Consider the following 110,836-nt stretch of genomic DNA (forward strand, 5'->3'; position numbering starts at 1 on the left):
GCGGCTGCTGGTGAGCGAGCCGGACCTGGTCTCCGCCATCAGCCCGCTCGGTGCGGTCCGCGGCAGCCTCGACACCCAGCAGTACGGCGCCTTCTACGCCGACTCGTCCGGTCCCGACGGAGCCATGGTCCGCACCGTCAGCGTCACGGCCGTCCCCGGCGACGCGGCCCGCCTCGCGGTGGCCAAGGTGCTCTTCGCCGACGTCCACGACGTCGAGGTCGACGGCCACGTCGGCCTGACCGGGACCCTGTCGGCCGGTGGTGACGCCGGTGGCGACCTGCGGGTGGTCGCCTGGTCCCCGACGCCGGGCACCCTCGTCCGGGTGACGGGCACGGCGCTCGACGAGGCCGAGCTGGTGCGGGTGGCCCGGTCCGTCCGGCCGGCCGGCCGGGCCGACTTCGCCGAGCTGGAGCGCAAGACCAGCCTCGGCGACCTCGAGCCCGCCGACGGCAGCAGCGGCGGGAGCGGCGAAGGCGGCGAGGTCCTGCCCGAGCTCGGTCGGGGCACCTTCGCCGACGGCAGCGAGTGGGTGCTGCGGGCCGGCGGGGTCGAGGACGGCACGCCGACCTCGACCGCCCTCTCGGTCTCGCTGGCCGATGGCTCCGGCCCTGCCTCCGGGAGCGGCAGCTCCGGCAGCGGCGGCGACGCCTCGGGCCCCTTCGACGCCGAAGCCCTCCGATCGGCCGAGGTGGTCGACCAGGGCGGGCGGCGGTTCGGCTCCGGCCTGGTGGGCGACGCCGTGGCGAAGGTCGAGCTGCGCCGGGCCGACGGCTCCGTGGCCGGCACCGCGCAGCTGGTCGAGGGGTCGGGGGTGAAGGCCTGGGTGGCCGAGCTGACTGAGGTCCCCACCGTCGTGGTCGCCCTCGACGCCTCCGGCAAGGAGCTCGGCTCCCAGCGGATCACCGCCAGCGGCGACGGCGGCTACGACTTCGAGTCCCAGGGCGCGGAGGTCCCCACCGGCAACTGAGGGTCAGGCGCCGAGGTCGGCCACGAGGAGGGCCACGACCTGGTCGAGGGGGAGGGTGGTGTCGACGACGCGGGTGGCGTGGCGGCGCATCAGCGGCTCGACCTCCTGCAGCTCGGCCAGGACCCGGGCCCGCTGGTCGGGGTCGCGGCCGTAGGGGTTGGTGGTGCGGGTGCGGAGGCGCTCGTCGATGGTGGCCGCCGGCGCGGTGAGCACCACCACGTGGTCGAAGCGGTCGAGGAAGCGGCCCTGGTTCTCGACGGCGCCCGCCACCACCAGCGGCCCGGCCCGCTCGGCGGCCAGGAGGGCGGCCATGCGGGGCTCGTCCCAGAGCCAGTCGGGCTGCACCTCGGCGAGCGCAGCCGGGCCGTGCGGTGGCGGCCCGGCGGGCGGCACCCGCCACCCGTCCTCGTCGGTGTCGATCGCCTCGATGCCGAGCTGGCGCAGGGCGACGATGGCGCTCGACTTCCCGGTGCCCGACACCCCGGTCAGCAGCATCCGGGCCACGGCGTCAGGTCGGCAGCGCCGCGAGGAGCCAGCGCTGGTACTCGTCGAACAGGGTGGCCAGGCGGTCGCGATCGACGTGGTCCTCCAGCTGCTGGGAGCCCACGAGGATGGCGACGCCGATGCGGGCGAGGGTGCGAGACCGTGCTGCGGGCAGGCCGAGCTCGCGGAACGACGCGCCGAGCAGGTCCTCGCGCTCCTCGTCGACGGCGCGCTGGGCCTTGGCCGCCACCGGGTCGGTGCGGGCCCACGCCCGGATGGCGGACTCGGCCTCGTGCTCGATGCCGACGGCCAGGTGCTTGAGCACGTCGATGCGGGCGAGGGGCCCGGGGACCGACGCCACCTGGGCCCGGAGCTGGTCGGCCCGCTCGCCGGCCCAGTGGTCGAGCAGGGCCGCTTGGTAGTCGGGCCCGCTGGAGAAGTGGTGGTAGAAGCTGCCCTTGGTCACCTGGAGGCGGTCGCACAGGTTGGCGATGGTGGTGGCGCCCACCCCGCCCTCGGCCAGCAGCTCGAGCCCGGCCTCGAAGTAGTCGGACCTCGTCCGTCGCTCCACGTCGCTCCCTCGCGCCGGCCGGTCGGCCTTGTGGCGCACCATACCCATCGGTACGGTCGCGGGTGGACGCCCTCGAGCACGAGGCGACCCGCCGATGGAGGAACCCCGTGAGCATCGACACCCCCGCCGCCCCCGAGACCGAGCTGGAGGGCGAGCCCGCCCCGGAGGGCTCGCAGGCGGCCGACGTCGCCCCCGAGGCCGACGGCCTGGCGGCCACCATCGCCGGCCTGCGCGCCACGTTCGACTCGGGTCGCACCCGCGATCTCGCGTGGCGGCGCCGCCAGCTCCAGGGCGTGATCGACCTGCTGCAGCAGAACGAGCAGCAGCTCGTGGCGGCCATGGCCGTCGACGTGGGCAAGCCGGCGTTCGACGCCTGGCTCACCGACCTCCTGACCACGCGGGACGAGGCGGCCTACGCCCTCGAGCACCTCGACGAGTGGGCCGAGCCCACCAAGTACAAGGTGCCGGTGGTGGCCCAGCCCGGCACGGCGTGGACCCAGCCCCAGCCGCTGGGCGTGGTGCTGGTGATCGCCCCGTGGAACTACCCGGTGCAGCTGCTGCTCTCCCCGCTGGTGGGCGCGCTGGCGGCCGGCAACGCCGCCCTGCTCAAGCCGTCGGAGCTGGCGCCGGCCACCTCCGCCGCCATCGCTGCCCTGGTGCCGAAGTACCTGGACCCGGACGCCGTCGCGGTGGTCGAGGGCGGGGTCGACGTCACCACCGAGCTGCTGGCCGAGCCGTGGGACCACATCCTCTTCACCGGCAGCACCCGGGTGGGCAAGGTGGTCATGGCCGCCGCGGCCAAGCACCTCACGCCGGTCACCCTGGAGCTGGGCGGCAAGAGCCCCACCATCGTGGCGGCCGACGCCGACCTCAAGGTGGCGGCCAAGCGGGTGGCGTGGGCCAAGTACCTCAACGCCGGCCAGACCTGCATCGCCCCGGACTACGTGCTCGTGGAGCGCTCGGTCGAGGACCGGTTCACCAAGCTGCTGGTCGACGAGCTGGGCGCGCTGCGCGACGGCGCCGAGCCGGCGTCGATCGTCAACGGCGACCACGTGGCTCGGCTCGAGGGCCTGCTCGACGGCCACGGCGGCGAGGAGCTGCTGCCCCGCCGCACCGACGCCGCCGCTCGCACCGTCGATCCCGTCGTCGTCCGCGAGCCCGATCCCGCGTCACCGCTCATGACCGAGGAGATCTTCGGGCCGCTGCTGCCGATCCTGGCGGTCGACTCCGTCGACGACGCCATCGCCTTCGTGCAGGCCCGGCCGCGGCCGCTGGCGCTCTACCTGTTCAGCTCGTCGCGCGACACCGAGCGCCAGGTGCTCGAGCGGACCATCGCCGGCTCCGTCTGCGTGAACCACCTCGTGTACCAGTGCGCCGTGTCGTCGCTGCCCTTCGGCGGCGTGGGCCCCAGCGGCATCGGCGGGTACCACGGCAAGGCCGGCTTCGACACGTTCAGCCACCACAAGTCGGTGCTGCGCCGCCCCACCAAGGGCGACCTGAGCCTCATGTACCCGCCGTACTCCAAGACGGTGCAGAAGGCCCTGCGCCTGCTGACCCGCTGGCCCAAGCAGGCCTGAGCGGCCGCCGCCCGGATCAGCGGGTGGTGCGGCGGGTCCCCTTGGTGAAGTCCAGGGCGAGGGTGGCGCCGCCGAGCTCGGCCCGGTAGGTCCCGTCGTCGAAGTCGGCCTGGGCGAAGGGAGCGTCCCAGCGGAGGCCGTCCGGGTGGAGGTCCTGCGCCTTGCCGTCGACGGTGAGCGGCGCCAGCCCGGCGTCGGTGCCCTTCGGCGTCCACCCGAAGGTGAGCTCGCCCTGGCTCGGTGACCGATAGGTCACGGTGGCGCCGGTGCCGTCCCCGCCCGATGGGCACGTCTCGCGGGTCGGGCAGGCGTAGCGGGACCGGACCTCCGGCTTGCTCGCGGTGATGGCCGCGACGAAGGCGTCGAAGCTGTCGTAGTCCTCGGCCTGGGCCACCTCGGTGATCCACACGTCGTCGGCGCCGCCCTTCGCCACCAGGTCGAACGGCTCGGTGAGGCCGCGGGTGAACTCGTCGGCGGCGTAGCGGCGCCACTCCGTGGGCCGGGCCGACCAGAGGGCGACGTAGCCGTCGCCCTTGCGGCCGATGGTCCACCCGTCGCGCTGCACCACCTGGTCGAAGTGCTCGGTGGGGAAGAAGGCGTGGGTCTCGTCGAGGTAGGTGAAGGCGTAGGCCCCGGTGCCGACCCCGCTCCCGCCCTCGTACTGCGGCGCGTAGATGCTGATCGAGACGTTCTCGTGCTGGGCCGAGCGGGGGATCGCGCCGTCGCCGGTCCAGTAGCCCTCGTTGGCGTTGGGATCGTCCTTGCTGGGCACGTCGTCGCGCGGGTGGGTGGTGAACACCAGGGCGTCGGGGTCGAGGGTGGCCTGCCAGACGTGGTCCTGCTCGCCGCGCTGGCCGGGCCGCCAGTCCTGCGCGGTGGAGAGCATGACGGCGGGGGAGCGCCAGGTGTAGGTGTCGACCTGGGTGAGCAGGCCGGGGTTCACCTGCGTGGCCAGCGAGGAGGCCAGGGTGCGGATGGTCGGGTCGTCGGCGGTCTCGACGACCGAGGCGAGGTCGGCGGCCTGCTTGAAGTTGGTGGTCTCGAAGAGGTCGTAGCGCTTCACGGTGGCCGCCGAGGTCGGCGCCACCTGCCAGGGGAACTGGGCACCGAGGCCCCACCAGGCCATCAGCCCCTCCTCACCCTCGAAGGTCAGGCCGTACGGCGCCTTCACGTCGGGGTCGATGGGCGCGTGCGGGTCGAGCGGCAGGCTCGACTTCGTCCGGAACACCGTGGTGGCCTTGGACGCCGCGATCTTCCGCGCCACCTCCGGCGGGCGGTACCGCTCGGCGGTGGCGAGCAGGGTGGCGCTGTCGGCCTTGTCGTAGGGCACGGGCGTCTGGTCGAAGGCCAGCTTGGCCACCGAGAACGTGTCCTCGTCCCGGCCGTTGAGCTTGTCCTTCTGGTACGACCGGCCGTGGGTGGACCCGAAGGTGCCCTTCTGGACGTGGCCGGCCAGCTCGACGAACAGCACGTCGAGCGTCATCGACGCGAGGCGGGCGATCTCGGGGTCGTCCGCGAACTCGGCCAGCAGCAGCACGCCGACCATGTCCTCGTTCCAGTAGACGTTCGACAGCCACTCGCTGAAGCCGAAGCGGGCCCGCCACGAGAACCAGGTGCGCAACCGCTCCTCGGCGTGGGCCACGTGCTCCTTGCCGGTCATGCCGCTGTTGCCGAAGACGTCGTCGGGGAACGCCTGGCCGGCCACGTACTCGTTGGCCAGGTAGATGATCTGGTGGTTCTCGGTCCAGTAGTACTGGCTGTCGATCACGCCCTTCGGCGTGGGCTCGGTCCACCAGTACTTGAAGGCCAGGATCCGCTCCTTCACCGCCTCGGCCAGCCCGGGGTCGAGGTCGTCCCGGTCGCGCAGGTAGAGGGTGATGAGGCGGTTGACGTCGAAGTCGCCGGTGTCGGCGTAGGACTTCAGCTTGGTGAAGATGTCGGCGAAGGACGAGGCCTTGGCGGCCGAGAGGTCCGGGGTGCGGCCGGCCCGGCGATCGGCCTCGGCGTGGGCGAGCAGCGACTGCGGGTCGCCGGGGTCCAGCGGGTCGGCGGTGGCGAACGCCAGGTAGTCGTCCTGGCGGGCGCGCCACTGGTCGGCCGGGACCAGCCCCGCGACCTCCGACGCCGGCAGCTTCGGTGCTGCGCCCGTGCCGGCGGCCTTCGTCGTCGTGGTGGCGGCCGAGCCGTCGCTGCTGCTGCCCCCCCGTGCAGGCGGTGGCCCCCACGGCGAGGGCCATGGCCATCGCCACCCCGATGCTGCGTCGCACGGCGATCAGGCGTGGTTGCCGGTGAGGGCGTCGAGGACCGGGGCGTAGAGCTGGGCGCGGATGCCGCCCAGGTTGGGCCCGGCCTTGCCGGCAGCAGCCTGGGCGTAGGCCACGGCATCGGCGAGCACCGAGGCCTCGTCGGCGAGCCCGTGGACGATCCCGGCCTCCAGGGCTTCGGCGCCGTCGTAGCGACGGCCGGTGACCATGGCCTCGCGGGCGGTGGCGGCCGGGACCATGGCGGGGATCAGCGCGTTCATGCCGGCGGTGAACGGCATCCCGAGGTCGACCTCCGGCAGGCACCAGTAGCCGCGGTCGGCCCGCATGAACCGCCGGTCGTGGGCGATGGCCAGCATGGCCCCGGCGGCGAAGGTGTGGCCGTTGCAGGCGGCGACGGTGACGCAGGGCAGGTGCAGGATCCGGGCGTAGAGCCGGTGCACGCGGTCGAGGTACGAGAGCATCTCGCCGGGGTTGGCGCCCAACCAGTCGAGGTCGAGCCCGTTCGAGAAGAACTTGCCGGTCCCGGTGGTCACCAGCGCCTTCGGGCCCTCGGCCTCCTCCACGGTGGCCAGGGCGTCGTTGAAGGCGTGGAGGAAGTCCGGCGACAGCCGGTTCTCCTCGGCATCCATCCGCAGCACGAAGACGTCACCGTCGCGCTCGAGCTCGATCATCGTTCGCTCCCCAGGTCGGCTGGCGACGGCTCGCGCCCCCGCTCGGCGCCAAGGTAGCGGGTGGTCCTGTGGCGCAATCCCGACGAAGCGGACTTCTTCGCTCGCGCCCTTGCCACCTGCTGCCTTCGGTGCCTCGATGGACCCGGCGGCGGCGCCAGACGACGACGGATCTGGAGGCTCTGGCGATGGAACAGCGAACGGTTCGCAGGATGGCCTGCGTCCTGGGCCTCCTGGGCTTCGGGCTCGGCGCTCTCGTGCTCCCGTTGGTGGTGATGGTCCCCGACACCTGGGGCGAGGACATCCGCGCGGCGGCGCGTGACGAGGTCCTCGCTCCTGGGGCGGGACGGTCGACGCACCACCTTGCTTCGGTGCTCGCCGACATCTGGCTGCGAGCCGGGGCCCTGGCGACGACCGTCCTCCTGGGCATCGTCCTCCTCTTGCGCCTTCGAGCGCGGGTGGGCGCGCTGCCGGTGGTGGCCGTGGCGTTGACGGGCGTCGCCTGGCCGGCACCTACGCGACCATCGCCTTCGGGCTCTCCTGGCAGTGGACCCCGCGGCCGGGAGTCGGGGTGTTGGTGTCGGGCCTCGCAGCGGGGGTGCTCGTGGCCGGTGAGCTCTGGGGCGCTCGCCGGAGGGTGCCTGTGGACGAGTAGCGGGTGGTCGGTTCAGGAGGGCTGGTGGAGCTCGACGCGGTGGGTGGCGGCGGGGTCGGTGGTGGCGAGGAGGCGCTCGGCTTCGGCGGTGGCCTGGCGGGCGGCGGCGTCGTTCCAGGCGGTGAACGGGTGGAGGGTGATCGAGGCGGCCCTGGCGGTCCGCTCGAGCCGCCAGCGGCCGGCCACCACGCCGTCGACCAGGACGGTCGGGTGGATGATCCCGTTGTCGGTGAAGATCCGGGCTCGGTGCTCGTCGGAGATCACCCGGGTCCGATCCGCGTGGGAGAGCAGCAGGTTGTCCCACTCGGGGACCAGGCGCACCGGCGCCTCGGTGGCCGCTGGCGGGCGGGGGGCCTCGGGGAGGTCGAACAGCTCGCGGCCCCGTTCGTCGGTGAAGGTGGCCAGCTGGGGTCGGAGGTGGGCGAGCACGGGGCCCAGGCGGGTGAGGCCGCACCACGTCTGGACGTCCATGGCGGTGGCCGGGCCGAACGCGGCCAGGTAGCGGAGCACGAAGGCGTCGAGGTCGGGCTCGGCGGTGGGCGCTCGGCCCAGCCACGCCTCGGTGGTGGTGAAGGCCGCCGGGCCCGCGGTGCGCCACAGGCCCCGGGGCGGGGGCTGGACCGTCGGCGTGAGGAAGCGGGCGGCGTGGGCCAGGGCGGTGGGCTCGATGCCGGGCCAGCGCTCGGCCAGCAGCGCACCCAGCGCCTGCACGGTCCGCGGCGCCTCGGCCAGGAGCGAGGCGCCTGCGGCGACGATCTCGGGCAGCTGGTCGGCCACCGCTTCGAGGCGCCGGCGGTTGGGCTGGCCGCCGATGAACCGCTCGGCCAAGGGCCGCAGGACCGGCTGCCAGGCCAGCACGTCCTCGGCGGTGTGCAGGTGGATGGTGTTGCGGAGCGTGGTGGCCCGCACCAGCGCCCGGTCGGCCAGCAGGGACGACGTCGCCTCCGGGTCGAAGCCGTCGATGCGGGCCGCCAGGCCGAGGTAGGGCGGCGCCGGGGCCTGCGACTGCAGGCCGCCCAACCGCCGGACCACGTCGACCGGGTCGTGCGCGGCGCGCTCCAGCAGCAGCTGCCGGGCCAGCAGCGCCCGGTTCAGGGCTCGGGGGGAGAGCGCCTCGACCATCGGGTGGGCCCCTCCTCAGCGGCGGGCGAAGCCCAGCTCGTAGGAGCGCACGGCGGTGACGAAGACGTTGGCCTCGAGGTCCGGCGGTGTGAGCACCCGCAGGTCGGTGATGGCGGCGGTGAGGCGGCGGAAGAGCAGGTTGAGCTCGTAGCGGGCCAGCGAGGCGCCGAGGCAGAAGTGGGTGCCGAAGCCGAACGCCACGTGGGGGTTGGGGTGTCGGGTGATGTCGAACCGGTAGGGGTCGTCGAACACGGCCTCGTCCCGGTTGGCCGAGGGGTAGGCCAGCATCAGGCGCTGGCCGGCGGCCACGGGGATGCCGGCCACGGTGGTGTCGACGGCGGCCACCCGGAAGAAGTTGTTGAGCGGGGTCACCCAGCGGATGAGCTCCTCGACGGCACCGGGCACCAGCTCGGGGTCGGCCGCCATGGCCTCCCACTGGTCGGGGTGCTCGGCGAAGGTGGCGAGGCCGCGGGCGATGACCGTGCGGGTGGTCTCGGCGCCGCCGGAGATCACGAGGCCGGTCTCGTTCACCAGGGTCTCGCGGCCGATGGGGCAGCCGCCCAGCTCGGCGTTGGCCCAGATGGACACCAGGTCCCCGGTGGGGGCGCCCACCCGCTCGTCGAACATGCGGAACAGGGGTGGGCTGAACTCGCCGATGGCGGTCATGAAGCCGAGCAGCGCGGACTCGTCGGTGAGGGCGGCGTCGTAGCGCATCAGCCGCTCGGACCAGGTCTTGATGTCGGGCCAGTCCTCTTCGGGAAAGCCCAGGAGGTGGGCGGTGAGCCGAGCGGGCAGCGGCGCCGCCAGCTCGTGGACCACCTCCAGCGAGCCCCTGCCCACGAAGTCCCCGAGCAGCTCGTCGATGAGCGGGGCGAGGTACGGCTCGAGCTCGCGGACGGCCTTGGGGGTGAACCGGCGCGACACCAGCTTGCGCTGCTCGGCGTGGCGCGGGTCGTCGAGCGAGATCATGTTGTCCTCGCCCCCGGGGTCGAAGGAGCGGTAGCCGTCGCCGCTGATGAACACGTCGCTGCGGCGCTCGACCTCGACCAGCTCGGCGTGGCCGACCACCACCCAAAGGTCGCTGGCCGCATCCCAGGCCAGCGGCCCCTGGGCCCGCAGGTCCCGGAACGTGGCGTGCATGGCGTCGAGGTCGACCCAGAACTCCGGGTCGAGGGTGTTGGGGGCGGCGGGCACCCGAGCAGGGGCGTCGGTCGACATGGCCGTCAGGGTAGGGCGCGGCCCGACCCGGCGATCAGCTGGCGTCGGCGCTGTACACGGGGAGGTCGAGCATGGTCAGGACCCCTGGCGGGGCGGCCACCACGGCGGGGATGGCGTTGACCACGTGCATGGCGGTGGCGAGGCAGCCGGCGTGGTTGTGGTCGCCGAGGTCGGAGGTGAGCTCCAGCTCCAGGTGGATGTTGGGCTCGCCGGCGACGTCGATCCGGTAGCCGTGGCCCTGCGGCCACTCGGGGGCGTCCTCGTCGCGCAGGCGGGTGACGTGCTCCACGACGATGCGCTCCTCGCCGTCGACCACGCCGACGATCTCGAAGCGCATGCCGGAGATGGTCCCGGCGCCGACCGTGCCGGAGGCGATCTCGAAGTCCTCGTCGGCTCGGATGACCTCGTGGCGCTCGGTGACCTCGTCGAGCTCGAGGCCGATGGCGGCCGCCACCAGCTCGATGACCGGTCCCCAGGCGAGGGCGGTGGAGCCGGGCGAGAGCAGCAGCGACTGGTCGGTGCGCTCCTTGCCGAACCCCATGATCTCGAACATGGTGAACGGGTTGTCCCACGTGGCGTAGTTGACGATCTCCATCATGCGGACGGTGCGCACGTCCTTGCTCAGGGCCAGGGCATGGATGGTGATGCCGGCGTTGCCGAAGCCGGGGTCGATCCCCGAGGTGTACAGGCTGCTGTTGCCGGCCAGGCAGGCGGCCTGGAGCCGGTCGTAGACGCCCTCGCCGGCGGCCTTCGGGAACAGCAGGGGCACGAACGAGGTGCTGACCACGTTGAGGCCGCTCTCGAGGAGGCGGACGAGGTCGTCGACGACGCCGTCGGGGCGGAGGTCGGAGTTGGCGGTGTAGCAGACGGCCTGGGCGTCGAGCTCGAGCAGGGCGTCGGCGTCCTGGGTGGCGGTCACCCCCACGGCCGGTCCGCCGCAGAGCTCGCCGGCGTCCTGGCCGGCCTTGGCGTCGGCGTGCACCCAGAGCCCGGCCAGCTCGAGCTTCGGGTGGCGGACGATGGCCGGCACGGCGTGGATGCCCACGGTGCCCGTGGCCCACTGGATGACGCGGATCGACATGGGGGAGGTCCTCTTCGGGTTCGGCGGCTCGATGGTCCGCGGTGAAGTAGAACAGGTTCTCGTTCAGTTCGCTCGCACAAGGGGATGGCCATGGACGTCGGGGTCTTCGTACCGCTGGGCAACGGCAACGCATCGGCGGAGATCGTCCGTGCCGTGGGGCGAGAGGTGGAGGACCGCGGCTTCGAGTCCATCTGGGTGCCGGAGCACGTGGTGCTCTTCGACGAGTACGAGTCGAGCTACCCGTACTCGCCCGACGGCAAGTTCCCGGGAGGGGGCGACACCGGCATGCTCGAGCCCATCCAGGCCCTCACCTACCTGGCGGCGGTCACCGACCGCGTGCGGCTGGGCACGGGCATCTGCCTGGTGCCCCAGCGCAACCCCGTCTACACGGCCAAGGCGATCACCGACCTCGACAACCTCTCGGGCGGCCGGGTCGACTTCGGCGTGGGCGTCGGCTGGCTGCGCGAGGAGTTCGAGGCGGTGGCCATGCCGTTCGAGAAGCGGGGCCAGCGCACCGACGAGCACCTCGAGGTCATGAAGCGGCTGTGGTGCGACGAGACCTCGGAGTTCCACGGCGAGCTCTACGACCTCGACCCCTGCCGCATGTACCCCAAGCCGTTGCAGACCCCGCACCCGCCCATCCACGTCGGCGGCGAGAGCGACGCCGCCATGCGCCGCGTGGCCCGCCACGGCCAGGGCTGGTTCTCCTTCAACCGCCTGCCCGAGGACCTGCCCGAGCCGCTCACCCGGCTCGACGCCGCCCTGGAGGCCGAGGGCCGCAGCCGGTCCGACGTCGTGCTCTCGGTCAGCCCGTACTTCAAGCAGACGACGCCGGAGATGATGGAGCAGTACGCCGCCCTCGGCGTCGACCGGCTCATCGTGCTGTGCCTGGCCTTCTCCGTCGACATGCTGCGCGAGCAGCTCGACGGCCTGGTCACCACCGTGCTCGAGCCCGCTCGGGGCTGAGCGTCGTGTCGGCCTCGGCGTTCGCGGCCGCGGCGACGCGGGTGGCCGAGGGCGCCGACCCCCACGTGGAGGCGGCCGCGCTCGTCGGCCTGATGACGGTCGAGGAGCGCCACTGGTGCCTCGACGGCGACGTGCCGTTCTGGGCCGGCATCGGCGACCTGGGCGAGGGCGGCTACCACCGGCGCACCTTCCCGGCGGCCCGGGTCGACCGGCTGGGCATCCCGGGCTTCGCCTTCTCCGACGGGCCGCGCGGGGTGGTGATCGGGCCCGCCACCGCGTTCCCGGTGAGCATGGCCCGCGGCGCCACGTGGGACCTCGACCTCGAGGAGCGGATCGGCGAGGCGATCGGCCGCGAGCTGCGCGCCGTGGGCGCCTCGCTCTACGGCGGGGTCTGCGTGAACCTGCTGCGCCACCCCGCCTGGGGCCGGGCGCAGGAGACCTATGGCGAGGACCCGCACCACGTCGGCGAGCTGGGCGCCGCCCTCACCCGCGGCGTGCAGCGCCACGCCATGGCCTGCGCGAAGCACTTCGCCGCCAACTCCATGGAGAACGCCCGCTTCACCGTCGACGTCAGGGTCGACGAGGTGGCCCTGCACGAGGTCTACCTGCCCCACTTCCGCCGCATCGTGGAGGAGGGCGTGGCCGCGGTGATGACGGCGTACAACGCGGTGGGCGGGGAGTGGTGCGGCGAGTCGCCGACGCTCATCGCCGAGGTGCTGCGCGGCGAGTGGGGCTTCGACGGCTTCGTGATCTCCGACTGGATCTTCGGCCTGCGCGACGCCGGCACCTCGGTGGCCGCCGGGCTCGACGTCGAGATGCCGTACCGCATGATCCGGGCCCACGGCCTCGACGCCGCCCTCGCCGCCGGCACGTGCACCGACGCCCAGGTCGACGCCGCCGTCGAGCGCACCCTCGCCACGCTGCTCCGCTTCGCCGAGGTCCTGGCCGGACCGGCGCCGGGCATCGAGGTGCTGGCCTGCGCCGAGCACCGTGCCCTGGCCCGGGAGGCGGCCACCAAGGCGGTGGTCCTGCTGAGCAACGAACGGGTGGACGGCGTGCCCGTGCTGCCGGTGGACCTCGAGGTCGCCGCGAGGATCGCCGTCGTCGGGCCGCTCGCCGGGGCGCGGAACCTGGGGGACGGCGGCTCCAGCGACGTCTGGGCCCCCGAGGTGGTGACGCCGCTCGACGGCTTCCGTGCGGCGCTCGACGGGACGGGTGCCGTGCTGGTCGACGACCCGGCCGACGCCGACGTGGCCGTCGTGGTGGTGGGCTACACCAAGGCCGACGAGGGCGAGTTCATCGGCGGCAGCGGCACCACCCACCTCGCGGACCTGATGCCGGGTGCCGACGACCCCGAGCTGGCCGCCGCCTTCGCCGAGGTGCTGGCCGCCGACACCGATCCGTGGGCGAACCCGAACCCCGGCGCCGGCGACCAGCTGGGCTTCGCCAAGGGCGGCGATCGGACGTCGCTGCGCCTGCGGGACGAGGACGTGGCCCGCATCCGCTCGGTCGCCGCCACGTGCCCGCGCACGGTGGTGGCCATCGTGGCGGGAAGCGCCGTGCTGGTGGACGAGTGGGTCGACGACGTGGCGGGCGTGGTGCAGTGCTGGTACTCCGGGATGGAGGGCGGCCACGCCCTCGCCGCCGTGGTGCTGGGTCGGGCCGAGCCCACCGGGCGCCTGCCGTTCACGGTGCCGTCGGCCGAGGCGCACCTGCCGCCGTTCGACGCCGAGGCCACCGAGGCCACCTACGACCGGTGGCACGGCTACTGGCGCCTGGCCCGCGACGGCCACGCCGCCGCCTTCCCCTTCGGCTTCGGCCTGTCCTACACCGACCTCTCGATCGGCACGGCGGGGGTCGCCGCCGTCGACGGCGACCTGGTGGTGAGCGGGACCGTCCGCAACGCCGGGGCCCGTCCGGGGGTCGAGGTGGTGCAGGTCTACGTCGGCCCCGCGGCGGGGGAGCCGCCCCGCCTGGCTGGCTTCGCCCGGCTCGACGTGGCCGCCGGTGAGGAGCGGCCCTTCGAGGTGGTCGTGCCCGTGGCCCGGCTGGCCCGTCGCGACCCGGCGGCCCACGCCTGGGTGCCCGCGGCCGGCACCCACGAGGTGGTGGTGGCCCGCCACGCCGAGGACCCCGCCGCCCACCGGCTCACCGTCGACCTGGGCTGAGCCCGGGCGCGGCACCGGCGCCGCCCCGAGGGGACGACGCCGGCGCGTGGTGCGAGTGCGGCCGGGCCGCTCGTCGAGGCCCTAGGGGGCGACGTAGAGCAGGTCGTTGTTGGCCGTCGGCCCGGGCGGGCAGCCCTGGCCGAGCAGCGAGCAGAGGATGCTCTTCGAGCCGCCGCCGCTGGTGCCGGTGACGATGTCCTTGGTGCTGTTCGCCTTGAGGGCGGACTCGACCTGGGCCGGGGTGGCGCCCGGGTTCGACTGCAGGTAGCGGGCGGCGGCGCCGGCCACGTGCGGGCTGGCCATGGAGGTGCCGCTGAGCGTGGCGGTGGCCGTGTCGCTCCCGTTGGAGCTCGAGAGCACGTTGACGCCCGGGGCGAAGAGGTCGACGCAGGTGCCCCAGTTGCTGAACGTGGCGGCGGCGTCGTTGGCGTCGCTGGCGCCGACCGTGATGGCCGAGGCGGTGCGGGCCGGCGACACCTTGCAGGCGTCCTGGGTCTCGTTGCCGGCGGCCACCGACACCGAGATCCCGTCGTTGACCATGGACTGGATGGCGGCGTCGAGCGGGGCGTTGGCGGCACCGCCCAGGCTCAGGTTGGCCACCGCCGGCTGGCCGGCCTGGTGGTTGGCCACCACCCAGTCGATGCCGGAGATGATGCCGGAGGTGGCGCCGCTGCCCTGGCAGTCGAGCACCCGCACGGCGATGAGGCTGGCCTGCTTGGCCACGCCGTAGGTGGTGCCGCCGATGGTGCCGGCCACGTGGGTGCCGTGCCCGTTGCAGTCGTCGGCGGCGCCGCCGTCGATGGTGTCGGTGCCGGTGGAGGCCCGGCCGCCGAAGTCGGCGTGGGTGGCGCGGATGCCGGTGTCGATCACGTAGGCCTTCACGCCGCTGCCGGTGGTGCCGTAGTCGTAGCTGCCGCTCACCGGGCGGGTGCGCTGGTCGATGCGGTCGAGGCCCCACGGTGCGCCGGGCTCGGTGGCGGCGATGTGCACGATCTGGTCCGGGTACACGCCCTGGACCCGGCTGTCGCTGCGCAGCGCCGCGGCCTGCGAGGCGGTGAGCGAGGTGGCATAGCCCTTCACCGCCTTGCTGAAGACCGTGGTGGCCCGTCCGCCCAGCGGTTCGAGCTGGCGGTCGGCCGTGGCCGCGGCATCGGCCGTGGCGCCGGGCTTGAGCAGCACGATCACCTTCGACACGGGGTCGGGGGCGGTGGGGGCCGCCGGGGTGGCCTGGGCGGCGGGCGCGGCCAGCGCGAAGGCGAAGGCGGCGGCGGCGAGCGCGGCCGCGGTGCGGGTGAGACGAGGCACGGGGGGCTCCTCTGTTGGCGTCGGGGGGATGGCCACCGCCTCGGGGCGGGGCGCCCGCACGGTGACACAGGACACACGGACCGGTCAAATGTAACTAGGCCATTCGGCCCACTTCGAGCGGTCGGTCAGGGCAGCGTCGTGATCGTCCCGGCGGCGACGAGCGCCTGGTAGGTCGACCCGCCGGGGTAGCGGGCGGCGGTGCGGGTGCCGCCCAGCTCGTCGGCCAGCCAGCCCAGGGTGAGCGACTGCACGGCGGCCACGTTGGCCGCCTTGGGCGTGCCGCAGGTGGCCGTGCCCAGGCCGTTGGCCGAGGTGCCGAAGACGTCGCCGTGCACGCCGGTGGTGACCTGGGCGCCGTGGAAGGGGCGGCTGGTGAGCTTCTGGCTCACCAGCACCGTCCCGCTCTGGTCGGCGTTGCAGGACGACTTCGGGGAGGCGAGGGCGTAGACGGGCAGCGAGGTGGCGTTCAGGCCCACCAGCGAGGCCTCCGTGCCGTCGCCCACGAACGACTTCACCGGGTCCTCGAGCACCAGCCCGCCCAGCTTGGCGAACGTGCTCGGCGACGCGGTCCGCAGGCGGTTCGCCACGTACAGCACGGCCTCGCCGCCCGCCGAGTGGCCGGCGAAGGCGAGCCGCTGCGGCAGGGCCTGGCCGGTGCGGCCGGCAGCCTTGGCGGCGGTGGCGTGGCTGCGGGCCAGGGCGCTGTTCGGGTCGCCCAGCCCGGCGAACAGGTCGGCGACGGCGTTCAGGAACGCCGTGTTGTTGCCGAGGTTCTGGACCGTGCAGCCGAACAGGTCGGCGCTGGGCAGCGTGGTGGCCAGCACCAGCATCCCCTGGGTCGAGGCCTGGCGAGCGAGCGAGTCCCAGTCGTCCTTCGACTCGGTGAAGCCGTGCTGCAACCACACCAGGCCCTTCGGGGCGCCCACCGGGAAGTACCAGTCGGCCGGCACCGCCTTGCTGGTGCCGGCGCACGTGATCGGCACCGTGCCGCCGACCTTGGTGGTCGTGGTGGGGTTGCACGCGGTGGCGGCGAAGAGCCCCACCGCCAGCACCACCAGCACCGACGTCCTGCGCACGCTCTGCATCTCGCCCTCCCCCGTCGCCCAGGCCCTCCCCGGCGACCCGGGCAGTCCAGCACACCCGGCGCCGTCAGTCCTCCAGGGCCGCCGGGAAGGCCACACCCGTCAGCCGCTCGGAGGTGGTCCAGAGCTGGGCGGCGGCGGCCGGGTCCGACGCCTTGGCGGTGCGATCCACGAGCTTGGGGTGGCCCCGCTGCTGGCCGAGGCCGTCGGGGCCCACGTAGCTGTTGCCGGGCAGGTCCTGGCTGAGCGCGTAGAGCGTGGGCAGGGCGCCCATCTCGTCGCTCTGGGCCAGGACCTTGTCGCCGATCCGCATGAGCAGGCCCATCACGGCGCTCTCGCTGTGGCTCTGGAGGTTGGTCGACGCGTAGCCGGGGTGCGCCGCCACCGCCCGCAAGGGCGAGCCGGCGGCGTCGAGGCGGCGTTGCAGCTCCAGGGTGAAGAGCAGGTTGGCCAGCTTCGACTGGCCGTAGGCCGGCCACGCCTTGTACCCGCCCTGCTCCCAGTTCAGGTCGTCCTGGCGGATGGTGCCGCCCCGGTGCGCCTGCGAGGAGACGGTCACCACGCGGTCGGTCAGGTGGGGCAGGAGCAGGTTGGTGAGGGCGAAGTGGCCGAGGTGGTTGGTGCCCACCTGCATCTCGAAGCCGTCGGCGGTCCGGCGCAGCGGGATGGCCATGACGCCGGCGTTGTTGACCAGCACGTCCAGGGGGCCGGTCCACGCGTCGGCGAAGGACCGGACCGACGCCAGGTCGGCCAGGTCCAGGGCGCGCACCTCGGTGGCACCGGTGATGGTGGCGGCGGCGGCTTCCCCCTTGGCGACGTCGCGCACCGCGAGCACCACGCGCCCCGGCGGCGGCCAGGCGTCGGGCCGTGACCAGGCCGAGGCCGCTGTTGGCGCCGGTGACCACGATCGTGCGGCCCTCCTGCGACGGGAGGTCGGCCACGGTCCACTTCGCTGCTGCTGCCATGGCGGGCAACCTAGGCCCAGCGGGGCCCGATCAGACCGCTGCGATGCCCGGGTCGGCGGCCAGCAAGCGCGCCCGCATCCGGCCCAGGCCGTTGCGCAGCGCGGCCTTCACCTCGTCCTCGGAGCGGCGGAGCGTCGCCGCCACCTCCTTGTAGGTCTGGCCCCCGTAGATCGCCAGGACGATGGCGTCGTGCTGGGTGGGTGTGAGGTGGCGGAGGGCGGAGATCGCCTGCTGCCGGTCCGGCCTTGCAGCCTGCTGTTCGTGGATCACGTCGCTGCTCTTCTCGGGCGCTCCCCGGTCGCTGCGACGCAGCGACGCCCTTCGCCCGCACCGCTTCTATCCCCTCTTTCGGGGGTTTAGACCTGCGACCGCCGTGGCGGAAGCGCGGGCCGGTCCGGGAACCGGATCCCCCGCCCGTGCGACGATGTCGACGACCGGCGGGGGAGCCGGTCGTTCCCCACACCCAGGAGTCCCGTTGATCCAGCAGCGTCGTGCCCGAGCCCATGCTCGCCTCGGAGGGGCGGTGGCCGCCGCCACGCTCCTCGCCCTGGCGGCCAGCCCGGCGTCGGCCCACGTCGAGCCTTCGCCGTCGTCGGCAGCGGCGGGCTCGTCCACCACCATCTCGCTCGACGTGGAGCACGGCTGCGGCGACAGCCCCCTGGTGAAGCTCGAGGTCAAGGTGCCCGACGGCGTCACCGCCGCCGAGGCCGGCACCGCGCCCACCGGCTGGAAGGGCGAGGTCGTCGACGGCGTCATCACGTTCACCGGTGGCCCGCAGCCGGCCCACGAGCCCATCGCCTTCCCGATCGTGGTGACGCTGCCGGACGAGCCGGGCACGTCGGTGGGCTTCCCCACCATCGAGACCTGCACCGAGGGCACGGTCGACTGGCTGGACCCGGTCGTCGAGGGCCAGGAGGAGCCGGAGAACCCAGCGCCCACCGTCACCCTCACCGAGGCCGCGGCGCCGGGCGAGACCACCACCACCGAGGCCGAGGCCGACCACCACGAGGAGGAGAGCACCGAGACCACGGCGGCGGGCGCCGCCGCCACAACCACCACGCCCGTCGCGGTGGGCACCAGCTCGTCGTCCGACGGGGGCTCCGACGACAGCTCCAGCACGGGGCCGATCGCCATCGGCGTGATCGGCGCCGTCGTCGTCATCGGCGGCGGGGCGGCCTACGCGATGTCGCGCCGCAAGGCCTCGGCGTCGGCCGATCAGCCCGGCGGTGGCGGCACCGAGAGCGGGTCGAACCCGTAGGGGAGCTCCAGCCGGTGCGCGGCCAGGAGGTCGGCGTCGGCGAGGAGGTCCCGGGTGGGACCGTCGGCCACGATCGTGCCCTCGTCCATCACCAGCGCCCGCGGGCAGAGCTGGAGGGCGTAGGGCAGGTCGTGGGTGATCATCAGCGTGGTCACGGCCAGGCCGGTGATGACGTCGGCCAGCTCCCGGCGGGCGGCGGGGTCGAGGTTGCTCGACGGCTCGTCGAGCACCAGCACGTCGGGCCGCATCGAGAGCACGGTCGCCACCGCCACCCGGCGGCGCTGGCCGAAGCTGAGGTGGTGCGGTGCCCGTCCGGCGTGCTCGGCCATGCCGACGGTGTGCAGGGCGTCGTGCACGCTGGCGGCCAGCTCGGCGCCGCGCTGGCCCAGGTTGGCGGGGCCGAAGCCCACGTCCCGGGCGACGGTGGGCATGAACAGCTGGTCGTCGGGGTCCTGGAAGACGATGCCCACCCGCCGCCGGACCTCCTTGAGGTTGGCCTTGGCCACGCGCATCCCCGCGACGTCGACCGTGCCGGCGCCGCCGCCGAGGATCCCGTTGAGGTGCAGGGCCAGGGTGGTCTTGCCGGCGCCGTTGGGCCCGAGCAGCGCCACCCGCTCGCCGGCCTCGACGCGCAGGTCGACGCCGAACAGCGCCTGGCGGCCGTCGGGGTAGGCGAAGGCCAGCCCTCGCACGTCGAGCGCCGGCGGGCTGCTCACCGCAGCACCGTCCACGCCAGGCAGGCGATGAGCGCGGCGGTGGCGGGGACGGCCAGGCAGGCCAGCCAGTCGCGGGCTGGCGCCCGCTGGTCCTCGAGCAGCGGCAGGGTGCCGTCGTAGCCCCGGGCCACCATGGCCAGGTGCACCCGCTCGCCCCGCTCGAAGGAGCGGATGAAGAGGGTGCCGGCCGAGGCGGCGACGGCTCGGGCCTGCCAGATCCAGCGCGGGTCGTGGCCGCGCGACTGCCGGGCGATCGACAGGCGCTGCAGCTCGCCGGTGGTGACGTCGAGGTAGCGCACCATGAACCCGGCGATGGCGGTGACCACCCGGGGCAGGTGGAGCCGCTCCAGCCCGTGGAGCAGCTGGGTCACGGGCGTCGTGGACGCCACCACCACGCTGGCGGCCACGCCGAGGGTGCCCTTGGCCACGATGTTCCAGGCCCCCCACAGCCCCGGCGTGGAGAGCGACAGCCCGGCGACGGTGGCGTGCGGGCCGTGGCCGACGAACGGCAGGAAGAGGGCGAAGGCCAGGAACGGCGCCTCGATCACCAGGCGCCCGGCGAGCCGTCGCAGGGAGAGGCCACCGGCCAGGGCCACGCCGGCCACCAGGACCGCCAGCACGCCGAAGGCCCAGAACGCCTCCCGTGGGGTGGCCACCACCGCCAGCACGAAGAGGACGAGGCCGACGAGCTTGGCTTGGGGGGCCAGCGGGTGGAGGCGGCCGGGCTCGTGGACGTAGAGCGCGTGGACGTGGCCTGCGCCCACCTCAGGCGCCGGCGATCTCGCGCCGCGCGGCGCGGCGCCGCACCACGAGGGTGAGCCCGCCCGCCAGCAGGAACGTGACGGCGACGCCGACGACCCCGGCCAGGCCCGTGGCCAGCCGGTCGTCGCCCACGCCCCGCAGGGCGTAGCCCGCGGTGGGCGAGCCGTCGAGGCGGTGGTCGGTCTCGGTGCGGTCGAAGCCCTGGTCGATGGCCACCTTGTCCAAGCCGTCGGGCTTCGAGCTGGCCTCCGGGCTGACGAAGAAGGCCAGGGCGAAGGCCACGGCCAACCCGGCCACCAGGAACGCGGCGAAGCCGACCTGCCGTCGGCCGACCCGAGCCGCCATCAGCTCACCGCCGCCGGGGTGCCGGCCGGGCGCAGCTCGAGCTCGGGCTGCAGGTCCCGGGCGCCGTGCACCAGGTCGGGCCGCGACGCCAGCACCGCCGAGACGGCCAGGGCGGTGATGACCGCCTCGCCGATCCCGATCAGCACGTGGACCCCGACCATGGCGCGACCGACGGTGGTGGCCGAGGCGCCACCGGTGCCGCCGAGGGCGTACTGCACCGTGAAGCTCAGCGCGGCAAGCACCACGGCCAGCAGGGCGGCCACCCCGGCGGCCGCCACCACCGACGGGCGGGTGCGGGGCAGCACCTTGCGCAGGAGCCAGAACGTCGCGTAGCCACCGAAGGCGGTGACCAGCGCCATGTTGGTGATGTTCAGGCCCAGGGCGCTGAGGCCGCCGTCGGCGAAGAGGAGGGACTGCACCAGCAGCACCACCGAGATGCAGAGCGCGCCGAGGTACGGGCCCACCAGCACGGCGGCCAGCACCCCGCCGAGCAGGTGCCCGCTGGTGCCGGCGGCGACCGGGAAGTTCAGCATCTGGACGGCGAAGATGAACGCAGCGACCAGGCCAGCGAGCGGGACCTGCTTCTCGTCGAGCTGGTCGGCGGTCTTGCGCACGCAAACCGCGAGCCCGGCCGCCGCGACCACGCCGTAGCCGGCGGAGGTCGGCAGGTCGATGAACCCGTCGGGGATGTGCACGCCCTGGAGCTTGCCACACGCTGTTGCGAGCGGTTCGCAACAAGGGCGCCCGAACGACGATCGACCACCGCCCCGTCGTCCGCCGGCCGGCCGTAGGGTCGCCGCCATGACGGACACCGTGGTCCCGGGCGTCGAGCCGACGCTGTCGATCCAGCTCCAGAACTTCTCCGCCGAGGCGCCCGAGCAGGGTTGGGGACCCGTGCTCGAGCTGGCCCGCGTGGCCGACGAGGTCGGCGTCGACCGCGTGGTCGTGTCGGACCACATCGCCTTCGGCGAGCAGCTCGACGCTTACGGCGACCCGGCCTCGGGCGGCACCGCCGGCGGCCGCCAGCCCACCGGCCCCGACGGCCACTGGCTCGAACCGCTCACCTTGCTCGCGGTCATCGCCGGGCAGACGCAGCGGGTGCGCCTCGGCACGGCGATCCTGCTGGCCGCCCTGCGCACCCCGGCGGTGCTGGCCAAGCAGGCCGCCACCCTCGACGTCCTCTCCGGCGGTCGGCTCGACCTCGGCGTCGGCATCGGCTGGCAGCGCGAGGAGTACGAGGTGGCCGGCCTCGACTTCGGCCGCCGCGGCGCCCTGCTCGACCAGGCGCTGGCCGTGTGCCGGGTGCTGTGGACCGAACGGTCGGCGGCCTTCGCCGACGGCGACCTCCGCTTCGAGCGCATCCACGCCATGCCCGAGCCGGTCCAGCCCGGGGGCGTGCCCATCTGGGTCAGCGGCCGCATCAACGCCCGCACCGTCGACCGCCTCGTGCGCTTCGGTGCCGGGTGGATCCCGTGGGGCGAGCACGTGGCCGACCCCGGCCCCGGCATCGCCACCCTGCGCCAGGCGCTGGCCGACGCCGGCCGCGACCCGGCCGCCCTCCAGGTCCAGGGCCAGCTCCCGGTGGTCCGCGACGCGCAGGGTGCGCCGGAGCTGGCTGCCACCATGGCCGGGGTCGGCCCGCTGCTGGAGCTCGGCATCACCGACCTCCGCTTCTCCCAGCGCTGGGGCACCGACCTCGGCGCCACCCGGGACCTGCTGGCGGCCACCGTCGCCGCCTTCCGGGCCGAGGTGGGCCGGGCCTGACCGAAGGCCAGGAGGACGACGGCGTACCGGGCGGGGTTCTCGGGGCCGGGGCCCCGAGGACCCCGCCTGGTTCCAGGTCGAGGGGCCGACGGGGGGCGGGGCTAGACCTCTTCGGCCGCCGGCCCGGTGAACTGGGCGTTGTAGAGGTCGGCGTAGGCGCCGCCGCTCTGCAGCAGGCCGCGGTGGGTGCCCTGCTCGACGATGGAGCCGTCCTTCATCACCAGGATGAGGTCGGCGTCGCGGATGGTCGAGAGCCGGTGGGCGATCACGAAGCTGGTGCGGTTGGAGCGCAGCGCGGCCATGGCCTGCTGGATCAGCACCTCGGTGCGGGTGTCGACCGAGCTGGTGGCCTCGTCCAGGATGAGGATGGTGGGGTCGGCCAGGAAGGCCCGGGCGATGGTGAGCAGCTGCTTCTCGCCGGCGCTGACCGTGCCGCCCTCGTCGTCGAGGACGGTGTCGTAGCCGTCGGAGAGCGAGTGCACGAAGCGGTCGACGTAGGTGGCGGTGGCCGCCTCGATGATCTGCTCCTCGGTGGCGTCGAGGTTGCCGTAGGCGATGTTCTCGCGGATGGTGCCGCCGAAGAGCCACGTGTCCTGCAGCACCATGCCGACGTTCGAGCGCAGCTCGGCCCGGCCCATCTGCGAGATGTCGCGGCCGTCGAGGGTGATCGAGCCGCCCTGGATCTCGTAGAAGCGCATGATCAGGTTGACCAGCGTGGTCTTGCCGGCGCCGGTGGGACCGACGATGGCCACCGTCTGGCCGGGCTCGGCCACCAGCGACAGGTCCTTGATGAGCGGGTTCTTCGGGTCGTAGGAGAACGACACGTGGTCGAACTCGATGCGGCCCCGGGGGCGCTCGTCGGTGAGCGGCGAGGCGGGGTCCGGCGACTGCTCGGGCACGTCGAGGAGGGCGAACACCCGCTCGGCGGACGCCACGCCCGACTGGAGCACGTTGAGCATGGAGGCCATCTGGGTGAGCGGCTGGGTGAACTGCCGCGAGTACTGGATGAAGGCCTGGATGTCGCCGATGGTCATGTTCCCCGAGGACACCCGCATGCCGCCGATGACGGCGATGGCCACGAAGTTCAGGTTGCCGAGGAACATCATCGCCGGCTGGATGGTGCCGGCGATGAACTGGGCGCCGAAGCTGGCCTGGAACAGCTCCTCGTTCTTGTCGGCGAAGCGCTGCTCGACGGCGCGCTGCTGGCCGAACACCTTCACCAGCGAGTGGCCGGTGAAGGCCTCCTCGACCTGGGCGTTGAGCACGCCGGTGTGGGTCCACTGGGCCACGAACCGCTTCTTCGAGCGCTTGGTGACCTCCCGGACCAGCAGCAGCGAGGCCGGGATGGTGATCAGCGCGATCAGCGCCAGCTCCCAGCTGATCCAGAACATCATGGCGATCACGCCGATGATGGTGAGGGTGGACGTGAGCAGCTGGCTCAGCGTCTGCTGGAGGCTCTGGCTGACGTTGTCGATGTCGTTGGTGACCCGGCTGAGCAGGTCGCCACGGGGCTGGCTGTCGACGTAGCCGAGCGACAGGCGGTGCAGCTTGTCCTCGACGTCGGACCGGAGCCGGCTCATGGTGCGCTGCACGACGCCGGCGAGGATGTAGGACTGCAGCCAGGCCAGGCTGGCCGACACCAGGTACAGCACCACCACGCCGGCGAGGGTGTTGCGCAGGGCGTCGAAGTCGACGGCGCCGTCGCCGCGGAGGCGGGCCGCGTAGCCCTTGATGATGATGTCGGTGGCGTGGCCGAGGATCCGGGGGCCGGTGACCGACAGGGCCACGCTGGCCAGCGAGGCGATGAGCACGAAGACCGCGCCCTTGCGCTCGGGCGCCATGGTGGCGAGCAGCCGCTTGGTGGAGCCCTTGAAATCCTCGGACTTCTCGGCGGGCATGCCGGCCACGCCCATGCGGCCACCCATGGGCGCGGCGTTGGCGCGGGGCGGGCCGACCTTGGGGAGGTCCTCGCCCTCGGGGGCGGTGGTGGGCTCGTCGGTGGTGGTCACGCCGCCTCCTCCGCGCTGAGCTGGGAGGCCACGATCTCGCCGTAGGTGGGGCACGACTCGAGCAGCTCGGCGTGGGTGCCGAGGCCGACCTCGCGGCCGTCCTCCAGCACCAGGATCTGGTCGGCGTTGATGATGGTGGACACCCGCTGGGCCACCAGGATCACCGCAGCGTTCGCGGTGTGGGGGGCGAGGGCGGCGCGGAGCCGGGCGTCGGTGGCCAGGTCGAGCGCCGAGAACGAGTCGTCGAAGAGGTAGATCTCCGGCTTGCGGACCAGGGCCCGGGCGATGGCCAGGCGCTGGCGCTGGCCGCCGGAGACGTTGGAGCCGCCCTGGCTGATGGGCCCGTCGAGCTGGCCGGGCATGGCCCGCACGAAGTCGGTGGCCTGGGCGATCTCGAGGGCGTCCCACAGGTCCTGGTCGGTGGCCTCGGGGTTGGCGAAGCGGAGGTTCGAGCCGACCGTGCCGGAGAACAGGTACGGCTTCTGCGGCACCAGGCCCACCCGGGCCCACAACGTCTCGGGCTCGAGGTCGCGCACGTCGACGCCGTCGACGAGGACGGTGCCGGAGGTGGCGTCGAACAGCCGGGGGGATCAGGTTGAGCAACGTGGTCTTGCCCGACCCGGTGCTCCCGATTATGGCGGTGGTGGTGCCCGGTCGGGCGCTGAGGGTGATGTTGCAGAGGACCGGCTGGTCGGCCCCCGGGTAGTGGAAGCCGACGTCGACCAGGTCGAGCGCCCCGGCGGTGCTGATGGCCGTGGTGGGCGTGGCGCTGGTGACCACCGACGACGGCAGGTCGAGCACCTCGTTGATGCGCTCGGCGCAGACCGCGGCGCGGGGGGCCAGCACCGCCATGAAGGTGGCCATCATGACGGCCAGCAGGATCTGGGTGAGGTAGGTCAGGAAGGCGATGAGGGCGCCGGGCTCCATGGCCCCGCTGTTGATGCGGTGGCCGCCGAACCACAGCACCGCCACGCTCGACACGTTCAGCACCAGCATCACGATCGGGAACATGAACGCCTGCAGCTGGCCGGCCCGCAGGGCGGTCTCGGTGAGGTCGGCGTTGGCGGCGGCGAAGCGCTGCTGCTCGCGCGGCTCGCGGACGAACGCCCGCACCACCCGGATGCCGGTGATCTGCTCGCGCAGCACCTGGTTCACGCGGTCGATGCGCTCCTGCATGCGGCGGAACTGCGGGATCATCCGCGAGATCACCAGGCCCACGCCGCCGACGAGCACGGGGATGGAGACGGTGAGGATCCACGAGAGCCCGACGTCTTCGCGCAGGGCCATGACGATGCCGCCGATGCACGTGATGGGCGCGGCGATGAGCAGCGTGCAGGTCATCAGCACGAACATCTGGACCTGCTGCACGTCGTTGGTGATGCGGGTGATCAGCGACGGGGCGCCCAGCTCGCCGACCTCGCGGGCGGAGTAGTCGGACACCTGGTGGAACAGGCCGGCCCGCACGTCGCGGCCGAAGCCCATGGCCACCTTCGAGCCGTAGTACACCGCCGCGGTGGCGGCGATCACCTGGAGCAGGGTGATGGCCAGCATCTCCAGGCCGGTGTGCCAGATGAAGGTGTTGTCGCCGGTGAAGATGCCCTTGTCGATGATGTCGGCGTTGAGGCTCGGCAGGTAGAGCGTGCTGAGGGCCTGCACGGTCTGCAGGGCGACCACCGCCAGGAGCGGCTTGCGGTAGCGCTGCAGGAAGGTGCGGAGGAGGCGGATGAGCATGGGGGTTCCAACGGGACGGAATCGGTTCGGAAGGGCTTACCACCCAGACGGTTGAAACCGGCAACCGGTTGCCCCGTCGAGGCTCGTCAGGGGAGGAGCCGGTTCCCGGCCACGCGCGCGCGTGCCGACGAGCTCTTCGGCGCGGGCCCGGTCGAGCAGGGCGGGATCGGTGCTCTTGGCGATGGCCCGGGGGCCGGCGTCGGTGGCCACGACGGCCACCACCTCGTGGGGCTCCTGGCCGAGGTAGGTGACGGTGACCGCCACCACGGTGGCCTCGCCGTCGTGGCCGCCGAGCACCTCGGTGGTGGCGGTGGCGGCGCGAGCCCGGTCCTCGAGGTCGGCCACCTGGGGCGGCTGCCCGTCGGGCTCGCTGGCCCACACGGCGAGGCCGGGCTTGGTGAGCAGCCCGCTCACGGTGGTGACCAGCGCCAGGCCGGGCTCGGCGCGCAGGCGGCGCGCCGCCTCGGCGGTGCTGTGCAGCACGTAGCTGTTGAACGGGCCGCCGGCGAAGGCCATGCCCCCGGTGAGGGTGGGTGTGGCGTCGAGCGGCAGCCCCAGCTCGCGCTGCTGCACCCGGACGGCCACCGGGAAGCACGAGTAGAGGTCGACGTGGCGGCAGGCGGTGAGCGGCTGGCCGATGCGCTCGGCGGCGGCCCGGCCCAGCACGGCCATGGCCGGCCAGCGGTGCAGGTCGGCCCGCTGGGTGAGCGGGACCATGAGGTTGCTCTCGACGCCCACCAGCGGGAACACCCAGCGGTCCCGAGGCACGCCGGCCGCCTCGGCGGCGGCCGCCGAGCAGAGGAGCAGGGCCGCTCCCTGGTCGACGGTCCACTGGCTGGCGTGCCACTTGCCGTACGGGAAGGCCAGGGGGCGGTTGCTCGGGCCCAGCTCGGCGATCTGCTCGGCCGACATCGGCGCCGGGAAGGCGGCCTCGGGGTTGCCCTGGGCCACGACGTTGAAGCGGGCGTGGAGGGCGGCGACGTCAGCCCGGTCGGCGTCGACCGTGCGGCCCTCGGCGTGGCGCAGCGCCGACTCCATCAGGGCGTACTGCTCCACCGGGGCCCACAGCCCGGCGTCGATCTCCGGGCGGGCCACGATGTCGGCGCCGGGCACGAGGTGGACGTCGGGCCGCGCGCCCTGCTGGTCGACCTCGATGGCCTCGCCCTCGTGGGCGCCGTGGTGGCGCACCGCCTGGGCGATGCCGGCGGCGTCGCCGGCCTGGCTGCGCCGGGCGGCCCGGGCGGCGCGGGCCTTGGCCTCGCCACCGGTCACCACCGCGACGTCGACCTCGCCGGCCAGGATGGCGGCGAGCACGCCGTTGATCAGCGCCTGCTGCGAGATGCCGATGTCGGCCAGGTGGGTCTCGGCGCTGGGCGCACCGATGCGCTCGGCCACGATGCGGGCCGGGTCGGTGTAGGACCACGTGCCGCGCGGGACCACGATGCGCTGCACCCGGGCCAGCAGCTCGGGCGCCCCGGCGTCATCGGCGGCCGCCACCACGGCCTCGGCCATGAGGTCGACGGCCTCGCGGTCGCCCGCCGTGGTGCCCACGCCCACCAGGACGGGCGTCCGCGGGTCGAGCCCGTCCGGGAGCGCCACGTCAGTCCTCCGTGAGGAAGCCGCCGAGGCGCTCCACCGCGTCGATGAACTCCTCGACCATCTCCAGCACCACCCGGCGGGTGGGCTTCACGGTGTCGAGGGAGCCGACCACCTGGCCGATGAAGTAGGTGGCGAGGTCGTTGGCGCCGGTGCCGGCCTTGTCGGCCACGCGGCCGATGCGGGCCATGGCCGGCCCGATGAGCAGGGGCTGGATGGGCATGGGCAGCGGGCCCGGGCCGTCGGCCCGCTCCCACTCGTCGGTCCAGGCGGTGCGCAGCATGCGGGCGGGCTTGCCGGTCATGGAGCGCGAGCGCACGGTGTCGCCGGGCCCGGCGGCGAGGAACTTGGCCTTGATGGCGGGCGGGGTCTCGGCCTCCTCGGTGGTGAGCCACACCGAGCCGCACCAGGCGCCGTCGGCGCCGAGGGCCATGCCGGCAGCCAGCTGGCGGCCGCTGGCGATGCCGCCCGCGGCGAGCACCGGGGTGGGGCCGACGGCGTCGACCACCGCCGGCACCAGGACCATGGTGGCGATGAGGCCGGTGTGGCCGCCGGCCTCGGTGCCCTGGGCGACGATCAGGTCGGCACCGGCCGCGGCGTGCTTGGCGGCGTGCTCGACGGTGCCGGCCAGCGCCGCCACCGGGACGTCGGCGGCGTGGGCCCGCTCCAGGAAGTGGGCGGGAGGCGGGCCGAGCGCCGAGGCGAGGAGCCGGGGCCGGTGGTCGAAGCACACGTCGAGCAGCGGGGCCATCGACTTGGGGTCCACCCGCATGCCGCCCAGGCCGCGACCCCCGCCCAGGCCCTCCGGCAGCGGGGGCACGCCGTAGCGCTCGAGCAGGTCGTCGACCCACTCCTTGTGCGCATCGGGCAGCAGCCCCTGGAGGGCCGTCCGGTCGAAGCCGCCCTCCTCGGCGCCCACGAACTTCTCCGGCACCAGGAGGTCGATGCCGTAGGGCTTGGCGCCCACCTCGGCCTCGATCCAGTCCAGGTCGATCGCCAGCTGCTCGGGGCTGTGGGCCACCGCGCCCAGGACGCCCAGCCCGCCGGCGTTGGTGACGGCGGCGACGACGTCGCGGCAGTGGCTGAAGGCGAAGATCGGGACGTCGATCCCCACGAGCTCGGTGGCCTTGGTGCGCATCGCTGCAGTCTGCCCCACTTGACCGCGCGGTCAAGTGCTGGTCGAGCGCCGGTCAGCCGCCGAGGCCGGCCTCCACCGGTGCCGGCCGGGGCGCGGTGGCGGTGGCGCCGACGCCGGCGGTGATCACGAGGGCGATGGCGGCCACCGACCAACCGCCCAGCGCCTGGTCGAGCAGCACCAGGCCAACCAGCGAGCCGATGGCCGGCTCGAGGGCCACGAGGATCGAGAACACCCGCTTGGGCAGCGTCCGCAGGGCCTGGAGCTCGAACGAGTACGGGATGACCGACGCGAGCACCGCCACCACCAGGCCCAGGCCCAGCACCCGCCACGACAGCAAGGCGGTCCCGGCCGAGGCCACCCCGACCGGCAGCGTCAGCACGCCGGCCACCACCGACGCACCGGCCAGCCCGCCCCGGTCCGGGCCGGTCACGCCGATGCGCGACGCCGCGCCGATGTAGGCCGCCCAGCCGGCCCCGGCCACCAGGGCGAAGGCCACGCCCACCCGGTCGAGCGCCTGGCCGCCGTGGACGTCGCCCAGGCTGAGCAGGCCCACGCCCACCAGCGCCAGGAGCACCCAAAGCCCGTCGGTGAGCCGGCGGGAGAGCCCGGCGGCGAGGCCGAGCGGGCCGAGGAACTCGATGGTGATGGCGATGCCCAGCGGCAGGCGCTCCACGGCCTCGTAGAACGCCGAGTTCATGGCCGCCATGGTCACGCCCAGCACCACCACCGAGGTCCACTGGGCCCGGTCCCACGACCGGGGCCGGGGCCGGGTGACCGGCAGCGCCACCAGCACCGCGGCCGAGAGGGCCAGGCGCAGGGTGGATGCGCCGGCGGCGCCCACGGTGGGGAACAGGTGCTTGGCGGTGGCGGCGCCGAACTGGAGCGAGAACATGGAGCCGAGCACCAGCAGCACCGGGGTGGAGCGGTGCGAAGCGTCCTGGGGGGTCGACACCGTGCTCCTCGTGGCCGTCCCCGTCCGGGCGGAGCGGGGGCCTCGGACCGTACCGCGGGCGACCCTGCGGGTACGGTGTCGCATCCCTTCGACCAGTCCCGCGGCAGCCGTGCCGCTCGATCGTGCGGCCCGGAGGGTCGTGGGCGTCACCGCCGTCGTCGCGGTGCTGCTGCGCGGTGCGTGGTCGGCGTGGGTGGCCCGTCGCCCCAAGCTCTTCGTCGACCCCGACCGCTACTACGGCTACGCCCAGGGCATCGCCCACGGCAAGGGCATGGTGGAGCGGCTGGCGTACGACCGGGCCACCGCCTACTACCCGCCCGGGTACCCGTGGTTCCTGGGCATCGTCACCTGGCTGGGGCGCCCGTTCACCGACGACGTGAGCATCCTCGGCGGCCTGGCCCAGTCGGTGCTGGGCGGGGTGATCGTGGTGGTGGGCGCCTGGATCGCCAACCGCCTGGCCGGCCGCCGGGCGGCCATGGCCGCCGCCGTGGCGCTGGCGCTGTACCCGAACCTGGTCTTCCACGCCGGCGCCCTGCTGGGCGAGACGCTGTTCATCACCCTGCTGCTGCTCATGCTGGCGGTCGTCCTCGGCGGCGGCTCGGGCGAGCCGCCGACGCTGAAGCGGGTGGCGCTCACCGCCCTGCTGCTCGGCCTGTCGGCGCTGGTGCGACCCATCTCGCTGGTGGCCGTGCCCGTGCTCGGCGCCTACTACCTGGCTCGCTGGGGTCGCCGAGAGGGCCTGCGCCTCGGTGCGCTGCTGGCCGTCGGCGTGGTGCTCACCATCGCCCCCTGGACCGTGCGCAACGCCCTGCGCATGCACGCCTTCGTGCCCATCTCCACCAACACCGGTGACAACCTCTGCATCGGCCACGGCCCGAGCGCCAACGGCTCCTTCGACCTGCGCAAGGAATGCGAGAGCGGCGAGGACCCCCGCGGCCCGGTCGCGTCGGAGCTGGCCACCGATCGCATCAACCGGGCCACCGCCTTCCGGCTCATCAAGGAGGCGCCCGGGCGCGAGCCGTGGCTGCTGTGGCGGCGGATCTGGTTCACCTACTACCGCGACGGCGACCACGACGGGCTCATCGCCGTGCAGTCCTACGAGCAGGACCCGTTCATCGACCGCGGCATCGAGCACCGGCTCATCAACGTGGCCGACGTGGCCTACTGGGCCGTCGTGGTCACCGGCGTGGCCGGTTCGGTGGTGCTGCTGCGCCGCAAGGGCAGCGACGGCCGCCTGCTGGTGGCGCTCACCGTGGCCACCGCGGTGGTGCCGCTGGCGTTCTTCGGTGACAGCCGGTTCAAGGTCCCCGTCATCCCGCTGCTGATCCTCGCCGCCGCCACCCTCCTGCGCGAGCGGGACGCCGCGGAGCCGGACCCTGCGGTGGCCGGCGAGCCCGAGCCTCAGGCGTCGGTGGCCGAACCGGCCTGAGCGGCGGCCCGCGCCTTGGCCCGGTCGCATCGGCCGGCGCGCACGGTCGACCCGGCGTGGGGCCCGACGGTGGTGGCGGGCGGCGTCGCGAGCGTGAGGTCGATGGTGACCTCGGCCTGGGCGGTGGCGGCGTCGGAGACCGCCGGCGCGCCCTCGCCGGCCGCCGTGCGGGCCCGGCGTCGGAGGTGGCGCACCACCAGCACGACGGCGATGGCCGCCAGGGCCCCGAGGCTCAGCCAGCGGCTGGCGCCCTCGACGGCGGTGAGCGAGTCGGCCGCCAGGGTGCCGATGGTGACGTGCAGGGCGGCCCAGGCGACGGCCCCCACGACGTTGGCGCCGAGGAAGCGGCGGTAGCGCATGCCCGACGAGCCGGCCACCACCGGCACGATGGTGCGGACCACGGCCAGGAACCGCCCGCCGACGATGGACAGGGCGCCGTGGCGCTCGACCATGGACTCGGCCCGGTGCCACGACGGGGAGGCCACGAGCCGACGGAGGCGACCGTGGTCGCGGTGGCGGAGGGCCCGGCCGATCTCGTAGCCGATGGAATCGCCGACGATGGCCCCGCCGGCGGCGACCAGGACCAGCACGACGGGGCTGCCGCCGCCGGACTCGGCGAGGACCGCAGCGGCCACCAGGAGGGCGGTGTCGCCGGGGATGACCAGGCCGGTGAGCGCGGCGCTCTCGAGCATCGAGAGCACGGCGATGACGGCGTAGATGACGACGGGGTCCAGCCCCTGCAACCAGGTCACGGCACCCTCCGATCGTCGTGGCCCACCCTGCCCGAACCTGGTTGAAGCATCACCTATTCCGAGGAGTTGGGGCTTTTGTCAGGATGCGACCGACCGGTGCTGGTGCGGGCTCACGCCGTAGACCCGCTTGAACGCCGCGCTGAGGGCGAACGGGCTGCCGTAGCCCACCTGCCGGGCGACCGACCCGATGGTGGTGCCCGGCTCCCGCAGGAGGTCGGCGGCCAGGGCGAGGCGCCAACCCGTGAGGAAGGCGATGGGCGGCTCGCCCACCACCTCGCTGAACCGTCGGGCGAACGCCGCCCGGGACACGCCCACCGCTCGAGCCAGCTCGGCGATGGTCCAGGCGTGGGCGGGGTCCTCGTGGAGCAGCCGCAGCGCCGGTCCGACCACCGGGTCGAGGTCGGCCCGCCACCAGGCGGGGGCGGCGTCGCCGGCGCCCGCCAACCAGCGCCGCACCACCGAGATCAGCACCAGGTCGAGCAGCCGGTCGAGCACCGCCTCCTGGCCCGGCTCGTCCCGGGCCACCTCGGCGGCGAGCAGCTCCACCAGGGCGGGGTCCCCCTCGCCGGCCCGCACCACCACGACGTGCGGCAGGGCGTCGAGCAGGCGGCGCGACACCTCGCTGCGCCCCTCGTAGGTGCCGGTGAGCAGCGCCGTCGAGCCGTCGGCGGCGGTGCCCCACGTGCGCGTGCCCAGGCTCCGCGACAGCACCAGCTCCTCGCCGCTGAGGGTGGTGCAGACCTGGCCCGGGTGGATCACCACGGTGGGCTCGGTGCCGGGCTCGTCGGCCACCACGTAGTGGCCGGGGCCCACCACCAGGGCGACGTCGCCCGGCGCGAGCGCCACGGCGGGCCCGACCTCGGGCACGATCCACGCCCCGCCGCGCAGCGCGGCGGCCAGGGTGAGCGGCGCCTCGTCCTCGATCCGCATGGCCCACGGTGGATCGAGCACCGTCCGCAGCAGGAACGCGCCGCGTGCCCGCACCCCCTCCAGCAACCCGGCGATGGCGTCCACGGCGGCGAACCGTAGACGATGGCGCATGGAAACGAGCGCCTGAGCCATGGACCGTCTCGATGCCGTGAGGTCCACTGCTCCCATGACCTCCGAGACCAGCTCCACCCTCGTCACCCTGACCACCACCGCCGCCATCGGCACCGGCCTCGTGGGCGGGGCCTTCTTCGCCTTCTCGTCGTTCGTGATGCACGCCCTCGACGAGCTGCCGCCTGCCCGGGCCATCGAGGCCATGAACGCCATCAACCGCGCCGCGCCGTCGGCGGCGTTCATGACCGCCATCTTCGGCACCGCCGCGGTCTGCGTCGCCGTGGGCGGCACCGCCATCGCCCAGTGGGGCCAACCCGGCAGCACCCACCGCCTGGTGGGCAGCGCCCTCTACCTCGCCGGCGTGGCGGTGACCGTCGGCTTCCACGTCCCCCGCAACGACGCCCTCCTGCTGGTCGACCCCTCCAAGGTCGACGCCGCCCGCACCTGGGCCCGCTACGCCGGCCCCTGGACCCTGGGCAACCACGTCCGCACCCTCACGTCGCTGGGCGCCGCCGTCGCCTTCACCCTCGGCCTCCGGGCCGGTTGAGCCGAGCCGCGGCGGCGGGCCGGCGGTCAGCTGACGAGGGCGTCCGGGGGGAGCGCCACGATGCCCGAGGCGCCGAGGTCGCGCAGCTCCTGCAAGCGGCTCCAGAAGGTCGCGGCGTCGGTGACGATGTGCACGGCAACGAGGTCGTCGCGCTCGGCCAGCGGCAGCATGGTGGGCGCCGCCAGCCCCGGGAACAGCTCGGTGAGCTTGTGGACCTTGGCGGGGTCGAGGTGGAACATCACGTAGCGGTGGCGGCGGGCGTCGAGCACGGCGCGCAGGCGCAGCTCGAACTCGGCCAGCCCGTCGGCGCCGTCGTGGACGAACAGGGCCTGGCAGCTCGCCATCTCGTCGAGCACCCGCAGGCGGTTCTGGGCCAGGCTGCTGCCGGTCTCGCGCAGGTCGACGATGGCGTCGGCCAGGCCGGCGGCGCACACGCCCTCGAGGGCGCCGCCCATGGCGACCACCTTCACGTCGATGCCGCGCTCGGCGAACCACTTGCCGGTGATGACCGGGAGGTGGGTGGCCACGATGGCCCCGCCCAGGTCGGTGGCGTCGGTGCGGCCGTCGTCGTCGCGGCTGGCGACCACGAGGTCGGACCGGGCGGCGCCCAGGTCGATGGCCGGCAGGTGCCCGAGGTCCTCCTCGAGCACGAGGTCGGTGGAGATGAAGGCGGCGTCGACCCGGCCGGTGCCGAGCCAGGCGGCGGCGTCGCGGGGACGCATCTCCACCAGCTCCAGGCCGCCGATGACGGCCCGGGCGCCGGTGCCCCGGAACGACGAGGTCCGGAAGCCGGCGTCGTCGAGCAGGGCGAGGACGAAGTCGCGCAGGCGGCCGCGCGAGGGGATGGCGACGCGGGTGGGGATCACGCTCGCCGCCGGCCCAGCTCGGCGAACACGTCTTCGAGCGACACGCCGCACGCCGTGAGGCCGACCATCAGGTGGAAGACGAGGTCGGCCGACTCCGACACCAGGCGCTCGGTGTCGACGGTGGGCTTGCCCAGCTCGAGGCAGGTCTCGAAGGCCTCTTCCATGATCTTGCGCTCGACGAGGTCGCGGTCGGCGAAGAGCGTGGCGGTGTAGGAGCCCTCCGGGCGCTGCTCGTGGCGGGCACGCAGCACGCCCTCGAGCTCGTGGACCGTTGCTTCCATCGGGGGCACTCCTCAGCGCGGTTCTGCGGGCCCGTGCGCACGAGCCCGTCCGTCGTTGCTACTCGTCCCGTCCTTTCCGGTGCAACCGAACAACCGGTGCCCCGGCCGAACCCGGGGTGGCCCGCAGGTGGCCGGGTAGTGGGCCACCCGTGCTGTACGTCGCGTGGGAGGGCTCGGGATCGGTGGCTGCGCCGGTCGGCGGGCCGTGGTCGGACGTGGCCGTCCTGCAGCCCGGGCTGCTCCTGGTCGACAGCGAGGCCGGCCGCTCGGCGGTGTACCACGGCCTCAAGGACCTGCTGCCGCCCGAGACCCCGCTGCTGGTGGGGCCGCTGGCGGACGACCCCAAGTTCTCCCGCATGGCGCCGGGGACCACGGCGTGGCTCCGCGACCGGTGACCGAGCGGACGGCCGACGGCCGGTGGATCGTGGTGGACGGCCGGCGGTGGCGGGCGAGCGACCCGTCGATACCCGGCGCGCTGCGAGCGGAGCTGGTGGGGTCGCTGATGGACGCCCGCCGGGCCGTGGGGGCGGCGAAGCGGGCGGGCGACGAGGGCGCCGAGGCCGCGGCGCGCCAGCGGGTGCAGCACGCCAAGGTCGCCCTCGGCGAGCGGGGGGAGCCGTGGTGGGAGGAGCCCTCGGCCGACGGCCGGCGGGAGCGCTTCGGCGCTGCGGTCCTCGCCCTGGCCGACCACCGCGCGCCCGATGGCACCACCTGCCCGTCCGATGCCGCTCGGGCCGTGGGCGGCGAGGCGTGGCGCGAGCACATGGACCTCGTGCGCGACGTGGTCCGTGGGCTGGCCGCCGACGGCGAGGTCGAGGTGCTGCAGAAGGGCGAGGTGATCGACGCCGCGGAGCCGTGGAAGGGCCCGGTGCGCATCCGCCGCGCCCGGGCCTGAGCCTCAGCGCTCGGGGGCGAGCTCCTCGACGAGGTCGTCGCCCAGGTCGGTCTCCAGGAGCTCGACCAGGTCGGCCTTCTTGAGCGACGACGCGTGGGCGATGCCCCGCTCGTCGGCCAGGGCGCGCAGCTCAGCGGCGGTCATGGTGTGGAGGTGGTCCTCGGCGGCCTGCTCCTCTCGCTCCTCCTCGAGGTCGTCGTTGCGGGCGCCGTCGCCGCGCAGGAGCGCCGCGAGCCCGTCGGGATCGGCGACGGTGACCGTGAGGCCCGGGTGGCGCAGGAGGCCGAGCGGGTCGATGCCGGTCACCGGCTCGGTGAAGCGGAGGCAGACCCCGCGGTCGCCGTTGGTGGCGAAGGTGAGGCCACGGTCGGCGAAGGACAGGTGGGCCGGCCCGATGGTGCGGGCCAGCGCGTACGGGCCGCTGGTCTCGACGCCGGCGATGTTGCTCAACGGCGTCCGGACCCGCCAGGGCCCGAAGCGGGCCTCCAGGGTGTGCTCGCCGACCTCGACCCAGGCGGTGCCGTGGTGCACGCCGAAGGCCCGGGCGGGCAGGCGGTAGGTGCCGTCGATGGCGAAGGGGAAGCGCTGGGGGCGGTCGGTCGGGGAAGGAGCCATGGTCGGGGGGTACCCGGCACCCCTGGGGCCAGACCGGGTGTGGCGGCTGACCGTCAGCCCACGCCGAACGGGCCCGGCAGGCTCCGGGGCGCGATGAAGAGGCCGCGAGCCTCGGTGAGCAGCTCGCCCTCGTGGCGCATCTCCCCGTGGGCGGTGAACTTCCGGCCCTCGTGCTCGCCCAGCCAAGCCGTCAGCTGCACCGGGGCGAGGACCGGCGTGGTCTTGCGGTACTCGACGGTGAGGTTGGCGGTGAAGCCACCGCCGGCGCCGACCATGGCCGCCATGCCCAGCAGCTCGTCGTAGACGAGGGCGATGACGCCGCCGTGGGCCAGGTCCCAGGGCGGGCCGTTGTGGGCCTCGGCGAAGGTGACCTCGCCGCGCACCACGCGGTCGTCGCCCACGTCCAGCTGCACGCGCGGGGCCATCGGGTTCAGCGGGCCCATGGCCGGCGAGAAGGGGAAGATCTCCGCCGGGTCGGTGGACGGCGAGAACTGCTCGAGGCGGTCCAACCCGGTGTGCCAGAGCGGGCGCCGCGGCGCGCCGAGCTCCAGCACCGCAGCGGCCTCCTGCACCAGCGCAGCGGCTCGCTCGAGGTCGTCGCCGGCCACGACGGTGGTGCGGATGGCGGCCAGCAGCCGTCGGGTCTCGTCGGCCAGGGCCTGCCGCTCGGCGCGGTCGGTGGGGTGCTCGTCCATGGTGGCCGCAGCATGCCAGAGGCACCCGCTCGGTCGGCGCGGGTCCCAGGTCGCTCCGAGGGGTCGCTGCGCGGAGCTAGCTGAGCGGGCCGAAGTCCACCTCGGCGGTCTCGACCGTCTCGGTCGTGCGGCCGGGCGCCGAGGTGAACGACCAGTAGAGGTTGGTGTGGGCGATCACCTGGTCCGGCGGCGGGGCACCCCACTCGGTGAGGTCCTCGGTGGTGTGGGCGTCGGTGACCAGCGTGGCGTCGTAGCCCCGGGCCAGCGCGCCGTGCAGGGTCGAGCGGATGCACGCGCCGGTCTGGGCGCCCACCACCACGAGCCGGCCCACGGACCGGTCGGCCAGCACGCCTTCGAGGTCGGTGTCCTCGAAGGCGTCGCCGTAGCGCTTGCGCACCCGGGCCTCGGCCGCGTCGGGCGCCAGCTCGGGCACGATCTGCCAGCCGTCGCTGCCCTCCTCGGTGCCCCGGCCCTCGTGCTGCACCCAGACGACGGGCACCTGCTCCTGGCGGGCTCGGTCGACGAGGGTGCCGACGTTGGCGACCACGGCGTCTCGCTCGTGGTTGCCCTCGACGACGCCCTGCTGGACGTCGACGACGAGCAGTGCGGTGTTGGGACGGTCTTCGAGGGTGGTCATGCGGGGGGGTCCTGACCTCGGGGGTGGGTGCCCGCCCACGGTACGCGTCCCCGCCGAGGCGCTCCGGCACCGAGCCCTGCGCCGGATCCGGTCGCTGCCGCGGCAGGCTGGGGCCCATGGCTGACGCTGCGCCCGTCGAGGCGATCCAGGTCTACTGGCGGCCGGGGTGCCCGTACTGCAGCTCGCTGCTGCGGCGCCTGCGGTCGAGCGGCCTGCCGCTCGACGAGCGCAACATTTGGAAGGACGGCGAGCACGCGGCGTTCGTGCGCCGCCACGCCGACGGCAACGAGACCGTGCCGACCGTGGCCATCGGCGACACCGTCCTGGTGAACCCCTCGGCCCGCACCGTCGTCGGGCTGGCCGAGCAGGCCGGCCTGGTGGCCACCGAGCAGCCTGGCGGCCGTCGCCTGCGCCGCCGCCGCTGAGCGAGCCGGAGCGGCGTACCGTCGTCGCATGGACCTCGAGCTCACCCCCGACCAGCTGCTCTCCACCACCCGATCGGTGCGCAAGCGCCTCGACCTCGAGCGGCCGGTGGAGCGGGAGGTCATCGAGGAGTGCCTCGAGCTGGCCATCCAGGCGCCCACGGGCTCGAACTCGCAGGGCTGGCAGTTCGTGGTGGTGACCGACCCGGACCTGAAGGCCCAGATCGCCGAGCACTACGCCGCCGGCTTCGACCCCTACTTCGCCGGCAAGGGCGCCAGCTACGACGGCACCGACCCACGCGGCCAGCGCCAGGAGGCGGTCTCCGCCTCGGCCAAGTACCTCCGGGACCACTTCCACGAGGTACCGGCCATGTTGATCCCGTGCCAGGTCGGCCGGGTGCCCGAGGGCGCGCCGTCCATCGCCCACGCCGGCTACTGGGGCTCGCTGCTCCCGGCGGTGTGGAGCTTCATGCTGGCCCTGCGCGCCCGTGGCCTCGGCTCGGCCTGGACCACCCTCCACCTCGTCCGCGAGCGCGAGGTGGCCGAGCTGCTGGGCATCCCCTACGAGACCTGCACGCAGGCCGGCCTGTTCCCCATCGCCTACACCAAGGGCACCGACTTCAAGCCCGCCAGCCGCCTCCCCGCCACCGACCTCACCCACTGGAACACCTGGTAGGTCCCGGGCCACGCCCGTCGCCCAACGATCACCGGGCCGACACCCGGCGACCACCGTCCGGTCACCTGGGCGTCGCCCGGGAGCAGCAGCCTTCGGCCGTGGAACGACGACGCTTTCTCCAGCTCGGTGCGACGGTCGGGGTGGGGGCGTCGGTCGCGGCGTCTCCGCTGCTCTCGGGCCTGGTCGGCGCCCGCCCGCTGCCCACCTCCGTCGCCACCGGCCGGGCCTACGTGCCGGTCCCGGCGTACCCCGCGGGTGTGGTCTCGGGCGATCCCACCAGCTCCGGCATCGTCCTCTGGACCCGCATCGATCCCGTCGTCGCCGGAGCGGGGACGACGGTCGGGTGGCAGGTCGCGTCGGACCCGGCGTTCCCAGCCGGGTCCATCGTCGCCTCGGGCAGCGCGCCCACCGTGCCCACTGCGGACCACACCGTGCACGCCGAGGTCACCGGCCTCGCGCCCGGGACCACCTACTGGTACCGCTTCGACGTCGCCGGCACGGCCAGCCCCGTCGGCCGCACCCGGACCTTGCCGGTGGGCCAGGTCGACCACCTGCGCATCGCCTACTTCTCGTGCCAGCGCTACGTGCACGGCTACTTCGACGCCCACGCCGACCTCGCGGCTCGCGCCCTCGACCCGGCCACCGACGTCGACCTGGTGATCTGCCTCGGTGACTACGTCTACGAGGCCGGTCCCGCCGACGACGTGACGGTCGCCGGCCGCGTGGACCCCGAGGCCGAGACCGTCACGCACGAGGACTTCCGTCGGCAGTACCACCTCTACCGGACCGACCTCGACCTCCAGGCCATGCACGCCGCCTTCCCGATGGTGGCGATCTTCGACAACCACGACGGCTTCAGCCAGCCGTCGGACCCGGCCGGGCCCGGCGCCCGCTCGGCGTTCTTCGAGCAGATGCCCGTGCGCCGCAACGACGAGGAGCCGAACCGCCAGTACCGCTCCTTCGCCCTCGGCGACCTGTGCGAGCTGTTCCTGCTCGACGAGCGCCAGTACCGCGACCCGATCGCCGAGAGCGGCCCCAACGCCCTGGGCACCACCACCGTCGAGCAGCCCCTGGTGGTGGCCGAGGGCCGCACCATGCTGGGCGCCGCCCAGAAGGCGTGGCTCCAGGACAGCCTGGCGGGCTCGTCCGCGGCGTGGAAGATCCTCGGCAGCCAGCTGGTGTTCTCGCCCCTGCGCTCGCAGCTCCTGCCCGACGTGCAGGCAGCCGCCGGCGACGGGCCCCAGCGCAACGCCGGCCGCTACGTGAACCTGATCGGCTGGGACGGCTACCAGGCCGAGCGCCGCGAGCTGGTGGACCACCTCGTCGACGCCGGGGTCGACGACGTGCTGGCCATCGCCGGCGATGCCCACTTCTGGACCACCTCGGAGCTGCCCCAGGACTGGGACGACCCGGCGTCGATCCCGGTGCTGGCCGAGTTCGCCGGCAGCTCGGTGACCTCCGCCAACGCCGGCGAGGAGCCCGGCCTGCCCGGCAACGACCTCATCCGCCCGGTGGTGGCCAAGGCCAACCCGTACCACCTGCGCTACATCGAGGTCACCACGCACGGCTACGGCCTGATCGACCTCACATCTTCCGGGGCCAGCGTCAGCTACATCAGCCCCGAGAGCATCACCGTCCCGGACGCGCCCTCCGCCGTGCTGGCCCGCTTCGAGGTCGACCGGGGCAGCGCCGTCGTCCGCCAGGTCGAGGGCACCGGCTTCCTGCCCCGCCCCGCCGTCGACCCCGCCCCGCCCACCACCACCGTGCCCGGCGAGCCCGGGCCCGGCACCGCCGTCCCAGCCGCCCCCGTGGCCGGCGCCCCCAGCTACACCGGCTGACCGAACACCGCCGGCGGCGGCCCGCGGGACGCGTGCTCGTCATGATCGAGGTCCCGGCGCGTTCTGTGCGGTGTGAGGGAGCGCAGCGGGTCGTGGAGGGCCAAGGTGGCGGTGGCGGGCGTGCTCGCCGTCGTGAGCGTGGCCCTGGGGGCGTGCGGCAGCAGTGGGTCGCCGAGCGGGGGAGCGGCCGACCAGACGGCGGCCGCGTCTTCGCTCGACCCGTGCGTGGGCGTGCCCGATCGTGCAGCCATCACCCAGGCCACGGGCTTGGACGGGTTGGGCGAGCCGGCGTCGGTGGCCGACCGTTGCACGTTCGCTTCCATCGATGACCCCGGTCGGGTGGCCATCGCCTTCGCCCACCAGGGCCCGGCCGGGTGGGAGGTCCTCCGCGCGGCCGGCCTCGAGCCGCTCGCCGACCTGCCGGGCGCCATCGCCGATGACGACGAGGTGGCCGTGCTGGTGGACGACGACGTGTTCTCGGTCCAGCTCGTGGTGGCAGGACAAGGGGGCCAGGCCACCCGGGCCGACGCCATCGCCCTGCTCCGCGTGGGGCAAGGCCTGAACCAGACTGCGGCCGCGCCCGGGGGCGCCGGGGTCATTCGATCTCGGTGCCGTCGGGGCGGTGGGTGTGGAGCTGGCCGTGTTCGTCGCGGCGGACGGTGTAGCCGTGCTCCTTGCGTCGGTTGTGCCTCCCGCAGGCGGGTGCCCCGTTGTCGGGGCTGGTTCTGCCGCCGGCGGCCCAGGGTTGGAGGTGATCGGTCTGGCAGTGGTGGACCGGGGTCTGGCAGCCGGGCCAGTAGCAGTGGCGGTGGGCGATGGTGGCGGCGAGCTGGGCGGGACCGGTGAAGAGCCGGACCCGGCGCCCGACGTCGACCACCACCCCGTCGGCGCCAAGCACGACGCGCCGGATCCGGCCGAGCAGGGCGACGGCGACCGCAGCGGTGGCCTCGACGGGGTAGCCCTGTTCGGTGTGGCACCGGTAGCGGCCCGATGCCGTGGCGAGGTCGAGGTCGAGCGGGTCTCGGCGGGGTTCGGGGTCGGTGCCGGCGAGGCGGGTGGCTTCGCGGGTGAAGGTCTCGTGGTCGATGACGAGGTCGGTCGTGACCGTGGTGCCGGTCTCGGCGGTGAGCCCGGCGGCGGCGAGGTCGTGGAGGTGGGCCTCGGCGTCGGCGCGGCGGTGGGCGTCGGTGCGGGCCAGGTCCTCGACGGTGGCGGCGTCGCCGTGCTCGGCGCGGGCCTTCTCCCAGTCGAGCGCGCTCTCGGCGTCGATGGCGGCGTCGAGCACGGCGCGCAGGCGGGCGCCCTGCAGCGAACCGAAGCGAGCGGTGAGCCGCCAGGACAGGTCCGGGAGCTGGATCAGCTTGGCGTCGCGCTGCTGGTGGTTGCGCTCATCGGCGCTGCGGGTGCCGTCTTCGTCGGTGAGGCGGACCCAGTCGAGGAGCTTGCGGTCGAGCTCGTCGTAGGCGAGCCGCTCGCCGAGCACGGCGAGGTGCTCGTCGAGCTCGCACAGCTCGGCGCGGACCCGTTCGTTGGCGTGGGCCCGGGCGATGGCGCCGAGGTGGCAGAACCCGATGCGGCCCGACGCGAACCCTTCACGCACCGCGGGCAGGTCCCGCAGCGCCCGGGCCGCCTGGGCGCGCCGTCGGGCCTCGGCATCGGACAGGCGGGCGTTGTGGCGCAACCACACCCGCACGGTGCCGTGGCCATCGACGCGGTGCAGGCCCCGCCGCTCCACCCGATCCACGAGGTCGATCTGGGCGGCCTGCGCCAAGCGCACCAGCACCTCCAGCTCCCGGGTGCACCGCACCGCATCGACGGCATCGACCGGCTCGACCCCCGCCACCGACAGCGCGGCGAAGCCAGCGGCGATCTGATCGATCGCTCCTGCTGTCGCACGGTCCTGCACCTTCGAGGCCATGGTTCGACCCTACGCAGGGGGTCTGACAACGTTCCGTGCTTCTTGCAGGCCTGTGAAGATCTTTTGACCCTTCTGCCAGGGCTTGCGGCGGGCGTGGGTCGTGGCACGGCCTACGGATCGGTTAGCAACCAGCCGTCGAGGGCGTCGGGGCCCGAAGCGCGGTCGCACCGGGCGTCGTCCGGGCAGTCGTACTCCTCGCCGCCGAAGAGGAGCAGGCCGCCGTCGGCCCAGCAGCTCTGCAGCTCGCGCTGGCGCCCCTGGCCCCGCGGCGGGGCCGGCACGGCCCTCCACCGGTCGGCCTCCGGGTCGTAGGCGGCGCCGGGCACGAACAGCTCCGCCCCGCTCCAGACCGGCGGGTAGCCCCAGCGAGCCCGGGCGACCGGGTTCGGGGCCACCGAGCGCCACGGCGACGGCCCGCCGTCGGCGACGTCCAAGGCGTGCCACGCCTCTCGGTCGCTCTCCTGGAAGTAGACCACCGACCCGCCGGCGACCCCCGGCAGGAGGTGCAGCGCCCGCGAGCCGGGCGGCGCCTCCACCTGACGCCACGATCCTGCGCCTGGGTCGAGGACCCACGGTCGCCCGTCCCAGTTGGTGGTGGCCACCAGCCGGTCAGCCGCCACCGTGAGGTCGATCGACCCGGAACCGTCGTCGTAGGGAGAGGCGGCGTAGGGACCAGGGGCGATCGCGGTGGCGGCGCCGGTGCGGGTGTCGACCCGGAACGCGTCCAGCCCCGGGTCGTGACGTCCGGTCGGCGACGCCGTGCTCCGGCCGGCCACCACCAGGCCCCCGTCGGCCACCACGGCCTGCTGGGCAGCTCCCCGCAACCCCTCCTGGACCTGTCCGACGCTCGCCACGTAGCGCCACGTGTCGGTGGCCGGGGCGTAGGCGGCGATCCCGTAGAGGGGGTTGGTCTCGCTGGCCTTCCACGGCGCCGCGGAGTCGGGCTCGAGCAGGCCGAGGAACACCTCCTGGCCGTCCCACACGCCGAAGCCGCCCGCCACCGCACCGGCCGGCGCGTCGGCCATCGCCTGCCAGCGACCCGTCGAGGGGAGCCACGCCGCTCCGCTCGGCGGGTGGCCACCGCTCTCGCCGAGCGCATCGCTGGACCCGCTCCACGCGAGGAGGCGGTCACCCGCCCAGACCGAGGTGGTGCCGAACCGCTCCGACAGCGGCGCGGCGCCGATGCGGTGCCACGCAGCGCGGGGCGCACCGTCGGGCCGGAAAGCCGGGGTGGCGTCGATGCGGCGCTGGCTGGAGCTGCCGTCGGCCCGAGCCAGGGCCCACGCCGTGCCGGCGCCCACCGCGACCGTGGGCGCGGCGGCGCCCAGCAGGAAGTGGCGGCGCTGCGCCAGCTCGCCGCGGCGATGCTCCACGAGCGCATCCACCCGGGCCCGCCGGGCGGCCGCATCCGGCATGGCGGCCAGGTCGGCGAGCTCGCCGCGCAGGCGGTCCTCGAACGGGGTGCTGGGCTCTCGGTCAGGCATCGAACGGCTCCTTCTCGACGGCATCGGGGCTGAGGTCGACGGCGAGCGCGGCCAGGGCGCGACTGCCTCGGGACTTGACCGTGCCGGGGCTGATGCCCAGCGCTTCGGCGGTGGCGGCCTCGGACAGGTCGGCCCAGTAGCGGAGCACGACCACGGCCCGCTGAGCCACCGGCAGGCGACCGAGGGCCTCGGCGAGCGCCACCCGATCCGCCGCCTCGTCCTCCACGGTGCCCTGGCCCCGGCCCTCGCCGGTGCGCCGGCCGGTCCAGCGCCGATCGCGGCCGCGGCTGCGGAAGCGGTCCTTGGCCTCGTTGACCACGGCACGACGGAGGTAGGCGGCGGGATCGCGGACGGGACGCCGGTCCCATCCTCGCCACGCGCGCCACGGCGGCGGCCACGACATCGTCTGCCAGGTCGGCGTCACCGCACACCAGCCAGGCCACGCGCCACAGGTGGTCGCGCTGGTCCCGCCAGACCGCCTCGAAGCCACCAGGAAGTTCGCGCACCACCCCTCCGGACGACGCGACCCTACGTACGGTTCCACCCGGCAGCCGGCCAGCGTCGGGAGGCCATGACCGCCAGCGATGAGACACCCGAGCGCAGGAACGACACCGGGCCGGCCCTGGGGGCCGGCCCGGTGCAAACACCCTGGTGGTCGGAACCGGCGTCGATCCGGTGACCTATCGCTTTTCAGGCGATCGCTCTGCCAACTGAGCTACCCGACCGTGGGGTTGCCCGGCGGTCGGACGAATCCGACCGCCAGAGCGGTCCCGACGGGATTTGAACCCGCGACCTCCGGCTTGACAGGCCGGCGTGCACTCCAAACTGCACCACGGGACCACGGAGCCCATCGACCGAGGTCGGTGGGGCCCTTCCCCGTTTCCGGGGCGAGGGGCAACCTACCGGTCCCCGTCCGCGAGCCGCAAACGGGAACCCGGCCCCGGAACTCCCGGGCCGGCCGAACCGGTGCCCCCGTAGCGTCCCCCCTGAATGACCGGCAGCGATCGCACCCCCGTCCGCCCCCTGCCCCCGGGGGTGGTGCTGCGCACCGAGCGGCCGACCGACGTCGACGGGATCTCAGCGGTGGTGGAGGCGGCCTTCGCCAGTGCCCCCCACGCCGCGCTGGTGGCGGCCATCCGTGCCTCGCCGGCCTTCGAGCCCGAGCTCTCGGTGGTGGCGGTCGACGGCGCCGAGGTCGTGGGCCACGTGATGATCAGCGGGGTCGGCCTGGTGGGCGACGACGGCGTGACCCGCACCGTCCCGTCGCTCTCGCCGCTGTCGGTGCGTCCGGACCACCAGGCCGTGGGCATCGGCTCGGCGTTGGTGCGCGAGGTGCTGGCCCGTGCCGGCGCGGCCGGCCACGCCCTGGTGGTCCTGGAGGGCGACCCCGGCTACTACTCCCGGCTGGGGTTCGAGGCGTCGGGACCGCACGGCATCGCCATCGACCTCCCGTCGTGGGCCCCGCCCGAGGCCGCCCAGGTCGCCGTCCTCGCCACCCCCGACCCGCGGCTGCGGGGCCGCATCGCCTACCCGCCCGCCTTCGCCCTGGTGGAGGAGTAGCTAGCCGGGCATCTGGGGCTGCTTGGGGGCGTCGAGCCAGGCGGTGAAGAAGGCCTTCAGGTCCTTGCCGCTGACCTGCTCGGCGAGGGCCTCGAACTCGGCGGTGGTGGCGTTGCCGCCGTCGTGCTCGGCGAACCAGGTCCGCAGGACCTCGAAGAAGGCATCGTCGCCGATGGTGCGGCGCAGGGCGTGCAAGGCGCGGGCGCCGCCCTCGTAGACCGAGCCGTCAAAGGTGGCGGCGGCCTGGGGATCGGTGACCGCGAGGCCGCTCGGCTCGCGGCCGGCATCGGCGCTGGCGAGCACGTCGATGTCCTCGCCGAGGTGGGCGCGGTAGAGCCAGTCGGCGTAGGTGGCGAAGCCCTCGTTGAGCCAGAGGTCGCTCCAGCGCTCGGGGCTGACCGCGTCGCCGAACCACTGGTGGGCCACCTCGTGGGCCAGGGCCCACGTCTTGCCATCGCCCACGGCGTCGAGGCCGAACAGCGGCCGGGTCTGGGTCTCCAGCGCCAGGCCCAGGGAGGTGGCCACGACGATGGCCCCGGCGTCGTCGTCGGGGTAGGCGCCGAAGGTGTCGCTGTAGAAGGCGAGGATGGCGTCGAGCTCGTCGAAGCCCTTGCGGGACGCCTCCGGCACGCCCTTGGGGAAGGCGAACACCACCTGCACGTCGCCCGGGCCCTCGCGCTGCACCAGGTCGTAGTCGCCCATGGCGGCCAGCACGAGGTACGACGCCATGGGGTGGTCGGTGGTCCACACCCACTGGCGGCGGTCGCCCACGACCTTGCTCGACGTCAGCCGGCCGTTGGCGATGCCGGTGACCGCCTTGGGCGTGTCGAGGGTGATGGTCCAGGTGGCCTTGTCCGACGGGTGGTCGTTGACCGGGACCCAGGTGGACGTGCCGCTGGGCTCGGACATGGTGAACCAGCCGCCGAGGCTGTCGGCCTGCCAGCCCACCGGGACCCCGAGGGCGGGGAACTCGCCGGGCTCGGGGGTGCCGGCGTAGCGCAGCTCCAGGGTCACCTCCTTGCCCGGGCGCAGGGCCTTGGCCGGGGTCACGGTGATCTGGTCGCCGTCGACGGAGACCTTCGCCGCCTGCTTCCCGATGGTGGCCTCGGAGACCTCGGGCCCCTTGAGGTCGAGCGTGAACGACTTCAGGGCCTTGGCCGTGCGGGGCTGGAGGGTGATGGCCACCGTGCCGGAGATGCCGGGCTTCGACGGGTCGGCGGTGACCTCCACCGCGTAGTGCGACACGTCGATGCGCGGGTCGCCCAAGCCGTCGAACACCGGGTCGGCGACGTCGGCCACCTTGGGGTCGGCCGGAGCGACGTCGGCCGGCGCCTGGCCGGGGAACGTGGTGGTGGTCGGTGCCTCGGTGGTGGTGGTGCTCGGCCGGGCGGAGGAGGTGGTGGTCGACCGGTCGCCGGTGGTGGGCGGCGAGGCGTCGCTGCCGCTGGTGGTGCACGCGGCGGCGCCCCCGCCCAGCAGGGCGACGGCCAGCACCGCCAGCCCCATCGCCCGCGCCCGCCCGAGCCTGGTCACGCCGTGGTGTCGCGGTCTCGGTCGCCGCTGAGGGCCAGCGACAGCTCGATCGGGGGCACCACCTCGAGCTGCTCGAAGGTGCAGGCCTCGGGCTCCTTGTCGGTGCGCCAGCGCTGGAAGCGGGCCGTGTGGCGGAAGCGGCCGTTGTCGACGCGCTCGTAGGCCACCTCGGTCACCAGCTCGGGGCGCAGCAGCGTGAACGACAGGTCCTTCTTGGCGTTCCAGCGCGACACCGCGCCGGGCAGCCGCCCGGTCTCGTTCGACGCGTGGGCGGCCTCGTCCATCCATTGCCCCCACGGGTGCGACGAGAAGTCGGTGGTCACGTACGGCGCCAGCTCGTCGCGCAGCTCGGCCCGGCGGGCGGCGGAGAAGCTCGACGCCACGCCCAGGTTGTGGAGGCGGCCCTCGTCGTCGTAGAGGCCGAGCATCAGCGAGCCCGGGCCGTCGCCGCTCTTGTGCTCGCGGAAGCCGGCCACCACGCAGTCGGCGGTGCGCAGGTGCTTGACCTTGAGCTGGGCCCGCTTGTTCGGGAGGTAGGTGCCGTCGGCCTTCTTGGCCATGACGCCGTCGAGGCCGGCGCCCTCGAAGCGCGAGAACCAGTCGGTGGCCCGGGCCCGGTCGAACGTGCCCGGCGTGAGGTGGACGGGGGCGTCGGCCCCGTCGAGCGCCTGCTCCAGGAGGGCGCGGCGCTCGGCGAGAGGTACCTCCAGGAGCGAACGGTCGTCGAGGGCGAGGAGGTCGAACGCCACGAACGACGCCGGGGTCTCGCCGGCCAGGAGGTCGACGCGGGACTTGGCGGGGTGGATGCGCTGCTGGAGGGCGTCGAAGTCGAGGCCGTTCGGCCCGGCCACCACCACCTCGCCGTCGACCACGCAGCGGTCGGGCAGCGCGGCGCGCAGCGGCTCGAGCAGCTCGGGGAAGTAGCGGGTGAGCGGCTTCTCGTTGCGCGACCCGAGCTCGATGTCGTCGCCGTCGCGGAAGACGATGCAGCGGAACCCGTCCCACTTGGGCTCGAACCAGTACTCGCCCTCCGGCGCCTCGGGCAGCTCCGGGGTGGACTTGGCCAACATGGGCAGCAGCGGGGGCATCACCGGCAGGTCCATCGGGCGAGCGTAGGCCCCGGCTGCGGACGAATTTCCGACGGCGAGGATTGGCGCCGAGACGCCGGGGGTATGTCGGGCGTCACGCCACCCGGATTGGTCGGCCGACAGGGGAGACGGCCAACCGGAACAGGAGCAGGGGATGCCAACAGGACCCGCAGCGCGCCGCCCACGGTGGCGCGGCGCCGCCGTCGCCGTGACCGGGCTGTTCCTCGCCGCCGGCCTCGCCGCGTGCGGTGGGGGCGGTGACGAGGGCGGCGTCCCCACCCTCAACTGGTACGTGTACAACGAGCCGTCGGGGGCCTTCACCGACGCCGCTTCGGCGTGCAACGAGGCGGCCGACGGCAAGTACCGGATCAAGGCGGTGAACCTGCCGAACAACGCCGACGAGCAGCGCGAGCAGCTCGTGCGGCGCCTGGCGGCCAAGGACAGCAGCATCGACATCATCGGCATGGACGTGATCTGGACCGCCGAGTTCGCCGAGGCGGGGTGGATCAAGCCCATCCCGAAGGCGGAAGCCGACCAGGTCACCAAGGGCCGGCTCGCCCCGGCCGTGAAGACGGCCACCTACAAGGACCGGCTCTACGCCGCCCCCTTCAACTCCAACGCCGAGATGCTCTGGTACCGGGCCGACGTCACCAAGGAGCCGCCGGCCACCTGGGGCGAGATGATCTCCGAAGCCGCCAAGCTCCGCGCAGCCGGCAAGCCGGACATGATGCTCGGCCAGGGCCAGCGCTACGAGGGCCTGGTGGTGTGGTTCACCTCGCTGCTGGAGTCAGCCGGGGGCCACGTGCTCAACGCCGACGGCACCAAGGTCTCCCTCGCCGAAGGCCCCACCAAGAAGGCCCTGCAGATCATGCGGGACTTCTCCCGGTCGCCGTCGACGCCCGACAACTTCGCCACGGCCCGCGAGGACGACGGCCGGCTCGAGTGGGAGAAGGGCACCGCCGCCTTCATGACCAACTACTCCTTCGTCTGGCCGTCGGCCAACGGCAACGCCCCGGCCATCGCCGCCCAGATGCGCTGGGCCCGGTTCCCCGGGGTCGATGCCGACACGCCGTCGAAGGTCGCCATCGGCGGGTTCAACCTGGGCGTGGGCGGCTTCTCGAAGCACGCCGACCTCGCCGCCGAGGCGGTGTCGTGCCTGGTCGGCGACGACAACCAGATCGTCAACGCCACCAAGGGCGGCCTGCTGCCCGTGACCGAGTCGCTCTACGACGACAAGGAGCTCACCGAGGCCACCGTCGAGGTGACCGTCGACGGCAAGAAGAAGAAGGTCAAGGCCTTCCCCTACGCCGACGTCATCAAGGCCGAGCTCAAGGACGCCGTGGTCCGGCCCCAAACCCCGTACTACAACGACGTCGCCCTGGCGATCTCCCGGACGCTGCACCCCACCCGGGGCATCGACCCCGACAAGGACGTCGAACGGCTGCGCAAGGCCATCACCGATGCGCTCAACGGGGAGGGCCTGCTGTGACCGCCACGACCGCTGCACCTGCGAAGCAGCCGCCCGAGCCCGATCCCGAGGCGAAGGCCATGGGCAAGAAGGGCCTGAGCGCCCGGGCCCGGTCCGAGCGCAAGCTCGGCTGGATGCTCTGCGCCCCGGCCGTCTTCGTGATGCTGCTCGTCACGGCGTACCCCATCGGGTACGCGTTCTGGCTCTCGCTCCAGCGCTACGACCTGCGCTTCCCCGACGACCACAAGTTCGTGGGGTTCAAGAACTACGGCGCGGTGCTCGGCAACAGCCTCTGGTGGCAGGACCTCACCAACACCCTGGTGATCACCTTCTTCTCGGTGATCGTCGAGCTGGTGCTCGGCTTCGCCCTGGCCTTCGTCATGCACCGGGTGATCTTCGGCCGGTCCATCGTGCGGTCCTCGATCCTGGTGCCCTACGGGATCATCACCGTCGTCGCCGCCTTCACCTGGCGCTTCGCCTTCGACCCCACCACGGGGTTCGTCAACGGCCTGCTGGGCACCGATCGCAGCTGGTTCACCGAGCAGTGGTCGAGCTACTTCGTGATCATCTTCACCGAGGTGTGGAAGACCACGCCGTTCATGTCGCTGCTGCTGCTGGCCGGGTTCACCCTGGTGCCCCAGGACGTCGTCGACGCCGCCCGGGTCGACGGCGCCACCACGCCGCAGCGGCTGCGCACGATCATCATCCCGCTGATGAAGCCGGCCATCCTCGTGGCCGTCCTCTTCCGCACGCTCGACGCCTTCCGCATCTTCGACACGGTCTACGTGCAGACCCGGGGCGCCCAGAACACCGAGACCGTGTCGATCATCGGCTACCAGACGCTGATCAGCCGGTTGAACCTGGGCCTCGGCTCGGCGGTGTCGGTGCTGATCTTCGGCTGCGTGCTGATCATCGCGTTCTTGTTCGTCAAGGGCTTCGGCACCAGCCTCGCCCAGCAGCGAGGAGAGACCCCGTGAGCGAGCCCACCACCCGCGACCGCGTCTTCTGGGGGGCGGGCATCGTCGTCGTCATCGCCTACGCCCTCATCCCGGTGGCGTGGATCGTGTCGCTGTCGCTGAAGCCGGCATCGGAGATCACCAACGGCAAGTTCTTCCCGAAGAACCCCACGTTCGACAACTTCAGCGCCATCAAGGACGACCCGCAGTTCCCCTCGGCGCTGCGCAACTCGCTGATCATCGCCCTGATCTCGACGGTGCTGGCGGTGGCGCTCGCCACGCTGGCGGCCTACGCCATCGTGCGGCTCGACTTCCCGGGCAAGACGCTGATCATGTCCGGCGCGCTGGCCATCGCCATGTTCCCGCCCGTGGCGATCATCGGCCCGCTGTTCAACATGTGGCGGTCGCTGCACCTGTTCGACACCTGGTTCGGGCTGATCATCCCGTACATGACCTTCACGCTGCCCATGGCGATCTGGACGTTGAGCGCCTTCTTCCGGGAGATCCCCTGGGACCTCGACAAGGCGGCCCGGGTCGACGGGGCCACGCCCTTCCAGGCGTTCCGCAAGGTCATCGCCCCGCTGGCGGCGCCGGGCATGTTCACCTCGGCGATCCTCGTCTTCATCTTCGCCTGGAACGACTTCCTGTTCGCCACCGCCCTCACGTCCACGAACAAGGCCCGCACGGTGCCGGCGGCCATCACGTTCTTCACCGGCGCCTCGCAGTTCGACTTCCCCTACGGCCAGATCGCGGCCGCCTCGGTGGTCGTCACCATCCCGATCATCGTGATGGTCCTCATCTTCCAGCGCCGCATCGTCGCCGGGCTCACGTCCGGCGCGGTCAAGGGCTAAGGCAAGGAGCTCCCCATGGCAGAGATCCAGCTCGACAAGGTCACCAAGAAGTACCCCGACGGCACCACGGCGGTGCACGAGGCCGACTTCACCATCGGCGACGGCGAGTTCTTCATCCTCGTCGGGCCCTCCGGCTGCGGGAAGTCCACGCTGCTCAACATGATCGTGGGCCTCCAGGACATCTCCGAGGGCGAGCTCAAGGTCGACGGCAAGGTGGTGAACGACCTGGACCCCAAGGACCGCAACATGGCCATGGTGTTCCAGAGCTACGCCATCTATCCGCACATGACCGTGCGGGAGAACATGGAGTTCCCGCTCAAGATCAAGAAGATGGACAAGGCCGAGATCAAGCGCCGGGTCGAAGAGGCCAGCGCCGTGCTCGAGCTCGACGATCTGCTCGACCGCAAGCCGGCCAACCTGTCCGGCGGCCAGCGCCAGCGGGTGGCCATGGGCCGGGCCATCGTGCGCGACAACACCGCGGCGTTCCTCATGGACGAGCCGCTGTCGAACCTCGACGCCAAGCTGCGGGTGCAGATGCGCACCGCCATCTCCAAGCTCCAGCAGCGGCTGGGCACCACCACCATCTACGTCACCCACGACCAGACCGAGGCGCTCACCCTGGGCGACCGGGTGGCGGTCATGCGCAAGGGCTTCGTGCAGCAGGTGGGCACGCCCCGAGAGCTCTACAACGAGCCCGACAACCTGTTCGTCGCCGGCTTCATCGGCTCGCCGGCCATGAACCTGCTGCCGGCCCACATGGAGGGCGACCACCTCCACCTGCCCATGACCGACTTCGCCGTCACCGACGACATGAAGCAGAGGCTCCGCGGCCGCCACTCCGACCGCCTGGTGGCCGGCATCCGCCCCGAGCACTTCGAGGACGCGTCGCTGGTGTCGGACGACGCCAACCTCCACGGCGTCACCTTCACCGCCAAGATCGACGTGATCGAGTGGATGGGCTCGGAGCTCTACGCCTACTTCACCGTCGACCCCGGCGAGGGCCGTGAGGAGCTGCAGGAGTACGCCGAGGACCTCGGCACCGTCGAGTTCGCCAACGACGGCGGCTCGCAGGTCGTGGCCCGGCTCGACGCCAACTCCAAGGCCGCCGAGGGCGAGGAGCTCAAGCTCTGGCTCGACATCGACCGCGTGCACCTGTTCGACGCCAAGGACGGCCAGAACCTGCAGAACCCCACCGGTGAGACCGGCGAGGTCCCCGTGGTCGAGGCCCCGGTCCGCGACACCCCGGCCGAGGCGTAGCCCGCCCTCACCCCCCGGCCTGCAGCTCGGTGAGCGTCGTCACCACCGGGACGGTGACGTCGATCGAGCGGAACGCGATCGAACCGCCCAGGCGGGGCGTGGCGTAGGCCACGGTGGAGGCCACGAGCTGGAGGGTGAGCGCCGAGCCGGGTGCGAGCTGCTGGGCGATCACCTCGAGGTCGACGGTGGTGGTGTGCGGCTTCCCGTCGAGGGTGACGGCGATGGGCGTGATCTGGTTGCCGACCACCACGCCCGTGGTGGTGTCGACGATCTGGGCGAAGACCCGGGTGGGGGCCTTGCCGGCGGGTGCGGTGCCCGTGTAGGTCAGCTCGAGCTTCGGGGCGCCGAGCGCCATGCCCACCACCTCGGCGGTGCGGATGGGCACCTCGACCGCGGTCTTCGCCGGCGCCGGCGTGATCGGCTCCACCAAGGTGCCCAGCAAGTCTGAGTTGCCCGCCGGCAGCGTGATCGGGCCGGCCTTGCTGGCGGCCACCAGGGCCAGCGCCCCGCCGCCCGAGCCGGACACCTCCCGGTCGGCCTTCGTCGGGTACGCATCGGCGGTCCAGGTGCGGCCCTGCTGGTCGACGGTCGAGAAGCCGGGGACCTCGGGGGCCGAGTCGTCGTCCTTCAGGTAGCGGGCCAGCCAGGCGAACGAGGCGGCGCTGACGCGGTCGGTGGTGCCGGGATCGGTGAGGCAGACGCCGTGGCCGCCGCAGAACCAGAGCATGGCGGTCGGCACGTCGCGCTCCAGCAGCGATCGCTGGTTGGTGATGGCCTCGTCGAGGGTGAAGAGCGTGTCGACGGTGCCCTGCACGAAGAGGGTGGGCACGGCGACCTGGTCGATGGCGTCGCCCGGGCCGCGCGCCTCGAACCAGGCCTCGTCCTCGGCGCTCAGCGTGCCGTCCTCGGCGCCCGACCTCGACGCGCTGGTGATGTGCGGATCGAGGTTGCCCTGGGTGCCGGTGCCGGTGAGCACCGAGGCCCAGCCCTCCTTCACGGTGCGGTGCTTGAACAGCGAGGTCTCCAGCGAGTGCCAGGCGATGCCGGGGACCAGCGCGTCGATGCGGCAGTCGATGCCGGCAGTGGTGAGCTGGATGCCGCCGCCGTAGGAGAAGCCGACCATGCCCACCCGGGGGTCACCGGTGTCGTCGACCCTGGCCTCGGGCTGGGCGGCCACCCAATCGAGCAGCACCTGCACGTCGCGCCCCTCGAAGTCGGGCGAGTTCACCTCCACGGTGCCCTGGCTCTTGCCGAACCCGCGCGGGTCCCACGTGAGGACGTTGTAGCCCTTGTCGAGCATGGCCCGGATGCTGAGGGCGCCGAACAGGACGTCGCCCTGCGCCGCCACCGAGGTGTCGCCGGGCAGCGACCACCCGGGCCCCATCAGCACGGTGGGCGCCCGCTCGTCGTCGGTGGCATCGGTGGGGAACCAGTGCGCCCGCAGCTCGGTGCCGTCGAACGACGTGATCGTCCAGTCGGTGTCGGAGCCGGGCACCCGCGCGGCCGGACCGAGGTCGCCGGTGGCGCCCTGGTCGCACGGGTGGGTGGTGGCCGACCCGCCCTCGGTCGGCTCGCCGTCGCCCGCCTCGGTGGTGGCGGTCTTCGCCCCCTTCGCCGTGGTGGTGCTGCGGGCTGCGGTGGTCGAAGGCGCGGCGCCGTCGGAGGCGTCCGACGAGCAACCGGCGGCGAGCAACGACAGCGCCACCCCGGCGGCGAGCCCAGCGACGACGGGACGGCGGAACGAGCGGAACGAGCGGTGCGGTGCGGTCAACGTGATCCCCTGGAGAGCAGCGCCCCAGCACCGTCGCCGAGACCCGCCCGGAACCTACCGAACCGTCGTTGCCGGAGCCTCGACCAGCCGATCGGCGTCTCGACTCGCGAGGCGACCGAGGCGACGACCGATGGAGGCGACGACCAGGCGGTGGTTCGCCGAAGGCGAGAGGGCCCGAGCGGCCCGGGACGATGCGAAGCGAGTCCCGAGAGCGGGAAGGAGAGCGAACGATCGCCGACCGACCAGCGACGAAGGAGCAGCACGACGAGGCAACCGAGCCCCAGCGAGGTCCGCCGGAGGCCGGTGCGCGGCGGGAGGTGAGGCGCGACTCGACAAGGAGCCCGGTCAGAAGGTCGCGATCTCCAGCAGGCGCTCGGCCACGGCCACGTCGCCGATGGCGTCGATCGTCGACAGGGGGCGGCGGCGCCACAGGGCGAGGAGCAGGTCCTCGGCGGGGCCGCGGAGGGCGACGTCGCCCTTGGCGTGGGTGGTGGCCACGTCGACGGTGCCTTCGGGGGTGAAGGTGAGCAGCCACTCGGCGCCGTCGGTGGGGGCCGGGTCGTCGGTGCCGTGGACGTGGACGCGGCGGCCGCGGAGGTCGTCGGGGAAGGGGCCGAAGCGCTGGGCGTAGCGCACGGCGAGGAAGAGGGTGGCCCACTCGTCGATGGCATCGGCCGCACCGTCGACCTCGAGCGCCTCGGGTGCCGGCCCGCCGGCGGCGTGGACCGCGTCGGCGGCGTCGACGCGGTGGACCGCGACCTCGTGGGCCTGGCGCCGGTACCAGAAGGCGGCCGAGCCGGGCCCGGTGAAGGTGGCGGCCGCCTCGTCGGGGTCGTGGCGGGCCAGCTCGGCGAGCACGCCGTCCAGCGCCTCGCGGTAGGCGGGCAGGCAGTCGGGCCCCGTGGGCAGCCCGGCCACGTCGCCGCCTAGATCGCCGTCGGGCCCGGCGGCCAGGGCGCCCGTGACCCAGCGGTGGACCTTGCCGGTGTGGCGCAGCACCCGCTCGACGGTCCAATCGGGCAGCGAGGGCACCGGCGCGCCGAGGGCGTCGACCGGCACCGACGCCAGCCGGTCGCCCTCGATCCGCAGCAGCTCCAGGTGTCGGGTGGCGTCCATGCCGCCGAGTCTGCCCGCCCGGGCTAGAGGGTGCTCAGGCCGCCGTCGACGGCAAGGACCTGGCCGGTGACGTAGCTGGCCTCGTGGCTGAGCAGGAAGGTGACCGGGGCGGCGACCTCCCAAGCGGTGCCCTGGCGGCCGAGGGCCACCGGGGCCTTGGCCCGGCTGGGCCGGCCCTCGGTGGCGAGGCGGCCGAGCGGGGTGTCGATCAGGCCGGGGGCCACCACGTTGGCGCGGATGTTCCGGCGGGCGCCCTCCATGGCCACGTGCCGGTTGAGCCCGGCGAGGGCCGCCTTCGAGGTGTCGTAGGAGGGGCTGCGGCTGCCGGGGCGCAGGCCGGCCACCGACGAGATGAAGACGATCGACGAGTCGTCGGCCAGCACCGGGAGGGCGGCCTGGCAGGTCAGGAAGTGGGCCCGGACGTTCACCGAGAAGACGGCGTCCCACGTCTCGACGGGCGTCCCCTTGAGCCAGGCCCCGGCGCCGATGCCCACGTTGAGCACCACGCCGTCGAGGCCGTCGAGCAGCTCCACGGCCTCGTGGACCATGGCGGCGCACTGCTCGGCGTCGGACACGTCGGCCACGATCACCTGGGCGTGGCCGCCCTCGTCGCGCACCAGCGTGGCCGTCTCCTTGGCCGAGGCCCGGTCCCGGTCGGCGCAGGCGACGGTGGCGCCCTCTCGCGCTGCGGCCACGGCGATGGCCCGGCCGTTGCCGGGAGGTGCGTCGGGGTCGCCGTTGGCCTGGGTGCCGGCGCCGACCACCAGGACCTTGCGCCCTTCCAGCCGCCCGCTCACCGGGGCAGCCCTTCCACGCCGGCCTCGCGCTGGATGCCCAGGGAGTTCAGGGTGAAGCCGACCAGGTGGTACTGCCCCACCACCATGCACAGCTCGATCAGCTGCTGCTCGTCGTAGGTCTCGGCCAGGGCGGCCCAGGTGCCGTCGCTCAGGACGCTGTGCTCGTGGAGCTCGTCCGCAGCTCGCACCAGCAGGGCGTCGAGCGGGTGGTCGGTGGCCACCAGGGTGGTGGCGAGGTCGGCCATCTCGTCCTGGGTCAGGCCGGCGGCGGCCCCGATGGGCAGGTGGTGGCCCCACTCGTAGTCGGCGCCGCAGTTGGCGGCCGTGCGCAGGATCAGCACCTCGCGGTCGCGGGCCGGCAGGGTGCCGCCGGCCAGGAGCAGGCCACCGAAGGCCGACCATCGCTTGAGCAGCCGCGGGTGGCGGGCCAGGGTGGCGAACAGGTTCATGTCCGGGGCGTCCGGATCGAAGCGCAACGTGGCCAGCAGGGCCTCGGTCCGCTCCTCTCGCTCGTCCGGTGGCAGGGGGGAGATGCGCGGGGTGTCGATCGTCACGACCCCACCCTGCCAAACGGCGGGCGGCCGTGCTCGGCGACCGTTCGGGGCCCCGCCGGCAGGGCGCGCCCGGGGTCGGTCACACAGGGCGTCTCGGCGGTTTCACCACCCGTTGGGGGGTGGCCTAGGTTGACCGCCATGCCCGAGCACCCCATCCGCGAGCGCCTCGCCGACCTGCACGCTCGCAAGGAACAGGCCCGCAACCCCGGCTCCGAACGCTCCGTGAAGCGCCAGCACGACCGAGGCAAGATGCTCGCCCGGGAGCGCATCGAGTACCTGCTCGACGAGGGCTCGTTCCGCGAGCTCGACATGCTCGCCCGGCACCGCAACCCCGACATCGAGGACCGTCCCTACACCGACGGTGTCATCACCGGTTGGGGCACCGTCGAGGGCCGCAAGGTCTTCATCTTCTCCCAGGACTTCACCCTCTTCGGCGGGGCCCTGGGCGAGGTCTTCGCCGAGAAGACCCACAAGCTCATGGACATGGCGCTCAAGGTCGGCGCCCCGCTGGTGGGCCTCAACGACGGCGCCGGCGCCCGCATCCAGGAGGGCCCGGTCAGCCTGGCCTCCTACGGCGGCATCTTCTACCGGAACGTGAAGTCCAGCGGCGTGATCCCGCAGATCAGCGTGATCATGGGCCCGTGCGCCGGCGGCGCGGTCTACAGCCCGGCCATGACCGACTTCGTGTTCATGGTCGAGGACACCTCGTACATGTTCATCACCGGCCCCGACGTCGTGAAGACGGTGACCGGCGAGGACGTCACCCAGCAGGAGCTCGGCGGCGCCCAGACCCACTCGTCGAAGTCCGGCATCGCCGCCTTCACCGCCCCGGACGACCGGGCCTGCCTGGACGACGTGCGCTTCCTGCTGTCGTACCTCCCGGCCAACAACCTCGAGACCACGCCGGACATCCCCACGGCCGATCCCTGGGACCGGCCGACGCCCGAGTTGATCGACCTCATGCCCGACAGCGCCAACGTGCCCTACGACATGCGCACCGTGATCGAGGCCGTCGCCGACGACAACGAGTTCTTCGAGTACTTCTCGAAGTGGGCCACCAACATCGTCTGCGGCTTCGTGCGCCTCGGCGGCCGCTCGGTCGGCGTGGTGGGCAACCAGCCCTCGGCCTACGCCGGCGTGCTCGACATCGAGGCCTCGGAGAAGGCGGCCCGCTTCGTGCGGACCTGCGACTCCTTCAACATCCCGATCGTGACCTTCGTCGACGTGCCCGGGTTCCTCCCCGGCGTCGACCAGGAGTACAACGGCATCATCCGCCACGGCGCCAAGCTGCTCTACGCCTACTGCGAGGCCACCGTGCCCCGCATCCAGGTCATCACCCGCAAGGCCTACGGCGGCGCCTACGTGGTCATGGACTCCAAGTCCATCGGCTCGGACCTGTCCTACGCCTGGCCGTCGGCCGAGCTGGCGGTCATGGGCGCCTCCGGCGCCGTCGAGATCCTGAACCGATCCGAGATCGCGGCCGCCGAGGACAAGGAGGCCCGCAAGGCCGAGCTGGTCGACGTCTACGCCGAGAAGTGGCTGAACCCCTACGTGGCGGCCGAGCGGGGCTACGTCGACGACGTCATCGACCCCACCGACACCCGCAAGATGCTCATCGACGGCCTGAACATGCTCGAGTCCAAGAAGGAGGAGCTCCCGCCCCGCAAGCACGGCAACATGCCGCTGTGAGCCCCGCCGGAGCCGAACCCCACGTGGCCGACGTCCGCATCACCCCCGACCCGTCCGACGAAGAGGTCGCCGCCATCGTGGCGGCCGTCGAGGTGGCCTGGCCGCGCGCCGGCGCCCCCGTCGTCGGTGACACCACCCCGCGCTGGCGCTGGTCCGGCCGCTGGTGGTCGAAGCCCATCCCGCAGCGCCGCAACCGCCCCTGGTAGCTCCTAGGGTCGGCCTCGTGCGTGACGATCCCGTGGGCGACTGGGCGGCGGCCATCGGGGCGGAGGAGCCGGCCGCCGAGCTGACCACCGTCGGCACCCGGGAGGCGGTGGTCCACCAGGGCCACCACGTGCGGCGCCACGCGGACCTCGAGCCCGACACCGCCTACGAGCTCGACGGCTTCGCCTTCCGCACGCTGGCCGAGCCCGGCGAGCTGCTGGCCACGTTCGCCACCGTCAACGACGTGCACTTCGGCGAGGAGGCGTGCGGGATCATCGAGGGCTCCGACCTCGGCCCGGTGTTCCGGAGCGGTCCCGGCGAGGACCCGTACCCCGAGGTCATGAACCGCGGCGCCGTCACGGAGATCGCCGCTCTCGGCCCCGATGCCGTCATCGTCAAGGGCGACCTCACCTCGAACGGCACCGTCGCCGAGTACGAGGCCTTCCGCGCCGCCTACGAGCCGGCCTTCGGCGACCGCCTCACCGTGGTGCGGGGCAACCACGAGTCCTACAACCGGGCGCCCTACGCCCGGGAGGCGTTCCAGGAGGTCGTGCTGCCCGGCGTGGTGCTGGCCGTGCTCGACACCTCCGTCGACGGCGAGGTGGCCGGCACCGTCACCGCCGAGCAGCTCGAGCAGGTCGACGAGCTGGGCGCCCGCGCCGATCGCCCCGTGCTGCTGTTCGGCCACCACCACCTCGGCGACCGCCACAGCCCCGAGAAGGCCGACCAGTCCTTCGGGATCGATGTCGACGCGTCCGAGGCCCTGCTGGCGGTGGTGGCCCGCCGGCCCCGCGTCCGGGGCTACTTCGCCGGCCACACCCACCGGAACCGGGTGCGGCGCTTCGCCGCCACCGGCGACGTGGCCTGGGTCGAGGTGGCGTGCGTGAAGGACTACCCCGGGGCGTGGGCCGAGTACCGCGTCCACGAGGGCGGCGTGGTGCAGGTGGAGCACCGGATCTCCACGCCCGAGGCGCTGGCGTGGACCGAGCAGACCCGCCACATGTACGCCGGGCTCTACCGCGACTACGCGTTCGGCACCCTGGCCGACCGGTGCTTCGTGCTGCCGGCCACCGCCGCCGGCTGAGCTACTCGGCGGCCTCGCGCGGCGTGGTGGGGGCCACCATGGTGAGGTGCATGCCGTCCGGCTCGGCGGCCACGGTCACGAAGCCCTGGTGCTCGTAGACCCGCAGCGCGGCCACGTTGGTGGCCACCACGCTCAGGCACAGCTGGGCCACGCCGTCGCTGCGGGCCTGGCCGAGCAGGGCCGCCACCAGCTGACGGCCGAGGCCCTTGCCGCGCGCCTCGGGCGTGCAGGCGATGGCGATCTCGGGCGTGGCCTCGTCGACGAAGCCGTAGCCCGGCTCGGCGGCGGTGAAGGACCGGTACCAGGCGGCGCCGAGCAGCTCGCCGCCGGCCGTGGGCTCGCCCTCGGCGTCGACCCCGGGGTCGGCCTCCGCCACCACGCCGACGTCGCCCGGACGGCCCCAGCCGTCGAGGTAGCGGCGCAGCACCTCGTTGCCCTCCACCTCCTCGCGGGCCAGGGGCGGGCCGTCGGGCGCCGACGCGGCGCCGAGCATCGCCCAGAGGAACGGCAGGTCGTCGGAGGTGGCGGGTCGCAGCACGCCAGCGAGCATGCCACCGCGCTCCGCTGCCATCGGCACGCGATGTGCCCCCGCCGCGCCGCACCGTGTGAACTGGCGGGGCGGGCCGCTCGGCCCGTCCCGTCGCCAGCCAGGAGCCGAGCCGTGGCCGACCACATCTTCGACCTCCACGAGACGGCGGCCGCCTTCCGCTTCTCCAGCACCTGGTACCGGTCGCTGGTGGGCGCGGTCGACGACCACCGCTGGGACCAGGCGGCGCTCGGCGAGTGGTCGGTCCGCGAGCTGGTGGTGCACACCGCCCGGGCCTACAAGACCATCGTCGAGTACCTCGACGGGCCGGTGCACGACGAGACGCAGATCTACTCCGCCGCGGGCTACCTGCGGACGGTGCTGGCCGAGCAGACCCCGCACGTGCACATCGCGGCCCGGGCCAAGCGCGAGGCGGCCGACGCCCTCGACCCCGTAGGGATGATCGACGAGTGGTCGGCCAAGGCCGAGAAGCGGGTGGCGGTGGCGGCCGCCGACGAGCAGGTCAACCTGTTCGTCGGCCAGATGACCCTCGACCAGTACCTCGCCACCCGCGTGGTGGAGCTGGTGGTCCACGGGCTCGACCTCGCCGCCGCGATCGACCTGCCCACCCCCGCCCCCGCCGGCGCCGCCCGCGTGGCCATGCAGGTCCTGCTCGACCTGGCGCCGCCCGAGGACCTGTCGTCGATCCTCTGCCTCATGACCGGCCGGGCTGCCTCGCTGCCGCTCACCCACGTGCTCGACTGACGTGGGCGCCCCCGAGCCCGGTCCGGCGCCGCGCCCCACCGCCGCCGACGGCCCGCTGCACGACCTGCGGGTGGTCGACGTGTCGACCGTGGTGGCCGGCCCCGGCTGCGCCCGCTACCTCGCCGACTTCGGGGCCGACGTCATCAAGGTCGAGCGCCCGGGCACCGGGGACACCACCCGCACCATGGGCTGGGTCGACCCGGCCGACGACGTCACCCTGTGGTGGAAGCTGGCGGGGCGCAACAAGCGCACCGCGGTGCTCGACCTCAAGGACCCGGGCGACCTGGCCCACATGCGCCGCCTGGTCGCGTCGGCCGACGTGCTGGTCGAGAACTTCCGGCCCGGCACCCTCGAACGCCTCGGCCTGGCGCCGGACGACCTGATCGCCGCCAACCCGAAGCTGGTGGTCACCCGCGTCACCGGCTTCGGCCAGGACGGGCCCTACGCCGGCCGCCCCGGCTTCGCCACCCTGGCCGAAGCCATGTCCGGCTTCGCGTCCATCAACGGCGAGCCCGACGGCGCCCCGCTGCTGCCGCCCATCGCCCTCACCGACGAGGTCACCGCCCTCGTGGCCGCCTTCGCCACCATGGTCGCCCTGCACTCGGGCACCGGCCAGGTGGTCGACGTGAACCTGCTCGAGTCCCTCTCGCAGCTGATGGGCCCGATGCTCTCGCTGTGGCGCACCCGCGGCGAGCTGCCCGAGCGCCTGGGTTCCGGCATCGCCTACTCCGTCCCCCGGGGCACCTACCGCTGCGCCGACGGGCGCTGGGTGGCCATCTCCACCAGCGCCGAGAGCGTGGCGGTGCGGGTCATGGACCTCATCGGCCTGGGTGGCCAGGAGCGCTTCGCCGGCTTCGCGGGTCGCATCGCCCACCGCGAGGAGATCGACGCCTGCCTCGCCCGCTGGTGCGCCGAGCGCCCGCTCGCCGACGTGCTGGCCACCTTCGAGGCGGCCCACGCCGCCGCCGCACCGGTGTACACCATGGACCAGCTGGCCGAGGACCCCCACGCCGTGGCCCGCGGCCTGGTGGCCGAGGTCGACGGCTTCCCCATGCAGGGCCTCGTCGCCCGCCTGTCGGCCACCCCCGGCCGCCTCCGCTGGCCCGGCCGCCCCCTCGGCGCCGACACCGCCCAGGTCCTCGCCGAGCTCGACGACCCCGCCCCCGACGCCTGACCCGCTCCGTCACCGCCACACCCCACGAACTCGTCGCAGTTGGACGACGCCCCGGTCGACAACTGCGACAAGTTCGGAACGGACCCGCGCCCCGGGGACCCCCACCCCACGAACTCGTCGCAGTTGGACGACGCCCCGGTCGACAACTGCGACACGTTCGGGAGGGTTGGCCTAGAACGAGGGCCATGGCGTTCGACGTGGAGACCGTGCTGGCCGAGCTGACCCTGCAGGAGAAGGCCACGCTGGTCTCGGGGTCGGGGTTCTGGTGGACGCGGCGGATCGAGCGGCTGGGCGTGCCGTCGATCATGGTGAGCGACGGGCCGCACGGGCTGCGCAAGCAGGCCGGCAGCACCGACCACGTGGGCATCGGCGGCAGCGTGCCCGCCACCTGCTTCCCGACGGCCTCGGCGCTGGGGTCGTCCTGGGACGTCGACCTCGCGCACCGGGTCGGGAGCGCCATCGCCGAGGAGGCTCGGGGCCAGGACCTGGCCGTGGTGCTCGGCCCCGGCATCAACATCAAGCGCTCGCCGCTGTGCGGCCGGAACTTCGAGTACCTGTCCGAGGACCCCCTGATCGCCGGCGAGCTGGGCGCCGCGCTGGTGCGGGGCCTGCAGGAGCACGGCGTGGGCACGTCGCTCAAGCACTACGCGGTGAACAACCAGGAGGCCGACCGGCTGCGGGTGAGCGCCGAGGTCGACGACCGCACCCTGCGCGAGATCTACCTCGCCGGCTTCGAACGGGTGGTGCGCACCGCCCAGCCGTGGACGGTGATGTGCAGCTACAACCGCATCAACGGCACCTACGCCTCGCAGGACCGCTGGCTGCTCACCGAGGTGCTGCGCGACGAGTGGGGCTTCGAGGGCCTGGTGGTCTCCGACTGGGGCGCGGTCGACGACCCCACCGCCGCCGTGGCCGCCGGGCTCGACCTCGAGATGCCGGGCACCGGCGGGGCGAGCGCCGCCAAGGTCGTGGCGGCGGTCGAGGCGGGGGACCTGCCCGTCGACCTGCTCGACCTGGCGGTGTCCCGCGTCCTGCACCTGGTCGACCGGGCCCAGCCCGCGGTGCAGGCCACCGACACCTACGACGAGGACGCCCACCACGCCCTCGCCCGGGCTGCGGCGGCCGACTGCGCGGTGCTGCTCAAGAACGACGGTGCCCTCCTCCCGCTGCTCGCTGCCGAGGGGCGCATCGCCGTCATCGGGGAGCTCGCCCGCACCCCGCGGTTCCAGGGCGCCGGCAGCTCCAAGGTCAACCCCACGCGCCGACGACGCGCTGACCGCCCTGCGCGAAGGCCTCGCCGACGGCGTCGCGGTCGACTTCGCCGCCGGCTTCGGCGTCGACGACCCGTCGGCCGACAGCTCGGCGCTGCTCGCCGAAGCGGTCGAGGTCGCCCGAGGTGCCCACACGGTCCTGCTGTTCCTGGGCCTGCCGCCGAGCTACGAGTCCGAGGGCTACGACCGCACCCACCTCGACCTGCCCGCCGACCAGCTGGCCGTGCTGGCCGCCGTGCGCGAGGTGAACGACCGGGTGGTCGTGGTCCTGGCCAACGGCTCGGTGGTGGCGGTGCAGCGCTGGGAGCACCTGGCCGGCGCCATCCTCGAAGGGTGGCTGGGCGGCCAGGCCGGTGGCAGCGCCATCGCCGACGTGATCCTCGGCCGGGTCAGCCCCTCGGGCCGGCTGGCCGAGACCATGCCGCTGCGGCTCCAGGACACCCCCGCCTACCTCAACTTCCCCGGCGAGGACCGCCACGTCCGCTACGGCGAGGGCATCCACGTGGGCTACCGGTACTACGACGCCGTCGAGCGCGAGGTCAGCTACCCCTTCGGCCACGGCCTCTCGTACACGACCTTCGAGTACGCCGACCTGGCCGTCACCGCGCTCGAGGCCTCGGGCGACCAGCACGACCACTGGATGGGCCCCATCCGCTTCTCGGTCTCGGCCACCGTCACCAACACCGGCCCGGTGGCCGGCAAGGAGGTCGTGCAGCTCTACGTCGGCGCCCGAGGCTCGTCGGTGCCCCGCCCGGTGCGCGAGCTCAAGGGCTTCGCCAAGGTCGCCCTCGCCCCTGGCGAGTCGCAGCGGGTGAACCTGTTCCTGACCGAGCGGGACCTGGCCTACTGGTCCACCCGGGCCGACGGCTGGGTGGTGGAGCCCGGCGAGGTCGAGGTGGCCGTCGGCGCGTCGTCACGGGACCTCCGCCTCACCGAGGTGGTCACCGTCACCGGCCCGCCGCCCACGTTCCCGCTCGACCGGAGCAGCACGCTGAAGGAGTGGCTGGAGCACCCCGTCGGCCACGAGCTGCTGCTCGACGTGCTGGCCCACAGCCCGAGCGGCGACCTCACGCCCATGGTCGACAACCCGGAGCAGCTGCGGATGCTCGGTTCGTTCCCCCTGCCCCGCCTCACCGCCATGCTGATGCCCACCCGCGAGGTCGGCTCCGACCTCGTCGACGGCCTGCTCGCCCAGGTCGACGGGCGGGCGTAGCTCAGCTGTCGGGGTTGGCGGTGGTGACCTCGATGCGGTCCTGCTGCCACTCGCGTGCGGCCTCCAGGGCGTCGGCGGCCTGGCTGGTGAGCTGCTCGGCGTCGAAGCCGTAGGCGGGGTAGCAGCTCAGGCCCACCCAGAGGGTGTGGCCGGGGAGCTCCTCGGCGATGCGGCGGCGCAGGCGCTCGAGGGTCCAGATGGCGCCGTTCTCCGGGGTGTCCTCGAGGAGGATGAGGTAGCGGCCGTCGTCGGAGCGGGCGATGGTGTCGGCCTCGCGGAAGACGCGCAGCATGACCTCACCCACCGGGCGGGCGGGCGCCGAGTGCGCCGGCGGGTTGCTCACGTCGAGCACCACGTCGGCCACGCCCACCGACAGCGGGCGCAGGCCCCGGCGGGCGGCCGAGATGCGCTTCACCAGGGAGGCCTCGAAGAAGACCTGGCTGAAGAGGCCGGTCTCGGCGTCGACGATCACGTCGCTGGGCGCCGGGGCGGCGTCGAGGTGGATCACGGCGCCGGCGGCGCGAGCGTCGGCCTCGTTGCCGCCCACCAGCTGCTCGGAGCGCATGGCCTCCGCCAGGTCGGCCCGGGCCCGGATGGCCTCGGCCTCGAAGCGGGCGGCGCGGGCCAGGGCGAGGTCGTTCTCCTGGGCCAGGTGGGTGGCCTCGGTCTGCAGCGCCGCCTGGCGCTTGCGGCCCTCGAGGTAGCGCTGGGGCCACTCGAGCACGAGGACCACGCAGATGACGGCCAGCACGGCCCCCAGGCCCACGATCCAGCCCTGGTCGGTGACGACGGCGATGGCCGCCGTCACGAGCGCGAGCAGGCCCACGACGGTGGCCGGCAGGGCGCGAGGGCGGAACATGTCTGACCTGTCGGCCGCGGACGGCCGATCCAAAGGGCTCAGCACGCGTTCGGCCACGGAGGTCATGCTATGTCCGGTTTCGAGGCCTCGTCGGACCCGGTCGGCGGAGCTCAGGCCTGGCGGGCGGCGGCGACCAGGTCGGCCACCTCGCCCATGATCTTGGTGATCTCGAAGTCCTTGGGCGTGTAGACGGCCGCCACGCCCTGCGACAGCAGGCGGGGGCGGTCGCCCTCGGGGATGATCCCGCCGGCGATCACCGGGGCGTCGACGCCCGCCTCGCGCAGGAGCCGGACCACGTCGGGGATCAGCTCGAGGTGGCTGCCCGAGAGGATCGAGAGGCCGATGACGTCGACGTCCTCGTCTCGGGCGACGGCCGCGATCTGCTCGGGCGTGAGGCGGATGCCCTGGTAGATGACCTCGAAGCCGGCGTCACGGGCCGCCACCGCGATCTGCTCGGCGCCGTTCGAGTGCCCGTCGAGGCCCGGCTTGGCCACCAGGAAGCGCGGCGGGCCGCCCGCCATGGCCTGGACCCGCTCGGCCACGGCCCGCAGGCCCTGGGAGCCGCCGCCGGCGCCGGCGGCGGCCGCCACGCCGGTGGGGGCCCGGTACTCGCCGAACTCCTCGCGGAGCACGGCGGCCCACTCGCCGGTGGTGCCGCCGGCGTGGGCCAGGTCGATGCTGGCCGGCATCACGTTTTCACCCGTCCGGGCCACCCGCCGGAGCTCGTCCAGGCTGCGCTTCACGGCGTCGTTGTCGCGCTCGGCCCGCCAGGCGGCGAGGTCGGCCACCGCCGCCTCGGCGATGTTGGGGTCGACCCGCAGGATGTTGTCGTCGCCGTCGAGCGGCGAGGGGGCCGTCTCGGTGAACGAGTTGACGCCCACGATCTTGAGGTCGCCGCTCTCGATGCGGCGCATGCGCTCGGCGTGGCTGCGCACCAGCCGGCCCTTGAGCTCGTCGATGGCCTCGAACGCGCCGCCGAGCGCGAGCACGTCGTCGAGCTCGGCCTGGGCGCCCTCGATGAGCTCGTTGGTCTTGGCCTCGATCACGTGGGAGCCGGCGAAGATGTCGTCGTACTCCAGGAGGTCGGTCTCGAAGGCCAGCACCTGCTGGATGCGCAGGGCCCACTGCTGGTCCCAGGGCCGGGGCAGGCCCAGCGCCTCGTTCCAGGCCGGCAGCTGCAGCGAGCGGGCCCGGGCGTCCTTCGACAGGGTCACGCCGAGCGCCTCGAGCACGATGCGCTGCACGTTGTTCTCGGGCTGGGCCTCGGTGAGCCCGAGGCTGTTCACCTGCACGCCGTAGCGGAACCGGCGGGCCTTGGGATCGGTGATGCCGTAGCGCTCCTCGCAGATGCGGTCCCACATGGCGGTGAAGGCCCGCATCTTGCAGGTCTCCTCCACGAACCGGATGCCGGCGTTCACGAAGAAGCTGATGGAGGCGACCACGTTGACCATGCGGTCCTCGGGCACCTGGCCGGAGTCGCGCACGGCGTCGAGCACGTCGATGGCGGTGGCCAGCGAGTACGCCAGCTCCTGCACCGGCGTGGCCCCCGCCTCCTGCAGGTGGTAGCTGCAGACGTTCATGGGGTTCCAGTGCGGGATCCACTCCTGGCAGAACGCGAACATGTCGACGATCAGCCGGCGGGAGGGGAGCGGGGGGTAGATGTAGGTCCCTCGGCTCAGGTACTCCTTGACGATGTCGTTCTGGGTGGTGCCCCGGAGCTGCTGGGACTTCACGCCCTGGCGCTCGGCGTTGGCGGTGTAGAGCCCGAGCATCCACGCCGCCACCGCGTTGATGGTCATCGACGTGTTCATCTCGCCGACGGGGATGTCGTGGAGGAGCGTCTCCATGTGCCCGATGTGGCTGACCGGCACGCCGACCTTGCCGACCTCGCCGCGAGCCATGGGGTCGTCGCTGTCGTAGCCGGTCTGGGTGGGCAGGTCGAAGGCGATCGACAGCCCGGTCTGTCCCTTGGCCAGGTTGGTCCGGTACAGCTCGTTGGACGCCTTCGCCGTGGAGTGGCCCGAGTAGGTCCGCATCATCCAGGGGCGGTCCGGCTTGCGCTGGTCGGTCATGCCCCATTCTCGGCCGTGCGCGACGCCCGTGTCACCTCCGGTGCCCGCCCGTTCCTGACGGTCCGTCAGGTCGGGTGGGCGGGCGTCTCAGTCGGGCAGGGTGATGCCCCGCTCGGCGGCGGCGGCGGCCACCTCGGCGGGGAAGACGTTCTTGAGCAGGTAGAGGTCCCGGGCCATCACGTAGTCCGGCGCCAGCACCTTCGAGTAGCGCTCGAAGTAGAGGAGCTGCTTGGAGGTGAGCATGAGCTCGCGGGGGATGGTGGCGCCGAACTGCTCCGCCAGCTCCATGTTCGACTTGAGCTGGTCGCCCAGGCTGATGTTGCCGATGCCCTGGCTGAGCATGGGCTCCATCACCATGGCGATGGCGGGGCCGGCGACCTCGGGGTCGACGTCGGCCGGCATGACGCCCACGCGCTGGTAGGCCCGCACCACCCGGGAGTAGTCCTGGTCGATCATCGACGTGTAGAGGATGTCGGCCATGGCGCCCCGCCAGAGCTCGGGCAGCTCGCCCATGATGCCGAAGTCGAGGTAGGTGGCCCGCTCGTCGTCGAGCACCCACAGGTTCCCGGCGTGCACGTCGCCATGGAACGGGCCGTGGACCAGGGCGGCCTCGATCCACACCTTGATGCCCCGCCGCAGGGTCAGCTCGCCGTCGATGCCGCGAGCGGCGAGGGCGTCGAACTGGTCCATGGGCACGCCCGACATGCGCTCCATGCAGATGAGGTGCGGGGCGCAGTAGTCCCAGTAGACCTCGGGCGCGGTGATGCCGGCGTTGTCGCCGAAGGCGGCGATGTGGTCGCGGAAGAAGGTCTGCCGGTGCGCTTCCAGGGCGGCGTTGAGCTCCTGGTTGGTCACCTGGTGGAGGTCCTCGACCATGGCGGTGACGTTGGCGCGGCGGGCGGACTCGAATCGCATGAGCACCTTGCGGGCCAGGAAGTACTGGATGCGCAGGTCGGTGTTCATGCGGTGGGCGATGTCGGGGCGCTGCAGCTTGATGACCGCCTCGCGCCCGTCGGGCAGCACCACGGCGTGGACCTGGGCGATCGATGCGGCCGACAGGGGCCGGTCGTCGAACGACTTGAAGATCTGGCCCGGCGGGCGGCCCAACTCCTCGGTGACCATGCGGCGCACGGTCTCGGGGTCGAACGGCGGCACCTCGTCCAGCGTGCGCAGGCAGGCGTCGGCCAGCGGCGCCGGGAAGAGGCTGGGCGACGAGGCGATGAGCTGGCCCAGCTTCACGAAGGTCGGCCCGAGCTGCTCGAACCCGTCGACCAGCCCCTCCGACGCCGCCCGGGCCAGCGAGCGGCCCTTGCGGCGCACCACCCAGACCGCGGTGGCCCGCACGACCGCGCTCCACAGGACGAAGGCGATCAGCACCATCCGGCGCAGCTCGGCCAGCCCGAACCGGTCGAGCGGCGGGGCGTCGATCTCCAGCGCCTCGGGCGGCGGCCCGTCGGCGTAGGGCCCGCGGAAGTGGGCCAGCACCCCGGCGGCATCGCTCCCCGGCGCCGGGGGGACCTCGTCGGGCGGCACCGCGTCGTCGGTCATGGCCCCCATCTTGGGCCGTAGCGTGGAGGGACCGTGAACCCGCCCCCCTCCTCGCCCGAGCGTCGCCACCCGCTCATCACCGTGCTCACCGGCGCCGGCGTCTCCACCGACTCCGGCATCCCGGACTTCCGCGGCCCCAACGGCCTCTGGACCAAGAACCCGGGCACCGAGAAGCTCTTCGACATCGATGCCTACCTGGGCGACCCGGAGGTCCGGCACCGCTCCTGGCTGGCCCGCCGGCAGAACCCGGCCTGGGGCGCCGAGCCCAACGCCGCGCACCGCGCCCTGGTCGACCTCGAGCGCCGGGGCCACCTGCGCGCCCTGGTCACGCAGAACATCGACCGGCTGCACCAGAAGGCGGGCTCGTCGCCCGAGCTGGTGCTCGAGCTGCACGGCAACATGGTCGAGGCGGTGTGCGTGAGCTGCGGGGCGCGCAGCCGCACCCAGGACGCGCTGGCCCGGGTCGACGAGGGCGACGCCGACCCCCGCTGCCTCGTCTGCGGCGGCATCCTCAAGACGGCCACGGTCATGTTCGGCCAGGCGCTCGACCCCGACGTGCTGAACGCCGCGGTGGAAGCGGCCATGGACGCCGACGCCTTCGTCGCGGTGGGCACCTCGCTGATGGTCCACCCCGCCGCCGGCCTGTGCGACGTCGCCGTCCGCAACGGCGCCCGCCTGGTGATCGTCAACGCCGATCCGACGCCGTACGACGACCGGGCCGCCGAGGTCGTCCGCGAGCCCATCGGCGAGGCCCTCCCCGCCCTGCTCGAGCGGTTGGCGCCCTAGGCCGGGCGCCGGACCGTCGGCTCAGCCGCCGAAGGTGGCGCCCAGCGGTCGGCGGAGCGCCGCCGCGAGGCGGGCCAGGTACTCGTCGCGGCCGATGTCGACGGCCCCGAGCGACAGCAGGTGGGGCGTCGTCCACTGCACGTCGAGCAGCTCGGCCCCGTCGGCCCGCAGGTGCTCGACCAGGCCCACCAGCGCCACCTTCGAGGCGTCGGTCGCCCGGTGGAACATCGACTCGCCGGCGAAGAGCCCGCCGATGGCGATGCCGTAGAGGCCCCCCACCAGCTCGCCGTCGGGCGTCCACGTCTCCACGCTGTGCGCCCACCCCAGGTGGTGGAGGCGGCGGTAGGCATCGGTGACCGACCGGTCGATCCAGCCGTGGGGGCGCTTCGGGTCGGCGCAGGCGGCGATGACCTCGTCGAAGGCGGTGTCGACGCGCACCTCGTAGCGGGCGCAGGCCTTGCGCAGCGAGCGCGACACCCTGAGCCCGTCGAGCGGCAGCACCCCCCGCGGGTCCGGCGACCACCACGCCAGGGCCCGCGGCCGCTTGAGCGGCATCGGGAACAGGCCGGCGCGGTAGGCCGAGAGCACCGTGCCCGGCTCCAGGTCGGCGCCGATGCCGACGATGCCGGACTCGTCGGCCGTGGCCGCAGGCGGCAGCTCCCAGCGCGACGGCGGCGGCTCGACGGGCGGCGCGGCTGGTCTGGCGTTCACGGCGTCCACGGTGCCGGCAGTCTCGCACCCGACCGCCGAGGTGCGGCACCCGCGACGGCACCGCTGCGGGATCCGGGCTTCCCCGGTTGCCGAAGCCCGATGAAACGGACATCATGCGGGCGCACCACGCTCGGCGAGCGAGCGGGGACGGAGAGGAACGACGATGCGGGCGTTGCGGATCACGGTGGCCACCTGTGCGGTGCTGGCCGGGCTGGCACTCGCCGCCCCGGCGCACGCCGCGCCCCTGGCCTTCTTCAACGAGCAGCCGGCGTCGGCCGACACCGACTACAACGACGTCAGCGGCACGCCGCTGGTGGGCGACTTCGACGGCGACGGTCGCGACGACGTCTTCTTCTACCGGCCCGGTGCCGCGGGGGAGCGGATCAAGTTCGGCACGACGACCGGCTTCGAGAACGACTTCGGCGCCGACCTGTCGGTCAGCGGCACCTTCACGCCGCTGGTGGGCGACTACGACGGCAACGGCGTCACCGACGTCTTCTGGTACGCCCCCGGCAAGGCCGCCGACTACCTCTGGCTCTTCTTCACCGGCGGCAGCCACACCAGCACCGCCAAGCCGGTCAACGGCACCTTCAAGCCGATCGTGGGCGACTTCGCCTCGAACGACGAGCAGAGCCGGGACGACATCTTCTGGTACGCCCCCGGCACCGGCGCCGACTTCCTCTGGAAGGCCGGCCCGGGCGCCAGCTTCACCAGCATCGCCCGCACCATCAACGGCACCTACACCCCGGTCGTCGGCAGCTTCACCCCCGACCCGTCCACGGGCGGCAGCACCGACAGCACCCTCGACATCTTCTGGTACGCCAGCGGTCCCACGGTCGACTCGCTCTGGAAGGGCAACGGCGCCGGCGCCTTCACCTCCAAGGCCTTCAACGCCCCCGACGGCGCGGTGCCGGTGGTGGGCTACTTCGACGGCTACGGCGTGCAGGACATCCTCTGGAACCGGGCCGCCGGCGCCGACTCGGTGTGGCTGGCCGACCCCGACACGCTCACCTTCAGCACCCACCCGGCCAACGTGCCCAGCACCGCCAAGGCCATCGTCGGCGAGTGGCTGGTGCCGGACGAGCCCATCCTCCTCTGGAGCCCGAACGCCGCCGACCACCTCTGGTTCCCCCAGGGCGAGCCCGGCACCTGGGACTACTACGAGCTGTCGAACAACACCGACATGGGCGCCGGCTACGTCCCCGTCACCGGCGACTTCAACGGCGACGGCCACCGCGACCTCTACTGGATCAAGTACGACGTCGGCGGCGACCGCCTCTGGTACGGCCCGAACTCGGGCGCCTGACCCGCTCTCGGGCGGTGGCCGCGTCCGGTCGCCTCGCCAGTCACCGGCCTCCGGCGGGCTCCGGCTGGCGCCTCCGCTGCCTCGCGTGCGGCTCCTTCGTCGCCGGAGGCTCGGCGATCGTCAACCGTCCTTCCCGCTCTCGGGCTCGCTTCGCTTCGCCCGGGCCGCTCGGGCCCGCCTCGCCTCCGGCGAACGCCGCCCCTCGCCCGTCACCTCTCCCCTGCGAACCACCTCCGACGCGGACGAGCCCCGGCCGATGGCCGGGGCTCGGTCGCGTGCGTGGTCGGCCCTCGGGCCGCCGTCCTACTTGCGGTAGTCGTAGAAGCCGAGCTTGCTCTTCCGGCCGAGCTGGCCGGCGGTGACCATGCGGCGGAGGGCGGGGACGGCGGCGTAGTTGGGGTCGCGGAACTCGTCGTAGAGGGCGTCGAGGATCGACAGGGAGGTGTCGAGGCCCACGAGGTCGAGCAGGGCGAGCGGGCCCATCGGGAAGTTGCAGCCGCCCTTCATGGCGGTGTCGATGTCGTCCCGGCTGGCGGTGCCGTTCTCGAGCATCCGCACCGCGTTGTTGAGGTACGGGAAGAGGAGGGCGTTCACGATGAAACCGGCCCGGTCCTTGACCTCGACCGGGTCCTTGCCGCAGGTGGTGGCGAAGGCGGTGACCTCGGCGATGGTCTCGTCGGAGGCGGTGAGCGGCCGGACGATCTCGACGAGCGACATCATCGGGGCCGGGTTGAAGAAGTGGACGCCGCAGACCTTCTCGGGCCGGTCGGTGACCATGGCCATCTCGATCACGGCGAGGGTGGAGGTGTTGGTGGCCAGGATGGCGCTGTCCTTGACCACCAGGTCGAGCTCCTTGAAGAGCTCCTTCTTGATGGCCAGGTCCTCGACCACGGACTCGATGATGAGGTCGCAGTCGGCGAGGTCGTGCAGGTTGGCCGTGGCCGAGACCCGGCTGCGGATGGTGGTGCTCTCCTCCTCGGAGAGCTTGCCCCGCTCGACCTGCTTGGCCAGCGACTTCTCCAGGCCGGCCACCATGGCGTCGGCCGACGCCTGCTGGCGAGACCGCAGGACCACCTCGTGGCCCGTCTTGGCCGCCACCTCGGCGATGCCGGAACCCATGATCCCCGAACCCAGGATGCCCACGCGCTTGATCGTCATGGGCGGTCAAGCTACCGGGGGGTAGGTGGCGCCGCCCAAATCGCGAGCGACGTCCGGCACACCTGCCGAAGGAATGGTGCGTGGTGCAGGGCCGTTGACCACACTGGAGCAGACGGCAACGACGCCGTCTCCGATGACCAGGAAACCGAAACGATGTCTGCAGCGCTGATGATGGCCAACCGCCTCCGTGGCAAGGCCCCGAAGTCCGAGTCCGGGAGCCGGCCCTTCACCGCCGGCCTCGCCTCCCGGCTGGCCACCTGGCCGGCCCGCCCCCGCTGACCAGGGGTCCTGACCGCTCTCGGTCGCCGGCCTCAGCCGGCCACCGGCAGGTCCAGGTAGAGGTCGGACCGCACCGGACGGTCGCCTTCGGGCACCGCCGGCAGCCCCGGCTCGCCGAACGCTGCCGGGAAGAGCCCGGTGTGCACCCACAGCCGACACGCCCCGCACGCCCGTTCCCCCCTGAGGGCTGCGCAGGGCAGCCGGCACCGCCACCTCGACCGACGCCACGCCCGTGGCGTCGGTCGGCGCGCTCGCGGTGCGGCCCTGGTCGCAGGACTCGGCGGTGAAGGGACCGGTGACGGCCGCGCACACCGCCACGTTGAACACCGTGCCCGGTTGGAGGTGTTGCACCTCGACGGTGACCGTCGACCCCGCGAGGTAGCCGCCGGGCGGGGCGGGCTCGACGATGCGAGCGGTGGGCTCGGGCCCGCTCGGTGCGGTCGACCCCGGGACCGTCGTGGTCGAGCGGTCGGCGGCCGGCGCCCCGCCACCGATCCGGGCGCCGACCCGGGTGAAGCGCTCGCGGTCCCCGTCGCCGGAGCGCGAGGCCACCGCGAGGGTGCCGGCCCCCACCAGGAGCACGGCGACGAGGCCCACCACCGCGAGCCGGGCCCGCTCGCGCCGCTGCCGGCGGGCGAGGGCGCGGCGCGCCAGGTCGTCGAGCGACGGGGGCGCCGGGGTGCCGGGATCGAGCTCGTGGTGCAGGTCGTCAGCCCAGGGCATGGCGGGCTCCGGGGGTGGTGGGGGCGGGACGGTCGGGTCGGGACGGCGTGGGGGCCGGCCCTTCGTCGAAGGCGTCGGGCCCGAGGGTGGCGGCCAGCGAGCGACGGGCGTCGTGGAGGGTGCTGGCGACGGTGCCGGTGGAGATCCCGAGGGCTTCGGCGATCTGGGGCTGGGTCAGGTCGGCGAGGTATCGCAGCGCCACCACGGTGCGCTGGCGGTCGGGCAGCTGGGCGACCGCGGCCCAGGCCGGTCCGGTGGCCTCGGGGCCGTCGACGGCGTCCTCGATGCGGTGCCGGCGCAGCAGGCGGGCTTCGAGCGCAGCCCGCTGGCCGCGGCGCTTGGCCAGGTTGACCGCCACGCGGTAGGTCCACGCTGCCGGGTCCTGCACGGTTCCGCCCTCCCATCGCTCCCACAGGCGGCTGACCGCCTCGGCACACACGTCGGCGGCCACCTCGCGGTCACGGGTGACCACGGTGAGGGCGCTGACCAGGCGGGGCCACGCGACCCGGTACCAGCTGGTGAAGGACGCTCCAGCGGGTACCGGGTCGGGCCGGGCCGCCGCCTGTTCGTCCTGCAAGAGCCACACCTCCCCCGGATCGTTGGGTCGGTCGCCGAACTTCCCCTCGACCCGCCTCCGACCGTAGACGGTCGCCCGTCCCGCCCGGCCCGCCCGACCTCCTCGCCCGACCCCCTCCGCAACTTTGGGTCCCAGACCGGCGCGCGGGGGCGTGGGACCCGAAGTTCGAGGAGGGAACGAGGCTCGGTAGGGTCGGCCCCATGTCTGGGACGTTGGCGTTGGTCGGTGGCGGCGAGTTCACCGAGGGGTGCACGTTCGACGCAGGGCTGGTCGAGGCCAGCGGGGCGTCGGAGGTGCTGGTGATCCCCACGGGCGCCGCCTACGAGCACCCGCAGCGCCTGGTGGAGGCGGCCACCGGGTGGTTCGGCCGCATCGGCGTCGGCGTGCGGGGGCTCGACGTGCTGGCCCGGCCCGACGCCCAGTCCGAGGAGCTGGCCGAGGTCGTGCGGGCGTCGCGCCTCACGTACCTCGTCGGCGGCTCGTCGATGCACATCCGCTCGGTGCTCAAGGACTCCCTCGTCTGGGACGCCCTGGTGGCGGCGTGGGGCGACGGCGGGACCCTGGCCGGCTCGTCGGCCGGCGCCATGGTCCTCTGCGACCCCATGGTCGACTCCCGAGGCGGCGCCTTCACCCTCGGGCTGGGCCTGCTCACCGGCATGGCCGTCATCTCCGCCCACGACCACTGGTCCGAGGACGCCGCGCACCGCACCCGCAAGATGAGCCCGGCGCAGCTGGTGCTGGCCGGGATCGACGAGCGCACGGCGCTGCTGCGCGGGCCCGAGGGCGACTGGCGGGTCGAGGGCGCCGGCCAGGTGGCGGTCTTCCTCGGTGGTGCCCCCAGCGACCTCGCCGCCCTCCCTGCCGGTCTGCCCGCCTGAGGTCGACGATCGCCTGAGGTCGAGGCGCCGACGGCCCGCTGGTCCTCAGCTCTCGCTGATGGCGACCTTCTGGATGGTGACCTGCTTGGAGGGGGCGCCGGCGCCGGTGTCGAGGGCGGCGATCTTCTCCAGCACGTCGATGCCCTCGGTGACCGTGCCGAAGACGGCGTAGGACCCGGCGTCCGGGCCCAGCTGGGCCTTGTCGCCCAGGTAGGCGCCGCCCTCGTTGGCCAGGAGGAAGAACTGGCCGCTGGCGCTGTTCGGCGCCGAGGTCCGGGCCATGGCGATGGTGCCGGCGGCGTAGTCGGCGGACGAGAACGGCAGGCCCTCGTCGGGGATGGTGTAGCCGGGCCCCGGATCGCTGTTGTCCTGCGTGTGCGGCGAGCCGCCCTGGATGATCCCGGAGCCGGCTTCGGTGCGGAAGAGGTCGGTGCCGTCGAAGTAGCCGTAGCGGGCCAGGACCACGAAGTTGTTGGTGGTGAGGGGGGTGCGCTTGGTATCGAACCGGAGCGAGAAGCTGCCCTCGGTGGTGGTGACCGCGGCGGTGTAGGTCTTGGCGAGGTCGATGCACTTCTTGGGGGCGACGGTGAAGGTGACCACCGGCTTGGCCGAGCCGCCCTCGGGCGGGCAGTCGCCGGTGCCGTAGGCGGCGCTGGTGCTCGCCTCGCCGTCGCCGGCGGCGACCGTGCCGTCGGACGAGTCGCTGCTGCAGCCGGCCAGGGCGAAGCCCACCGCGATGATGACGATCGTCAGGATCACGGCGTTGCGGATGAAGCGGATCCGCCGCTTGCGGGCCTCGGCGGCTGCCTCGGCAGCCAGGCGGGCCTCTCGGTTGGCCTTCTGTCGTTCGCGCTTCTCGGTGCCCATCGGGGCGCACCCTAACCGGGGGCCAACCGGCCGGTCCCGGCGCGCCGGCGCTGGTCCGGCGGTCCGACCAACCGACCTCGGCGGGGCCGTCGCACCACGAGCCGGCCCGCCGCGCCTCACCCGTCTGGGCGTCGTGGCCTGCGGAACGGAGGTGCCGCGCCACGCCCGGTGGCCCTCGGTGCGACGCCGTCCGGCGGTACGGGCCAGAATGGTCCGATGGACGATGAGGTGGGCCGGACCGTGGAGACGTCGGAGCCCGACGAAGACGCCACGAACGACGTCGACGCCGACTTCACCCGCGCCGTGGGCCAGCGCCTGCGAGCCATCCGCCAGGCCCAGGGCCTGTCCCTGGCCGAGGTCGAGCAGCGCTCGGCCGGGCGGTGGAGCGCCTCGGCCGTCGGCGCCTACGAGCGGGGCTTCCGCACCCTGTCGCTGCCCCGCCTGAAGGCCCTGGCCGACTTCTACCGGGTGCCGGTGGGCGTGCTCCTCGGCGAGCCGGCGCCGTTGCCCGGCACCCCCGAGCGCCACAAGATCGTCCTCGACCTCGAGGCGCTCACCCGGATCGACCCCTCGGCGCCCATCCGCCGCTTCGTCCAGTCGATCATCGAGGCTCGCGGCGACTTCAACGGCCGGGTGCTGTCGCTGCGCCACGACGACCTCAAGGCGCTGTGCACGCTCGTCGGCGGCGACATCCCCACCGGCGTGGCCCAGCTCCGCTCGTGGGGCGTGATGATCGACGGCCCCGAGATCCCCGCCGACTCCACCGGCTTCTTCTGACCCCTACCGGTTGGGGGCCTCAGCGCCCCAGCCGGTACCGTGCCCCGCCGTGGCCGTCGTCGTGCAGAAGTTCGGAGGGACCTCCGTCGCCGATCCCGAGCGGATCCGCGAGGTGGCCGACCACGTGGCCCGCACCATGCGCCGCGGCGACCAGGTGGTGGTCGTGGTCTCCGCCATGGGCAAGGAGACCGACGAGCTGCTCCACCTGGCCCACCAGGTCTCCAAGACCCGCCCCGGCCGCGAGATGGACATGCTCATCACCGCCGGCGAGCGCAAGGCCACCGCCCTGCTGTGCATGGCCCTGCACGACCTGGGCGTGCCCGCCGACTCCTTCACCGGGAGCCAGGCCGGGTTCATCACCGACACCACCCACATGAACGCCAAGATCCTCGAGGTCCGTGCCGAGCGGGTCCGGGCCGCGGTCGACGCCGGCCGGGTCCCGGTGGTGGGCGGCGCCCAGGGCGTGTCCACCAACAAGGACGTCACCTTCCTGGGGCGTGGCGGCTCCGACACCACCGCGGTGGCCCTGGCCGAGGCGCTCGGCGGCGTCTGCGAGCTCTACACCGACGTGTCCGGCGTGTTCACCACCGACCCCCGCGTGGTGTCGGTGGCCCGCCGGATCAACCGCATCTCGTTCGACGAGATGCTCGAGATGTGCGCCGCGGGCTGTCCCAAGCCGGCCATGCGGGCGGTCGAGTTCGCCCGCACCCACGGCGTCAAGCTGCACGTCCGCTCCGCGTTCACGTGGGAGCCGGGCACCTGGATCACCGAGAAGGAGACCGACATGGAAGACGCCATCGTCTCAGGGGTGATCGGCGACGCCTCCGAGGCCAAGATCACCATCGGCGGCGTGCCGGACCAGCCCGGCGTGGCCGCCCGCGTCTTCCGGGCCATGGCCTCGGCCGACGTGAACGTCGACATGATCGTGCAGAACGTCTCCGAGGACGGCATCACCGACATCTCGTTCACGCTGCCCGCCGACGACCTGCCCAAGTGCCTGGCGCTGGCCGAGTCGCTGGCTTCGGAGATCGGCGCCAGCCGGGTCACGCCCGACTCGTCCATCGCCAAGGTCTCGCTGGTGGGCGCCGGCATGAAGACCAACCCCGGCGTGGCCGCCACCGTCTTCGAGACGCTGGCCGCCAACAAGATCAACATCGAGATGATCTCCACCTCGGCCATCCGCATCTCCGTGGTCGTCGCCGGGGCCGAGTGCGATCGCGCCGTCGCCGTCCTCCACACCGCCTTCGGCCTCGACACCACCGCCTGATCCTCGGGGCACCGGCTCCCCCGCCCTGCCCCTGCGGTGGGGCCACGAGCGTCCTACGCTCCGCCGATGCGGCGTGGATGGCGGTCGGTGGCAGCGGCGGTGCTCGTGGGCGTGGTGGGCCTGGCGGGCTGCGGGGGCGACGACGGCTCGTCGTCGAGGTCGTCGACGGCCGACCGGGCCAAGCTGGAGGCTGACGTCGGCGGCTCGGGCGCCTCCAAGGCGGTGGCCGACGCCGGCGCCCCGGTCACGGAGCGCCAGATCACCTACACCGCTTCCCTGGTCGTGCGGGTGGGCGACGCCGAGCGGGCGTCCGACCGGGCCACCGCCATCGCCGAAGCGGCCGACGGCTACCTGGCCGGCCAGCAGGCCGACCTCGAGGGCCAGCGCCAGAGCACCCTCACCCTGCGCGTGCCGGCCAAGGCGTTCCGCGGGGTGCTCGCCGACCTCGCTGACCTGGGCCGGGTGCAGGACCGCAGCATCGACTCCGACGACGTCACCGACGACGTGGTCGACCTCCGCGGCCGGCTCGAGTCGCAGGAGGCGAGCGCAGCCCGGCTGCGCACGCTGCTCACCAGCGCCGGGTCGACGGCGGACCTGGTGGCGATCGAGAAGGAGCTGGCCACGCGCGAGTCCGAGATCGAGTCGCTCCAGGGCAAGCTCCGCGTCCTCGACGACCAGGTGGCCCTCGCCACCATCACCGTCCGCCTCACCGAGAAGGCGGAGCCGAAGGACGACGACGGCGCTCCCGGCTTCGTCGACGCCCTCCGCGCGGGCGGCGCCACGCTGCTCGCCGTCGGCAGGGGCGTCGTGGTGGTGGTCGGCTTCCTGCTGCCGTTCGTCCCGCTGGTGCTGGCGGCGGGGATCGGTCTCCGGCTCTGGCGACGGCGGCACCCGAGGAAGCCGGTGGCTCCCGTCCCGCCGTGGACGCCGCCCACCGCTGCGCCCCGCCCGCCGCCGCCCGCAGCCTCGCCGCCGCCGCCGCCCGCGCCCCCGGCACCGTCCCCGACGCCGCCGTCCGCCGACGGCTGAGGCCGCGGCCCCGGTCGATACCGGCTGGGGCGGCGCGAGAGGGCGCCGGTAGCCTCGGCCCCATGCGCGTAGGGATCGTGGGAGCAACGGGTCAGGTCGGCGGCGTCATGCGGGAGGTCCTCGCCGAGCGGTCCTTCCCCGTCACCGAGCTGCGGCTGTTCGCCTCGGCCCGCTCCGCCGGCACCACCATCTCGTGGCAGGGCCAGGACCTCGTGGTCGAGGACGCGGCCACGGCCGACTGGTCCGGCCTCGACATCGCCCTGTTCTCCGCCGGCGGGGCCACCTCCCGGGAGCTGGCCCCCACCGTGGCGGCGGCCGGCGCCGTGGTGATCGACAACTCCTCCGCGTGGCGGATGGACCCCGAGGTGCCGCTGGTGGTCTCCGAGGTCAACGGCCACGCCATCGCCGTGCGGCCCAAGGGCATCGTCGCCAACCCCAACTGCACCACCATGGCGGCCATGCCGGTGCTCGGTCCGCTGCACCAGCAGTACGGGCTCGAAGCCCTGGTCGTGTCCACGTACCAGGCCGTGTCCGGCGGCGGGCTGGCCGGCGTGGCCGAGCTCGACGAGCAGGCGAAGAAGGTGGTCGACCGCGCCGCCGAGCTGACCTTCGACGGCCGAGCCGTCGACTTCCCGCCGCACCAGAAGTTCCCGGCGCCCATCGCGTTCAACGTGGTGCCCCGGGCCGGCAGCTTCGTCGACGACGGGCTCGAGGAGACCGACGAGGAGCAGAAGCTCCGCAACGAGACCCGCAAGATCCTCGACATCCCGGGGCTGCCGGTCTCGGGCATCTGCGTGCGGGTGCCGGTGTTCACCGGCCACTCGCTGGCCATCAACGCCCGCTTCGCCCGGCCGGTCACCCCGGCCGAGGCTCGCCAGGTGCTCGGCTACGCGCCCGGCGTGGAGCTGGCGGACCTGCCCACGCCGCTGCTGGCCGCCGGCCAGGACCCCACCTACGTGGGGCGCATCCGGGTGGACGAGACCGTCGAGAACGGCCTGGCCCTCTTCCTGTCGAACGACAACCTCCGCAAGGGCGCCGCGCTCAACGCCGTCCAGCTCGCCGAGCTGGTGGCCGCCGAGCTCTCCGCCTGAGCCGCCCGGTCAGGGGCAGGCGCAGGGCAGCGCGCCGCAGCGCGGGCACCCGTCGGCGTAGCGCGCCGCGGCGTCGGCCAGCGACAGGTCGAGCTGGTGGGCCAGGGACGCGGTCCAGGCCAGGACGTCGCCCAGCTCGTGGCGCTGCTGGTCGAGCGTGCCCTTGCGCACCGCTTGGGCCAGCTCGCCGAGCTCCTCGCACAGCCAGGCCACCGTGGCGGCGGTGCCCCGGGCCCGGTCCCGGTCGCCGTAGGTGCGGGCGATCACGTCCTGGAACTCGTCGATGTCCACCGGGCGAGCGTACGGCGGCGCCCGCCCCCGGCCCGGTCCCGGCGCCGGTCGCCGCGCCGTACGCTCGTCGGCCATGCCCACCGGAGCGCTCGGACGCCTCAAGCAGAAGGTCAGCGCGGCCCTGAGCCGTGGGAGCGGGGGACCCGGGTCCCGCTCGGCGCCCCCGGCGCCCCGACCGGGCCCCACGTCGTCCGGCGCGCCGGCCGGCGCCGACGGGATCGACGTGAGCTACGCGCCGGAGCACGACGGCGACGCCGATCCCGGCGAGGTGGTGTGGACGTGGGTGCCGTTCGAGGACGATCCGAGCCAGGGCAAGGACCGGCCGGTCCTGGTCATCGGGTGGGACGGCCCGCAGCTGGCCGCGGTGCAGCTCTCGAGCAAGGACCACGCCTCCCGCCGGGACGCCGGGGAGTGGGTGGCCGTGGGGACCGGGGCGTGGGACGCCCAGGGTCGGCCGAGCTACGTCGACGCCTCCCGGCTGCTGCGGGTCAGCCCTGCGGCCGTGCGGCGGGAAGGAGCTGCGCTCGACCGAAGCCGGTTCGAGGTCGTGCTGGCCCGGGTTCGCGAGCTCCACGGCTGGTCGGGCTGAGCAGCGGGGCGGGCCGGAACGGCTCCGGCGCGGCGGACGGCGCTGGAGGCCGGGCCGGGCCCGGGGTCGATGCGTCGACCCGATCGGCCTTCGTGGCCGTGGGGCCGCTCGCCTTGGGCGCGAGGAACGGCCAGCGGGTCACGTCCCCGGCGTCCGCCGGCTCGTCTGCCGTCGGGCTCGCGGCCGGCTCGACGGCGCGCTCGGCGGCCGCCCAGCGCGCCAAGGCGCCGTCGGTCAGGTCGATGACGGGGAGGCGGGGCTCTTCGGCCGAGGGGATGGCCAGGACGGGGTCGTCCTTCGAGCGCAGCACCGGCCCGAACCGGCCGTTGAACGGGCGGAACACCCACGCGCCCCGCAGGTTCGAGTAGCGCCAGCCCAGGAAGCGGAACAGCCAGAGGCGGCGGGACGAGACCATGCGGCGCGGGCGAGGACGGTTGCTCACGATGACCCCCCAAGGTCGGGCCGGCGGGCGGAAGCCGGACCCTCGATGCGATCGACCCCCGAGGCGATCGCCCTGCCGGCGGGCACCGGTCCCCTGCGGGATCGTCAGCCAGACGGCGGGGGCAACCTAGCGCCGCGTGGTCCCGATCGCACAGGCGATCGGACCGGGGCCGCTCGGCGGGAGCGGAAGCAGTGATGCCCCCGCCTCGATCCGGGGCGGGATCCGGAGAGGCGGGGGCACCGAGGACCACCGTAGCGAACCGGGCACGGTCCGCTCCACCTTGACCGCTGGGTCAAGGGTCACGTCGGCGCGAGGTGCGCGAGGACACCGCTCAAGCCGGGCAGAGAGGGCGCCGATGGAGGGGCCATGGACCGCACCGCCACCGAGCCCGAGCACGACCGCCGCCAGGACGACGGGCTGGTCCTCGACGTCGAGGCCGGGCGCCTCCAGCTCGGAGCCGAGGCGGTCGACCTGCCCGACGGTGCGTCGAACCGCACGGTGCTCGAGGCCTACGTCGTGCTCGTGGAACGGTGCCGGGGTGATCGACCCTCGGCGCAGGCCGAGGTGCGCGACGTCGACCTGGGGGCGCTGGCCGACGCGCTCGACCTCGACGCCGCGGACCTCGCCGCATCCATCGAGGCCGTCCTCGGTGCCGACGCCGCCGGTGCCCGCCGGCTCCTCGACCGGCTCCGGGACCACCGGCTGGTCTCAGGGCTCGCCGCGGTCGCCCTCACCGCCACCCTCGCCGGCACGGTGCTGACCGCAGGCGTGGGGCCATCGGCACCCTCGGCCCAGCGGCTGCCTCCCGTCCGCGCGGTCGCGGCCACCGCGCTGGCCCCGGCGGCGTCGGTCGACGCCCCGGTCGGCGAGCCGATCACCACGACGCCCGAGGGTGTCGGCCTCGTCGAAGCGCGGACCGAGGAGGCCGACGGGGTCGGCCTGGTGCCGGCCGCCTCGGTCGACCAGGTGCCGAGCGAGGCCGACCCCGCGACGGCGACGACCCCCGGGAGCTGACGCCGGCCGGGCGGCCGGCTCCGTCGCCGAGAGATCTGGCTCCGGAGGCAGGTGCCGGCCCTCCTCGTGTCGAAGGAGCGGCCGGGAGGTCTGGGCGAATGGGCGAACGGGGTCCGGCGGTGGCGGCACCATCGGTGGCGCGCCCGGCGGCGCGGTCGGGCGGTGCCCAGGACCCGGTGACCGGCTTGCCGGGCACCGGCCCGGTCCTCGACGCGCTGTCCGACTGGCTCGACGAAGCCATGCCGGTCGCCCTGCTCGTCGTGGCCCTCACGGTGCCGGCCTCCGCCGACGAGGTGCACCGCGCCACGGCTCGTCGCCTCCACGACGGCCTCGACGCCGGGGCGCTGGTGGGCCGGCGCAACGACGGGCTGTTCCTGGTGGTCCTGCCGGGGACCCTCATGGCCGCCCGGGCGGCCCGGGTCGGCGGTGAGCTGCTGGAGGTGCTGCGCCAGCCCGTGCGCCTCGGGCGCCAGGAGCGGGCCAGCCCCACCGTCGCCATCGGCATCGCCGTCGCCGAGGAGGGCCAGGCCCCGGGCGACCTGCTGCTCGCCGCCGACGCCGCGCTCGCCCGAGCGATCGCGCTCGGCCCCAACCGCGCCGCCCTCGGCCCGACCTGAGCCGAGGCCTGGAGGTCGCGCCGCGCGCGGTCGAGGCCGACGCCGTCCCGTCCTGACGACCCGTCCTGGCGCTCGGCCGAGCGACTGCGCATCTTGCCCTGTCCTTCTGTCATGTATTAAGCACTCCTAACATGACAGCGTCGCTCCGGGGCTCGGGCCTGGTCCTCGCCTACGGCGGGGAGCCGGTCGTGCACGGTGCGTCGGTGGCGCTGCGAGCCGGGGTCGTGACGGCGTTCGTCGGTCCCAACGGGAGCGGCAAGTCCACCCTCCTGCGCTCCCTGGCCCGTCTGCACCGCATGGAGTCCGGGACCATCGAGGTGGCGGCGCCCGATGGTGCGCCGACCCCCACCAGCTCGCTCTCCGCCCGGGCCTTCGCCCGCCGGGTGACCCTGCTCTCGCAGGAGCGGCCCCACCCCTCGGGGCTGGCCGTGCGCGACGTCGTCAACTTCGGGCGCCACCCGCACCGGGCGCGGTTCGGCGCCCCGACCGACGCCGATCGGGCTGCGGTCGACCGCGCCCTCGCCCTCACCGGGCTGGCCGCCATGGCCGACCGGCCCGTCGACGAGGTGTCCGGCGGCGAGCTCCAGCGGGTGTGGGTGGCCACCTGCCTCGCCCAGGACACCGGCGTCCTGCTGCTCGACGAGCCGACGAACCACCTCGACCTCCGCTACCAGGTGGAGATCCTCGACCTGATCCGCGTGCTCGCCGAGGAGCACGGCACCGCGCTCGGCGTCGTCCTGCACGACCTCGACGATGCCGCCGAGGTGGCCGACGAGGTGGTCCTGCTGCACGCCGGCCACATCCGCGCCGCCGGCCCGCCGGCGGAGGTGCTCACCAGCGACCTGCTCTCCGACGTCTACGGCCTCCAGGTCGACGTCGTGGCCGATCCGGCCTCGGGCCGGCTGCGGATCGAACCCCACCGCCGTCCCCGCCACCGTCCCACCCCGACCGTGAACCACCAGGAGCCCACCCCATGACCACCCCCCTCGCCCGCCGGGCCGCCATCGTGGCGGCCGCCGGGCTCGTCGCCCTGACCGCCTGCGGCACCACGAAGTCCGACGGCGCCGAGCGCGACCCCGCGCCCAAGGCGAAGGCCCAGGGCTGCGACGCCGTGCAGGCGAAGGGATCGGGCCCCATCGAGCTGGAGGACGCGCTCGGTCGCACGGTGAAGCTCGACGGGCCCGCCAAGCGGGTGGCCGTGCTCGAGTGGCAGCAGGTCGAGGACGTGCTGTCGCTGTGCCTGACGCCCATCGCCGTGGCCGACGCCAAGGGCTACCGCACGTGGGACACCGCCGAGGAGCTGCCGTCGTCGGTGAAGGACGTCGGCACCCGGGGCGAGCCCAACCTCGATGCCCTCTTCGGCACCAACCCCGACCTCGTCATCGTCGAGGCCACCTCGGCCGACGACCCGGTGATCGAGCAGCTGTCCGACTACGACGTGCCGGTGCTCGCCACGCGGGGCCGACACCAAGGACCCGATCGGGAACATGCTCGACACCTTCGACCTCATCGCCGAGGCCACCGGGCGCTCCGAGCAGGCCGACGTCGTCAGCGACGAGTTCACGGCCGCGCAGGAGAAGGCCAAGGCGGACCTCGCCGACGAGGACGTCGATGGCCGGCGGTTCGCCTACGTCGACGGCTACATCGACGGCGGCAACGTGGCGCTGCGACCGTTCGGCCAGGGGTCGTTCTTCGGGGAGCTGGGCGAGAGCTTGGGCCTGGAGAACGCCTGGACCGGCGAGGTCGACGACGCCTACGGCCTGGGCCTCACCGACATCGAGGGCATGACCGCCGTCGGCGATGCCACGGTCTTCTACACCTCGACCGACGACGGCACGTCCGAGGACGTCATCGCCGAGCTGGAGAAGAACCCGGTGTGGAAGGCGCTGCCGGCGGTCGCGCAGGACCGGGTCCACCCCTTCCCGCCTGGCATCTGGACCTTCGGCGGCCCCCGCTCGGGCATCCAGGCGCTCCAGGCGTACGTCGACCTCCTGACGAAGTAGCCGGTGGCCGACCAGCGCATCGGCTCCCTCGCCGACCCCGAGGTGCGGCCCGCGGCCCCAGCCGCGCCCGACCCTGGCGACATCCTCGATCCGGGTGGCCGCAGCCAGGTCCTCGCTGCGGGAGTGCTGCTCGTCGCGCTGGCCGTGGCACTCGCGGTGGCCGCCGGCTGGCACCTCACCCAGGGGACCTCCGACGTCGGCTTCCTCGACCTCTGGGACCTGCTGCTGGGCCGCCACGCGTCGACCAGCGCAGCCACGCGCGACGTCCTCCTCGGGTCTCGCCTGCCGCGGGTGGGGGCCGCCGTCGCGGTCGGCTTCGCGCTCGGGGTGGCCGGCACCCTGCTGCAGTCCCTGGCCCGCAACGCCCTGGCCGCCCCCGACACCGTCGGGGTCACCGCCGGGGCCTACTTCGCCGTCGCCACCGTCGCCGCGTTCGGGCTCGACGTGCCGATCTGGGCGTCCACCCTGGTGGCCTTCGTCGGCGGCCTCGCGGCGGCCGCGCTCGTGCTGGTCCTCAGCGGGGCCGCTGCAGCCTCCACCACCCGCCTCCTGCTGGCCGGCTCGGCGGTGGCCCTCGCCCTGCAGTCGGCCACCGCAGCGCTGCTGATCCTCTTCAAGCAGCAGACCGGCGGGCTCTTCGCCTGGGGCAGCGGCTCGCTGAGCCAGCTCGACCTCACCGCCTTCAGCCGGGCGGCGCCGCTCACCATCGGGGTCACGATCGTCGCCCTGGTCCTCGCCCGCCGCCTCGACCTGCTGGCCCTGGGGGACGACACCGCCGCCGTGCTCGGCGTGCCGGTCCGGTCCACCCGAGCCGTCGGGATCGTGCTCGCGGTCCTGCTCACGGCAGGAGCGGTCACCCTGGCCGGCCCCATCGGCTTCATCGGCCTGGCCGCGCCGGTCGCCACCCGGTTGCTCGCCCCCTACGTGCCGGCCCTGCACCGCCACGCCCTCCGCATCCCCACCGCCGGCCTCGTCGGCGCCCTCGCCGTGGTGCTGGCCGATGCGCTCCTGCGCGCCCTGCTCGGCGCCACGCGAGCCATCGCCATCCCCACCGGCGTGACCACCACCCTCTTCGGTGCCGTGGTGATGGTGGTCCTGGCCCGCCGCAGCCGCACCGCCGGCGCCCGAAGCGCCACCACCGCCGCCCACGTGCGGGTGCGGTCCACCCGTCGCTTCGTGGTGGTGCTGGTCGTCGCCGGCGCCGCGGTGGCGGGCATCGGCGTGCTCGGCCTCCTGGCCGGCAGCACGTGGCTCCGCACCGGGGACATCGTCGCCTGGCTGGGCGGGGACGGCGCTCCCGTCGTGCGCTTCGCCCTCGACGAGCGGGCACCCAGGGTGGCCGCTGCGCTCGCCGCCGGCGCGGCCCTGGCCCTCTCGGGCACGATCGTGCAGGCCACGTGCCGGAACCCGCTCGCCGAGCCGGGCCTGCTGGGGGTCACCGGCGGCGCCGGGCTGGCCGCCGTGCTGGTGGTCACCAAGGTGACCGCGCCGAGCACCGGCACGCTGGTGCTGGCGGCGGTGGTGGGTGCCGTGGTGTCGTTCGGCCTCGTCTACGCCCTCTCGTGGCGCGACGGGCTCGACGCCGACCGCCTGATCCTGGTGGGCATCGGCTCCTGGTACGGCACCACCGCGCTCAGCACGTACTTCCTGCTGGAGACCGATCCCTTCAACACGCCACGGATCTACACCTGGCTGTCGGGCACCACCTACGGCCGCTCCTTCGAGCAGGTGCTGCCGGCGGTCGTGGTCCTCGCCGTCACCATCCCGCTCGCCCTCTGGCGTCGACGGGACCTCGACCTGCTGGCCATCGACGAGGACCTGCCCCGGGTGGTCGGGCTCCCGATCGAGCGGGTCCGCCTGCTCCTGCTGGGCTCGGCCGCCGTGCTGGCCGCCACCAGCGTGGCGGCGGTGGGCGTCGTCGGCTTCGTCGGCCTGGTGGCGCCCCACGCCGCCCGGGCCCTGGTCGGCGGCCGCCACGCCCGGGTCGTGCCGGTCTCGGTCCTGCTCGGTGCCGCGCTGCTCGGCATCGCCGACACCGTCGGCCGCACGGTCATCGCCCCGGCGCAGCTGCCCGCCGGCCTGGCCGTCGCCCTGATCGGCACCCCGTACTTCGTGTTCCTGCTCCTGCGCTCCCGGGCGTAAGGGCGGGCCGATCCACACGGTGCCGGCGGGCGGGCCCCGCAGGGCTGGGTAGGGGCGGGTCGATGCCGAAGCTCTCCGCACGGGTCGTGGACGACCTCGCCGACCTCGGGGCGCTGGCGGGCCGGCACGACCCGGCTGCCATCCTGATCAGCGGCGCGGTGGCCGAGCCGGCGCTCGCGGGCCGGGTCCGGGCCTGGGCCGTCGGCCCACCGGGCGAGGAGCTCGGGGTCGCCGCCGCCATCGAGGTCACGCCGGGGCGCTGGACGGCGTCGGTGCTGTGCCTCGACCCCCGTGCCGCTCCCGTCCTGGCCCGGGTCCTCGTCGCTTCACCGGCCCGCTGGCTGTCGGGCACGGCCGCCCACGTCGAGCCGGTGCTGGCGCAGTGGCCCGGGTCGACGGCCCTGCGCCTGCCGTTGCGGTCGAGCAACCACGAGGAGGTGGTCCGCTTCCCCGAGCACGATCCGCGGATCCGACCGGCCGGGCCCGGCGACGTCGCCGCCCTGGTCCGGCTCTACGGGAGCAGCGACCTGGAGCTCCTCGGGCCGGCCCTCGGGGAGGCGGTCGAGCGGTTGGTCGCCGATCACCGCGTCGTGCTGGCCGAGGTCGGTGGCGAGCTGGTGGGCGCCATCCGCTGCGAGCTGCGCAGCCCCCGCTACGACTGGTGGAGCGGCCTGTGGGTGGCCCCGGAGCACCGCCGCACGGGCCTCGCCACCGCCCTGCACCGGCGGGCCGGCGAGGTGTCGGTGGCGCTCGGCCGTCGTGCCGTCGGCGCGGCGGCGCCGAGCAACCACATGGTCCCGCGCCACCAGCCGGCCGAAGACGTGTGGCTGGAGGCGGCCGTCCCCGCTCCTCCGCCGTCGTGGCGCGCCCGGGCGCGCCGGAAGGCCCGGCGCACCTGGCGCCGCACGGGCGGGCGGCGCGTGCTCCGGTCGCCTCGCTAGCGTCGCGTCCGTCGCGGGGCGAACGCGAGGAGCGCCGGATGGCACCCAGGTCCAAGGTCGTGGTGGTCAACCACTGTCGCTCGACGGGGTGTACCAGGCGCCGGCGCGCCGACGAGGACGAGCGCGACGGCTTCGCCCACGGCGGCTGGGCCACCGCCGACGACGCCGAGCTGCAAGCGGCGGTCGGGCGCGCCATGGCGGGCGGCTGGTCGCTGCTGGTGGGTCGCACCACCTACGAGGACCTCTACGAAGGCTGGTCGGTGCGCCAGCCCGACAGCCCGATGACCCAGGCGCTGACGAACGTGCAGAAGTACGTCGCCTCGCGCGACCCCACCTGTCCGCTGCCGTGGGCACGCTCGACGCTGCTCGGAGGCGAAGCGGCCGATGCCGTCTCCACCCTGCGCCAGGAGCACGACGGCACGCTGGTCACCTTCGGCAGCGGCGAGCTCACCCGGTCGCTGCTCGAAGCGCGGGCTGGTGGACGAGTTCGTCCTGATGGTCCACCCGCTCGTGCTCGGGGAGGGGCGCCGCTTCTTCGAGGACGCGCCGCTCACCCGGCTCGAGCTGCTCGACGAGGTCACCACGGCAACCGGGGTCCTCGTGGCCACCTATCGCGTGCTGGCCGACGGCTGAGGCCGGCGGACGCCGTCAGAGGTCGGCTGGAGCCGGCGTCGTCGCCGGCGTGACCACCGGGCGACCGACGCCCCGCACGCGGACGACGAGGCGGCGCACCGCTCGCCGGACCAGGAGCCGGCGCAACCCCGCCTTGGGGCGGGGCGGGCGCGACGGGCGGCTGTGGTGGGGGGCCGGGCCCATCAGGCCGGGCGGGATGGAACGCATGCTGATCATCGGACTGCTCTTCGACGTGTGCTTCCAGGTCCACCGGTCGGTGCACCTTGGGTCGGGGGGCGGCCGACGGGGGAAGCGGCGCTGAGGGAACGTACGGCAAAAGGGTCTCTGACCTGGAGGTTTCGAGCGACGAATCACTCCTTCGCGATACCGGCGGTCGCCCGATCGATGCTGATGCGCTGCCAACTCGGTGCCCGCCGGATGCTTTCGGCCGCCGCCGCCCGACTGCGATCCCCGGGGAGACACGTCCTTCGACGGCGCCTGCCTCTCCGCAGGGCCCTTTCGAGGACGAGGGAACCGCACCGCGTGGACCCGGACCCGGTTCGACCACCCCACCGACCAGATCGGCGCTGCCTGCCGGCGTGCGCCGCCGCGCCGGCAGCGGGCACACCCGCCGGCGTCTCGTCGCCGAACCAGCCCGGCCCTCAGCCGTTGCCCGCGGGGCGGAGTGGCAGTGGCAGGACCGAGGAGGATCAGCGCCGCCAGGATCACCCGTTCGAGGCTTGATGCTGGCCAGGGACCCATGGAAGCCTGCCGGCCGTTTCGAGGCATGAGCCCGGGGCTGTTCGTCAAGATGCCGGGGAGGGCACATGTCAGTGAAGTTCGGAAGTCGTCTTGTCGCGCGAGCGGCGGCGCTGGCGATGGTGGGTGGCGCCGCAGTTGCGGCTCCGATCGTCGCCGGTTCCGTGGCGGCGGCCGCCGTCCCGCAGACCGTCACGGTCACGGTCACCTTCGGCTACACCGGCGCCGCTCAAGAGTGGGTCGTGCCGGCTGGAGTCACAAGCGCCACGTTCGAGCTGAGCGGCGGGCACGGCCAGAACACGCTCACCTCTGGTGGCAACGGCGGCTACGCCCGGGCGGTCCTTCCGACCACCCCGAGCGCGACCGTGCAGGTGAACGTCGCTGGCGGTGGCGGCAACACCTTCAACGGCGGAGGCGTCGCGAACAACTGCAGCGGCGGCAACGGGGGCGGCGCCTCCGACGTGCGCATCGGCGGCGTCGCCCTCACCGACCGGGTCCTGGTGGCCGGCGGCGGCGGGGGCGGCACCAACAGCGACTCCACTGGCGGCGCTGGCGGCGGCACCAGCGGCACCAGCGGATCCGGCATCTACGGCGGCGGAGGCGGCACCCAGACCGAAGGCGGACGCACCGTCTTCGACTACTTCCCGGCCGCCACCTTCGGATCCGGGGCCACCCTGCCGATCGGCTACTGCGGCGGCGCCGGCGGCGGAGGCTGGTACGGCGGCGGTTCCGGCCTGGGCACCCTCGGCGCCGGAGGCGGCGGCTCGGGCCACGGCCCCGAAGGCGCCGTGCTCACCGCCGGCGAGTCGGTGTCGTCTGACAGCAACGGCCTGGTGACCATCACCTACGAGGCGCCGGCACCGGCCTCCTGTGCGACGTGCATCTCCGGTGTTGCCAAGGACGCCGTGACCGGTGCGCCGGTCGCGGGGGTTCGGGTGCGGGCCCTGCAGGGCACCGTGTCGAAGGCCACCGTGTACACCGCTGCTGACGGCTCGTTCACCCTGCCGAACCTGGTTGCCGGGCAGAGCTACCGGGTCCAGTTCAACGACGTGAACAACGTGCCGGCCCGCTACCCGCTGGTCGAGTACTCGCCCAACGCCTCCGGGGTCGGCGCCTCGGTCACCCCCGGCGGTGCGCTGCTCGACGAGCAGCTCACCCCCTACGGAGCCATCTCCGGCATCGTCGTCAACAAGGCCAACGGCCAACCGCTGGCCAACGTGCGGGTCCGGGCCTTGGTCGGCACCACCGAGAAGCGCACCGTCACCACCGGCGCCGACGGCACCTTCGTGCTGCCCCAGCTCCTGGCCGGCAACTACTCGGTGCAGGCCGCTGACGCCATCGGTGGCAACCGGGCGTTCCAGCCCCAGTGGTACCAGGGCGCCTTCAAGGCCGCCAACGCCACCCCGGTGGCCAGCGGCTCGACGATCTCCTTCGAGATCTCGGGCTACGTGACCGGCTGACCCAAAGCATCGGGAACACCGCAAGAAGGCCCCCGCCCCCTACCGGGCGGGGGCCTTCTGCGCGTCCGGGCCCCGGACCTCACGGTCACCGCCCTCCGCACCGCGACACGATGGACGAGTGGATCCCCGTGACGGGCCGGGACGTGCAGCCGGGACCCCCCACTGGATGAACCCCGCCGCCGCGGCCACCGTCCGCTCCTGGGACGACCCCGCGGGCGCGTGCCCACCCCCCCCCGAGCTCGTCGACGGCCACCGGGTGGAGCGGCGCGAGCGCCGAGCCGTCGCCCTGGTGGGCCGCGTCATCGCCGCCGGAGGCCCGGTGCTTCGACGACGACCCCGAGCCGATCGCCGCTGCGTGTGGCCGCCGGTTCGGGGTCCAGGAGCGGTCCGACCGAGCCACCTGAGACCTCGCTGAGGCCTTGACCGGCGAGGTCGGCCCCAGAACGAGGTCAGCGGCGGAGGTTCCGCTGACCTGCACCTCTCGGTTTGGTTGGTCGGGGTGGCGGGATCTGAACCCACGACGTCTGCGTCCCGAAGGCGAGTCCGACGAGGTCGTGTCCTGTGCCGCTGCGGGAGACCCCTGCTGGGCGTCGATCTGACCACCGTTGGCTACGGACGTCGGGCGCTACGGAACTGGCGGTGTCCTGGCAGCGGCACTGCAGCATCGTTCGCCACCCCAGCCGTCACATCGAGGCGCAATCGGCCGATGGAGATCAGCCACCGATCGCAGGGGAGGACGACGTGGAGATGAAGATGGGCGACGAACCGGGTGCTTCCTGGGTGCACTGCTCCCTCGACGACGCGGCGGGGCAAGCTGCCTCCCGTCTCGGTGTGCAGCGGTGAGCCCGCCACGACGACGCACGAAGCCCTGGTGAAGATCGGGGTCGGCGCGAGCATCTCCGCAGCCGCAGCCGGTCGGATCGGCGTGAGCAGCACCTACGCCAAGGTGCAGATCCCGATGACCGAGGCGGAGTCCCGTCGGGTGCCGAAGCCCCGTGGAATCGTCCTCACGACGGGCATCGTGATCCTCGGCGTGATCATCTTCTTCAGCGCCATGATCGTCGGCATCGCACTGACGAGCAGCCTTCCGGAGGAGCGGAGCGCCCTCGTACCCGGCGCCGCTTGGTTGCTCGCCAGCGTTGGACTCCTCACGGCCTGCGGCCGCTGGCGGTACAACCGCAACAAGTGGACCCGAACCCGTTTCGACTTCAAGACCGATGAACTGATCCTCTACGCCCACCCTGCGTTCGCTGCCGCCGTCGCCGAAGCGAACGATGCCGCGGCCGTCGCCAACCCCTCCTAGGCCGCCTTCGACCGCACGCCGCATTGCCGACCGCACCCGGCGGGTGATCGGCTCGGGCTCGTCGTCGGGCGTCGGCCCGCCGCAGCCGATGAGCCGGCCCACCAGATCGAGGGCCCGGCGCTCGCGCAGCTCCACCTGCCGGCCGTCGACGAGCTCGAGGGGGAGCACGCGCCCCCTGAGACCTCTCTGCCTGACGTAGTTGTCTCTATATGAGACAGTGGGTGCATGGAGGAAGCAACCACCCTCTCCAGCCAGGAGGCTTTCGGACTTCTCCTCAGCCTCCTCGACGGCACCGAAGCCGCCGAGGAAGGGGAGTTCCCGAGGGACACCTGGGCACCCGAGATGCGGCTCTGGATGGAGCTCATCCTGAACCGCATGGAAGGAGGTGGGGCCCAGCCGCACCCGCAAACCCGGGGTTTGGTGGTGGACCCACCACCAACCCTCCACCGGCGCCCAGCGCCGCCAGCAACCGCCACCATCGAACCACAGGAGACCGGCGATGGTCACCCCACGGCAGCAGATCAACCCCGATGCCACCCCCGAGGCCGACAAGGCCAACATCCTGCGCCGCGCCGGCGTCGCCGCCCGCAAGCGCGCCAAAGCCGAGGCCGACGAGATGCTCGCCATCCGCCTGGCCAACCTCGCCGGCGCCTCCACCCGCGAGATCGGCGAGGCCACCGAGCGCAGCCACGCCACCGTCGCTCGCATGCTGCAGCGATCCGCGCCCGAAGCCGACTGATGGCGTCGATCGACGAGCGCCCCGGCGGCACCTATCGCCTCCGCGGGCGCGAGTACCCCGGTGGCCGGCTCAAGTCCGAGACCTCCGCCCGGAAGGTCGACGGCAAGGACCGCGCCATCGCCCTCGAGCACTCGCTCCGCTCCGGGACGACGTCGACCCCGAGCTCCGGCTCGGCGAGGCGACCGCCCTGCGCCGATCGAAGGTCGACCCACTGCGTCGGCGCATCCAGGTGGCAGCATCGACCACCGACGTGAGCGGGCACCTGGTCACCGGCCAGCCGAAGACGAAGGCGGGACGCCGCGGGGTCCCGATCCCGAAGTTCCTCGCCGACGAGCTCGAGGTCCACTGCGAGGGGCCTCGGTCCCGACCACCTGGTCCTCGCCTCGACGCAGGGCGGCCCGATCCGCTCGAACGCCCGTCTCGTGGCGGTGTCCCGGCCCCGACCCTCGGCGCGAACCAGCGGCCCCCGAAAGGGCCGCTGACCTGCGGATTCTCTGGTTGGTCGGGGTGGCGGGATTTGAACCCACGACCTCTGCGTCCCGAACGCAGCGCTCTGCCAAGCTGAGCCACACCCCGGTGTTGTGCGGAGGTTGAGCGTAGCCCACCCCCGCCCCGCTGGGTCCATCCGGTTCGCCCGGGCGGACCTCGGCAGATCAGCCGTTGACGGAGTCGGCCGTGGCCGGCCGGCCCTCGGTCCAGGTCTCGCCGGCCAGCAGGGCGGCGGCCGCCCGGCGGAGCCGGAAGGCGTCGATGGGCTTGATCACCCAGCCGTCGGCGTCGCAGCGCTCGGCGAGGAAGACGTCGGCGTCGCGGTCGAGCAGCATGAGCACCGGGACGTGCTCGAGCTTGCCGACGCTCTCGTCGAGCCGGATGTCCATGCACGACGCCATGCCGCCCATGTTGCCGATCTGGAGGTCGAGGACCACCAGGTCGAACCCGCCGGCGTGCACCGCCGGCAGCACTTCGACGCCCTCGCGGACCCGCAGCACGTCGATGTCGTCGCCGGCGATGGCGGCGTCGACCTCTTGGTGGATCCAGTCGGCATCGGTGGCGAGCAGCACGCGGGGCACGGGCGCACGCTAGTGCCGTCCGCTCCGGCCCTTCCACGTCGCCTCGATCCCCGGGACTGGTGAGGATCGGTGCCCGCTCGGGGTCGGGGATCGCACCGGTCCGGCTGGGGATCGGGACGGGTGAGGATGGGTGACCGCTCGGGGCCGGGGACCGCACCGGTTCGGGCGACCGGGGAGCGAGCAGGCGGAACCATCTCAAGGGGGTGGGCGTCAGGGTCCTTGGGTACCATGCCCCCTCACGCGTCCACACCCTGATCGGAGCCCGCGTGCTCGAAATCGAAGTCGACGACACCGGCGAGTACACCCTCTGCCGGCCCGTCGGTGAGCTCGACGCCTACACGGTCACCAGCTTCCGGGAGACCCTCGGGGAGCTCGCCACCCGTCCCCGGGTGGTCATCGACCTCTCCGAGGTCCCCTTCATGGACTCCGCCGGCCTCGGCGCGCTCATCGGCGGCATCCGCCGGGCGCGCGAGCACGGTGGCGAGGTCGCGGTGGCCTGCAGCCGCCCCACCCTCACCCGGCTGCTCCACACCACCGGGTTCGACCGGATCGTGCCGGTCACCGAGACGCTCGACGCCGCCGTCGCCGCCCTGGCCGGCGCCGCCGACGGCTGACCTTCGCCGCAGGCCCGGGCCGGTCAGGCCTCGGCCAGCGACCGCTCGGCGTCCACCCGGTGGTGGACCACCTCGTGGAGGGCGTAGCGGGCCAGCAGCTCGATCGTGAACCGCTGCCCGTCGGCGCGGGTGGCCGGACGCGCCCAGCCGTCCGGCGCCACCCGGTCGAGCACCTCGCCGAGGTGGCTGGCGTTGCGGGCGAGGTCGTCGACCACCGCGGCCACCTCGGACTCGTTGGCCCACCCGTCCTCGATGGCGGCGTCGGGGTCCCAGGCGGCGAAGGTCGGGTCGACCTCGGCCTGGGCCCGCATGGTGCGCTCGGCGAAGAGGGCCAGCACGTCGCGGACGTGGGCGCCGTACTCCAGCGCCGACCACGTGCCCGGCGCCGGCCGGCGGCGCACGGCGTCGTCGTCGGCATCGAGGAGCACCAGGGCCCACCGGCCGGCCTCGTCCCGCAGGCGACCGGCCAGGCCGGCCACCGCGCCGTCGGCGGCGCGGATGCCGCAGCCGGCGCAGGTGCCGTCGGCCACGACTGCCGCCCACGACGCGTGGTCGGTGCCCGGCCCGCCGTCGGTGGGGGCTGGTCCGGTGCGGTCGGCGCCGTCCGCGCGGGTGAGGTCGTGGTCGTCGTCGAGCGGCCCGCCAGGGGTGGGCGACCCCACCCGCCACAGGTTGCCGTCGAGGTCCTCGGTGGCGAACTCGCGGATCCCGTAGGGCTGGTCGGCGAGCGGCGCCACCTCGCGCACGCCGGCGGCGAGCCACGAGGCGTGCACCGTGGCGGCGTCGGCCACGCGCAGGTAGCAGCCGGACCAGGACTCGGTCCCGGCGACGCTGGGGCTCTCCGCCAGGTGCAACTCGGTGGTGCCGAAGCCGAGGATGGCGTAGTCGGGGTGCAGCGCCCGCACGGCGAAGCCGAGGCGGCCGTACCAGGCCACCGACCGGGTCAGGTCGGCCACCGGGAGCACCGGCACGGCATCGGGCACCGGGCCCGGCTCGCTGCTCACGCCCGCCCGAAGAGGTGGTCGGCCACCAGCCCGAGGCCGGTCAGGTCGTGGACGTCGGAGCGCAGGAACGGCACGCGGACGACCGGCGCCGGCTCCACCTGCTCGGCCAGCCCGGCGAGGTGCTCCTCCTCGCGCCCGGCCACGAGGGCGAAGTCGGCGAGGTTGCGGTAGAGCCCGCCGAGGTCGGTGCCCTTGAGCGTCTCGGCGCGGGCCCGCAGCGCCTCGGGCAGATCGTCGGTGAAGTGCGGGTGCATCCGGTTGACCACGAGGGCGGCCACGGGGATGTCGGCCTCGGCCAGCTTGTCGGCGAAGAACCGGGCCTCGGCGACGGTGTCGCGGTTCGGCGACGCCACCAGCACGAAGGCGGTGGACGGGCTGGTCAGCAGGGCGAGCACCAGCTTGGCCCGCTCCTTGAAGCCCTGCTCCATGCCGTCGAAGGCCTGGAAGAAGGCGATGGCGTCGTCGAACACCTCGCCGCCCACCACCTTCGAGACGCTGCGCACGAATGCCTGGGCCGCCACGTTGACCGCCTTCATCACGCCGCGGGTGGGCGCCATCAGGACCCGGTACAGCCGGTGGTCGAGGAACTGGGTGAGCCGGCGCGGCGCCTCCAGGAAGTCGAGGGCGTTGCGGCTCGGCGGCGTGTCGACCACGACCAGGTCGAAGCCCTCGTCGGCGTGGAGGTCGTAGAGCTTCTCCATGGCCATGTACTCCTGCGTGCCGGAGAGGGCGCCGGAGATGTTGCGGTAGAAGCGGTTCTCGAGGATCCGGTCGGCCTGGCCGGCCTCGGTGGAGTACCGGGTGACGAGGTCGTCGAAGGTGCCCTTGGTGTCGAGCATGACGGCCCACAGCTCACCCGGCCACGGGCCGTCGATGCGGCTGGGCACGTTGCCGATGCCGTCGAGGCCGAGGGCGTCGGCGAGGCGCTTGGCGGGGTCGATGGTGACCACGACGGCGCGCCGCCCGGCCTGCGCGGCCTCCATGGCGAGGACCGCCGCGGTGGTGGTCTTGCCCACGCCGCCGGAACCGGAGCAGATCACGATATGGCGCTGCGTCACGAGGTCGGTCAGCCCGGCGTGCACCGCCGGCGCGTTGGCGCGCGCCGCCGCCCGCTCCGCCGAGGTGGCCGCCATCCGGGCGTCGGCCCCCTTCGCCGCATCGGCCGACTTGGCGGCGCCGGTCCGCTTGGCGGCGGCCTTCCTCGGAGCGGCCTTCTTCGCGCTGGCCTGCTTCGGCCGCTTCCGGGCCGCCGGCCCGTCGGCTGCGGGGCTCATGCGGGGTCCAGGGCGCCGACGCCGTCGAGCAGGGCGGCGGCCAGGAGGTCGAGCTGGTCGGGACCGAGCTCGGCGTCGAACAGGTACGGCAGGCGGAGCTGGGGCAGGGGCAGCGCGTCGGCCAGGCGGCCGAGCTGCTCGCGCTGGAGCGCCATGCGCTCGCGCCGGAAGGTGGCGGCCGCGGTGAGGGCGTCGGCCTCGCCGGCCCGCAGCGAGGTCCCGGCCGACTCGGCGGCGGCGGCGGGGTCGGCCTCCAGGCCGACCAGCTCCGGGTAGCAGCCGTTGACCACCACCGGCCCGAGGCTGACGCCGACGCGGTCCTCGAGCTGGAAGGCGGTCTCGACCAGCTCGTTCACCGGCGTCTCCTCGGGCAACGTGACCAGGACGACCTGGCACCGCTCGGGGTCGGCCAGCAGTTCGAGCACATCGCGCTTGGGTGTTGATCGGCCCGAGCCGCACGGCGTCGGCCAGGCCGGCGGCCGACTGGAGGAAGGAGATGGCGTGGCCGGCGGCCGGCGCATCGAGCACCACCAGGTCGGCGGTCACCGCTCGCTCGAGCTGCTTGACCTTGCCCAGGACGAGGATGTCGCGGATGCCGGGCACCGCGGTGGACACCATGTCCAGGGCACCGCTGCTCACCAGCCGTCGGGAGATGCGGCTCATGCCGGACTGCTCCAGGTACTCGAGCAGGGCTTCGTCCGGGGTCAGCGTGCGAGCCCGCACCTCGCCGTGCCCGGTGTCCGGGTCGGCGGCCAGGAGGGTGACCTCGTCGTAGGAGAAGGCCGGCTCGTCGTACATCGCCGCCAGCCCGGACTTGCCCTCGACCTCGACGATGAGCGAGGTGAGGCCCCGGTGGGCTGCGGCGCGCGAGGGCGGCCGAGACCGTGGTTTTGCCCACCCCGCCCTTGCCCGCAACGATGACGAGGCGGGATGCAGCGAAGAACTGCGCTGGATCCACTCCCGACCCCTCATCATCGGCTTCGTTCGGAGCACTTGCGTTGCGCAGACTACCCACCCTCGCCGGCCTCCTCGTCGTCGTCGGGGTCCTCCTCGGCCTCGCCGGCTCGGCTCAGGCCGCCCCCGGCGCGCCGGCCCAGTCGGGTGGCGACGCGGGCCGGGTGAGCATCATCAAGGTCGAGGGGCTCGTCGATCCGGTGATGGCCGACTTCATCGAGAAGTCCATCCGCGACGGCGAGAAGGCCCAGGTCATCGCCGTGGTCCTGCAGCTCGACAGCTCGGGCTCGGTCGTCAGCGACGCCCGCCTGGTGGACCTGGCCCGCACCATCCACGACGCCTCCGTCCCGGTGGCGGTCTGGGTCGGGCCCAGCGGCTCGCGCGCTCGGCGGCGCCGCGCAGCTCGCCGGGGCCGCCAAGCCGGTCGGCGACGCCCGCCTCATCGGCCTCGCCCCCGGCGCCCGCCTCGGCAAGACCGGGCGGCTGGTGGTCCCCGACGACCTGCTCTCCTCGGACTTCCTGGCGGCCCGCGACCGGCTCCGTGACGGCACCATCGACGACAAGCAGGCCCGCCAGCTGAAGATCGCCCCGAACCGGCGCTCGGCGGTCATCGGCGAGTTCCTGATCGACCTCCCGGGCTTCGAGACCAAGACCGTCAAGGTCGACGGCAAGCCCCAGCGCCAGCCCCTCTCGGTGCCGGTCTTCTCGGCGCTGCCGGTGCAGGACCAGCTGTTCCACACGGTGGGCAGCCCGCCGGCGGCCTACCTGCTGTTCGTGATCGGCCTGGCCCTGATCGTGTTCGAGCTCTACACCGCCGGGGTCGGCGTGGCCGGCCTGGTGGGCGCCGGCTGCTTCGTCCTGTCCTGCTACGGCTTCGCCGTGCTGCCCGTCCGGCCGGTGGGGGTGGTCCTGCTGGTGCTGGCCATCCTGGGCTTCACCATCGACGTGCAGACGGGCGTGCCCCGGGTGTGGTCGATCATCGGCGCGGTCAGCCTGGTGGCCGGTTCGCTCGTGCTCTACGACGGCTACAGCCTGTCGTGGATCACCCTGCTGGTCGGCATCGTCGGGACGACGGTGTTCATGGTCGCCGGCATGCCCGCCATGGTCCGCACCCGGTTCTCGACGCCCACCATCGGGCGGGAGTGGATGATCGGCGAGGTCGGCGAAGCGGTCACCAACGTGTCGCCCGAGGGCGTCGTGCGGGTGCGCGGCGCGCTGTGGCGGGCGCGCACCAACCGGGCCACGCCGCTGGCCCTGCACGACGGCGTCCGCGTGGTCGAGGTCGACGGGCTGCTGCTCGAGGTGGAGCCCATCGAAGGCGGCGCGGTCGACTACCGCGAGAAGCGCCGCGGCGAGGGTGACGACGACGCCGACCCGGCCGTCGTGCTGGTCGACGGCGAGCCGCTCGCCCCCGCCGCCGACGACGCCTGAGCGCGGGGGACCTTCGTCCCCTCCGTCATCCCGACGGTGGATACCAGTGGTATCCGGACCGCCGATCACCGGCGTTCTCCCTGGTCAGGGCGCCGCGTTCGCGATGGTTTGTCGTCGCGCTCGCGAAAGTTGGGTCTTGTAAGTCGATCGACCTAGCCCTACGTTCGCTGGCACCGAAAGGGGGACTTCCGGTGAGTGCACAACGAGTCGAAGACGACTGGCAGCTCCGAGCTGCATGTAGGGGCCCACAGGCGGCGGTGTTCTTTCCGCCTGGGACGTTCGAGCGCAAGGAGGAGAAGCTCGGCCGCGAGGTCCGAGCCAAGGAGATCTGCCGGACCTGTCCGGTGAAGCGACCTTGCCTCGACTACGCGATCTCCATCCGAGAGCCGCACGGCATCTGGGGTGGCCTGAACGAAGCGGAGCGCAAGGGCTTGCTCACGCAGGCCAGCTGACCCGCAGGACCAGCACCGGCGACGCCGCCCCGTCAGGGGACCTCGAGGCCTTCGGGCCGGGGGCGGACCAGCCGATCGCAGCCGACGAGCCGACGTGCCCAGCACGTCGGCTCGTCCGCGCCAGGGAGCGGGCGGCGGGACGTCGGCAGACGGCGGCGCATCGTCGTCGGCCGGTGCGGCGTCGGCGGGAGGAGCGCCGGGCGCGTCGTCGGGTGCGTCGGCCACGCCGAGCTCGCGGCGGATCGCCTCCAGCCGGTCGGCCGAGGCCTTGGCCTGCGCTTCGAGCTGGAGCCGGGCCGACTCCGCCTCGGCGGCGGCTGCGACGTCCTCCGGCGGGCGGGGCCCGGTGCCGCCCGGGCTCGCCCCGGTGGGCGGGGTCCCGGTGGCGTCGGCCTGGCGGCGCGCCTCCCACTCGATGCGGGCCTTGGCCTCGTCGAGCGTGGGCGCCTCGCTGGTGGACGAGAGCCAGGGCTTGTCGGCCTGCTCGGCCTCCCGCTCGGCTTCGAGCCGGTCCAGCGACCGGTTGCCCTGGCCGACCGCACTGTCGATCCGCGCCTTGGCGTACTTGATCCACCGGTTGACGTCGAGTGCCATCGGCCCATTGTTCCCCGCCGGCCGGGCCGGCGCCGGGAGGCGGTTCAGCGCGGCTCCACGAGCAGCGTCTGGACGCAGCGGCCGAGCCGACCCCGCTCGTCGAACAGCTCGCCTTCGGCGGTGCCCACGCCATCGACGTCGAGCCGGGTGACGGCGTCGATGCCGATCCACTCGCCCACCGGCAACCGGTGGAGGGTGACGGTGAGGTCCGGGTTGATGAACGTCCAGCCGTCGAAGGGCAGCACGCCCGAGAGGCCGTTCACGAAGTCGGCGGCCGCCACCACGCGCTGGAGCGGGCTGGGCTCCTCGCCGGCCACCACCGGGACGCGCAGCCGCATCCAGTCCTGCGACGGGCCCAGCGAGAGCATCCCGCCCCCGCCCACGAAGCGGTGCTGTACCGCGTCCTTGTGGAACGCCACCACCTCACCCATGGGCTGCCACATGGGCACGTCGGCCGCCGAGCGACGGTCCGGCGGCGGTGCGTCGACCGGGGCGAAGCGGTCGCCGGGCAGGTCGACGGCCTGGCGGCGGATGGCCAGCACGGTGGCCCGCACCAACCGCCGGCCGTCCTCGCCGTGCAGCGACACCTCAGCCACCTGCACCTTGCGGCCGGGGCGCACCACGGCGGCGCGCACCTCCAGCGGAGCGAGCGGGACGGGGCGCTCGAGGTCCAGCGTGAGGCGGTCGGCGTGCACCGCCGGCGAGCCGGTGGCGGCGAGCGCAGCCTCGGCGGCGCGAGCGACGATGGCGGCGACGGGCCCACCGTGCAGCGCGCCCGCCGCCCAGGGGCCGCGGCTGAGCTCGGTGGGCAGGACCCGGTCGTCGTCGAGCACGGTGAACAGCGCGTCGTCCATGGGGCGACCCTAGGTTCGGCCCGGTGCCGCGGAGCGTGCGGAAGACTGCGGCCGTGGCCGCCACCGTGACCTTCCGCCGGGCCGACGACGCCGACCTCGCCGCCGTCGTGGCCCTGCTCGCCGACGACGACCTGGGGGCCGAGCGCGAGGGGAGCGACCTGGCGCCGTACCGGGAGGCGTTCGCCGAGATCGACGCCGACCCCCGGCACCTCCTCCTGGTGGGCGACCTCGGCGGCGAGGTGGTGGCGTGCCTCCAGCTCACCGTGCTGCCCTGCCTGACCCACGGCGGCCGCCGCCGGAGCCAGGTCGAGGGCGTGCGGGTGCGGGGCGACCAGCGCGGTGCCGGCGTGGGCCGGCAGCTCCTGCGCCACGCCATCGCCTGGAGCATCGAGCAGGGCTGTGGGGTGGTGCAGCTGACGACCGACAAGCGTCGGCCGGAGGCCCTGCGCTTCTACGAGCAGCTCGGCTTCGTGGCCACCCACGAAGGCCTGAAGCTCCCGCTCCCGAGCGCCCCCGGCTGATCGCTCAGCGCAGCGCCTCGACGGCGATGGGGTCGGGCTTGGTGAGGATGTGGTCCACCAGGCCGTAGGCCACCGCGTCGGGGCCCCGGAGGATGTAGTCCCGATCGATGTCGGTGGTGATCTGCTCGACGCTCTGGCCGGTGTCGGCGGCGAGCGCCTCGGTCATGCGGTCGCGCAGGAGGACCATCTCCTTCACCGCCAGCTCCATGTCCTTGCTCTGGCCCTGGGCGCCACCGTGGGGCTGGTGGATGAGCACCCGCGAGTTCGGCAGGGCGAAGCGCTTGCCCTTCGCCCCGCCTGCCAGGATCACCGCAGCGGCCGACGCCGCCTGGCCGATGCAATAGGTGGCGACGTCGCAGCGCAGCAGCTGCATGGTGTCGTAGACGGCGAACAGCGCGGTCATGTCGCCCCCGGGGGAGTTGATGTAGAGGCGGATGTCCTTGCCGGGGTCGGAGGCCTCCAGGTGGAGCAGCTGGGCGATGATCAGGTTGGCGACGGTGTCGTCCAGGGGCGTGCCGAAGAAGATCAGCCGCTCCTGCAGCAGGCGGGACCAGATGTCGAAGGCCCGCTCGCCGCGGGCGGTCTGTTCGATGACGGTGGGGACGAGCAGGCTCATGGGTGGGCTCCGGTCGGTGCGGGGTCGCACGCCAACGTGCAACCATTGGGTTGCGAATGTACGGAAGCGGTGGGGGAACCGCAACCCGGAGGTTGCGGTTCCGGTGCGGCAGGGGCAGGCTGGCGCCACCGACCCACCCGGAGGCTCGCCATGGACCCGCTGACCATCACCCGCTCCGTCCGCATCGACGCCGACCTCGACGCCGTGTGGGCCTCGGTGGGCGACGCCGACGGGCTCGCCGGCTGGCTCGGGGCCGCCATCGAGGTGGACCTGGTGGCCGGCGCCGCCGGCTCCGTCGTCGACCACGACGGCACCAGCCGCCGCCTGGTCGTCACCACCGTCGACGGCGTCGCACCCCGTCGCCAGGTGGGCTTCACGTGGTGGGACGAGGACCGTCCCGACGACGCGTCGCACGTCACCATCGCCGTCGAAGGTGACGGCGACGGGGCTCGCGTGACCGTCACCGAGACCCTCGATCCGGTCTCGGTCGGGTCGCACGGCGGCCGGGCCAGCGCCCTCGGCGGCGCCCACGTCGGCGACCTGCTCGACGCCGGCGCCGCCCTGGGCCACCGCTGGGACGCTCGCCTCGGCGCGCTGCTGGGAGCGGCCGCGCCGGCCCTCCTCGCCGTGGGTGCGTGACCGCCCCCTCGCCGGGCGCCACCCCGTCGGCCGCCGCCACCGGGCCCGACCCGGTGTTCGCGGCGCTCGCCGACCCCACCCGTCGCCAGATCCTGCAGGCCGTGGGCGGGCGCGGCGACGCCACGGCCACGGAGCTGGCGGCCGACCTGCCGGTGTCGCGCCAGGCCGTGGTCAAGCACCTCCAGTCGCTCGCCGCGGCCGGCCTGGTGGGGTCGGAGCGGGTGGGGCGCGAGCAGCGCTACCGGCTCACCCCGGCGCCGCTCGACGAAGCCCTGCGGTGGATGGTCGACGTCGGTGCCGCCTGGGACGACCGCCTGGATCGGCTGCGCCGCCAGTTCGACCGCTGACCGTCCGGCCTCAGCGAGCGAGCTCGTGCTCGATGCGCCGCAGGGCCACGGCGCACACGACCGCGTAGGGCGCCGCCCAGATCGGGACCTCGAAGCCCACCCGGCACCGCGCCGGGCCCGAGGCCTCCACCCGGTGGGCGGTGGCCGGCACCCCAGCCACCCGCCAGGCCCACCGGCCGCCGCCGTCAGCGGTGCGATCGAAGGCCGTGGTCCGGAACGGCACCCACGGTCCCGCCACCGCCCGCACGGCACCCGTGGTGCCGGGCACGAGCCGACGGCCGCCCGTTCCAGCGGGGGAGCGGGGATCGAGCCGGGCCTCGGCCACCGTGGGGCCCCACGTGGGCCACCGGTCCAGGTCCACGAGCAGGTCCCACGCCTGCTCGGCGGGGGCGTCCACCGCTCGCGTGATCCACATGGCCGCCACGTACCCGATCGCCGGCGGCCCACCCGGGCGCCGGAGCCAGGCCGGCGGGTGGCCGGTACCCTGCACCCATGTTGTTCGTGGTCCTGCTGCTCGTGGTGGCCCCCCTCCTGGAGCTGTACGTCATCATCCAGGTGGCCGACGTCATCGGTGGCTGGCAGACCATCGGGCTGTTGGTGGTCGAGAGCGCCATCGGGGCCTGGCTGCTGAAGCGCCAGGGCCTCAGCGCCCTGGCCAAGATCAGCGCCGCCATCGAGGCCGGGCGGGTGCCGGGCAAGGAGCTGGTCGACGGGTTCCTGATCCTGGTGGCCGGTGCGCTCATGCTGGCCCCGGGGTTCATCGGCGACGTGATCGGCTACCTGCTGCTCATCCCGCCCACCCGGGCCCTGTTCCGCATCCCGCTGCAGAAGCGCTTCGAGGACGGCAAGCACGGCCGCCTCTTCACCATGGCCGGCGGCCCCGGCGGCCGGTTCGTCGGCACGTTCCGCGCCGGGTCCGTCTTCGACGCCACCGGCCACGAGGCCGCGCCGCACGACCGCCAGCAGCTCGACCCGTGAGCGACGCCACCGAGGTGCCGCTGCGAGACGCGGCCACGGTCCTGATCCTGCGCGACGGCGCCGAGGGCCTCGAGGTCTTCATGCTGAAGCGCAACCTCAACTCCGACTTCGTCGGCGGCGCCTACGTGTTCCCCGGCGGCGCCGTCGACCCGGAGGACCGCGAGGCCGACCTCGAGGCCATCTGCGAGGGCCGCACCGACGCCGACGCATCGGCCCGCATCGGCGTGCCCTCCGGCGGCCTCGCCTTCTGGGTGGCCGCCATCCGCGAGAGCTTCGAGGAGGCCGGGGTGCTGCTGGCGCAGGACCGCTCGGGGGCGATCGTCGACCTCGATGCCGCGGCCGGCCTCGAGCGGTGGGCGGAGCACCGCGCTGCGGTCGACGGTGGCACGCGCCGCCTGATCGAGGTGGCCGAGGCCGAGGACCTCCGCTTGGCGGTCGGTGGCATGCACCACTTCGCCCACTGGATCACGCCCGAGGGTGCCCCCCGCCGCTACGACACGCACTTCTTCGTCACCGCCGCGCCGGCCGACCAGACGCCGCTGCACGACGACCACGAGGTCATCGCCAACGAGTGGGTCCGCCCCGCCGACGGCCTGGCCCGGGTGGAGGCCGGCGAGCTCACGATGATGCCGCCCACCATCGCCAGCCTCCAGGCCATCGAGCGCTTCGCCACCGCGGCCGAGGCCCTGGCCGCCGCCGAGGCCATCACCGACGTGCCCGCCATCCTCCCCCGCATCGTCGCCGTCGACGGCCACGTGCGCATCGTCCTCCCGGGCGAGCCCGGCTACGACGGCGAGGCGGGCGTGCCGGACGCCTCGGTCGACTGGATGACGGCGGTGGCCGGCGTGCGGACCACCGGCCTCGATGCCGGCCCCGTCGAGGGCGCACCGTGACCGATGCTGCCGTGGGCGACGAGGCGGTGCTGCCGGCGCTGGTCCCCGACGTGCCCGTGGCCCTCACCAAGCTGGTGCGCCGCATCCTCTGCGGCAACCCGTCGAAGATGACCGGCCCCGGCACCAACACGTACCTGATCGGCATCGACGAGGTCGCGGTGATCGACCCGGGCCCGGACGACGCCGACCACCTCGATGCCATCGCCGCGGCCGGGAGCGGGCAGATCCGCTGGATCCTCTGCACCCACACCCACCCGGACCACTCGCCGGGTGCCGCCGGCCTGAAGGCGCGCACGGGTGCCGAGGTCCTGGCCTTCGCCGACACCGACGGCCTCGTCTGCGATCGCCACCTCGTCGACGGCGACACCGTCGAGGGCACCGAGTTCACGCTGCGGGCGGTGCACACCCCGGGCCACGCGTCGAACCACCTGTGCTTCCTGCTCGAGCGCGACCGCCTGCTCTTCACCGGCGACCACGTGATGGACGCCTCCACCGTGGTCATCAGCCCGCCCGACGGCGACATGGCCCAGTACCTCGCCAGCATCGAGCGGCTCCAGGCCTGGACGCCGAGGCTGAAGGTGCTGGCCCCGGCCCACGGCCACCTCATCGACGACCCCGCCGCCAAGCTGGCCGAGTACCACGCCCACCGGTTGGCCCGTGAGGCCCAGGTGCTCACCGTGCTGGCCGGGCACGGCGCCGCTGGGGCGGGCACCGCCGCCCTGGTCGAGGAGATCTACGCGGAGGTGGCCGAGGAGCTCCACCCGGTGGCCCGCAAGAGCGTGTGGGCCCACCTGCGCAAGCTGGCGCACGAGGGCTCGGTGACGGCCAGCGACGTCGAGGATCCCGAGGCCACGTGGGTCGCCCGCTGACCGGTGCCGGTCAGGATCTCGTCAGCCGGCCGTGACCCGGCCGCCACACCCCTTCGCCAGGATGGGCCCATGACCGAGCTGGCCACCTATCCCGTCGACCTCGAACCGTTCCGCCTCGGTGGGCCCGCCGAACGGCGGGCGGTGGCCGAGGAGATCGACGCCGCGTGCCGGGCCACCGGCTTCCTGGTGCTCACCGGGCACGGCGTGCCCGCCGCCGTGGTGGACCGGTGGATGGAGGCCAGCAGCGAGTTCTTCGCCCTGCCGGTGGAGGAGAAGCAGCGCTGGGTGGTCGAGGAGCCGACGGCGAACGTCGGCTACACGGCGCTGGGCCAGGAAGCGCTGGCCTACACGCTCGGCGAGGAGACCCCGCCGGACCTGTTCGAGGCGCTCACCTTCAACCGCGAGGACGCCGTGGGGCCGGTGTTCGACGCCATGCGGGCCTTCTTCCACCCCAACGTGTGGCCGGATCGGCCCGCAGGCCTCCGCGACGCCTACCTGGCCTACGAGACCGAGCTGCGGGCCCTCTCCCACACGGTGCTGCGTGCCATGGAGCTGGCCCTCGACCTGCCTCCAGAGTGGCTCGTCGACCGCAACCGCAACGCGGTGATCACCACCCGCTCCATCAACTACGAGCGGGCCCCCGGCTCGCCCGAGCCCGAGCCGGGCCAGATGCGCCTCGGCGCCCACACCGACTACGGCGTGCTCACCCTGCTGGCCGCCGACGACGTCCCCGGCCTCGAGGTGCGCCGCGACGGCACCTGGCACCCCGTCTCGGTGGCGCCCGGCACCTTCGTGGGCAACATCGGCGACCTGCTCGCCCGGTGGACGAACGACCGGTGGCAGTCGACGCTGCACCGGGTGGTCCCGCCGCCGGCCGGGCTCGACGGATCGGCCCGCCGGCGCTCCATCGCCCGGTTCATGGACGGCGACCCGTCGCTCACCGTCGAGTGCATCCCGTCGTGCGTCACCGCCGAGCACCCGGCCCGCTACGGCCCGGTCAACGCCGGCGAGTGGCTGGTGGCCAAGATCGTCGGCGGTCGCACCCGCGAGCTCGTCGACCAACCCTGAGGCCCGGCGCGACGGAGCCCGGGGCCAGACGGCCCCGGGCTCCGGTGGCGAGCGTGGTGCTGCTCGGTCAGCTGCCGCCGACAGCGGCAGAGGCGCAGCTCGTGGCGGCGTCGGTGAGGATCTTGGTGTAGGTGGCTTCGTTGTCCTTGTCGACGCTCGCGGTCTCGCCCTTGACGATGGCGCGGAGCACGCCGTTGGGGATGTCGGAGTCGTGGACCTTCTTGGCGATGCAGTCGGCCACGCCATCGGGCAGGCTGGAGGGCAGCTCCTTGGTGATGGCCTTGGAGATCTCGCTGGTGGCCGGGCGGCTGCCGGAGTTGGTGTCGTCGCTGCCGCCGCAGGCGGCGGCGGCGAACGGGAGGCAGAGCGCCACGGCGGCGATGGCGAGCTTGCGGAACGTCATGGTGGGGGATCTCCTGAGCTTGGTTGGGAGCAGGTCACGCGCGAGGTACGGAGGGCTCCGGAGGTTCCCGCCCGCGAAGGAACCCCAAACCTAACAATTCCCCGGCGACCCGACCGCACCTGGTGGTCCGCCGGGCAACCTCGACGCCGTTCAGGCGCCGGCGGCGGCCTTGTCGATCTCGTCGAACGCCGCCATGGCGGCATCGAGCATGCGGGCCGAGCACCCGGCGAGCTCGGTGGGCGGCACGGCCTCGGTGACGATCCGGTCGGCGATGGCGCGGAAGGCCTCGGCGGCCGGGCCCGCGCCCAGCACCACCGGCTCGCCGACGTCGCCGCCCTCGGAGACGGCGTTCTCGATGGGCACCTGGCCGAGCAGCGGGATGCCGGCGTCGTCGGCCAGCTGCTGGCCGCCGCCGGAGCCGAACAGGGCGTAGCTCTCGCCGTGGTCGCAGGTGAAGGCGCTCATGTTCTCGATGACGCCGGCCACCCGCAGGAAGGACTTGCGGGCCATCGACACGGCCCGGATGGCCACCTTCTGCGCGGCGACCGCCGGCGTGGTCACCACGAGCACCTCGGCCCGGGGGACCATCTTGGCCACGCCCATCTGCACGTCGCCGGTGCCGGGCGGCATGTCGACCAGGAGGTAGTCGAGGTCGTCGCCCCAGACCACGTCCTGCAGGAAGTGCTGGACGCCGCGGTTGAGCATGAGGCCCCGCCACATGAGGGCGCTCTCCTCGTCCTCCACCAGGAAGCCCATGGAGACGATGCGCAGCAGGCCGGCGCCGATGGGGCGCTCGATGGGCTCCATGAGCTTGCGATCGCCCTCGGTGCGGCCCTGGAGGCGACCGGACACGCCGAGCATGCGCGGGATCGAGAAGCCCCAGACGTCGGCGTCGAGGACGCCGACCTTCAGGCCCCGGGTGGCCAGGGCGGCAGCCAGGTTGGCGGTGACCGACGACTTGCCCACCCCGCCCTTGCCCGACGCCACCAGGATCACCCGCGTGGTGGGGCCGATGGCGGTCTGCTCCTCGCGCTGGCTCACGTTGAAGCGGGCCTTGTGCATGGCGTTGGCCTTCTCGGCCGGCGTCATCTCGGTCCACTCGAGCCGCACCGAGGCCACCCCGGGTGCGGAGCCGACCCGGGTGCGGATGTCGCGCTGGATCTGGGCCCGCAGCGGGCAGCCCGAGGTGGTGAGGGCGATGGTGACCACCACCGCGCCGTCGTCGTCGATGGTGGCGTCGCGGACCATGCCGAGCTCGACGATGTCGCTGCCCAGCTCCGGGTCGATGACGCCGCGGAGCAGCGAGCGCAGGTCCTCGGGGGTCGGCCGCTCGGCGGCGGGACTGGTCACGGGTCGAGCCTACCGGTGGGGGCCGTGCCCTCCTCGGGAGGCCGACCACAGCGCTGCCAGGCGGCCGAACGGCAAAAAGGTGCACGGCTGCGGCAGGGCGGTACGCTGGCGACGCTGTCCGAACCGAGGAGGAACCTCTGTGATCGCCCTCACCGATACCGCGGCCGTCAAGGTCCAAGAGCTCATCACCGCCGAAGGCGACACCGCGCTGGCCCTCCGTGTCGCCGTGCGCCCCGGTGGCTGCTCGGGCTTCAGCTACGAGATGTTCTTCGACTCCGACATCGCCACCGACGACGTCACCGCCGACTACAGCGGCGTGAAGGTCGTGGTCGACCCGTCGAGCGCCCAGATGCTCACCGGCGCCACGCTCGACTACAAGGACGGCCTGAACCAGGCCGGGTTCTCGATCGACAACCCCAACGCCCAGCGCACCTGCGGCTGCGGCTCGTCCTTCAGCTGATCCTCGGCCATCGGGCAGCCCCGATGGCTCCGCGGTACCGTTCGTGCCGCATCGATCGCTGATCCCACGCGCCGGCTCTCCCGTCCGCGCCGGTCGGCGGTGGGTGCTTCCTGTCGGGGAGCCGGGCCTCTGGGGCCCGGCTCTTCCGCGTCCGGCCCCGGTGCCAGCACCCAGCGAGCGGCGGGCGCCGTGCCGGTCAGAGGTGGTGGTGGAGCGTGGCCGGGCTGGTGGGGGTGGGCCGTCCGAGCCCATCGGGCTCGGCGTCGGCGTCGCGGTGGGTTGCCTCGGCCGGCTCGACGGCGCCGGTGAGGTCGACGGGGTCGTCGCGCAGGTCGACCACCGGGCCGGCGGTGACCGTCTCGGGCCCGAGCACCACGATCACGCGGTGGCCGGGAGGCAGGGCGAGCAGCCGTCGGTGCAGGGCCCGGGCCCGTTCCTCGGTGAGGTCGGCGTAGGGCGCGGCCACCACCAGGGTGCCGGGGGCCGGGACCGCGGCGGGTGCGACCGGTGCCGCGGCGCTGAACGGCGGTCGGGGCGGCGCGCTGGCGGCCTCTCGTTCGGCCCGCTCGGCCCGAGAGGTCGGGCCGATGGCGGGCACGGCCCCGACCGCGCCGTCGTCGCCGACCTCGTCGCGCCAGGCCTGGACCCAGGCGAGCCGGTGGTGGGCGGCCACCTGGTCGGCGGCGCGCACGGCGGGGTTGTGCACGAGCAGGTCGGTGACCACGCGGTGCTGGGGGTCGTAGAGCCGGACGACGGCATCGACGTGGACCGGGTCGGCATCGGGGCCGGCCAGCTGCTGCCACCGGCGGAGGGCCACGCCTTCGGCGGCCTCGAGGCCGGGCACGGTCCGCTTGGTGGCCCGGCGGGCGGCCTGCCAGGTGACGCCGCCGCCGACCACGCCGACCGCGGCCACCGCGGCGCCCACCGGCAGGGCGCCGAGCGCCACGATGGCGGCTCCGGCCGCGGTGATCCCGCCGCTGCCGCCGGCGCGCAGCCGTCGCCCGCGGTGCTCGCCGACAGGCGGGCGGCCCCTGCGGGCCAGGTCCAGCTCCTCCCGCACGGCGAGCAGCTCGGCCGCAGCGCGGCGCAGGGTGTCGGGGTGGATGGCCAGGGCGGTGTTGATGGTCTGGCTGAGCGACCGGGCGACGTTGGCGCGGGTGCGCTCGCGCACCTCCTCGGCCCGGCGCATGGCCTGGCCCAGCGCCTCGAAGTCGCGCCGGGCGACGGGGGCCGGCGGGGGTGCGTCGGCTGCCGCCGGGCTGCGGCGGA

The 110,836-nt window shown here is 73.7% G+C and carries 108 protein-coding genes, 3 tRNA genes and 5 pseudogenes (2 of these 116 running past the window's edge); 56 read left to right on the plus strand and 60 right to left on the minus strand.

From position 1 onward, the window contains the following. On the plus strand, window positions 1-967 hold the 3' portion of the coding sequence (locus KSP35_RS16590; protein WP_216996924.1) for a hypothetical protein. Its footprint begins 113 nt before the window's first position; 967 of the gene's 1,080 nt are visible here — the last part of the coding sequence; its start codon lies beyond the left edge, outside the window; it ends in the stop codon at window positions 965-967. Between the two features lie 3 nt (window positions 968-970). Here KSP35_RS16590 and KSP35_RS16595 read toward each other — a convergent pair whose 3' ends face one another. Beyond that, window positions 971-1,462: an AAA family ATPase gene (locus tag KSP35_RS16595; RefSeq protein ID WP_216996925.1), complete on the minus strand. Its 492-nt coding sequence runs from the start codon at window positions 1,460-1,462 to the stop codon at window positions 971-973. A gap of 13 nt (window positions 1,463-1,475) precedes the next feature. Continuing rightward, window positions 1,476-2,069 carry a TetR/AcrR family transcriptional regulator gene (locus KSP35_RS16600; protein ID WP_216996926.1) on the minus strand — a complete coding sequence of 198 codons (594 nt, stop codon included), beginning with the start codon at window positions 2,067-2,069 and terminating at the stop codon, window positions 1,476-1,478. 59 nt (window positions 2,070-2,128) lie between these two features. Here KSP35_RS16600 and KSP35_RS16605 point away from each other — a divergent pair, with 59 nt between their 5' ends. Continuing rightward, a complete protein-coding gene (locus tag KSP35_RS16605; protein ID WP_216996927.1) occupies window positions 2,129-3,598 on the plus strand; it encodes an aldehyde dehydrogenase family protein in 1,470 nt (489 codons plus the stop codon). Window positions 3,599-3,614: 16 nt separating this feature from the next. On the opposite strand, the gene KSP35_RS16610 is transcribed toward KSP35_RS16605, so the two are convergent. The 5 genes from KSP35_RS16610 to KSP35_RS16630 form a co-directional block, all read right to left on the minus strand. Next, window positions 3,615-5,423: a hypothetical protein gene (locus tag KSP35_RS16610; protein ID WP_216996928.1), complete on the minus strand. Its 1,809-nt coding sequence runs from the start codon at window positions 5,421-5,423 to the stop codon at window positions 3,615-3,617. 447 nt (window positions 5,424-5,870) lie between these two features. Beyond that, entirely contained in the window at window positions 5,871-6,533 is a 663-nt protein-coding gene (locus tag KSP35_RS16615; RefSeq protein ID WP_216996929.1) for an enoyl-CoA hydratase/isomerase family protein, read from the minus strand. Between the two features lie 664 nt (window positions 6,534-7,197). Beyond that, the gene (locus KSP35_RS16620; protein WP_216996930.1) at window positions 7,198-8,307 is read right to left on the minus strand and encodes a winged helix DNA-binding domain-containing protein; all 1,110 of its coding nucleotides are present in this window, start codon (window positions 8,305-8,307) and stop codon (window positions 7,198-7,200) included. Window positions 8,308-8,322: 15 nt separating this feature from the next. Beyond that, a complete protein-coding gene (locus KSP35_RS16625; RefSeq protein WP_216996931.1) occupies window positions 8,323-9,525 on the minus strand; it encodes a cytochrome P450 in 1,203 nt (400 codons plus the stop codon). Window positions 9,526-9,559: 34 nt separating this feature from the next. Beyond that, window positions 9,560-10,606, minus strand: a complete 1,047-nt coding sequence (locus KSP35_RS16630) for a hypothetical protein (protein WP_216996932.1) — start codon at window positions 10,604-10,606, stop codon at window positions 9,560-9,562. A 90-nt stretch (window positions 10,607-10,696) separates the two neighbouring features. On the opposite strand from KSP35_RS16630, the gene KSP35_RS16635 reads away from it, so the two are divergent. Both KSP35_RS16635 and KSP35_RS16640 read left to right on the plus strand, forming a co-directional pair. Next, window positions 10,697-11,572 (plus strand): LLM class F420-dependent oxidoreductase, encoded by an 876-nt coding sequence (locus KSP35_RS16635; protein WP_216996933.1) that lies wholly within the window; start codon window positions 10,697-10,699, stop codon window positions 11,570-11,572. Between the two features lie 5 nt (window positions 11,573-11,577). Next, window positions 11,578-13,740, plus strand: coding sequence for a beta-glucosidase (locus KSP35_RS16640; protein ID WP_216996934.1), 2,163 nt, complete (start codon window positions 11,578-11,580; stop codon window positions 13,738-13,740). Window positions 13,741-13,821: 81 nt separating this feature from the next. Here the strand turns inward: KSP35_RS16640 and KSP35_RS16645 are convergent, their stop codons facing one another. The 4 genes and pseudogenes from KSP35_RS16645 to KSP35_RS16660 form a co-directional block, all read right to left on the minus strand. Further along, window positions 13,822-15,045 carry a S8 family peptidase gene (locus tag KSP35_RS16645; protein ID WP_216996935.1) on the minus strand — a complete coding sequence of 408 codons (1,224 nt, stop codon included), beginning with the start codon at window positions 15,043-15,045 and terminating at the stop codon, window positions 13,822-13,824. 125 nt (window positions 15,046-15,170) lie between these two features. After that, window positions 15,171-16,130, minus strand: coding sequence for a hypothetical protein (locus tag KSP35_RS16650; RefSeq protein WP_216996936.1), 960 nt, complete (start codon window positions 16,128-16,130; stop codon window positions 15,171-15,173). A gap of 64 nt (window positions 16,131-16,194) precedes the next feature. Continuing rightward, window positions 16,195-17,092, minus strand: a pseudogene (locus KSP35_RS16655) (oxidoreductase). Between the two features lie 30 nt (window positions 17,093-17,122). Then, entirely contained in the window at window positions 17,123-17,362 is a 240-nt protein-coding gene (locus tag KSP35_RS16660) for a sigma factor-like helix-turn-helix DNA-binding protein (protein ID WP_216996938.1), read from the minus strand. A gap of 253 nt (window positions 17,363-17,615) precedes the next feature. Between KSP35_RS16660 and KSP35_RS16665 the strand changes: the two genes are divergently transcribed. Continuing rightward, window positions 17,616-18,350: a DUF1775 domain-containing protein gene (locus tag KSP35_RS16665; RefSeq protein ID WP_216996939.1), complete on the plus strand. Its 735-nt coding sequence runs from the start codon at window positions 17,616-17,618 to the stop codon at window positions 18,348-18,350. On the opposite strand, the gene KSP35_RS16670 is transcribed toward KSP35_RS16665, so the two are convergent. The 3 genes and pseudogenes from KSP35_RS16670 to KSP35_RS16685 form a co-directional block, all read right to left on the minus strand. After that, window positions 18,308-19,066: an energy-coupling factor ABC transporter ATP-binding protein gene (locus KSP35_RS16670; RefSeq protein WP_216996940.1), complete on the minus strand. Its 759-nt coding sequence runs from the start codon at window positions 19,064-19,066 to the stop codon at window positions 18,308-18,310. The genes KSP35_RS16665 and KSP35_RS16670 overlap by 43 nt on opposite strands. Next, window positions 19,063-19,830, minus strand: a complete 768-nt coding sequence (gene cbiQ, locus KSP35_RS16675) for a cobalt ECF transporter T component CbiQ (protein ID WP_216996941.1) — start codon at window positions 19,828-19,830, stop codon at window positions 19,063-19,065. The genes KSP35_RS16670 and cbiQ overlap by 4 nt, the downstream gene beginning before the upstream one ends. A gap of 1 nt (window position 19,831) precedes the next feature. Continuing rightward, window positions 19,832-20,868 (minus strand): annotated as a pseudogene (locus tag KSP35_RS16685) (energy-coupling factor ABC transporter permease). Between the two features lie 106 nt (window positions 20,869-20,974). On the opposite strand from KSP35_RS16685, the gene KSP35_RS16690 reads away from it, so the two are divergent. Beyond that, window positions 20,975-21,937: a TIGR03619 family F420-dependent LLM class oxidoreductase gene (locus tag KSP35_RS16690; RefSeq protein ID WP_216996944.1), complete on the plus strand. Its 963-nt coding sequence runs from the start codon at window positions 20,975-20,977 to the stop codon at window positions 21,935-21,937. 101 nt (window positions 21,938-22,038) lie between these two features. On the opposite strand, the gene KSP35_RS16695 is transcribed toward KSP35_RS16690, so the two are convergent. From KSP35_RS16695 to KSP35_RS16715, 5 genes and pseudogenes are all read right to left on the minus strand, one after another. Beyond that, window positions 22,039-23,862 carry an ABC transporter ATP-binding protein gene (locus KSP35_RS16695; protein WP_217002262.1) on the minus strand — a complete coding sequence of 608 codons (1,824 nt, stop codon included), beginning with the start codon at window positions 23,860-23,862 and terminating at the stop codon, window positions 22,039-22,041. A gap of 80 nt (window positions 23,863-23,942) precedes the next feature. Continuing rightward, a pseudogene (locus tag KSP35_RS26045) lies at window positions 23,943-25,677 on the minus strand (ABC transporter ATP-binding protein). 36 nt (window positions 25,678-25,713) lie between these two features. Beyond that, complete coding sequence (locus tag KSP35_RS16705) at window positions 25,714-27,276, minus strand: hypothetical protein (RefSeq protein WP_216996945.1); 1,563 nt, start codon at window positions 27,274-27,276, stop codon at window positions 25,714-25,716. Between the two features lies 1 nt (window position 27,277). Beyond that, complete coding sequence (locus KSP35_RS16710) at window positions 27,278-28,411, minus strand: nitronate monooxygenase family protein (protein WP_216996946.1); 1,134 nt, start codon at window positions 28,409-28,411, stop codon at window positions 27,278-27,280. Between the two features lie 52 nt (window positions 28,412-28,463). Then, window positions 28,464-29,303: a DMT family transporter gene (locus tag KSP35_RS16715; protein WP_371748989.1), complete on the minus strand. Its 840-nt coding sequence runs from the start codon at window positions 29,301-29,303 to the stop codon at window positions 28,464-28,466. A 199-nt stretch (window positions 29,304-29,502) separates the two neighbouring features. Here KSP35_RS16715 and KSP35_RS16720 point away from each other — a divergent pair, with 199 nt between their 5' ends. Continuing rightward, complete coding sequence (locus tag KSP35_RS16720; protein ID WP_216996948.1) at window positions 29,503-30,792, plus strand: glycosyltransferase family 39 protein; 1,290 nt, start codon at window positions 29,503-29,505, stop codon at window positions 30,790-30,792. Here KSP35_RS16720 and KSP35_RS16725 read toward each other — a convergent pair. Continuing rightward, window positions 30,765-31,544 carry a DedA family protein gene (locus KSP35_RS16725; RefSeq protein WP_216996949.1) on the minus strand — a complete coding sequence of 260 codons (780 nt, stop codon included), beginning with the start codon at window positions 31,542-31,544 and terminating at the stop codon, window positions 30,765-30,767. The two genes, KSP35_RS16720 and KSP35_RS16725, sit on opposite strands and share 28 nt — an antisense overlap. Window positions 31,545-31,622: 78 nt before the next feature. Then, a complete protein-coding gene (locus KSP35_RS16730; protein WP_216996950.1) occupies window positions 31,623-32,558 on the minus strand; it encodes an AraC family transcriptional regulator in 936 nt (311 codons plus the stop codon). A gap of 82 nt (window positions 32,559-32,640) precedes the next feature. Here KSP35_RS16730 and KSP35_RS16735 point away from each other — a divergent pair, with 82 nt between their 5' ends. After that, window positions 32,641-33,132: a DUF1772 domain-containing protein gene (locus KSP35_RS16735; RefSeq protein WP_216996951.1), complete on the plus strand. Its 492-nt coding sequence runs from the start codon at window positions 32,641-32,643 to the stop codon at window positions 33,130-33,132. A 26-nt stretch (window positions 33,133-33,158) separates the two neighbouring features. On the opposite strand, the gene hisG is transcribed toward KSP35_RS16735, so the two are convergent. After that, on the minus strand, window positions 33,159-33,998 hold the full coding sequence (hisG, locus tag KSP35_RS16740) for an ATP phosphoribosyltransferase (protein WP_216996952.1): 840 nt from the start codon (window positions 33,996-33,998) through the stop codon (window positions 33,159-33,161). Then, entirely contained in the window at window positions 33,995-34,279 is a 285-nt protein-coding gene (gene hisE, locus KSP35_RS16745; RefSeq protein WP_216996953.1) for a phosphoribosyl-ATP diphosphatase, read from the minus strand. The genes hisG and hisE overlap by 4 nt, the downstream gene beginning before the upstream one ends. Before the next feature lie 149 nt (window positions 34,280-34,428). On the opposite strand from hisE, the gene KSP35_RS16750 reads away from it, so the two are divergent. After that, window positions 34,429-34,674: a hypothetical protein gene (locus tag KSP35_RS16750; protein WP_216996954.1), complete on the plus strand. Its 246-nt coding sequence runs from the start codon at window positions 34,429-34,431 to the stop codon at window positions 34,672-34,674. Then, window positions 34,671-35,174 (plus strand): DUF3253 domain-containing protein, encoded by a 504-nt coding sequence (locus KSP35_RS16755; RefSeq protein WP_216996955.1) that lies wholly within the window; start codon window positions 34,671-34,673, stop codon window positions 35,172-35,174. The genes KSP35_RS16750 and KSP35_RS16755 overlap by 4 nt, the downstream gene beginning before the upstream one ends. Window positions 35,175-35,177: 3 nt before the next feature. Here the strand turns inward: KSP35_RS16755 and KSP35_RS16760 are convergent, their stop codons facing one another. The 3 genes from KSP35_RS16760 to KSP35_RS16770 all read right to left on the minus strand — a co-directional run bounded on the left by KSP35_RS16760 (window position 35,178) and on the right by KSP35_RS16770 (window position 37,121). Then, window positions 35,178-35,789, minus strand: a complete 612-nt coding sequence (locus KSP35_RS16760) for a Rho termination factor N-terminal domain-containing protein (protein ID WP_216996956.1) — start codon at window positions 35,787-35,789, stop codon at window positions 35,178-35,180. A 53-nt stretch (window positions 35,790-35,842) separates the two neighbouring features. Then, window positions 35,843-36,484: a PaaI family thioesterase gene (locus KSP35_RS16765; protein WP_216996957.1), complete on the minus strand. Its 642-nt coding sequence runs from the start codon at window positions 36,482-36,484 to the stop codon at window positions 35,843-35,845. A 76-nt stretch (window positions 36,485-36,560) separates the two neighbouring features. Further along, entirely contained in the window at window positions 36,561-37,121 is a 561-nt protein-coding gene (locus KSP35_RS16770; RefSeq protein ID WP_216996958.1) for a cysteine hydrolase family protein, read from the minus strand. 116 nt (window positions 37,122-37,237) lie between these two features. On the opposite strand from KSP35_RS16770, the gene KSP35_RS16775 reads away from it, so the two are divergent. From KSP35_RS16775 to KSP35_RS16785, 3 genes are all read left to right on the plus strand, one after another. Further along, a complete protein-coding gene (locus KSP35_RS16775; RefSeq protein WP_216996959.1) occupies window positions 37,238-37,546 on the plus strand; it encodes a glutaredoxin domain-containing protein in 309 nt (102 codons plus the stop codon). Window positions 37,547-37,574: 28 nt separating this feature from the next. After that, window positions 37,575-38,219 carry a nitroreductase family protein gene (locus KSP35_RS16780; RefSeq protein ID WP_216996960.1) on the plus strand — a complete coding sequence of 215 codons (645 nt, stop codon included), beginning with the start codon at window positions 37,575-37,577 and terminating at the stop codon, window positions 38,217-38,219. A gap of 98 nt (window positions 38,220-38,317) precedes the next feature. Beyond that, window positions 38,318-40,057 carry an alkaline phosphatase gene (locus KSP35_RS16785; protein ID WP_216996961.1) on the plus strand — a complete coding sequence of 580 codons (1,740 nt, stop codon included), beginning with the start codon at window positions 38,318-38,320 and terminating at the stop codon, window positions 40,055-40,057. A 595-nt stretch (window positions 40,058-40,652) separates the two neighbouring features. Here KSP35_RS16785 and KSP35_RS16790 read toward each other — a convergent pair. From KSP35_RS16790 to KSP35_RS16810, 5 genes are all read right to left on the minus strand, one after another. After that, a complete protein-coding gene (locus KSP35_RS16790; protein WP_216996962.1) occupies window positions 40,653-41,975 on the minus strand; it encodes an HNH endonuclease signature motif containing protein in 1,323 nt (440 codons plus the stop codon). Window positions 41,976-42,085: 110 nt separating this feature from the next. Next, on the minus strand, window positions 42,086-43,459 hold the full coding sequence (locus KSP35_RS16795; RefSeq protein ID WP_216996963.1) for a hypothetical protein: 1,374 nt from the start codon (window positions 43,457-43,459) through the stop codon (window positions 42,086-42,088). Then, the gene (locus tag KSP35_RS16800; protein ID WP_254126812.1) at window positions 43,452-43,778 is read right to left on the minus strand and encodes a sigma factor-like helix-turn-helix DNA-binding protein; all 327 of its coding nucleotides are present in this window, start codon (window positions 43,776-43,778) and stop codon (window positions 43,452-43,454) included. Before KSP35_RS16800 ends, KSP35_RS16795 begins: the two co-directional genes overlap by 8 nt. 330 nt (window positions 43,779-44,108) lie before the next feature. Further along, a tRNA-Phe gene (locus KSP35_RS16805) sits at window positions 44,109-44,184 on the minus strand. A gap of 40 nt (window positions 44,185-44,224) precedes the next feature. Beyond that, a tRNA-Asp gene (locus KSP35_RS16810) sits at window positions 44,225-44,299 on the minus strand. Window positions 44,300-44,449: 150 nt separating this feature from the next. Between KSP35_RS16810 and KSP35_RS16815 the strand changes: the two genes are divergently transcribed. Further along, window positions 44,450-45,019, plus strand: coding sequence for a GNAT family N-acetyltransferase (locus KSP35_RS16815; protein ID WP_216996965.1), 570 nt, complete (start codon window positions 44,450-44,452; stop codon window positions 45,017-45,019). Here KSP35_RS16815 and KSP35_RS16820 read toward each other — a convergent pair whose 3' ends face one another. Together KSP35_RS16820 and KSP35_RS16825 are read right to left on the minus strand one after the other, a co-directional pair. Then, entirely contained in the window at window positions 45,020-46,552 is a 1,533-nt protein-coding gene (locus KSP35_RS16820) for a M1 family metallopeptidase (protein WP_216996966.1), read from the minus strand. Next, a complete protein-coding gene (locus KSP35_RS16825; RefSeq protein ID WP_216996967.1) occupies window positions 46,549-47,655 on the minus strand; it encodes an ATP-dependent DNA ligase in 1,107 nt (368 codons plus the stop codon). Before KSP35_RS16825 ends, KSP35_RS16820 begins: the two co-directional genes overlap by 4 nt. A gap of 139 nt (window positions 47,656-47,794) precedes the next feature. On the opposite strand from KSP35_RS16825, the gene KSP35_RS16830 reads away from it, so the two are divergent. Genes KSP35_RS16830 through KSP35_RS16845 form a run of 4 tightly spaced genes read left to right on the plus strand, consistent with a single transcriptional unit; the run spans window position 47,795 to window position 52,172 of the window. Next, the gene (locus KSP35_RS16830; RefSeq protein ID WP_216996968.1) at window positions 47,795-49,129 is read left to right on the plus strand and encodes an ABC transporter substrate-binding protein; all 1,335 of its coding nucleotides are present in this window, start codon (window positions 47,795-47,797) and stop codon (window positions 49,127-49,129) included. A 59-nt stretch (window positions 49,130-49,188) separates the two neighbouring features. Beyond that, complete coding sequence (locus tag KSP35_RS16835) at window positions 49,189-50,085, plus strand: carbohydrate ABC transporter permease (protein WP_217002263.1); 897 nt, start codon at window positions 49,189-49,191, stop codon at window positions 50,083-50,085. Further along, window positions 50,082-50,915 (plus strand): carbohydrate ABC transporter permease, encoded by an 834-nt coding sequence (locus tag KSP35_RS16840; protein ID WP_254126814.1) that lies wholly within the window; start codon window positions 50,082-50,084, stop codon window positions 50,913-50,915. The genes KSP35_RS16835 and KSP35_RS16840 overlap by 4 nt, the downstream gene beginning before the upstream one ends. 15 nt (window positions 50,916-50,930) lie before the next feature. Continuing rightward, window positions 50,931-52,172, plus strand: coding sequence for an ABC transporter ATP-binding protein (locus KSP35_RS16845; RefSeq protein WP_216996969.1), 1,242 nt, complete (start codon window positions 50,931-50,933; stop codon window positions 52,170-52,172). Between the two features lie 7 nt (window positions 52,173-52,179). Here the strand turns inward: KSP35_RS16845 and KSP35_RS16850 are convergent, their stop codons facing one another. From KSP35_RS16850 to KSP35_RS16865, 4 genes are all read right to left on the minus strand, one after another. Further along, window positions 52,180-53,943, minus strand: a complete 1,764-nt coding sequence (locus KSP35_RS16850) for a S9 family peptidase (RefSeq protein ID WP_216996970.1) — start codon at window positions 53,941-53,943, stop codon at window positions 52,180-52,182. A 345-nt stretch (window positions 53,944-54,288) separates the two neighbouring features. Beyond that, the gene (locus KSP35_RS16855) at window positions 54,289-55,059 is read right to left on the minus strand and encodes a maleylpyruvate isomerase N-terminal domain-containing protein (protein ID WP_216996971.1); all 771 of its coding nucleotides are present in this window, start codon (window positions 55,057-55,059) and stop codon (window positions 54,289-54,291) included. 23 nt (window positions 55,060-55,082) lie between these two features. After that, window positions 55,083-55,856 carry an SDR family NAD(P)-dependent oxidoreductase gene (locus KSP35_RS16860; protein WP_216996972.1) on the minus strand — a complete coding sequence of 258 codons (774 nt, stop codon included), beginning with the start codon at window positions 55,854-55,856 and terminating at the stop codon, window positions 55,083-55,085. Next, window positions 55,853-56,410, minus strand: coding sequence for a carboxymuconolactone decarboxylase family protein (locus KSP35_RS16865; RefSeq protein WP_216996973.1), 558 nt, complete (start codon window positions 56,408-56,410; stop codon window positions 55,853-55,855). Before KSP35_RS16865 ends, KSP35_RS16860 begins: the two co-directional genes overlap by 4 nt. A gap of 138 nt (window positions 56,411-56,548) precedes the next feature. Between KSP35_RS16865 and KSP35_RS16870 the strand changes: the two genes are divergently transcribed. From KSP35_RS16870 to KSP35_RS16880, 3 genes are read left to right on the plus strand one after another with little or no spacing between them, the layout of a single operon-like run. Beyond that, on the plus strand, window positions 56,549-58,099 hold the full coding sequence (locus tag KSP35_RS16870; RefSeq protein ID WP_216996974.1) for an acyl-CoA carboxylase subunit beta: 1,551 nt from the start codon (window positions 56,549-56,551) through the stop codon (window positions 58,097-58,099). Beyond that, window positions 58,096-58,305: a hypothetical protein gene (locus KSP35_RS16875; RefSeq protein WP_216996975.1), complete on the plus strand. Its 210-nt coding sequence runs from the start codon at window positions 58,096-58,098 to the stop codon at window positions 58,303-58,305. Before KSP35_RS16870 ends, KSP35_RS16875 begins: the two co-directional genes overlap by 4 nt. 17 nt (window positions 58,306-58,322) lie before the next feature. Continuing rightward, window positions 58,323-59,387: a metallophosphoesterase gene (locus tag KSP35_RS16880; protein ID WP_216996976.1), complete on the plus strand. Its 1,065-nt coding sequence runs from the start codon at window positions 58,323-58,325 to the stop codon at window positions 59,385-59,387. A 1-nt stretch (window position 59,388) separates the two neighbouring features. Here the strand turns inward: KSP35_RS16880 and KSP35_RS16885 are convergent, their stop codons facing one another. Then, on the minus strand, window positions 59,389-59,925 hold the full coding sequence (locus KSP35_RS16885) for a GNAT family N-acetyltransferase (RefSeq protein ID WP_216996977.1): 537 nt from the start codon (window positions 59,923-59,925) through the stop codon (window positions 59,389-59,391). 123 nt (window positions 59,926-60,048) lie between these two features. Between KSP35_RS16885 and KSP35_RS16890 the strand changes: the two genes are divergently transcribed. From KSP35_RS16890 to KSP35_RS26050, 3 genes and pseudogenes are all read left to right on the plus strand, one after another. After that, window positions 60,049-60,678, plus strand: coding sequence for a maleylpyruvate isomerase family mycothiol-dependent enzyme (locus tag KSP35_RS16890; RefSeq protein WP_216996978.1), 630 nt, complete (start codon window positions 60,049-60,051; stop codon window positions 60,676-60,678). A 1-nt stretch (window position 60,679) separates the two neighbouring features. Continuing rightward, the gene (locus tag KSP35_RS16895) at window positions 60,680-61,852 is read left to right on the plus strand and encodes a CaiB/BaiF CoA-transferase family protein (protein WP_216996979.1); all 1,173 of its coding nucleotides are present in this window, start codon (window positions 60,680-60,682) and stop codon (window positions 61,850-61,852) included. 185 nt (window positions 61,853-62,037) lie between these two features. After that, window positions 62,038-64,336, plus strand: a pseudogene (locus KSP35_RS26050) (glycoside hydrolase family 3 C-terminal domain-containing protein). A 1-nt stretch (window position 64,337) separates the two neighbouring features. Here the strand turns inward: KSP35_RS26050 and KSP35_RS16910 are convergent. From KSP35_RS16910 to KSP35_RS16920, 3 genes are all read right to left on the minus strand, one after another. Beyond that, window positions 64,338-65,195: a hypothetical protein gene (locus KSP35_RS16910; RefSeq protein WP_216996981.1), complete on the minus strand. Its 858-nt coding sequence runs from the start codon at window positions 65,193-65,195 to the stop codon at window positions 64,338-64,340. 110 nt (window positions 65,196-65,305) lie between these two features. Further along, on the minus strand, window positions 65,306-67,267 hold the full coding sequence (locus KSP35_RS16915; protein ID WP_216996982.1) for a protein meaA: 1,962 nt from the start codon (window positions 67,265-67,267) through the stop codon (window positions 65,306-65,308). An 87-nt stretch (window positions 67,268-67,354) separates the two neighbouring features. Beyond that, entirely contained in the window at window positions 67,355-68,815 is a 1,461-nt protein-coding gene (locus KSP35_RS16920; protein ID WP_216996983.1) for an AarF/ABC1/UbiB kinase family protein, read from the minus strand. 33 nt (window positions 68,816-68,848) lie between these two features. Between KSP35_RS16920 and KSP35_RS16925 the strand changes: the two genes are divergently transcribed. Continuing rightward, complete coding sequence (locus KSP35_RS16925) at window positions 68,849-69,601, plus strand: Sir2 family NAD-dependent protein deacetylase (RefSeq protein WP_216996984.1); 753 nt, start codon at window positions 68,849-68,851, stop codon at window positions 69,599-69,601. A gap of 21 nt (window positions 69,602-69,622) precedes the next feature. Here KSP35_RS16925 and aat read toward each other — a convergent pair whose 3' ends face one another. Next, complete coding sequence (gene aat / locus KSP35_RS16930) at window positions 69,623-70,312, minus strand: leucyl/phenylalanyl-tRNA--protein transferase (RefSeq protein WP_254126815.1); 690 nt, start codon at window positions 70,310-70,312, stop codon at window positions 69,623-69,625. Window positions 70,313-70,475: 163 nt separating this feature from the next. On the opposite strand from aat, the gene KSP35_RS16935 reads away from it, so the two are divergent. Further along, complete coding sequence (locus KSP35_RS16935) at window positions 70,476-71,618, plus strand: hypothetical protein (protein WP_216996985.1); 1,143 nt, start codon at window positions 70,476-70,478, stop codon at window positions 71,616-71,618. 303 nt (window positions 71,619-71,921) lie between these two features. On the opposite strand, the gene KSP35_RS16940 is transcribed toward KSP35_RS16935, so the two are convergent. Continuing rightward, window positions 71,922-72,776 (minus strand): 3-hydroxyacyl-CoA dehydrogenase family protein, encoded by an 855-nt coding sequence (locus tag KSP35_RS16940; RefSeq protein WP_216996986.1) that lies wholly within the window; start codon window positions 72,774-72,776, stop codon window positions 71,922-71,924. A 153-nt stretch (window positions 72,777-72,929) separates the two neighbouring features. Here KSP35_RS16940 and KSP35_RS25095 point away from each other — a divergent pair, with 153 nt between their 5' ends. Beyond that, window positions 72,930-73,055 (plus strand): hypothetical protein, encoded by a 126-nt coding sequence (locus tag KSP35_RS25095; protein WP_256444498.1) that lies wholly within the window; start codon window positions 72,930-72,932, stop codon window positions 73,053-73,055. A 709-nt stretch (window positions 73,056-73,764) separates the two neighbouring features. On the opposite strand, the gene KSP35_RS16945 is transcribed toward KSP35_RS25095, so the two are convergent. After that, window positions 73,765-74,355 (minus strand): RNA polymerase sigma factor, encoded by a 591-nt coding sequence (locus KSP35_RS16945; protein WP_216996987.1) that lies wholly within the window; start codon window positions 74,353-74,355, stop codon window positions 73,765-73,767. 200 nt (window positions 74,356-74,555) lie between these two features. Between KSP35_RS16945 and KSP35_RS16950 the strand changes: the two genes are divergently transcribed. Then, entirely contained in the window at window positions 74,556-75,233 is a 678-nt protein-coding gene (locus tag KSP35_RS16950) for a Type 1 glutamine amidotransferase-like domain-containing protein (protein WP_216996988.1), read from the plus strand. Window positions 75,234-75,278: 45 nt separating this feature from the next. On the opposite strand, the gene KSP35_RS16955 is transcribed toward KSP35_RS16950, so the two are convergent. Beyond that, entirely contained in the window at window positions 75,279-76,100 is an 822-nt protein-coding gene (locus KSP35_RS16955) for a peptidylprolyl isomerase (protein WP_216996989.1), read from the minus strand. Window positions 76,101-76,316: 216 nt separating this feature from the next. Between KSP35_RS16955 and KSP35_RS16960 the strand changes: the two genes are divergently transcribed. The 4 genes from KSP35_RS16960 (at window position 76,317) to KSP35_RS16975 (ending at window position 80,264) form a co-directional block, all read left to right on the plus strand. Then, window positions 76,317-76,877 (plus strand): transcriptional regulator, encoded by a 561-nt coding sequence (locus KSP35_RS16960; RefSeq protein ID WP_216996990.1) that lies wholly within the window; start codon window positions 76,317-76,319, stop codon window positions 76,875-76,877. Between the two features lie 49 nt (window positions 76,878-76,926). After that, complete coding sequence (locus tag KSP35_RS16965) at window positions 76,927-78,144, plus strand: aspartate kinase (RefSeq protein ID WP_216996991.1); 1,218 nt, start codon at window positions 76,927-76,929, stop codon at window positions 78,142-78,144. Between the two features lie 66 nt (window positions 78,145-78,210). Then, window positions 78,211-79,173, plus strand: a complete 963-nt coding sequence (locus tag KSP35_RS16970) for a DUF4349 domain-containing protein (RefSeq protein WP_216996992.1) — start codon at window positions 78,211-78,213, stop codon at window positions 79,171-79,173. Between the two features lie 62 nt (window positions 79,174-79,235). Then, window positions 79,236-80,264 (plus strand): aspartate-semialdehyde dehydrogenase, encoded by a 1,029-nt coding sequence (locus KSP35_RS16975; RefSeq protein ID WP_216996993.1) that lies wholly within the window; start codon window positions 79,236-79,238, stop codon window positions 80,262-80,264. A gap of 9 nt (window positions 80,265-80,273) precedes the next feature. Here KSP35_RS16975 and KSP35_RS16980 read toward each other — a convergent pair whose 3' ends face one another. After that, the gene (locus KSP35_RS16980) at window positions 80,274-80,555 is read right to left on the minus strand and encodes a MazG nucleotide pyrophosphohydrolase domain-containing protein (RefSeq protein WP_216996994.1); all 282 of its coding nucleotides are present in this window, start codon (window positions 80,553-80,555) and stop codon (window positions 80,274-80,276) included. A gap of 73 nt (window positions 80,556-80,628) precedes the next feature. On the opposite strand from KSP35_RS16980, the gene KSP35_RS16985 reads away from it, so the two are divergent. The 7 genes and pseudogenes from KSP35_RS16985 to KSP35_RS17020 all read left to right on the plus strand — a co-directional run bounded on the left by KSP35_RS16985 (window position 80,629) and on the right by KSP35_RS17020 (window position 88,303). Continuing rightward, window positions 80,629-81,144: a type II toxin-antitoxin system PemK/MazF family toxin gene (locus KSP35_RS16985; RefSeq protein WP_216996995.1), complete on the plus strand. Its 516-nt coding sequence runs from the start codon at window positions 80,629-80,631 to the stop codon at window positions 81,142-81,144. 808 nt (window positions 81,145-81,952) lie between these two features. Next, complete coding sequence (locus tag KSP35_RS16990; RefSeq protein ID WP_216996996.1) at window positions 81,953-82,600, plus strand: hypothetical protein; 648 nt, start codon at window positions 81,953-81,955, stop codon at window positions 82,598-82,600. Between the two features lie 176 nt (window positions 82,601-82,776). Beyond that, entirely contained in the window at window positions 82,777-83,217 is a 441-nt protein-coding gene (locus KSP35_RS16995; protein ID WP_216996997.1) for a diguanylate cyclase domain-containing protein, read from the plus strand. Window positions 83,218-83,348: 131 nt separating this feature from the next. After that, window positions 83,349-84,194 (plus strand): ABC transporter ATP-binding protein, encoded by an 846-nt coding sequence (locus tag KSP35_RS17000; RefSeq protein WP_216996998.1) that lies wholly within the window; start codon window positions 83,349-83,351, stop codon window positions 84,192-84,194. Then, window positions 84,191-85,220, plus strand: a pseudogene (locus KSP35_RS26055) (ABC transporter substrate-binding protein). Before KSP35_RS17000 ends, KSP35_RS26055 begins: the two are co-directional and overlap by 4 nt. An 81-nt stretch (window positions 85,221-85,301) precedes the next feature. Continuing rightward, the gene (locus KSP35_RS17015) at window positions 85,302-87,362 is read left to right on the plus strand and encodes an iron ABC transporter permease (RefSeq protein WP_371748990.1); all 2,061 of its coding nucleotides are present in this window, start codon (window positions 85,302-85,304) and stop codon (window positions 87,360-87,362) included. Between the two features lie 62 nt (window positions 87,363-87,424). Further along, window positions 87,425-88,303 (plus strand): GNAT family N-acetyltransferase, encoded by an 879-nt coding sequence (locus KSP35_RS17020; RefSeq protein WP_217002266.1) that lies wholly within the window; start codon window positions 87,425-87,427, stop codon window positions 88,301-88,303. 244 nt (window positions 88,304-88,547) lie between these two features. Here KSP35_RS17020 and KSP35_RS17025 read toward each other — a convergent pair whose 3' ends face one another. Next, complete coding sequence (locus tag KSP35_RS17025; protein ID WP_216997001.1) at window positions 88,548-88,754, minus strand: hypothetical protein; 207 nt, start codon at window positions 88,752-88,754, stop codon at window positions 88,548-88,550. Between the two features lie 26 nt (window positions 88,755-88,780). Here KSP35_RS17025 and KSP35_RS26060 point away from each other — a divergent pair, with 26 nt between their 5' ends. Further along, window positions 88,781-88,936 carry a hypothetical protein gene (locus KSP35_RS26060; protein ID WP_216997002.1) on the plus strand — a complete coding sequence of 52 codons (156 nt, stop codon included), beginning with the start codon at window positions 88,781-88,783 and terminating at the stop codon, window positions 88,934-88,936. A gap of 15 nt (window positions 88,937-88,951) precedes the next feature. Here KSP35_RS26060 and KSP35_RS17035 read toward each other — a convergent pair whose 3' ends face one another. Beyond that, on the minus strand, window positions 88,952-89,152 hold the full coding sequence (locus tag KSP35_RS17035; protein WP_216997003.1) for a hypothetical protein: 201 nt from the start codon (window positions 89,150-89,152) through the stop codon (window positions 88,952-88,954). Window positions 89,153-89,838: 686 nt separating this feature from the next. Here KSP35_RS17035 and KSP35_RS17040 point away from each other — a divergent pair. The 4 genes from KSP35_RS17040 (at window position 89,839) to KSP35_RS17055 (ending at window position 93,430) form a co-directional block, all read left to right on the plus strand. Then, entirely contained in the window at window positions 89,839-91,134 is a 1,296-nt protein-coding gene (locus KSP35_RS17040; RefSeq protein ID WP_216997004.1) for a carboxypeptidase-like regulatory domain-containing protein, read from the plus strand. 871 nt (window positions 91,135-92,005) lie between these two features. Then, window positions 92,006-92,437 (plus strand): hypothetical protein, encoded by a 432-nt coding sequence (locus KSP35_RS17045; protein ID WP_216997005.1) that lies wholly within the window; start codon window positions 92,006-92,008, stop codon window positions 92,435-92,437. Window positions 92,438-92,936: 499 nt separating this feature from the next. Further along, on the plus strand, window positions 92,937-93,176 hold the full coding sequence (locus tag KSP35_RS17050; RefSeq protein ID WP_216997006.1) for a hypothetical protein: 240 nt from the start codon (window positions 92,937-92,939) through the stop codon (window positions 93,174-93,176). Further along, entirely contained in the window at window positions 93,176-93,430 is a 255-nt protein-coding gene (locus KSP35_RS17055; RefSeq protein WP_216997007.1) for a hypothetical protein, read from the plus strand. Before KSP35_RS17050 ends, KSP35_RS17055 begins: the two co-directional genes overlap by 1 nt. Window positions 93,431-93,675: 245 nt before the next feature. On the opposite strand, the gene KSP35_RS17060 is transcribed toward KSP35_RS17055, so the two are convergent. After that, a tRNA-Pro gene (locus KSP35_RS17060) sits at window positions 93,676-93,752 on the minus strand. 77 nt (window positions 93,753-93,829) lie between these two features. Then, window positions 93,830-94,246, minus strand: coding sequence for a response regulator (locus tag KSP35_RS17065; protein ID WP_216997008.1), 417 nt, complete (start codon window positions 94,244-94,246; stop codon window positions 93,830-93,832). Between the two features lie 266 nt (window positions 94,247-94,512). On the opposite strand from KSP35_RS17065, the gene KSP35_RS17070 reads away from it, so the two are divergent. After that, the gene (locus KSP35_RS17070; RefSeq protein ID WP_216997009.1) at window positions 94,513-94,860 is read left to right on the plus strand and encodes an STAS domain-containing protein; all 348 of its coding nucleotides are present in this window, start codon (window positions 94,513-94,515) and stop codon (window positions 94,858-94,860) included. A gap of 23 nt (window positions 94,861-94,883) precedes the next feature. On the opposite strand, the gene KSP35_RS17075 is transcribed toward KSP35_RS17070, so the two are convergent. From KSP35_RS17075 to KSP35_RS26065, 4 genes are read right to left on the minus strand one after another with little or no spacing between them, the layout of a single operon-like run. Then, window positions 94,884-95,864 carry a DinB family protein gene (locus KSP35_RS17075; RefSeq protein ID WP_216997010.1) on the minus strand — a complete coding sequence of 327 codons (981 nt, stop codon included), beginning with the start codon at window positions 95,862-95,864 and terminating at the stop codon, window positions 94,884-94,886. Further along, window positions 95,861-97,138, minus strand: coding sequence for an ArsA family ATPase (locus KSP35_RS17080; protein ID WP_216997011.1), 1,278 nt, complete (start codon window positions 97,136-97,138; stop codon window positions 95,861-95,863). The genes KSP35_RS17075 and KSP35_RS17080 overlap by 4 nt, the downstream gene beginning before the upstream one ends. Then, entirely contained in the window at window positions 97,135-97,563 is a 429-nt protein-coding gene (locus KSP35_RS17085) for a hypothetical protein (protein WP_217002325.1), read from the minus strand. The genes KSP35_RS17080 and KSP35_RS17085 overlap by 4 nt, the downstream gene beginning before the upstream one ends. Continuing rightward, the gene (locus tag KSP35_RS26065) at window positions 97,491-98,153 is read right to left on the minus strand and encodes an ArsA-related P-loop ATPase (RefSeq protein ID WP_371748621.1); all 663 of its coding nucleotides are present in this window, start codon (window positions 98,151-98,153) and stop codon (window positions 97,491-97,493) included. Before KSP35_RS26065 ends, KSP35_RS17085 begins: the two co-directional genes overlap by 73 nt. Between KSP35_RS26065 and KSP35_RS17095 the strand changes: the two genes are divergently transcribed. From KSP35_RS17095 to KSP35_RS17105, 3 genes are all read left to right on the plus strand, one after another. Then, window positions 98,137-98,637 (plus strand): hypothetical protein, encoded by a 501-nt coding sequence (locus KSP35_RS17095; protein WP_216997013.1) that lies wholly within the window; start codon window positions 98,137-98,139, stop codon window positions 98,635-98,637. The genes KSP35_RS26065 and KSP35_RS17095 overlap by 17 nt on opposite strands. Next, window positions 98,579-99,523 (plus strand): nodulation protein NfeD, encoded by a 945-nt coding sequence (locus tag KSP35_RS17100; protein WP_216997014.1) that lies wholly within the window; start codon window positions 98,579-98,581, stop codon window positions 99,521-99,523. Before KSP35_RS17095 ends, KSP35_RS17100 begins: the two co-directional genes overlap by 59 nt. Before the next feature lie 257 nt (window positions 99,524-99,780). Continuing rightward, a complete protein-coding gene (locus tag KSP35_RS17105) occupies window positions 99,781-99,975 on the plus strand; it encodes a WhiB family transcriptional regulator (RefSeq protein WP_254126816.1) in 195 nt (64 codons plus the stop codon). Window positions 99,976-100,613: 638 nt separating this feature from the next. Here KSP35_RS17105 and KSP35_RS17110 read toward each other — a convergent pair. Then, window positions 100,614-101,423 carry a thioesterase family protein gene (locus tag KSP35_RS17110; protein WP_216997016.1) on the minus strand — a complete coding sequence of 270 codons (810 nt, stop codon included), beginning with the start codon at window positions 101,421-101,423 and terminating at the stop codon, window positions 100,614-100,616. A gap of 65 nt (window positions 101,424-101,488) precedes the next feature. Here KSP35_RS17110 and KSP35_RS17115 point away from each other — a divergent pair, with 65 nt between their 5' ends. After that, complete coding sequence (locus tag KSP35_RS17115; protein ID WP_371748991.1) at window positions 101,489-101,944, plus strand: N-acetyltransferase family protein; 456 nt, start codon at window positions 101,489-101,491, stop codon at window positions 101,942-101,944. Between the two features lie 4 nt (window positions 101,945-101,948). On the opposite strand, the gene KSP35_RS17120 is transcribed toward KSP35_RS17115, so the two are convergent. Beyond that, complete coding sequence (locus tag KSP35_RS17120; RefSeq protein WP_216997018.1) at window positions 101,949-102,560, minus strand: ATP-dependent Clp protease proteolytic subunit; 612 nt, start codon at window positions 102,558-102,560, stop codon at window positions 101,949-101,951. Between the two features lie 150 nt (window positions 102,561-102,710). Between KSP35_RS17120 and KSP35_RS17125 the strand changes: the two genes are divergently transcribed. Together KSP35_RS17125 and KSP35_RS17130 are read left to right on the plus strand one after the other, a co-directional pair. Then, window positions 102,711-103,199: an SRPBCC domain-containing protein gene (locus KSP35_RS17125; RefSeq protein ID WP_216997019.1), complete on the plus strand. Its 489-nt coding sequence runs from the start codon at window positions 102,711-102,713 to the stop codon at window positions 103,197-103,199. Then, a complete protein-coding gene (locus KSP35_RS17130; protein ID WP_216997020.1) occupies window positions 103,196-103,546 on the plus strand; it encodes a helix-turn-helix transcriptional regulator in 351 nt (116 codons plus the stop codon). Before KSP35_RS17125 ends, KSP35_RS17130 begins: the two co-directional genes overlap by 4 nt. Window positions 103,547-103,556: 10 nt before the next feature. Here KSP35_RS17130 and KSP35_RS17135 read toward each other — a convergent pair whose 3' ends face one another. Then, window positions 103,557-103,961 carry an SRPBCC family protein gene (locus KSP35_RS17135; protein ID WP_216997021.1) on the minus strand — a complete coding sequence of 135 codons (405 nt, stop codon included), beginning with the start codon at window positions 103,959-103,961 and terminating at the stop codon, window positions 103,557-103,559. 77 nt (window positions 103,962-104,038) lie between these two features. On the opposite strand from KSP35_RS17135, the gene KSP35_RS17140 reads away from it, so the two are divergent. The 4 genes from KSP35_RS17140 (at window position 104,039) to KSP35_RS17155 (ending at window position 107,354) form a co-directional block, all read left to right on the plus strand. After that, window positions 104,039-104,524, plus strand: coding sequence for an FxsA family protein (locus KSP35_RS17140; RefSeq protein WP_216997022.1), 486 nt, complete (start codon window positions 104,039-104,041; stop codon window positions 104,522-104,524). Next, a complete protein-coding gene (locus KSP35_RS17145; protein WP_216997023.1) occupies window positions 104,521-105,417 on the plus strand; it encodes an NUDIX hydrolase in 897 nt (298 codons plus the stop codon). Before KSP35_RS17140 ends, KSP35_RS17145 begins: the two co-directional genes overlap by 4 nt. After that, on the plus strand, window positions 105,414-106,286 hold the full coding sequence (locus KSP35_RS17150) for an MBL fold metallo-hydrolase (RefSeq protein WP_216997024.1): 873 nt from the start codon (window positions 105,414-105,416) through the stop codon (window positions 106,284-106,286). Before KSP35_RS17145 ends, KSP35_RS17150 begins: the two co-directional genes overlap by 4 nt. A gap of 69 nt (window positions 106,287-106,355) precedes the next feature. After that, window positions 106,356-107,354, plus strand: a complete 999-nt coding sequence (locus KSP35_RS17155; RefSeq protein ID WP_216997025.1) for an isopenicillin N synthase family oxygenase — start codon at window positions 106,356-106,358, stop codon at window positions 107,352-107,354. Window positions 107,355-107,421: 67 nt separating this feature from the next. Here KSP35_RS17155 and KSP35_RS17160 read toward each other — a convergent pair whose 3' ends face one another. Together KSP35_RS17160 and KSP35_RS17165 are read right to left on the minus strand one after the other, a co-directional pair. Next, window positions 107,422-107,757, minus strand: coding sequence for a hypothetical protein (locus KSP35_RS17160; RefSeq protein ID WP_216997026.1), 336 nt, complete (start codon window positions 107,755-107,757; stop codon window positions 107,422-107,424). Window positions 107,758-107,907: 150 nt separating this feature from the next. Continuing rightward, complete coding sequence (locus KSP35_RS17165; protein ID WP_254126817.1) at window positions 107,908-109,107, minus strand: Mrp/NBP35 family ATP-binding protein; 1,200 nt, start codon at window positions 109,105-109,107, stop codon at window positions 107,908-107,910. 139 nt (window positions 109,108-109,246) lie between these two features. Here KSP35_RS17165 and erpA point away from each other — a divergent pair, with 139 nt between their 5' ends. Beyond that, window positions 109,247-109,567, plus strand: coding sequence for an iron-sulfur cluster insertion protein ErpA (gene erpA / locus KSP35_RS24660; RefSeq protein ID WP_254126818.1), 321 nt, complete (start codon window positions 109,247-109,249; stop codon window positions 109,565-109,567). Between the two features lie 196 nt (window positions 109,568-109,763). On the opposite strand, the gene KSP35_RS17175 is transcribed toward erpA, so the two are convergent. Then, window positions 109,764-110,836: the 3' portion of a hypothetical protein gene (locus KSP35_RS17175; RefSeq protein WP_216997028.1), read on the minus strand. 103 nt of this gene lie beyond the right edge of the window; 1,073 of the gene's 1,176 nt are visible here — the last part of the coding sequence; its start codon lies off the right edge, out of view; the stop codon is at window positions 109,764-109,766.

It is taken from the genome of Aquihabitans sp. G128, from assembly GCF_019048865.1.
Classification (GTDB): Bacteria; Actinomycetota; Acidimicrobiia; order Acidimicrobiales; family Iamiaceae; genus Aquihabitans.

What these genes read in the sequence shown, in the direction of transcription:
- KSP35_RS16595 (WP_216996925.1), bottom strand. Translation starts at nt 1,462, where the DNA reads ATGCTGCTGACCGGGGTGTCGGGCACCGGGAAGTCGAGCGCCATCGTC.
- KSP35_RS16600 (WP_216996926.1), bottom strand. Translation starts at nt 2,069, where the DNA reads ATGGGTATGGTGCGCCACAAGGCCGACCGGCCGGCGCGAGGGAGCGAC.
- KSP35_RS16615 (WP_216996929.1), bottom strand. Translation starts at nt 6,533, where the DNA reads ATGATCGAGCTCGAGCGCGACGGTGACGTCTTCGTGCTGCGGATGGAT.
- KSP35_RS16620 (WP_216996930.1), bottom strand. Translation starts at nt 8,307, where the DNA reads ATGGTCGAGGCGCTCTCCCCCCGAGCCCTGAACCGGGCGCTGCTGGCC.
- KSP35_RS16625 (WP_216996931.1), bottom strand. Translation starts at nt 9,525, where the DNA reads ATGTCGACCGACGCCCCTGCTCGGGTGCCCGCCGCCCCCAACACCCTC.
- KSP35_RS16630 (WP_216996932.1), bottom strand. Translation starts at nt 10,606, where the DNA reads ATGTCGATCCGCGTCATCCAGTGGGCCACGGGCACCGTGGGCATCCAC.
- KSP35_RS16635 (WP_216996933.1), top strand. Translation starts at nt 10,697, where the DNA reads ATGGACGTCGGGGTCTTCGTACCGCTGGGCAACGGCAACGCATCGGCG.
- KSP35_RS16650 (WP_216996936.1), bottom strand. Translation starts at nt 16,130, where the DNA reads ATGCAGAGCGTGCGCAGGACGTCGGTGCTGGTGGTGCTGGCGGTGGGG.
- KSP35_RS16690 (WP_216996944.1), top strand. Translation starts at nt 20,975, where the DNA reads ATGACGGACACCGTGGTCCCGGGCGTCGAGCCGACGCTGTCGATCCAG.
- KSP35_RS16695 (WP_217002262.1), bottom strand. Translation starts at nt 23,862, where the DNA reads ATGGGTGGCCGCATGGGCGTGGCCGGCATGCCCGCCGAGAAGTCCGAG.
- KSP35_RS16710 (WP_216996946.1), bottom strand. Translation starts at nt 28,411, where the DNA reads ATGCGCACCAAGGCCACCGAGCTCGTGGGGATCGACGTCCCGATCTTC.
- KSP35_RS16715 (WP_371748989.1), bottom strand. Translation starts at nt 29,303, where the DNA reads ATGTTCTCGCTCCAGTTCGGCGCCGCCACCGCCAAGCACCTGTTCCCC.
- KSP35_RS16735 (WP_216996951.1), top strand. Translation starts at nt 32,641, where the DNA reads ATGACCTCCGAGACCAGCTCCACCCTCGTCACCCTGACCACCACCGCC.
- hisE (WP_216996953.1), bottom strand. Translation starts at nt 34,279, where the DNA reads ATGGAAGCAACGGTCCACGAGCTCGAGGGCGTGCTGCGTGCCCGCCAC.
- KSP35_RS16760 (WP_216996956.1), bottom strand. Translation starts at nt 35,789, where the DNA reads ATGGCTCCTTCCCCGACCGACCGCCCCCAGCGCTTCCCCTTCGCCATC.
- KSP35_RS16765 (WP_216996957.1), bottom strand. Translation starts at nt 36,484, where the DNA reads ATGGACGAGCACCCCACCGACCGCGCCGAGCGGCAGGCCCTGGCCGAC.
- KSP35_RS16770 (WP_216996958.1), bottom strand. Translation starts at nt 37,121, where the DNA reads ATGACCACCCTCGAAGACCGTCCCAACACCGCACTGCTCGTCGTCGAC.
- KSP35_RS16775 (WP_216996959.1), top strand. Translation starts at nt 37,238, where the DNA reads ATGGCTGACGCTGCGCCCGTCGAGGCGATCCAGGTCTACTGGCGGCCG.
- KSP35_RS16780 (WP_216996960.1), top strand. Translation starts at nt 37,575, where the DNA reads ATGGACCTCGAGCTCACCCCCGACCAGCTGCTCTCCACCACCCGATCG.
- KSP35_RS16790 (WP_216996962.1), bottom strand. Translation starts at nt 41,975, where the DNA reads ATGGCCTCGAAGGTGCAGGACCGTGCGACAGCAGGAGCGATCGATCAG.
- KSP35_RS16795 (WP_216996963.1), bottom strand. Translation starts at nt 43,459, where the DNA reads ATGCCTGACCGAGAGCCCAGCACCCCGTTCGAGGACCGCCTGCGCGGC.
- KSP35_RS16815 (WP_216996965.1), top strand. Translation starts at nt 44,450, where the DNA reads ATGACCGGCAGCGATCGCACCCCCGTCCGCCCCCTGCCCCCGGGGGTG.
- KSP35_RS16825 (WP_216996967.1), bottom strand. Translation starts at nt 47,655, where the DNA reads ATGGACCTGCCGGTGATGCCCCCGCTGCTGCCCATGTTGGCCAAGTCC.
- KSP35_RS16830 (WP_216996968.1), top strand. Translation starts at nt 47,795, where the DNA reads ATGCCAACAGGACCCGCAGCGCGCCGCCCACGGTGGCGCGGCGCCGCC.
- KSP35_RS16835 (WP_217002263.1), top strand. Translation starts at nt 49,189, where the DNA reads ATGGGCAAGAAGGGCCTGAGCGCCCGGGCCCGGTCCGAGCGCAAGCTC.
- KSP35_RS16845 (WP_216996969.1), top strand. Translation starts at nt 50,931, where the DNA reads ATGGCAGAGATCCAGCTCGACAAGGTCACCAAGAAGTACCCCGACGGC.
- KSP35_RS16855 (WP_216996971.1), bottom strand. Translation starts at nt 55,059, where the DNA reads ATGGACGCCACCCGACACCTGGAGCTGCTGCGGATCGAGGGCGACCGG.
- KSP35_RS16870 (WP_216996974.1), top strand. Translation starts at nt 56,549, where the DNA reads ATGCCCGAGCACCCCATCCGCGAGCGCCTCGCCGACCTGCACGCTCGC.
- KSP35_RS16910 (WP_216996981.1), bottom strand. Translation starts at nt 65,195, where the DNA reads ATGTTCCGCCCTCGCGCCCTGCCGGCCACCGTCGTGGGCCTGCTCGCG.
- KSP35_RS16915 (WP_216996982.1), bottom strand. Translation starts at nt 67,267, where the DNA reads ATGACCGACCAGCGCAAGCCGGACCGCCCCTGGATGATGCGGACCTAC.
- KSP35_RS16920 (WP_216996983.1), bottom strand. Translation starts at nt 68,815, where the DNA reads ATGACCGACGACGCGGTGCCGCCCGACGAGGTCCCCCCGGCGCCGGGG.
- KSP35_RS16935 (WP_216996985.1), top strand. Translation starts at nt 70,476, where the DNA reads ATGCGGGCGTTGCGGATCACGGTGGCCACCTGTGCGGTGCTGGCCGGG.
- KSP35_RS16940 (WP_216996986.1), bottom strand. Translation starts at nt 72,776, where the DNA reads ATGACGATCAAGCGCGTGGGCATCCTGGGTTCGGGGATCATGGGTTCC.
- KSP35_RS25095 (WP_256444498.1), top strand. Translation starts at nt 72,930, where the DNA reads ATGTCTGCAGCGCTGATGATGGCCAACCGCCTCCGTGGCAAGGCCCCG.
- KSP35_RS16950 (WP_216996988.1), top strand. Translation starts at nt 74,556, where the DNA reads ATGTCTGGGACGTTGGCGTTGGTCGGTGGCGGCGAGTTCACCGAGGGG.
- KSP35_RS16955 (WP_216996989.1), bottom strand. Translation starts at nt 76,100, where the DNA reads ATGGGCACCGAGAAGCGCGAACGACAGAAGGCCAACCGAGAGGCCCGC.
- KSP35_RS16960 (WP_216996990.1), top strand. Translation starts at nt 76,317, where the DNA reads ATGGACGATGAGGTGGGCCGGACCGTGGAGACGTCGGAGCCCGACGAA.
- KSP35_RS16970 (WP_216996992.1), top strand. Translation starts at nt 78,211, where the DNA reads ATGCGGCGTGGATGGCGGTCGGTGGCAGCGGCGGTGCTCGTGGGCGTG.
- KSP35_RS16975 (WP_216996993.1), top strand. Translation starts at nt 79,236, where the DNA reads ATGCGCGTAGGGATCGTGGGAGCAACGGGTCAGGTCGGCGGCGTCATG.
- KSP35_RS16985 (WP_216996995.1), top strand. Translation starts at nt 80,629, where the DNA reads ATGCCCACCGGAGCGCTCGGACGCCTCAAGCAGAAGGTCAGCGCGGCC.
- KSP35_RS16990 (WP_216996996.1), top strand. Translation starts at nt 81,953, where the DNA reads ATGGACCGCACCGCCACCGAGCCCGAGCACGACCGCCGCCAGGACGAC.
- KSP35_RS17000 (WP_216996998.1), top strand. Translation starts at nt 83,349, where the DNA reads ATGACAGCGTCGCTCCGGGGCTCGGGCCTGGTCCTCGCCTACGGCGGG.
- KSP35_RS17020 (WP_217002266.1), top strand. Translation starts at nt 87,425, where the DNA reads ATGCCGAAGCTCTCCGCACGGGTCGTGGACGACCTCGCCGACCTCGGG.
- KSP35_RS17035 (WP_216997003.1), bottom strand. Translation starts at nt 89,152, where the DNA reads ATGATCAGCATGCGTTCCATCCCGCCCGGCCTGATGGGCCCGGCCCCC.
- KSP35_RS17050 (WP_216997006.1), top strand. Translation starts at nt 92,937, where the DNA reads ATGGTCACCCCACGGCAGCAGATCAACCCCGATGCCACCCCCGAGGCC.
- KSP35_RS17055 (WP_216997007.1), top strand. Translation starts at nt 93,176, where the DNA reads ATGGCGTCGATCGACGAGCGCCCCGGCGGCACCTATCGCCTCCGCGGG.
- KSP35_RS17080 (WP_216997011.1), bottom strand. Translation starts at nt 97,138, where the DNA reads ATGAGCCCCGCAGCCGACGGGCCGGCGGCCCGGAAGCGGCCGAAGCAG.
- KSP35_RS17110 (WP_216997016.1), bottom strand. Translation starts at nt 101,423, where the DNA reads ATGGACGACGCGCTGTTCACCGTGCTCGACGACGACCGGGTCCTGCCC.
- KSP35_RS17120 (WP_216997018.1), bottom strand. Translation starts at nt 102,560, where the DNA reads ATGAGCCTGCTCGTCCCCACCGTCATCGAACAGACCGCCCGCGGCGAG.
- KSP35_RS17125 (WP_216997019.1), top strand. Translation starts at nt 102,711, where the DNA reads ATGGACCCGCTGACCATCACCCGCTCCGTCCGCATCGACGCCGACCTC.
- KSP35_RS17135 (WP_216997021.1), bottom strand. Translation starts at nt 103,961, where the DNA reads ATGTGGATCACGCGAGCGGTGGACGCCCCCGCCGAGCAGGCGTGGGAC.
- KSP35_RS17140 (WP_216997022.1), top strand. Translation starts at nt 104,039, where the DNA reads ATGTTGTTCGTGGTCCTGCTGCTCGTGGTGGCCCCCCTCCTGGAGCTG.
- KSP35_RS17155 (WP_216997025.1), top strand. Translation starts at nt 106,356, where the DNA reads ATGACCGAGCTGGCCACCTATCCCGTCGACCTCGAACCGTTCCGCCTC.
- KSP35_RS17160 (WP_216997026.1), bottom strand. Translation starts at nt 107,757, where the DNA reads ATGACGTTCCGCAAGCTCGCCATCGCCGCCGTGGCGCTCTGCCTCCCG.